Source organism: Lentzea sp. NPDC042327, from assembly GCF_040647275.1.
Lineage (GTDB): Bacteria > Actinomycetota > Actinomycetes > Mycobacteriales > Pseudonocardiaceae > Lentzea.
In genome coordinates, this window is record NZ_JBEZBX010000009.1 from 282351 (window position 1) to 395789 (window position 113439).

Annotated in this window: 107 protein-coding genes, 1 tRNA gene and 1 pseudogene (2 of these 109 running past the window's edge); 66 read left to right on the plus strand and 43 right to left on the minus strand. The window is 70.3% G+C overall.

Going from position 1 to position 113439, the window contains the following annotated elements; genetic code table 11:
- Positions 1-76, plus strand: the 3' end of a protein-coding gene (locus AB0A63_RS24430) for an NB-ARC domain-containing protein (RefSeq protein ID WP_360395451.1). The gene continues 2045 nt to the left of window position 1, outside the view; the window shows 76 of its 2121 coding nt (coding positions 2046-2121); its start codon lies off the left edge, out of view; the stop codon is at positions 74-76.
- A 103-nt stretch (positions 77-179) separates the two neighbouring features.
- Here AB0A63_RS24430 and AB0A63_RS24435 read toward each other — a convergent pair whose 3' ends face one another.
- Positions 180-1298 (minus strand): hypothetical protein, encoded by a 1119-nt coding sequence (locus AB0A63_RS24435; protein WP_360395452.1) that lies wholly within the window; start codon positions 1296-1298, stop codon positions 180-182.
- Positions 1299-1529: 231 nt separating this feature from the next.
- On the opposite strand from AB0A63_RS24435, the gene AB0A63_RS24440 reads away from it, so the two are divergent.
- Positions 1530-4508 (plus strand): NB-ARC domain-containing protein, encoded by a 2979-nt coding sequence (locus tag AB0A63_RS24440; RefSeq protein WP_360395454.1) that lies wholly within the window; start codon positions 1530-1532, stop codon positions 4506-4508.
- 150 nt (positions 4509-4658) lie between these two features.
- A complete protein-coding gene (locus AB0A63_RS24445; protein ID WP_360395455.1) occupies positions 4659-4898 on the plus strand; it encodes a hypothetical protein in 240 nt (79 codons plus the stop codon).
- A gap of 181 nt (positions 4899-5079) precedes the next feature.
- On the opposite strand, the gene AB0A63_RS24450 is transcribed toward AB0A63_RS24445, so the two are convergent.
- Positions 5080-6333, minus strand: coding sequence for a DUF2252 domain-containing protein (locus tag AB0A63_RS24450; RefSeq protein WP_360395671.1), 1254 nt, complete (start codon positions 6331-6333; stop codon positions 5080-5082).
- 250 nt (positions 6334-6583) lie between these two features.
- On the opposite strand from AB0A63_RS24450, the gene AB0A63_RS24455 reads away from it, so the two are divergent.
- Positions 6584-6736, plus strand: coding sequence for a hypothetical protein (locus AB0A63_RS24455; protein WP_360395456.1), 153 nt, complete (start codon positions 6584-6586; stop codon positions 6734-6736).
- Here the strand turns inward: AB0A63_RS24455 and AB0A63_RS24460 are convergent.
- On the minus strand, positions 6691-8736 hold the full coding sequence (locus AB0A63_RS24460) for a glycosyltransferase family 39 protein (RefSeq protein WP_360395457.1): 2046 nt from the start codon (positions 8734-8736) through the stop codon (positions 6691-6693). The two genes, AB0A63_RS24455 and AB0A63_RS24460, sit on opposite strands and share 46 nt — an antisense overlap.
- Complete coding sequence (locus AB0A63_RS24465; protein ID WP_360395459.1) at positions 8733-9977, minus strand: glycosyltransferase; 1245 nt, start codon at positions 9975-9977, stop codon at positions 8733-8735. Before AB0A63_RS24465 ends, AB0A63_RS24460 begins: the two co-directional genes overlap by 4 nt.
- 152 nt (positions 9978-10129) lie before the next feature.
- Here AB0A63_RS24465 and AB0A63_RS24470 point away from each other — a divergent pair, with 152 nt between their 5' ends.
- Both AB0A63_RS24470 and AB0A63_RS24475 read left to right on the plus strand, forming a co-directional pair.
- The gene (locus AB0A63_RS24470) at positions 10130-10795 is read left to right on the plus strand and encodes a response regulator transcription factor (RefSeq protein WP_360395461.1); all 666 of its coding nucleotides are present in this window, start codon (positions 10130-10132) and stop codon (positions 10793-10795) included.
- A gap of 8 nt (positions 10796-10803) precedes the next feature.
- Entirely contained in the window at positions 10804-12207 is a 1404-nt protein-coding gene (locus AB0A63_RS24475; protein WP_360395463.1) for a HAMP domain-containing sensor histidine kinase, read from the plus strand.
- Here the strand turns inward: AB0A63_RS24475 and AB0A63_RS24480 are convergent.
- Positions 12153-13619, minus strand: coding sequence for an LLM class flavin-dependent oxidoreductase (locus AB0A63_RS24480; RefSeq protein WP_360395465.1), 1467 nt, complete (start codon positions 13617-13619; stop codon positions 12153-12155). The genes AB0A63_RS24475 and AB0A63_RS24480 overlap by 55 nt on opposite strands.
- Before the next feature lie 64 nt (positions 13620-13683).
- On the opposite strand from AB0A63_RS24480, the gene AB0A63_RS24485 reads away from it, so the two are divergent.
- The 4 genes from AB0A63_RS24485 (at position 13684) to AB0A63_RS24500 (ending at position 19379) form a co-directional block, all read left to right on the plus strand.
- Positions 13684-14166: a MarR family winged helix-turn-helix transcriptional regulator gene (locus AB0A63_RS24485; RefSeq protein ID WP_360395467.1), complete on the plus strand. Its 483-nt coding sequence runs from the start codon at positions 13684-13686 to the stop codon at positions 14164-14166.
- Positions 14163-14357 (plus strand): hypothetical protein, encoded by a 195-nt coding sequence (locus tag AB0A63_RS24490; RefSeq protein WP_360395469.1) that lies wholly within the window; start codon positions 14163-14165, stop codon positions 14355-14357. Before AB0A63_RS24485 ends, AB0A63_RS24490 begins: the two co-directional genes overlap by 4 nt.
- Before the next feature lie 7 nt (positions 14358-14364).
- On the plus strand, positions 14365-17121 hold the full coding sequence (locus tag AB0A63_RS24495) for a TIR domain-containing protein (protein ID WP_360395471.1): 2757 nt from the start codon (positions 14365-14367) through the stop codon (positions 17119-17121).
- 107 nt (positions 17122-17228) lie between these two features.
- Positions 17229-19379 (plus strand): esterase-like activity of phytase family protein, encoded by a 2151-nt coding sequence (locus AB0A63_RS24500; protein WP_360395473.1) that lies wholly within the window; start codon positions 17229-17231, stop codon positions 19377-19379.
- 70 nt (positions 19380-19449) lie between these two features.
- On the opposite strand, the gene AB0A63_RS24505 is transcribed toward AB0A63_RS24500, so the two are convergent.
- Positions 19450-19659, minus strand: a complete 210-nt coding sequence (locus tag AB0A63_RS24505) for a hypothetical protein (RefSeq protein WP_360395475.1) — start codon at positions 19657-19659, stop codon at positions 19450-19452.
- Between the two features lie 349 nt (positions 19660-20008).
- Between AB0A63_RS24505 and AB0A63_RS24510 the strand changes: the two genes are divergently transcribed.
- From AB0A63_RS24510 to AB0A63_RS24520, 3 genes are read left to right on the plus strand one after another with little or no spacing between them, the layout of a single operon-like run.
- A complete protein-coding gene (locus AB0A63_RS24510; protein WP_360395476.1) occupies positions 20009-20848 on the plus strand; it encodes a hypothetical protein in 840 nt (279 codons plus the stop codon).
- A gap of 1 nt (position 20849) precedes the next feature.
- Complete coding sequence (locus AB0A63_RS24515; protein WP_360395478.1) at positions 20850-21182, plus strand: hypothetical protein; 333 nt, start codon at positions 20850-20852, stop codon at positions 21180-21182.
- Positions 21154-21888, plus strand: coding sequence for a hypothetical protein (locus AB0A63_RS24520; RefSeq protein ID WP_360395480.1), 735 nt, complete (start codon positions 21154-21156; stop codon positions 21886-21888). The genes AB0A63_RS24515 and AB0A63_RS24520 overlap by 29 nt, the downstream gene beginning before the upstream one ends.
- A 28-nt stretch (positions 21889-21916) precedes the next feature.
- Here the strand turns inward: AB0A63_RS24520 and AB0A63_RS24525 are convergent, their stop codons facing one another.
- Positions 21917-22708: a hypothetical protein gene (locus AB0A63_RS24525; RefSeq protein WP_360395482.1), complete on the minus strand. Its 792-nt coding sequence runs from the start codon at positions 22706-22708 to the stop codon at positions 21917-21919.
- Positions 22709-23036: 328 nt separating this feature from the next.
- Here AB0A63_RS24525 and AB0A63_RS24530 point away from each other — a divergent pair, with 328 nt between their 5' ends.
- Positions 23037-23450: a DUF6292 family protein gene (locus AB0A63_RS24530; protein WP_360395483.1), complete on the plus strand. Its 414-nt coding sequence runs from the start codon at positions 23037-23039 to the stop codon at positions 23448-23450.
- Positions 23451-23727: 277 nt separating this feature from the next.
- Here AB0A63_RS24530 and AB0A63_RS24535 read toward each other — a convergent pair whose 3' ends face one another.
- Positions 23728-23958: a hypothetical protein gene (locus AB0A63_RS24535; RefSeq protein WP_360395485.1), complete on the minus strand. Its 231-nt coding sequence runs from the start codon at positions 23956-23958 to the stop codon at positions 23728-23730.
- Positions 23959-24118: 160 nt separating this feature from the next.
- Positions 24119-24193: transfer RNA gene (locus AB0A63_RS24540), tRNA-Arg, on the minus strand.
- Between the two features lie 150 nt (positions 24194-24343).
- On the opposite strand from AB0A63_RS24540, the gene AB0A63_RS24545 reads away from it, so the two are divergent.
- Entirely contained in the window at positions 24344-25252 is a 909-nt protein-coding gene (locus AB0A63_RS24545) for a cation diffusion facilitator family transporter (RefSeq protein WP_360395487.1), read from the plus strand.
- Between the two features lie 251 nt (positions 25253-25503).
- Here the strand turns inward: AB0A63_RS24545 and AB0A63_RS24550 are convergent, their stop codons facing one another.
- The 4 genes from AB0A63_RS24550 to AB0A63_RS24565 all read right to left on the minus strand — a co-directional run bounded on the left by AB0A63_RS24550 (position 25504) and on the right by AB0A63_RS24565 (position 33790).
- Complete coding sequence (locus AB0A63_RS24550; RefSeq protein WP_360395489.1) at positions 25504-29736, minus strand: GH92 family glycosyl hydrolase; 4233 nt, start codon at positions 29734-29736, stop codon at positions 25504-25506.
- Positions 29737-30236: 500 nt separating this feature from the next.
- Positions 30237-32111: an acyl-CoA dehydrogenase family protein gene (locus tag AB0A63_RS24555; RefSeq protein WP_360395491.1), complete on the minus strand. Its 1875-nt coding sequence runs from the start codon at positions 32109-32111 to the stop codon at positions 30237-30239.
- Positions 32112-32267: 156 nt separating this feature from the next.
- Positions 32268-32969 carry a DUF305 domain-containing protein gene (locus AB0A63_RS24560; protein WP_360395493.1) on the minus strand — a complete coding sequence of 234 codons (702 nt, stop codon included), beginning with the start codon at positions 32967-32969 and terminating at the stop codon, positions 32268-32270.
- The gene (locus AB0A63_RS24565) at positions 32969-33790 is read right to left on the minus strand and encodes a DUF3105 domain-containing protein (RefSeq protein WP_360395673.1); all 822 of its coding nucleotides are present in this window, start codon (positions 33788-33790) and stop codon (positions 32969-32971) included. Before AB0A63_RS24565 ends, AB0A63_RS24560 begins: the two co-directional genes overlap by 1 nt.
- 169 nt (positions 33791-33959) lie before the next feature.
- Here AB0A63_RS24565 and argS point away from each other — a divergent pair, with 169 nt between their 5' ends.
- The 6 genes from argS to rho all read left to right on the plus strand — a co-directional run bounded on the left by argS (position 33960) and on the right by rho (position 42542).
- The gene (gene argS, locus AB0A63_RS24570) at positions 33960-35588 is read left to right on the plus strand and encodes an arginine--tRNA ligase (protein WP_360395495.1); all 1629 of its coding nucleotides are present in this window, start codon (positions 33960-33962) and stop codon (positions 35586-35588) included.
- Positions 35588-37006: a diaminopimelate decarboxylase gene (gene lysA, locus AB0A63_RS24575; protein WP_360395497.1), complete on the plus strand. Its 1419-nt coding sequence runs from the start codon at positions 35588-35590 to the stop codon at positions 37004-37006. Before argS ends, lysA begins: the two co-directional genes overlap by 1 nt.
- 3 nt (positions 37007-37009) lie before the next feature.
- Positions 37010-38311 carry a homoserine dehydrogenase gene (locus tag AB0A63_RS24580; RefSeq protein WP_360395498.1) on the plus strand — a complete coding sequence of 434 codons (1302 nt, stop codon included), beginning with the start codon at positions 37010-37012 and terminating at the stop codon, positions 38309-38311.
- On the plus strand, positions 38308-39357 hold the full coding sequence (thrC, locus tag AB0A63_RS24585) for a threonine synthase (RefSeq protein WP_360395500.1): 1050 nt from the start codon (positions 38308-38310) through the stop codon (positions 39355-39357). Before AB0A63_RS24580 ends, thrC begins: the two co-directional genes overlap by 4 nt.
- On the plus strand, positions 39354-40199 hold the full coding sequence (gene thrB, locus AB0A63_RS24590) for a homoserine kinase (protein WP_360395502.1): 846 nt from the start codon (positions 39354-39356) through the stop codon (positions 40197-40199). The genes thrC and thrB overlap by 4 nt, the downstream gene beginning before the upstream one ends.
- Before the next feature lie 321 nt (positions 40200-40520).
- The gene (gene rho, locus AB0A63_RS24595; RefSeq protein ID WP_360395503.1) at positions 40521-42542 is read left to right on the plus strand and encodes a transcription termination factor Rho; all 2022 of its coding nucleotides are present in this window, start codon (positions 40521-40523) and stop codon (positions 42540-42542) included.
- A gap of 98 nt (positions 42543-42640) precedes the next feature.
- Here rho and AB0A63_RS24600 read toward each other — a convergent pair whose 3' ends face one another.
- Entirely contained in the window at positions 42641-43027 is a 387-nt protein-coding gene (locus AB0A63_RS24600; protein WP_360395504.1) for a hypothetical protein, read from the minus strand.
- Positions 43028-43282: 255 nt separating this feature from the next.
- Between AB0A63_RS24600 and rpmE the strand changes: the two genes are divergently transcribed.
- The 5 genes from rpmE to prmC all read left to right on the plus strand — a co-directional run bounded on the left by rpmE (position 43283) and on the right by prmC (position 48167).
- Positions 43283-43495, plus strand: a complete 213-nt coding sequence (gene rpmE / locus AB0A63_RS24605; protein WP_065916458.1) for a 50S ribosomal protein L31 — start codon at positions 43283-43285, stop codon at positions 43493-43495.
- 87 nt (positions 43496-43582) lie between these two features.
- The gene (prfA, locus tag AB0A63_RS24610; protein ID WP_360395506.1) at positions 43583-44647 is read left to right on the plus strand and encodes a peptide chain release factor 1; all 1065 of its coding nucleotides are present in this window, start codon (positions 43583-43585) and stop codon (positions 44645-44647) included.
- A gap of 22 nt (positions 44648-44669) precedes the next feature.
- A complete protein-coding gene (locus tag AB0A63_RS24615; RefSeq protein ID WP_360395508.1) occupies positions 44670-45878 on the plus strand; it encodes an acyl-CoA thioesterase/bile acid-CoA:amino acid N-acyltransferase family protein in 1209 nt (402 codons plus the stop codon).
- Positions 45879-45887: 9 nt separating this feature from the next.
- Positions 45888-47273, plus strand: coding sequence for a dihydrolipoyl dehydrogenase (gene lpdA / locus AB0A63_RS24620; RefSeq protein ID WP_360395510.1), 1386 nt, complete (start codon positions 45888-45890; stop codon positions 47271-47273).
- Positions 47274-47300: 27 nt separating this feature from the next.
- Positions 47301-48167 carry a peptide chain release factor N(5)-glutamine methyltransferase gene (gene prmC / locus AB0A63_RS24625; protein ID WP_360395674.1) on the plus strand — a complete coding sequence of 289 codons (867 nt, stop codon included), beginning with the start codon at positions 47301-47303 and terminating at the stop codon, positions 48165-48167.
- 157 nt (positions 48168-48324) lie between these two features.
- Here the strand turns inward: prmC and AB0A63_RS24630 are convergent, their stop codons facing one another.
- The 9 genes from AB0A63_RS24630 to AB0A63_RS24670 all read right to left on the minus strand — a co-directional run bounded on the left by AB0A63_RS24630 (position 48325) and on the right by AB0A63_RS24670 (position 54440).
- On the minus strand, positions 48325-48825 hold the full coding sequence (locus tag AB0A63_RS24630; RefSeq protein WP_360395512.1) for a hypothetical protein: 501 nt from the start codon (positions 48823-48825) through the stop codon (positions 48325-48327).
- The gene (locus AB0A63_RS24635) at positions 48822-49331 is read right to left on the minus strand and encodes a hypothetical protein (RefSeq protein WP_360395514.1); all 510 of its coding nucleotides are present in this window, start codon (positions 49329-49331) and stop codon (positions 48822-48824) included. Before AB0A63_RS24635 ends, AB0A63_RS24630 begins: the two co-directional genes overlap by 4 nt.
- A gap of 65 nt (positions 49332-49396) precedes the next feature.
- Positions 49397-50629: a hypothetical protein gene (locus AB0A63_RS24640; protein WP_360395516.1), complete on the minus strand. Its 1233-nt coding sequence runs from the start codon at positions 50627-50629 to the stop codon at positions 49397-49399.
- Positions 50626-50928, minus strand: coding sequence for a type VII secretion target (locus tag AB0A63_RS24645; RefSeq protein WP_360395517.1), 303 nt, complete (start codon positions 50926-50928; stop codon positions 50626-50628). The genes AB0A63_RS24640 and AB0A63_RS24645 overlap by 4 nt, the downstream gene beginning before the upstream one ends.
- On the minus strand, positions 50925-51407 hold the full coding sequence (locus tag AB0A63_RS24650) for a YbaB/EbfC family nucleoid-associated protein (RefSeq protein WP_360395519.1): 483 nt from the start codon (positions 51405-51407) through the stop codon (positions 50925-50927). The genes AB0A63_RS24645 and AB0A63_RS24650 overlap by 4 nt, the downstream gene beginning before the upstream one ends.
- Positions 51404-52159: an ESX secretion-associated protein EspG gene (locus AB0A63_RS24655; RefSeq protein WP_360395521.1), complete on the minus strand. Its 756-nt coding sequence runs from the start codon at positions 52157-52159 to the stop codon at positions 51404-51406. The genes AB0A63_RS24650 and AB0A63_RS24655 overlap by 4 nt, the downstream gene beginning before the upstream one ends.
- Positions 52156-53430 (minus strand): hypothetical protein, encoded by a 1275-nt coding sequence (locus AB0A63_RS24660; protein ID WP_360395523.1) that lies wholly within the window; start codon positions 53428-53430, stop codon positions 52156-52158. Before AB0A63_RS24660 ends, AB0A63_RS24655 begins: the two co-directional genes overlap by 4 nt.
- A gap of 24 nt (positions 53431-53454) precedes the next feature.
- Complete coding sequence (locus AB0A63_RS24665) at positions 53455-53988, minus strand: DUF3558 domain-containing protein (protein ID WP_360395525.1); 534 nt, start codon at positions 53986-53988, stop codon at positions 53455-53457.
- Positions 53985-54440, minus strand: a complete 456-nt coding sequence (locus AB0A63_RS24670; RefSeq protein WP_360395527.1) for a hypothetical protein — start codon at positions 54438-54440, stop codon at positions 53985-53987. Before AB0A63_RS24670 ends, AB0A63_RS24665 begins: the two co-directional genes overlap by 4 nt.
- Positions 54441-54695: 255 nt before the next feature.
- Between AB0A63_RS24670 and AB0A63_RS24675 the strand changes: the two genes are divergently transcribed.
- From AB0A63_RS24675 to AB0A63_RS24735, 13 genes are all read left to right on the plus strand, one after another.
- Positions 54696-55346, plus strand: coding sequence for an L-threonylcarbamoyladenylate synthase (locus AB0A63_RS24675; RefSeq protein ID WP_360395529.1), 651 nt, complete (start codon positions 54696-54698; stop codon positions 55344-55346).
- A 96-nt stretch (positions 55347-55442) separates the two neighbouring features.
- Positions 55443-56579 carry an MraY family glycosyltransferase gene (locus AB0A63_RS24680; protein ID WP_360395531.1) on the plus strand — a complete coding sequence of 379 codons (1137 nt, stop codon included), beginning with the start codon at positions 55443-55445 and terminating at the stop codon, positions 56577-56579.
- A 58-nt stretch (positions 56580-56637) separates the two neighbouring features.
- Positions 56638-57084 carry a hypothetical protein gene (locus AB0A63_RS24685; protein WP_360395533.1) on the plus strand — a complete coding sequence of 149 codons (447 nt, stop codon included), beginning with the start codon at positions 56638-56640 and terminating at the stop codon, positions 57082-57084.
- 149 nt (positions 57085-57233) lie between these two features.
- Positions 57234-58010 carry a F0F1 ATP synthase subunit A gene (atpB, locus tag AB0A63_RS24690; RefSeq protein WP_360395535.1) on the plus strand — a complete coding sequence of 259 codons (777 nt, stop codon included), beginning with the start codon at positions 57234-57236 and terminating at the stop codon, positions 58008-58010.
- Positions 58011-58074: 64 nt separating this feature from the next.
- A complete protein-coding gene (locus AB0A63_RS24695) occupies positions 58075-58326 on the plus strand; it encodes an ATP F0F1 synthase subunit C (RefSeq protein ID WP_360395537.1) in 252 nt (83 codons plus the stop codon).
- A gap of 41 nt (positions 58327-58367) precedes the next feature.
- Positions 58368-58910, plus strand: coding sequence for a F0F1 ATP synthase subunit B (locus AB0A63_RS24700; protein ID WP_360395675.1), 543 nt, complete (start codon positions 58368-58370; stop codon positions 58908-58910).
- A gap of 9 nt (positions 58911-58919) precedes the next feature.
- Positions 58920-59744: a F0F1 ATP synthase subunit delta gene (locus tag AB0A63_RS24705; RefSeq protein WP_360395539.1), complete on the plus strand. Its 825-nt coding sequence runs from the start codon at positions 58920-58922 to the stop codon at positions 59742-59744.
- 46 nt (positions 59745-59790) lie between these two features.
- Complete coding sequence (atpA, locus tag AB0A63_RS24710; protein ID WP_360395541.1) at positions 59791-61437, plus strand: F0F1 ATP synthase subunit alpha; 1647 nt, start codon at positions 59791-59793, stop codon at positions 61435-61437.
- Between the two features lie 8 nt (positions 61438-61445).
- Positions 61446-62360, plus strand: coding sequence for a F0F1 ATP synthase subunit gamma (locus AB0A63_RS24715; protein ID WP_360395542.1), 915 nt, complete (start codon positions 61446-61448; stop codon positions 62358-62360).
- The gene (gene atpD / locus AB0A63_RS24720) at positions 62353-63789 is read left to right on the plus strand and encodes a F0F1 ATP synthase subunit beta (protein WP_090095970.1); all 1437 of its coding nucleotides are present in this window, start codon (positions 62353-62355) and stop codon (positions 63787-63789) included. The genes AB0A63_RS24715 and atpD overlap by 8 nt, the downstream gene beginning before the upstream one ends.
- A gap of 165 nt (positions 63790-63954) precedes the next feature.
- Positions 63955-65121 (plus strand): aromatic acid/H+ symport family MFS transporter, encoded by a 1167-nt coding sequence (locus tag AB0A63_RS24725; RefSeq protein WP_360395545.1) that lies wholly within the window; start codon positions 63955-63957, stop codon positions 65119-65121.
- Positions 65122-65320: 199 nt separating this feature from the next.
- On the plus strand, positions 65321-65686 hold the full coding sequence (locus tag AB0A63_RS24730; protein ID WP_360395547.1) for a F0F1 ATP synthase subunit epsilon: 366 nt from the start codon (positions 65321-65323) through the stop codon (positions 65684-65686).
- Between the two features lie 22 nt (positions 65687-65708).
- Positions 65709-66140 carry a DUF2550 domain-containing protein gene (locus AB0A63_RS24735; protein WP_360395548.1) on the plus strand — a complete coding sequence of 144 codons (432 nt, stop codon included), beginning with the start codon at positions 65709-65711 and terminating at the stop codon, positions 66138-66140.
- A 55-nt stretch (positions 66141-66195) separates the two neighbouring features.
- Here AB0A63_RS24735 and AB0A63_RS24740 read toward each other — a convergent pair whose 3' ends face one another.
- Positions 66196-66768: a cob(I)yrinic acid a,c-diamide adenosyltransferase gene (locus AB0A63_RS24740; protein WP_360395550.1), complete on the minus strand. Its 573-nt coding sequence runs from the start codon at positions 66766-66768 to the stop codon at positions 66196-66198.
- Positions 66769-66803: 35 nt separating this feature from the next.
- Here AB0A63_RS24740 and murA point away from each other — a divergent pair, with 35 nt between their 5' ends.
- On the plus strand, positions 66804-68069 hold the full coding sequence (murA, locus tag AB0A63_RS24745; RefSeq protein WP_360395552.1) for a UDP-N-acetylglucosamine 1-carboxyvinyltransferase: 1266 nt from the start codon (positions 66804-66806) through the stop codon (positions 68067-68069).
- Between the two features lie 7 nt (positions 68070-68076).
- Here the strand turns inward: murA and AB0A63_RS24750 are convergent, their stop codons facing one another.
- A complete protein-coding gene (locus tag AB0A63_RS24750; protein WP_360395553.1) occupies positions 68077-68364 on the minus strand; it encodes a hypothetical protein in 288 nt (95 codons plus the stop codon).
- Positions 68365-68466: 102 nt separating this feature from the next.
- On the opposite strand from AB0A63_RS24750, the gene AB0A63_RS24755 reads away from it, so the two are divergent.
- Together AB0A63_RS24755 and AB0A63_RS24760 are read left to right on the plus strand one after the other, a co-directional pair.
- Positions 68467-70461: a protein meaA gene (locus AB0A63_RS24755; protein WP_360395555.1), complete on the plus strand. Its 1995-nt coding sequence runs from the start codon at positions 68467-68469 to the stop codon at positions 70459-70461.
- Between the two features lie 17 nt (positions 70462-70478).
- Complete coding sequence (locus AB0A63_RS24760; protein WP_360395557.1) at positions 70479-71237, plus strand: enoyl-CoA hydratase-related protein; 759 nt, start codon at positions 70479-70481, stop codon at positions 71235-71237.
- On the opposite strand, the gene AB0A63_RS24765 is transcribed toward AB0A63_RS24760, so the two are convergent.
- The gene (locus tag AB0A63_RS24765; protein ID WP_360395559.1) at positions 71152-72006 is read right to left on the minus strand and encodes a helix-turn-helix transcriptional regulator; all 855 of its coding nucleotides are present in this window, start codon (positions 72004-72006) and stop codon (positions 71152-71154) included. The two genes, AB0A63_RS24760 and AB0A63_RS24765, sit on opposite strands and share 86 nt — an antisense overlap.
- Before the next feature lie 102 nt (positions 72007-72108).
- Between AB0A63_RS24765 and AB0A63_RS24770 the strand changes: the two genes are divergently transcribed.
- The gene (locus tag AB0A63_RS24770) at positions 72109-72807 is read left to right on the plus strand and encodes an SDR family oxidoreductase (protein WP_360395561.1); all 699 of its coding nucleotides are present in this window, start codon (positions 72109-72111) and stop codon (positions 72805-72807) included.
- Here the strand turns inward: AB0A63_RS24770 and AB0A63_RS24775 are convergent.
- Positions 72804-73211: a hypothetical protein gene (locus tag AB0A63_RS24775; protein WP_360395563.1), complete on the minus strand. Its 408-nt coding sequence runs from the start codon at positions 73209-73211 to the stop codon at positions 72804-72806. The genes AB0A63_RS24770 and AB0A63_RS24775 overlap by 4 nt on opposite strands.
- Positions 73208-73798 (minus strand): DJ-1/PfpI family protein, encoded by a 591-nt coding sequence (locus tag AB0A63_RS24780; protein ID WP_360395565.1) that lies wholly within the window; start codon positions 73796-73798, stop codon positions 73208-73210. Before AB0A63_RS24780 ends, AB0A63_RS24775 begins: the two co-directional genes overlap by 4 nt.
- Before the next feature lie 110 nt (positions 73799-73908).
- On the opposite strand from AB0A63_RS24780, the gene AB0A63_RS24785 reads away from it, so the two are divergent.
- Positions 73909-74826 (plus strand): helix-turn-helix domain-containing protein, encoded by a 918-nt coding sequence (locus AB0A63_RS24785; RefSeq protein ID WP_360395567.1) that lies wholly within the window; start codon positions 73909-73911, stop codon positions 74824-74826.
- Here AB0A63_RS24785 and AB0A63_RS24790 read toward each other — a convergent pair.
- On the minus strand, positions 74817-75311 hold the full coding sequence (locus tag AB0A63_RS24790) for an NUDIX hydrolase (RefSeq protein ID WP_360395569.1): 495 nt from the start codon (positions 75309-75311) through the stop codon (positions 74817-74819). The two genes, AB0A63_RS24785 and AB0A63_RS24790, sit on opposite strands and share 10 nt — an antisense overlap.
- A 96-nt stretch (positions 75312-75407) precedes the next feature.
- Between AB0A63_RS24790 and nucS the strand changes: the two genes are divergently transcribed.
- From nucS to AB0A63_RS24815, 5 genes are all read left to right on the plus strand, one after another.
- Positions 75408-76067 carry an endonuclease NucS gene (gene nucS, locus AB0A63_RS24795; protein WP_360395571.1) on the plus strand — a complete coding sequence of 220 codons (660 nt, stop codon included), beginning with the start codon at positions 75408-75410 and terminating at the stop codon, positions 76065-76067.
- Between the two features lie 206 nt (positions 76068-76273).
- On the plus strand, positions 76274-77965 hold the full coding sequence (locus AB0A63_RS24800) for a sodium:solute symporter family protein (RefSeq protein WP_360395573.1): 1692 nt from the start codon (positions 76274-76276) through the stop codon (positions 77963-77965).
- An 11-nt stretch (positions 77966-77976) separates the two neighbouring features.
- On the plus strand, positions 77977-78213 hold the full coding sequence (locus tag AB0A63_RS24805) for a hypothetical protein (RefSeq protein WP_360395575.1): 237 nt from the start codon (positions 77977-77979) through the stop codon (positions 78211-78213).
- Between the two features lie 240 nt (positions 78214-78453).
- Entirely contained in the window at positions 78454-79464 is a 1011-nt protein-coding gene (locus AB0A63_RS24810) for a DUF3558 family protein (protein WP_360395577.1), read from the plus strand.
- 102 nt (positions 79465-79566) lie between these two features.
- Positions 79567-81072: an aldehyde dehydrogenase family protein gene (locus AB0A63_RS24815; RefSeq protein WP_360395579.1), complete on the plus strand. Its 1506-nt coding sequence runs from the start codon at positions 79567-79569 to the stop codon at positions 81070-81072.
- Positions 81073-81094: 22 nt separating this feature from the next.
- On the opposite strand, the gene AB0A63_RS24820 is transcribed toward AB0A63_RS24815, so the two are convergent.
- On the minus strand, positions 81095-82090 hold the full coding sequence (locus AB0A63_RS24820; protein WP_360395581.1) for an iron-siderophore ABC transporter substrate-binding protein: 996 nt from the start codon (positions 82088-82090) through the stop codon (positions 81095-81097).
- A gap of 143 nt (positions 82091-82233) precedes the next feature.
- Between AB0A63_RS24820 and dhaK the strand changes: the two genes are divergently transcribed.
- The 5 genes from dhaK to AB0A63_RS24845 all read left to right on the plus strand — a co-directional run bounded on the left by dhaK (position 82234) and on the right by AB0A63_RS24845 (position 86440).
- Entirely contained in the window at positions 82234-83226 is a 993-nt protein-coding gene (gene dhaK / locus AB0A63_RS24825) for a dihydroxyacetone kinase subunit DhaK (RefSeq protein WP_360395583.1), read from the plus strand.
- Between the two features lies 1 nt (position 83227).
- Positions 83228-83857: a dihydroxyacetone kinase subunit DhaL gene (gene dhaL, locus AB0A63_RS24830; RefSeq protein WP_360395585.1), complete on the plus strand. Its 630-nt coding sequence runs from the start codon at positions 83228-83230 to the stop codon at positions 83855-83857.
- Positions 83854-84558: a dihydroxyacetone kinase phosphoryl donor subunit DhaM gene (gene dhaM, locus AB0A63_RS24835; protein WP_360395587.1), complete on the plus strand. Its 705-nt coding sequence runs from the start codon at positions 83854-83856 to the stop codon at positions 84556-84558. Before dhaL ends, dhaM begins: the two co-directional genes overlap by 4 nt.
- A gap of 654 nt (positions 84559-85212) precedes the next feature.
- Positions 85213-85761 (plus strand): GNAT family protein, encoded by a 549-nt coding sequence (locus AB0A63_RS24840; protein ID WP_360395589.1) that lies wholly within the window; start codon positions 85213-85215, stop codon positions 85759-85761.
- Entirely contained in the window at positions 85754-86440 is a 687-nt protein-coding gene (locus AB0A63_RS24845; protein WP_360395591.1) for an alpha/beta fold hydrolase, read from the plus strand. The genes AB0A63_RS24840 and AB0A63_RS24845 overlap by 8 nt, the downstream gene beginning before the upstream one ends.
- On the opposite strand, the gene AB0A63_RS24850 is transcribed toward AB0A63_RS24845, so the two are convergent.
- Entirely contained in the window at positions 86437-86733 is a 297-nt protein-coding gene (locus tag AB0A63_RS24850) for a hypothetical protein (RefSeq protein WP_360395593.1), read from the minus strand. The genes AB0A63_RS24845 and AB0A63_RS24850 overlap by 4 nt on opposite strands.
- A 32-nt stretch (positions 86734-86765) precedes the next feature.
- Between AB0A63_RS24850 and AB0A63_RS24855 the strand changes: the two genes are divergently transcribed.
- A complete protein-coding gene (locus AB0A63_RS24855; RefSeq protein WP_360395595.1) occupies positions 86766-86969 on the plus strand; it encodes a zinc ribbon domain-containing protein in 204 nt (67 codons plus the stop codon).
- Here AB0A63_RS24855 and AB0A63_RS24860 read toward each other — a convergent pair.
- The 5 genes and pseudogenes from AB0A63_RS24860 to mce all read right to left on the minus strand — a co-directional run bounded on the left by AB0A63_RS24860 (position 86966) and on the right by mce (position 93034).
- Positions 86966-87586: a DUF3558 family protein gene (locus AB0A63_RS24860; protein ID WP_360395597.1), complete on the minus strand. Its 621-nt coding sequence runs from the start codon at positions 87584-87586 to the stop codon at positions 86966-86968. The genes AB0A63_RS24855 and AB0A63_RS24860 overlap by 4 nt on opposite strands.
- A 50-nt stretch (positions 87587-87636) precedes the next feature.
- Positions 87637-89412 (minus strand): 3-hydroxybutyryl-CoA dehydrogenase, encoded by a 1776-nt coding sequence (locus tag AB0A63_RS24865; RefSeq protein WP_360395599.1) that lies wholly within the window; start codon positions 89410-89412, stop codon positions 87637-87639.
- Between the two features lie 769 nt (positions 89413-90181).
- Positions 90182-91123, minus strand: a pseudogene (locus tag AB0A63_RS24870) (chromosome segregation protein); the annotation flags it as partial.
- Between the two features lie 36 nt (positions 91124-91159).
- On the minus strand, positions 91160-92473 hold the full coding sequence (ccrA, locus tag AB0A63_RS24875; RefSeq protein WP_360395601.1) for a crotonyl-CoA carboxylase/reductase: 1314 nt from the start codon (positions 92471-92473) through the stop codon (positions 91160-91162).
- A 120-nt stretch (positions 92474-92593) separates the two neighbouring features.
- Positions 92594-93034, minus strand: a complete 441-nt coding sequence (mce, locus tag AB0A63_RS24880; protein WP_360395603.1) for a methylmalonyl-CoA epimerase — start codon at positions 93032-93034, stop codon at positions 92594-92596.
- Positions 93035-93158: 124 nt separating this feature from the next.
- Here mce and AB0A63_RS24885 point away from each other — a divergent pair, with 124 nt between their 5' ends.
- The 5 genes from AB0A63_RS24885 (at position 93159) to AB0A63_RS24905 (ending at position 98217) form a co-directional block, all read left to right on the plus strand.
- Positions 93159-94349, plus strand: a complete 1191-nt coding sequence (locus tag AB0A63_RS24885) for an acetyl-CoA C-acetyltransferase (RefSeq protein WP_360395605.1) — start codon at positions 93159-93161, stop codon at positions 94347-94349.
- Positions 94350-94360: 11 nt separating this feature from the next.
- Positions 94361-95311 carry a methylmalonyl Co-A mutase-associated GTPase MeaB gene (gene meaB / locus AB0A63_RS24890; protein WP_360395606.1) on the plus strand — a complete coding sequence of 317 codons (951 nt, stop codon included), beginning with the start codon at positions 94361-94363 and terminating at the stop codon, positions 95309-95311.
- Entirely contained in the window at positions 95308-95916 is a 609-nt protein-coding gene (locus AB0A63_RS24895) for a hypothetical protein (protein WP_360395608.1), read from the plus strand. The genes meaB and AB0A63_RS24895 overlap by 4 nt, the downstream gene beginning before the upstream one ends.
- A 148-nt stretch (positions 95917-96064) precedes the next feature.
- Entirely contained in the window at positions 96065-97573 is a 1509-nt protein-coding gene (locus tag AB0A63_RS24900; RefSeq protein ID WP_360395610.1) for a GAF domain-containing protein, read from the plus strand.
- A complete protein-coding gene (locus tag AB0A63_RS24905; protein WP_360395612.1) occupies positions 97564-98217 on the plus strand; it encodes a response regulator transcription factor in 654 nt (217 codons plus the stop codon). Before AB0A63_RS24900 ends, AB0A63_RS24905 begins: the two co-directional genes overlap by 10 nt.
- 119 nt (positions 98218-98336) lie before the next feature.
- Here AB0A63_RS24905 and AB0A63_RS24910 read toward each other — a convergent pair whose 3' ends face one another.
- The 6 genes from AB0A63_RS24910 to AB0A63_RS24935 all read right to left on the minus strand — a co-directional run bounded on the left by AB0A63_RS24910 (position 98337) and on the right by AB0A63_RS24935 (position 104879).
- A complete protein-coding gene (locus AB0A63_RS24910) occupies positions 98337-99863 on the minus strand; it encodes an alpha/beta hydrolase (protein ID WP_360395614.1) in 1527 nt (508 codons plus the stop codon).
- 217 nt (positions 99864-100080) lie between these two features.
- Positions 100081-101055, minus strand: a complete 975-nt coding sequence (locus tag AB0A63_RS24915) for an ABC transporter substrate-binding protein (RefSeq protein WP_360395615.1) — start codon at positions 101053-101055, stop codon at positions 100081-100083.
- Between the two features lie 17 nt (positions 101056-101072).
- Positions 101073-102107, minus strand: coding sequence for an ABC transporter permease (locus AB0A63_RS24920; protein ID WP_360395617.1), 1035 nt, complete (start codon positions 102105-102107; stop codon positions 101073-101075).
- A complete protein-coding gene (locus AB0A63_RS24925; protein ID WP_360395619.1) occupies positions 102107-102871 on the minus strand; it encodes an ATP-binding cassette domain-containing protein in 765 nt (254 codons plus the stop codon). The genes AB0A63_RS24920 and AB0A63_RS24925 overlap by 1 nt, the downstream gene beginning before the upstream one ends.
- Complete coding sequence (locus AB0A63_RS24930; protein ID WP_360395621.1) at positions 102868-103899, minus strand: mannose-6-phosphate isomerase; 1032 nt, start codon at positions 103897-103899, stop codon at positions 102868-102870. Before AB0A63_RS24930 ends, AB0A63_RS24925 begins: the two co-directional genes overlap by 4 nt.
- Positions 103896-104879, minus strand: coding sequence for a LacI family DNA-binding transcriptional regulator (locus tag AB0A63_RS24935; RefSeq protein ID WP_360395677.1), 984 nt, complete (start codon positions 104877-104879; stop codon positions 103896-103898). The genes AB0A63_RS24930 and AB0A63_RS24935 overlap by 4 nt, the downstream gene beginning before the upstream one ends.
- A gap of 244 nt (positions 104880-105123) precedes the next feature.
- Between AB0A63_RS24935 and AB0A63_RS24940 the strand changes: the two genes are divergently transcribed.
- From AB0A63_RS24940 to AB0A63_RS24965, 6 genes are all read left to right on the plus strand, one after another.
- Entirely contained in the window at positions 105124-107331 is a 2208-nt protein-coding gene (locus AB0A63_RS24940; RefSeq protein WP_360395623.1) for a GH92 family glycosyl hydrolase, read from the plus strand.
- A gap of 28 nt (positions 107332-107359) precedes the next feature.
- Positions 107360-109615, plus strand: coding sequence for a LuxR C-terminal-related transcriptional regulator (locus AB0A63_RS24945; RefSeq protein WP_360395624.1), 2256 nt, complete (start codon positions 107360-107362; stop codon positions 109613-109615).
- A 54-nt stretch (positions 109616-109669) separates the two neighbouring features.
- Positions 109670-110488: a hypothetical protein gene (locus AB0A63_RS24950; RefSeq protein WP_360395625.1), complete on the plus strand. Its 819-nt coding sequence runs from the start codon at positions 109670-109672 to the stop codon at positions 110486-110488.
- A 77-nt stretch (positions 110489-110565) separates the two neighbouring features.
- Positions 110566-111477 (plus strand): ABC transporter ATP-binding protein, encoded by a 912-nt coding sequence (locus AB0A63_RS24955; protein WP_360395627.1) that lies wholly within the window; start codon positions 110566-110568, stop codon positions 111475-111477.
- On the plus strand, positions 111474-112517 hold the full coding sequence (locus AB0A63_RS24960) for an ABC transporter permease (RefSeq protein ID WP_360395629.1): 1044 nt from the start codon (positions 111474-111476) through the stop codon (positions 112515-112517). The genes AB0A63_RS24955 and AB0A63_RS24960 overlap by 4 nt, the downstream gene beginning before the upstream one ends.
- A 60-nt stretch (positions 112518-112577) precedes the next feature.
- Positions 112578-112904 (plus strand): DUF3817 domain-containing protein, encoded by a 327-nt coding sequence (locus AB0A63_RS24965; RefSeq protein WP_360395631.1) that lies wholly within the window; start codon positions 112578-112580, stop codon positions 112902-112904.
- On the opposite strand, the gene AB0A63_RS24970 is transcribed toward AB0A63_RS24965, so the two are convergent.
- On the minus strand, positions 112873-113439 hold the 3' portion of the coding sequence (locus AB0A63_RS24970) for a phosphotransferase (RefSeq protein ID WP_360395632.1). Its footprint extends 489 nt past the window's final position; the window shows 567 of its 1056 coding nt (coding positions 490-1056); the start codon falls outside the window, past its right edge; its stop codon occupies positions 112873-112875. The two genes, AB0A63_RS24965 and AB0A63_RS24970, sit on opposite strands and share 32 nt — an antisense overlap.

Consider the following 113439-nt stretch of genomic DNA (forward strand, 5'->3'; position numbering starts at 1 on the left):
TCGGAACGACGACGAGCGAGCAGCCGACGTACCGGCTCAGCAACAGCCGGGCGGCAGCGAGGGCGAGCCCGGCTGACCGTTGTGGCGCGGCCAGCAACACGTCGGCGAGCGTCCACCACTTCCGTGCTGCCCGCTCCGTGCGGACGAGCAGCACGCCGTCTTCCCTGACCACGCCCTCGTCAACGAACACGGCTCACCGGCACCGGTGCGATCGGAGCGGGGAAGGCCGGCTCCTCGATGCCGATCAAGCCGTACATGGTGGCGCGCAGAACCTCTCCCGCTCGATCGAGGCGTGAGCTGAGGAGCTCGGCGAAGCCCGGCACCCGCACGGCCTGGTCGAGATCGCCGGTGTAGGTCGGGACCCGCTCGCGCAGCACGTGAGCGAGACTGCCTTCGCGGACCTCCGGGCAGGTCGCGAGCAAGACGCGCCGGCCGACCGCAGCCGCGTACTGCGTCGTCGAGCCGTGGTCGCCGATGACGACATCGCTCGCGATCACCGCCGCGCGCCAGCCTTCCTCCGGCGGAATGACGATCACGTCGCAGTCGGCCAGCCAGGCGCGCACCTGCCACCTGCCGTGCACCGCGGTGATGTTCGGGTGCAGCACGGCCCCGACCCGCACCTCGCGCGGCAGCTCCCGGTAGAGCTCCGGGCGTTGGGCGAACGTCGACTCCGCCGTCCACGTCGAGCTGATCGTCACGAACGCCTCGCCGGGCTCGATGCCCAGCGCACGGCGGTAGTGCTCGCGGAACGGCAAGCTCGCCCGCATCCGGTCGAGGCAGAGGTCGCCCGCCACCACGGCCCTGCCGAATGCCTCCGGGCACGACTCGGCGAGCACGTCGAGCTCCTGGTCGTGTGACAGCACGATCGCCGCCGCATGCACCTTGCCGTCGCGCATGAGCAGCTGCCGGTCGAGACCGTGCACCGGCTCGGCGGTGTGGCGCATCCGCCGTCGTGACTTCATCGCACTCGCGCCGTGGGGCAGCACGAGAACCGGTCCCGGCGCGCGGTCGACGAACCGGTAGCTCGCCGCGAGCACGAGGTCGAACTCGTGCTGCAGCGCCAGCTCCCACGGGATGACCAGCCCGCCGATCGCGGCGACGAACGCCGTGGTGCTGCCGTCCGGTTCGGGCAGCGTGAAGTAGACCTGCAGCCGGTGGTCAGCTTCCAGCAACGGCAGCAGGTCGAGCAGTCGGGTACCCGCCACCACGCTCGGAACGATCACCAGCACCTTGCGGCACCTGGGCACGGTCACCCGGTGCGCGCCTCCCGCGCCGAGCGGGGTCGTGGACCAGCTCATTTCGCCTCCGTCGGTCGAAGTGATGAACAGACCCTCCCGGCTCGGGTGTTCACTGAGCTGTCAGAAACTCTTCGCGCAGTTCATGGCCGTTCTGATCAAGGTGGTCCGAGGTGTTCCGGCGCTATTCACGACCTCATGTCAATGGACTGTCACCCATCTGTCACATTCGGCAGCACAAGTGCATTGCATCGCCGCTGAAGGGAGAGGACACTTTGAGCGGGGACGCGAGGGGTGGCGCTGGTGGATGCGCGATTCACGATTCTGGGGCAAACGGGGATACGGGTCGGCGGCGCGATCGGTGCGCATTGGGGTTCGTTGAAGCTGCGCGGCATGCTCGCCGTGCTGCTCACCCGCCCTGGCCAGCTGGTACCTGCGGCGGAGATGGCCGACTGGGTGTGGGGCGACGAGGACGAGCTCCCGCACAACCCGGTCCAAACGCTGTACTCCTATTCCTCTCGAATTCGCCGTGCCCTCGAATCCATGCAGGACCGGGTGGAATTGTCGGTGGTCAACGGCGCATATCGTCTCGACGTCGAGCGCAACGCGGTCGACTACTTCCAGTTCCGCGCGCAGGTCGACCGCGCCGGTGCACTCGCCCGGCGTGGCGACCACCAGCAGGCGTTGGACGCCATTCGCGGCGCATTCAGCATCTGGAAGCACCAACGCCCACTGGCCGACCTCAAATCCGAGCGGGCCGACGCGTGGCGTGCGCGCGCCGAGCAGAACGTCCGGGTACCCGCGTACGACCTGCTGTGCGCCGAGTACCTGGTGCTCGGCGAGTACCCCCGCGTTCTCCAAGAGCTCGACGACCTCGCACCCGACTACCTCGCTCACCCCGCACTGTTGAAACGACGGCTCGAGGCGCTGTACCTGTTGTCCCGCACGGACGAGGCGACCCAGCTCTACCTGCACACCTACCAGGCGTTCAAGGCGGCGTTCAACGACGCCGCCGCACGCGACCTGCTTGAGTTCCACGACCACCTCAAGGCCCACGGCGTCGCTCGCACCGAACCGCCGACCGGCACCGCGGGTGTCCTGGTACCGCAGCAACTTCCGCTCGACGTACCCGTTTTCGTCGGACAGCAGCGCAACCTCGCGGCATTGGATGCGATGGCAGCACGGCCTGGCATCATCGTCGTGGACGGTGCCGGCGGTGCGGGCAAAACCGCTTTGGTCGTCCACTGGGCTCACACCCGTCGCGCGTTGTTCCCCGACGGTGTGCTGTTCCTCGACCTGCAGGGCTTCTCCGACAGTGCGAACGTCGACGTCTCCTCGGCGGTCGACCGCTTCCTGCAGGGCCTCGGTGTCCCGCCGGATCGAATCGCGAATCCCGACCACCGGCTCGCCAAGCTCCAGTCCGCCATGGCAGGCCGCAGGTTGCTGGTCGTGCTGGACAACGCCGCTGACACCGACCACGTGCGGCCACTCCTGCCGCTCTTCCCGTCCTGCGTGATCGTCGTGACGAGCAGGAGGCGGCTGTCCGGCGTCGCCGCTCGCCTCGCGCCGCAGCGGATCGCGATCGATCCGCTGACGGACGACGAGTCGGCAGCACTGCTCGTCGACCGAATCGGCGAGCGTGGTCGCGGCCGGCCGGAACTGGTCGAGCTGAGCCAGGTGTGCCACGGTCTTCCGCTGGCGTTGAAGGTGTTGGCGAACCACATCGCCACCCGGCCGGAGGTGCGCCTCAGCGCGTTCGTGACCCATTTCCGCGAACGTGGTGTGCTCGACATCGGCGCTTCGCACGGTCACCGTGCGGTGTTCATGCAGTCCTTGCGCGCCCTGGAACCCGATGTTCGGCTGCTGTTCCGCGCGATCGGTGCGCATCCGGGCCCGAGTGTCACGGTGGGTTTGGCGGCAGCCATGACATCGATGCCCGCATCGCGGGTCCATGTCGCACTCGATGCGCTGGCGGAGGCCCACTTACTGGAGCAGGCGGGCGAGCTCGACCGGTTTCGGCTGCACGACATCCTGCGCCAGTTCTCGGCCAGCCTGATCGAGGAAGCGGAAGAACGCCGGTTGTTCGAGCGCCGCATGCTCGACTTCTACCTGAGATCGGCGGAGAACGCCGATGTCCGGGTGATGTCCACAATGGTCAGAGTGGCGACCATCGATGCGGACGAAGACGTTGCAGCTCTTGAGTTCGAGGACGCGGCGGCGGCGCAGCGCTGGTGCGTGATCGAGGCTCAGAACATCATCTCCGTGGTGCGTTTCGCTGTCAGCACGGGGCATTTCGAGCATGCGGTGCAGATTCCGCAGCTGGTCGGTCAGATCTGGTTGCGGCGTGGTCTCACAGCAGAGGTGCTGACCGCCTTGCACGCCGGTCTCTCGGCGGCGCAAGCGCTCGGAGAGTCAGCCGAGGTGGCGGCGGCCGACCTCATGCAACAGATCAGCCACACTTATCTGCAGCGCCAGGAGTACGGGCCGGCCGAGCACTTCGTCCACTCGGCACACCTGGGGTACGCGCGAGCAGGTGGTGACCAGACCTCAGGTATCGCGACATGCCTGCACACCGGCGCGCGCATCCTGGTGGCCACGGGGAACACCGCTCTCGGAATCGACTCGCACGAAAGAGCTCTTGCCATGGTTCGCCGACTGAGGGAAGCGGGCCGGGGCATGGAACAGGTTTTCCTGTACCGGGCAGGAGAGGCGTACAAGGAGGCTCTCGACTACCGGCGAGCCGCACTCTACTACCACCAGGCTCTCGTGCTGGCAGAAGCCCGGCACAGCGAATCGGCGGAGGCGACGATTCTGCAGTTGCTCGGCGACTTGAGCTTTTCCAGGGAGCGAATCGGGGAAGCCCGCTCGTTCGCGGAGGCCTCCCTGTGGAAGCACGCTCGCTTGCACGCCGTCGGCAAGGCCGGTGAAGTGTGCGCGCTGCTGTGCGAGATAGAGCTGGTCGACGGCGAGTTGTTGAAAGCTAAACGGTACGCGCGTCAGGCTATTCGTCTTTGCGCTCAGGCCGGGGCATCACCCCTTAGTGAGGTGAGGGCGCTGAACGTGCTCGGCCGCATTCTGGGCAGGGCCGGCCAGCGAGAGGGCGCGGTCGAGGCATTCGAACGAGCGCTGGTCATTTCCGCGGATCTGGATCCGGCCCGTGGTGAGCGCATAGCCGCTGAGCTGCGGGAACTTGAGACAGAGCACTACCTCCCGGAGGCGCGGACCAGGCTGTCGGCGTCGCGTCGAGGTCATGGTTCGGGCATCTGCCCGTAAGAGAACATCGTCCGCCTATAGCTTCACGGGTGTGTGCATCCCTTCCGGGTGTCACTCTTTCTCCTGACTTTCGGGTGAACTTGGTATCGGTCCAATCCTCTGCGTAGCATGCGCCTGCCGGGGTGGAATTCCTGCCGGTTCCCGCCTGTGATGAAGGAGAGCAAGATCATCACCCGCAAGAAGGCGCTCGTGATGTCCCTGTTCGGTGCAACCATGGCCGCAGGTGTCCTCGCATCGGCTTCCGCTCAGGAGGCGAATGCCGCGCCGATGGAGACGCAGCTCTGCTGTGTCGAGCCGCTCAAAGCGCAGTCGTGGTCCGTCGTGCCGCTCGAGACGCAGTCTCGACACTGGGTGGACGGCAAATCTCCGAAGAGTGGTCTGCTGAACTGAGCGGGGCAGTAATGCCGCGTCGTCTTTGAAAGTTGCTCGGATTCATGTGTTGGTCAGGCGGATGCCACTCATCCGCCTGACCAACAGTCCGAGGCGGCTGATGTGAGCCGGTGCGCCGTGCAGCGCGACCAAGCACCGCCGGAGCGTTCGCGACCTGGCTGTCGGCTCCGCACGGGACGGGTCAGGCGGTCGAGCCGACTCCCTTGATCCGGCCGTCCCGGAACGCGTCCACGAACAGCCGGTGGTCCTCCCGGGTCTGCTGCGCGTAGTCCAGCGCGAACGTCACGATCGACTCGGTGAACTCGCGCTCGCGCGACCCGATGACCTCGGCGATGGCCTCCTCGCACTGGAAGTCCACCAGGGTCTGCTCGGAGTCCTCGTCGGCGACGCAGTGCATCTTGGCGGTGGCGCGGCCGAGGTAGTCGAGCACGGGCAGCATGTCGGCGGGCTCGGTGAGGTCGGACCAGTCGAGGTCGGCCTCGTACGGGGAGAGCTCGGCGACGACGTAGCCGACGCCGTCGATCTCGGTGTGGCCGAGCCACGGGTCGGCGTGGGCCTGCAGTGCGCGTTGGGAGACGGCGGTGCGGTGGCCGTGGTCGGTGAAGTACGCGCGGATGCGGTCGTCGGGGACGATGCGGCTCGGGGCGGCGACGTTGGCCTGCTTCATCGACAGCACCACGTCGTTCTCCAGCGCCTGGGTGCGGCCCTCGACGAGGATGTTGTAGGCGTGCAGGCCGGCGGAGCCGATGCCGAAACCGCTGCGGCCCACCACGTCCTTCACGGTGTAGGTGCGGCTGCTGGCGCGTTTGCCCTGCGGGATCGTGTCGAGGTAGGCGGCGTAGGCCTGTTCGACGGCGGCGCGGACCTCGTCGGACAGTTCGTGGGTGCCTTCGCGGTCACGGCGGAACGTCCGCTCGTAGTCGCGGATCGTGGTCTTCTCGCGCAGCAGGTCGATGCGGGTGGCGAGGCGGGCGCGCTGCAGGACGCGGTGCAGGGCGCCCTCCGTGCTGTCGAGGCCGAGGCTGAACAGCTCGTCGCCGGGTTTCTCGGCGAACGTGCGGACCTGCGTCACGTAGGCGGCCACGTAGGTGCCGATCAGCTCGGTGATCGCGCTGTCGGGCAACGCCTTGCGCCAGCCGAGCAACGCCATGGAGGCGGCGAAGCGGCGCAGGTCCCACGTGAACGAGCCGAGGTAGGCCTCGTCGAAGTCGTTGACGTCGAAGACGAGCGTGCCCTCGGAGTCCATGTAGGTGCCGAAGTTCTGCGCGTGCAGGTCGCCCTGGATCCAGATGCGGCCGGTGCGGTCGTCGGCCCACTCGTCCGGCAGCTCCGCCATGTCCGCGTAGAACAGGCAGGCGCTGCCGCGGTAGAACGCGAACGGTTCCGCCGCCATCTTGCGGAACTTGTGCCGGAACGCGGCCGGGTCGGCCGTCATCAGGTCGGTGAACGCCTCTTCGAGCACGCTCACGATGCGGTCGCCACGATCGGTCACGGCGGCACCCCCTTGTCTCCCGGCCGGCCGTGTCTCCCGTCCGGCAGGACGCACAGCCCACCACGCCGGTGCCCTCCGCGCACGGTGCGCGTGCAAATTTCGCCGGCCGTTCCACCGGAGTTGCCCCGAGCCGGGACGAACCGGGCAGGAATCGAGAAGCCGACGGCCCGCGCCGCCCCCTAGCGTCGCGGGCATGTGCTTCATGTTCGGTGCCAGCCAGGAGCAGATCCGGCACGCGCTCGGCCCCGCGGAGGCGGGCCCCGGCGAGGCCGAGCGGGACGAACCGGACGAAGGGACGGGCTACGCCTTGCACTCCAGCAACGTCTGCGCGGAGCTGCCGCCGTAGAGCGACGGATCGACGGCGGAGCAGTGCTGCGTGATCCACTCCTGGCGGCCGTTGTCCGTGCCGCCGGGACCGCGCATGCCCATGCCGCCCCCGTTGCCGAGCACGAACTTCAGCCTGCCCCCGCTCACCCAGGCCTGGAGCTGGTCGACCGACGGCGCGTCGTCCGAACCGGAGAACCCGCCCATGCCGATCACCACCTCGTCGGAGCCCATGATGAACGGCGCCGCCGCCTGCGCCGAGCCCGCGACGGCCAGGGTGATCGCGGCGCCACCGCTGTTCTCCTTGGCATAGGCCAGGATCTTGCGCTGTTCCTCGGTGAGCTCACGACTGCCGGGGCCGGGGCCGCGCATCTGCTGGCCGCGGTCAGCACGACCGTCAGGCGCCTGCCGGGTCCCGTTCGGCGGCATCTGGCCAGGCGTCTGCCCACCCGGCAGCTGGCCGGGAGCCTGCCCACCTGGCACCGGCCCGTCGCGGAAGAACTGCCCACCACCGTCAGCCGGTCCGGCCGCGGGCATCACCCCGTTGTCCGTCGCGGTCGCCGCCGTCGCGGTGGACCACACGGCCGGCACCAGCAGCACCGCCACCACCGCCGCGACCAGCCCGGTCCGGCGCAGCCCTGCCAGCAGCACGACGACCGCCACCGCGGCCACCCCGACGACCGCCCAACGCGCCCATCCGTGCCACGACGTGTCCCGCGAGACCACCACGAACGCCCAGGCCGCCGTGAGCACGACCGAGACCGGCAGCAGGAACCGCACGACGCTCCTGGCCCGCCAGAACATCACCAGCCCCGCGGCGCTGATCGCGGCGACGGCCGGTGCCAGCATCGTCGTGTAGTACGGGTGGAAGATGCCCTGCGCGAAGCTGAACACCGCCATCGTCACGAGCAGCCAGCTGCCCCACAGGAACCAGCCCGCGCGCTCGGCCGCGTCACCCGGCACCTCGCGCCGCCGCCGCAGCACCCCGCCGGCGGCGACCGCGACCAGCACGAGCAGGCTCAACGGCAGCAGCCACGAGATCTGCCCGCCGACCGCGTTGTCGAACATGCGGGTGACGCCCGCCTGACCGCCGAACATCGCGCCGCCACCGGGACCGGCGACCTCCACCCCCGCCGGCGGCGTCCCGATCATCCGCTCGCCACCGCCACCGCGGTTGCCGGAGCCGCCGAACACCCGGCCCAGGCCGTTGTAGCCGATGATCAGGTCCCACGCGCCGCCGTCGGTGGACCCGCCGATGTACGGCTTGGACCCCGGCCAGAACGCGTGCAGCGCCACCCACCAGAACGACGACACGACCAGCACCACCCCGGCGCCCAGGAGGTCGGCGACCCGCCGCTTCAGCGGTGAGCCCGTCGCCACCAGGTACGCCAGCGCGAAGCCCGGCACCACGATCCACGCCTGCAGCATCTTCGTCAGGAACCCGCAGCCGATGAAGAAGGCGCACCACAGCAACCACGTCGTTCGCACCCGGCTCTCGCCGGCCTGCACCGACCGCGTGAGCGCGTAGGCCGCCGCGACGAGCGTCAGCACCAGCAGCGTGTCCGGGTTGTTGTCGCGGTTGATCGCCACGGTGACCGGCGTCAGCGCGAAGATCAACGCCGCGAGCAGCGCCACGTGCTCGCCCGCCCACCGCCGGACCGTCCGGTGCAGCAGGAACACCGCCGCGACGCCCTCGACGACCTGCGGCAGCAGCACCGCCCAGCCGTGGAACCCGAAGAGCCACACGGAGACCGCCTGCGGCCACAGCGCCATCGGCGGCTTGTCGACGGTCACCACGCCGGCCGGGTCGAACGAGCCGAACAGGAAGTTCGTGAACGACGTCGACATCGACTTGGCTGCGGCCGCGTAGTAGGAGTTGCCCACCTGGCCCGCGCCGATCCGCCACGCGTACAGCGCACCGGCGACCGCGCAGATCGCCGCGAGCGCCCAGGCAGGCCAGCGCGCCGGACGGGTGTCCGCGGGCGTGGCGGCGGGTGCGGCCACCTCGGCAGTGGCGGTCATGCTGGTTCCTTTCGGTCGTCCCGGCGGAACACCCAGCTCCGCAGCAGGAAGAAGCGTCCCGCCGTGCCGAGCGCCGACGAGCCGAGCAGCACCGCCAGCTCCAGCAGCCGGGACGGGTCGGGGGTGGCCGCGTGCAGCACGAGCAGCGCGGCCGACGTGAACGCGTAGTACAGGCCGAACACCACGAGGCCCTGCAGGTGCGTCCGGCCGCGGGCGGTGTTGCGGGCGGTGAACGTGAAGCGCCGGTTGGCCTCCGTGTTGACCAGGGTGGTGATCACGAGCGCCAGCAGGTTCGCCGTCAGCACCGGCCACCACGTGCGGAAGACGCCGTACAGCGCCAGGTTCGCGAGCGTGGAGACCACGCCGATCACCGCGAACGACAGCACCTGCCAGGACAGCCCGCCCTCGCTGCGGCTGAGCACCGCGTCGGGGTGGATCGCCCGCGGCTCCGGGCGCCGCGGCAGGTCCGGCACGCGCGCGGTGCCGTTGGCCTTGGCCCTCGCCACCCGGATGAGCCCCTTCACGTCGTCGAGCGCGGTGCCGAGCACGTCGACCCGGCTGTCCACGTCCTCGACCCAGTCCACCGGCACCTCGTGCACCCGCAAACCGTTGTGCTCGGCCAGGAGCAGCAGCTCGGTGTCGAAGAACCACGCGTCGTCGCCGGCCCGTTCGAGCAACGGCCGGACCACCTCCAGCCGTGCCGCCTTGAACCCGCACTGGGCGTCGCTGAACCGGGCGCCGTGCGTGAGCCGCACCAACGCGTTGTAGCCGCGCGACACGATCTCGCGCCGCGGCCCGCGCACGGTGCGCGAACCCGGTGCCAGCCGTGAGCCGATCGCGAGGTCGGAGTGGCCGTTGACCAGCGGCGCGACCAGCGGCAGCAGCCCGTCGAGACCGGTGGACAGGTCGACGTCCATGTAGACGACGACGGCCGCCTCACTCGCTCCCCACGCCTCCTTCAGCGCGCGTCCCCGGCCCTTGCGGTCGAGGTGGTGCACGCGCACCCGGTCGAACCGCGCGGCCAGGTCGTGCGCCGTGGCCAGGGTCGCGTCGGTGCTCGCGTTGTCGACGACCACGATCGACCAGTCGAACGGGAACTGCTCGCGCAGGAACCCGTGCAGCACCTCGACGCACCCCGGTAGCGCGCGTTCCTCGTTGTGGACGGGGATCATGATGTCCACGGTCGTCGTGGTCCTGTCGTCACGGCGCCGCACCGCGGCTGGCGCCCCGCTGACCGCCATCTGCTCTCCGTTCCACTGTGGACACGTTGCGTCGTTCCCGTTCCAGGGTTCTGGTGCGGTCGTGAGAACGTCCTTGGCTTCTGCTGAGAGGTTCGTGAGAGCCCGCGTGCTCACACAGCGGGCTCACAGGTCGCGGCCCTACCGTCACCGCCATGCGACTGCTGGTGGTGGACGACGACCCGGACGTGCGGGACAGCCTGCGGCGCAGCCTGGAGTTCGAGGGCTACGACGTCACCACGGCCGCGGACGGGGCGGAGGCGCTGCGCCGGCTGAGCGGGATCGACCTGGCGATCCTCGACCTGATGATGCCGAACGTCGACGGCTCGGAGGCGTGCCGCCGGTTGCGCGCGGCCGGCGAGCGGCTGCCGGTGCTGATGCTGACCGCACGTGACGCGTTGGGGGACAAGGTGACCGGGTTGGACGCCGGTGCCGACGACTACCTCGTCAAGCCGTTCGCGCTGGAGGAGCTGCTGGCCCGCGTGCGCGCGTTGCTCAAGCAGAACCGCCACCGCGCGGAGCCGTCGCTGCTGCAGTTCGCCGACCTGCGGATGGACCCGGTCGAACGCGCGGTCTGCCGCGGCGGCACCCGGCTCGACCTGACGCCGACCGAGTTCGACCTGCTCGCGGTGTTCCTCGCCGATCCGGGGCGGCTGCTCACCAAGCAGCACCTCAAGCACGCGGTGTGGGGCCACGACCAGGGCACCAACAACCTCGACGTGTACATCGGCTACCTGCGCCGCAAGACGGAGGCCGGTGGCCGGTCGCGGCTGCTGCACACCGTGCGCGGCCTGGGTTTCATCCTGCGCGAGTCGCTGTGAGGGGCCCGGTGCTGCTGCGGAGCAAGCTCGCGGTCATCACCGCGTGCGTGGTCGCGGTCGCGATAGCGGGCATCAGCGTCGTCACGTGGGTGGTCACCGAGCACAACCTGCGCTCCGAGCTCGACAAGTCGCTGGTGGCGAGCCTGCCGCCACCGGTGCGGCTCCCGCAGCGGCCGGGCGAGGTCCGGTTCTTCAAGCTGCGCTGCGACGAGGGCGTACCGGGCGAGGGGTTGCAGCAGGTGCTCCAGGGCATCCAGGAGCTCCGCCCGGACGGCACGAGCTGCGCACCGCCCGGCGTCGACCCGGTCGTCACGACCGCCGCCGACCTCCAGGCGCTGTCCACGACGTTCCGCGACGGCGTGACCCGGTCCGGCACGGCGGCGCGGGTGCTGCTGCAACCGCTGGACAACGGCACCGTCCTGGTGCTCAGCCGGAGCCTCGCCGAGATCGACAGCACCCTCACCACGCTGGCCGGTGTGCTCGCGAGCGTCGCCGTGCTCGGCGCGTTGCTGGTCGCCGCCGGCGGTTTGTGGCTCACGAGGCGCGCGCTCGCACCGATGGAACGCCTCACGGAGACGGCCGAGCACATAGCCCGCACCGAGGACCTGACCACGCCGGTCACCGTCTCCGGCCAGGACGAGGTGGGCCGCCTGGGCCGGGCGTTCACCGCGATGACCACCGCGCTCGCCGAGTCCCGCCGCCGCCAGCGCGACCTGGTCAACGACGCCGCGCACGAGCTGCGCACGCCGTTGACGAGCCTGCGCACCAACATCGACCTGCTGGTCCGCGCCGAGCGCACCGGCCGCGAGCTGCCCGGCCGCGCTGAGGTGCTGGACCGGGTGCAGGCGCAGAGCCGCGAGTTCGGCGACCTGGTCAACGAGCTGGTGGTGCTCGCCCGCGACGAACGCGAGCTGGCGCGCGAACCGGTCGAGGTCTCCGGCGTCGTCGACCGGGCGGTCCGGCGCGCCCGCAGCCGGGCCCACGAGCACGTCTTCGACGTCGAACGCGCGGAGTGGTCGGTGCTCGGTGACGCGGCCGCGTTGGAGCGCAGCGTGCTGAACCTGCTGGACAACGCGGTGAAGTTCGCACCGGCCGGGTCCATGATCACCGTGCGGTCGCGGCCGGGCTGGCTCACGGTCACCGACGAGGGCCCCGGCCTGCCCGTGGAGCACCGGTCCGCCGCGTTCGAACGGTTCTGGCGCGCGCCCGACGCCCGGCGCCTGCCCGGTTCCGGCCTGGGACTCGCGATCGTGGCGGACATCGTCGCCGTGCACGGCGGATCGGTCCGGTTCGTGCCCAACGGCCGTGGCGCCTCGGTCCGCGTCGAGCTGCCGCCACAGCGGCACCAGGTTCGCCGTCAGTGGCGCAACGGTATGCGCGCCATGGGTTCGACGAGCTCGCGTTCCTCGTAGGACAGGTGGGACAGCAGCGTGTCCGTCAGCACGTCGACCGCTGCTTGCAGCTCCACGATCTTGTGCGGATCGGCGACCGTCGCGACCAATGCGGCGTCCACGCGTTCAAGCACGTCGTGGATGACACGGTGTTCTTCGCTCAGGCGGTCGAGCACGGGCCCAAGACGTTCATCGCCTCTGCGCAGCTGCGGGTAGAGCGTCCGGTCTTCGAGCGTGTGGTGCACGGTGACCAGACGGCAGTAACTCTCGCAGTACGCGCCCATCGTCCAGTTGTTCTGGCGCATGGTCATCGTGTTGATCTCCGACCGCGCCCGGCCGACGTCGAGCGTGCCGCTCGCGACCTGCTGCACCAGCGAGCGGACCTTCGCCAGCTCCTCGCGCAGGTGGTCGTGCACGTCGATCAACTGCCGGCCCATGGCCTTGCCGGCCGCGGTGTAGACGGAGTCGCCCTGCGGCGCGGGGCTGGTCGGACGTGCGCCCTCGTCCCACAGCCGCTCCCGCGAGAGCCGCGTGCCGTCGTCCGGCGTCGGGGTGACGCCGAGGCTGTCGGCCACCTGCGGGGCCGGCCTGCGTTCGCCCGCGACCAGCTCCCGCACCGCGGGCGCGACCTCCTCGGCGAACCGGCGCAGCTCCTCGTCGCCGTCGGCCTCGACCATGAGGACGAAGCCGCTGATGCCGTGCTCCAGCGCCAGGCCGGCGAGCTGCTCGGCGGTGAGGTCGCCCGTGATGTTGTAGAGCCGGCGGATCGCGGCGGGGGAGCGGCCGGCGGCGACGGCGGCGTCGTCGATGACCCGGTTCATCGCGCCGAGCCGCTCGGGCGGTGCGTACGGGCTCGACGGCAGCCACCCGTCGGCCAGGCGCCCGGTCAGCTGCAGCATCCGCTTCTTGTAGGCGCCCACCCAGATGCCGATGTCGTGCGCGGGGAACGGACCCGGCCGCGCACCGTTCAGCGAGTAGTGCTTGCCGTGCAGGTGAACCCCGCGTCCCGGCGTCCACAGCGCCCTGATCACCCCGATGGCCTCTTCGAGCGCCTCGACCGACTGCGGCGGCGTGCGGTGCGGCCCGTCCATGGCGGCGATGGCGTCCCAGAACGCCCCCGCGCCAAGCCCGAGCTCCACGCGCCCACCGGTGATGAGGTCGAGACTCGCGGCCGCACGCGCAAGGACGGCCGGTGGCCTGAGCGGGAGATTCGCGACGTTGGGGAACACGCGCACGTTGCTGGTCGCCGCGGCGATGACCGACAACGACGTCCACGTGTCGAGGTGCGTCGCGTTGTACGGGTGGTCCTGAAGGCTGACCAGGTCGAGTCCGAGCACGTCAGCGGCCTGGGCGAGGCGCAACGTGTCCGAGAACCGCTCGGCGGTGGGCGGCAGGAAGACACCGAACTCAAGCGGGTGGCCATACTCTGTCATGCCGAAAGTATGCCATACAGATGTTCTGCTGAGCAGACGTTCTGTTCGGGCTAGCATTGGTCGGGTGACCGCTCTCGACGAAGACTTCGGCTGGACCCTCGGCGTGGTCTTCCGCGCCTACGTCAAGGCCACCGGCGCTGCGGTCGGCGACCTGCCCGGCGGCCACCGCGGCTACCAGGTCCTCACCGCCGCGACCCGCGACCGGCCGGAGAGCCAGTCCGCGCTGTGCCAGCAGCTGGGCATCGACCGCACGGTCATGACGTACCTCCTCGACGACCTCGAACGCGCCGCGCTGGTCACCCGCAGGCCCGCCCCGACCGACCGCCGCACGCGCCTGGTGGTGGCGACGGACGCCGGCCGCGCACGCCTGGAGGACCTCGACCGGCGGCTGCGGCACGCCGAGGCGCACGTGCTGTCGGCGTTGCCGGAAGAGGAGAGGGAGACGTTCAAGCGGCTGCTGTGCCGGTTGGCCGGGCACGTGAACTCGCTCGACCCCGTGCCGAGCGCGTGCCAGGTCGTGCAGGACATCGCGGCGAGCACGCCGTGAGCCCCGACCTCGCGAAGGTGGTGTACGTCGGCATCGCACTGCTGGTGGCGGTGGCCGGTGGGCTGGCCGCGGTGGCGGTGCGGAGGCGGGACGGGCACAGCGGGTTCTGGCTGTGGACGACCGGCGCGTGGGTGTTCGTGATCGTCGGGTTCATCGGTTTGCTGTTTTTTTCGAGCGTGGATCTGCTCTAGTTGTTCGGTGCGGAACGACGTGGCGAAGTACGACGCGTTCATCTCCTACAACCACGCCGCGGACGGGTCGCTCGGACCCGCGGTGCGCGACGGCCTGCACCGGTTCGCCCGGCCCTGGCTGCGGCCGCGCGCGGTGCGGGTGTTCTGCGACCGGCGCAGCCTGCCCGCGTCGGAGGGGCTGTGGCCGAGCATCGAGGAGGCGCTCGACTCGTCCCGGTGCCTGGTCCTGCTGGCGTCACCGGGGTCCGCGCAGTCGGTGTGGGTGCGCCGCGAGGTCGAGCACTGGCTGCGGTACGAGCCCCGCCGGCCGATCCTGATCGTGCTCACCGGCGGCGACGTCGTCTGGGGCGACGGGGACTTCGACTGGGAGCGGACCACGGCGCTGCCGGAGGTGCTGCGCGGCCACTTCACCGAGGAACCGTCGTGGATCAACCTCAGCGGCGCCCCCGACCTGCGCAGCCCCGAGTTCCTCGACGCGATGGCCACGCTGTCGGCGGCGTTGCAGGGCCGCGACAAGGACGAGCTGATCGGCGAGGACGTCGAGCAGCACCGCACCGCACGGCGGTTCCGCCGCTTCTCGGTCACCGGGCTGGTGGTGCTCACCGTGCTGGCCCTCGTAGCGGCCGGCGTCGCGTTCGTGCAGCGGTCCACGGCCGTTGACCAGCGCAACACCGCCCTGGCCGACCGGTTGGTGGCCGAGGCGGCGACCATCCGGGACTCCCAGCCGGGCCTCGCCCGCCAGCTGATCGCCGCGGCGCACCACCTGAAACCCACACCGCAGGTGGCGTCGGCGGTGGTCGCCGGCCGGGAGATCGCCCGCGAGGTGCACGCCGAGGTCAGCGCGCTGACCCACAGCCCCGACGGCCGCCTGCTCGCACTGGCGAGGTCGGGCAGCGCGAAGGTGGGCCCGCACCCCGAGGTCATCTCGCACATCTGGCTCTACGACACGGAAACCCTGACCTTGCAGGCCGAGTGGTCGCTGGACACGAGGCGCGCGATCTCCTCCGTCGCGATCGACCGCGACACCGGGCTGCTGGCCGTCGCGCACGCAGAAGAGGTGCAGCTGTGGGACATCGGCAACCCCCGCGCACCGTCGAAGGCAGGTGTCCTCTCCGGTCACCGGGACACCGTGACGTCCGTCGGCTTCTCCCCGGACGGCAAGGTCGTCGCGAGCGCGGCCGACGACGGCACGCTGCGGCTGTGGGACGCGGCGTCGCGGACCGAGCTGTCCCGGCAGCAGGTCGAGACCGAGGACCCGCTGCGGTTCGACGTGCGCTTCCCGGTGACCGGCACCGTGCTCGCCACGATGTCCGGCGGCTACGAGTCGACCGTGCGCCTGTGGGACGTCGCCGACCCGCGCGCACCCCGCCGGCTCGCTGAGATCGGTGCCGTGCAGCGGTTCGACCTCTCCCCGGACGGCAAGCGGGTGGTCGTGCGCGCCGAGACCGAGGTGCGCGTCTCGGCCGCCGACGGCAGCAACCCCGTTGTCCTGCACCGACCCGGTGGCACCGACCGGGTCGAGCACGTCGCTTTCGGTGCACGCGACCAGGTCGCCGCCGTGGGCACCGACGGGCTCGTCGAGATCTGGGACGTGGCCGGGCCGTCCGCGCTCGTCGCGGAGCTGCCGATGCCGGACTGGGACTCCCGCAACTCCGACGCGGTGCAGTTCAGCCCCGACGGCACTGCCATCGCGGTCGCCTCCGCGGGCGCCAACGCCGGATCTCGCGGCGAAGGCTCGGCGTTGGGCGGCACGGTCCGCCTCTGGCACACCGCAGACCCCCGTGAACGCCGTGCCGCGACGGCGTTGGCAGGCCACGCCGGCAAGGTCACCGGCCTGGCCGTCAGTGCCGACGGCCGGATGCTCGCCGGTGTCGGCGGCGAGACCCTGCACCTGTGGGACGTCACCGACCCGCTGCGGCCGAAGCTCCTCGCCACCCGGCCCGCGCTGCAGGACACCGCAGTGGGGTTCAGCCGGGACGGCCACTACCTCGCGACCGCTGACGAGGACGCAGTCCAGGTGCTCGACCTGCGCGACGACCTGGCACCACTGCGCCGATGGCCGGGCATGGCCACGGCGACCGACATCGCGTTCAGCCCCGACAGCCGCACGTTCGCCGTCAACGGTCTCTTCGACGCCGTGCGGCTCCACGACGTCGGGCAGGACCGGGTCACCCGGCTGCCGCTGGTGGCCTGGGCGGTCGCGTTCCTGTCCGACCAGCGCGTCGCGGCCGCCGGGTTCAACTCCACGGAACTGGAGCTGTGGGACCTGACCAGGCGGCAGTCCGTCTCCTCCGCCGCCGGTCACACGTACCAGATCCAGCAGGTCGTCACGAGCAGGGACAACTCCGTCGTCGCCACGGCCGCCCGTGACGGTTCCCTGCGGATCTGGCGCCTCGACGGCGACGTGTTCGTGCCTAGGGCCGTGCTTGCCGACACCGGTGACCTCAACGCCGTCGCGGTGAGCCCAGACGGTTCCCGCGTCGCCACCATCGGCCGCGACCGCACCATCCGCGTCTACGACCTCGCCGACGACGCGCTCACCCCGGCGCTGATCTTCCACCTCGGCGGGAACGCCACCGCCGAGGTCGCCTTCGTGGGCAACGACAAGCTCGCCCTGCCGACCGAGCACGGCGCTGTCGGCATCTGGGACCTCGACATGCCCTCGGCGTTGCGCGGCCTGTGCACCGGCGTGGGCGAGCCGATGTCCGAGACGCAGTGGCGCCGGCTGATGCCGGACGACCTGCCCTACCGGCAGCCCTGCTGATCCCTGCGGATCAGCCGGTGTTCACCCCGCCGACGCCTCACCCGTTCACACTGCGCGCCTCCCGACCTCTCCGAGGAGGACCAGTGGTCCGGTTGTGCACAGGCCTGGTGGCCTTGCTGTTGCTGGTGACGGCCGCGCCCGCCGCGGCGGCGGCACCGGCGCGTTTCCAGCGCTTCGACACGATGCCGGTGTTCCGCAACAGCTCCGCGGCCGAGCACACCGCCGCCGAGATCGCCGCCGCCACCGCGGACGGCGCCCTCGTCGTCTACACCGACTCGCCCGCGCGCCGGATCGGGTTCGCCAAGCCAGGTCGCGGGATCACCCCGGACGGCGTCCTGCCGATGCCGGGCGAGCCCACGTCGGTCGACGTCGTCGGCACCCTCGCGCTCGTCGCCGTGAACACCTCGAAGTCGTACACCGAGCCGTCCGGCGTGCTGGTCGTCGTCGACCTGGCGCGGCGCACGGTCGTGGCCACCCACGAGCTCGGCGGCCAGCCCGACTCGATCGACATCTCGAAGGACGGCCGGTACGCCGCCATCGCGATCGAGAACGAGCGCGACGAGGACCTCGACGATGGCGAGATCCCGCAGCTGCCCGCTGGTTTCCTCACCGTCGTCGACCTGGTCGGCGCCCCGGCGGCGTGGAAGCTGCGCAAGGTTGAGCTGACCGGTCTCGCCGAGGTCGCCCCGTCCGACCCCGAGCCCGAGTACGTGAGCATCAACGGCCGCAACGAGGTGGCCGTGACGTTGCAGGAGAACAACCACATCGCGGTCGTCGGCCTGCGCTCCGGCCGGGTCCTGCGCCACTTCTCCGCGGGCACCGCCACCGTCGCCGGCGTCGACACCGAGAACGATGGCCGCATCTCGCCCACCGAGACCATCACCGCCGCCCGTGAACCGGACGCCGTCGCGTGGCTCGACGACAACACTCTCGCGACCGCCGACGAGGGTGACTACCGCGGCGGCTCCCGCACGTGGACGATCTTCGACGCCGGCACCGGCCAGGTCGTCTTCTCCTCCGGCAACGCCCTCGACCGGATCGCGATCAGGCAGGGCCAGTACCCGGACGGCCGCTCCGACAACAAGGGCGTCGAACCGGAGGGCCTGGCCGTGGCCACGTTCGGCCGCGACCGGTACGCGTTCGTGGGCCTGGAACGCGCCAACCTCGTCGCCGTCTACGACGTCAACAACCCCCGCGAACCCCGCTTCCTGCAAGCCCTTCCGACCGGTGTCGCCCCGGAGGGCCTGCTGCCGATCCCCGCGACCGGCACCCTCGTGGTCGCCGCGGAGGAGGACTCGGACGGCATCCGCTCGTCCCTGACCGGCTACCGGCTGACCCGCACCCCGCTCGCCGTCTCGCTGGCCCACAACCGGGGCACCCCGTCGATCGTCTCCGACGGCATCGGCTTCGGCGCCCTGTCCGGCCTCTCCGGCATCCCCGGCAACGCGTGCGACGTGGTCGCCGTGACCGACTCCGCGTACACCCCGACCCGCGTCCTGACGATCGACACCCTCGCCGTTCCGGCCCGCGTCCGCCGGGAGCTCGTGCTGACGAAGGACGGTGTCGCCGCCGGCTACGACGGCGAGGGCATCGCCGCTCGTGCCGGTGGCGGCTACTGGCTCGCCGTGGAGGGCGACGGCAAGAAGTCGCCGAACCTGCTGGTGGAGGTCGCCGCCTCCGGTGCCGTGGTGCGCGAGGTCCCGTTGCCCGCCGCCGTGGCCGCCACGGCGACGGGCAACGGCTTCGAAGGCGTGACGGCCATCGGCACCGGCTCCTCCGAACAGGTCTGGCTCGCCGTCCAACGCGAATGGAAGGCCGACCGGCCCGGCCAGGCCACCCTCGCCCGCTACACCCCGGCCACCGGCGAGTGGGCGTTCGCGGCCTACCCGCTGGACGCCGCGTCACCCGGCACGTGGATCGGCCTGTCCGAGGTGACCGCGCTGGACCCCCGCACGCTGCTGGTGCTGGAACGCGACAACCAGCGCGGCGACGCGGCACGGGTGAAGAAGGTCTACCGCGTCGACATCGGCCGCCTCACCCCCGCGGCCGCCGGCGCACCCAAGCCGGTGGTGTCGAAGACGCTGGTCCGCGACCTGCTGCCGGCACTCGCGGCCGACGGTGCCGCGGTGCACGACAAGCCCGAAGGCCTCGCGGTGGTCGGGACGTGGCCGTTGCGGCGGCTGGTCGGCGTGGTGGACAACGACGGGGTGGACGACGCTCCGGGCGAGTCGGTGTTCCTGCGGCTCGGCCGCGTCTGAGCGTTCGCGCACGTGGCAGAAGGGCCGTCACCGGGTGCGGTGACGGCCCTTCCGCGTTCAACGCCGCGGGTCAGGCCGCCGGCAGCGGAGTCCCGTGGACCACGACCGGTCCGAGCTCGATCGAACCGAGGTCGAGTGCCCACCACGTGGCGCCCGCCAGCAGCGCGATGACGGCCAGCGTGACCAGGAACCTCAGCAGCGCCGACCAGCTCCTCGTCAGCCGGTGCACCAGGGCCGGCCATGAGGTGGGGTCCTTCTCGTCATTCTTCTTCGTCGCCATCGGTTCCTCCCTGGCCGAACAGCCCCGTTCTGACACCTCAACTGAATACACGAATAAGCAGCTCACGCCTACTTCTGAAAGCGCTTGGGCAACGGGTGCGGAATGTTGCCGAAATCTTCTGCACAACTGATGGACAACTTCGTTCCGCGCTCGGCAACTTGGTGAGAAGTTGTGTTCGAGATCGGCAAGTTCTCGGCAACTTCGCGCAGTCGTGACCAGTTCACGCCCACTTCCCTGACCACTTTTCGGACACCGGCCGAGTGGAACAGGTGTCGCCGAGTGGATCGTGCGAAGATCGGCTAGGATTTCGCTCCCCACCGGCCTTCGCGTGTTCGCCGAGGAGTTCTCGATGGCGGTTCTCACCGAGTCGTCCCTGCACAAGAAGCTGGGTTTGCGCGGCCAGGGCATCGCCCACGTCCGGCAGACCACGCTCGGGGCGTCGTTGCACATCGATCCGGACGACGACGACTTCGTCGTGCTCGTCAAGCTGCACTGGCACGTCGGCCGGGCGATCGATGCCCTGCCCTACGACACCGTGGCCCGCGAGGTGCTCCGGTACGCGTGCAACATCCCCCGTGACGCCGAGATGAACCCGCTGAACTGCCGTGATCGCCTCCTGCTGCTCGAACAGCGCAAACGCGGGCAGCAGCAGCGCGGCTGGGCCAGGAACACCCACCAGACGAAGCTGGCCGAGCGCGTGAAGGAGATTTGGGCGCAGCTGCAGCGCACGCCCAAGCCGCCGATGCCGGAGGAGCTGGTCGAGTCGGAGGTCCGCGCCGAGCGCCTGTATGCGAAGTCCGGCGTCGCCGGAATCAGAATTGAAGTTCCGGCGGACATCGTCGATGATTTGCTGTGGGACGCGAACACAGCGGCTGTGAAGGGAATCGAACGGCTGCTCCCGCGGATGGAGCTGTTCTTCGAGGTCGGGTCGTCCGGTTGCCTGGTGACCGTCAGAACGGAACGCCACGAGCAGCTGCCGGTTTTCACGAGCCGGGAGCGGTTCGAGGAGTTCACCGACCCTTCCCGGAGGTGGGGGAGGGAGCCGGGGCGGGTGCTGCTGGAACTGCTGGAGCCCTATCCCGAAGTCGGTTTGTCGCTGAACCCGATCCTCGGCGGACATCGGCACCTGCACTGGACGGGACAGGACGTCGCACGACTCAGGAACGAAATGCGGAACAAGGAGGCCTGAGGTGAACGGGTTCTCGGTCGACCTCGGTGAGCTGGACGCGGCGGGGCGGCAGTTCCGCGGCCTCGCGGACGACGTGCGCGGCCACGTCGCGTGGAAGTTCGGTGTGGACACCGAACGCTGGCCCGACGACGACCCGCTGCGCGCCGCGGTCGACGTCTACCAGCGGAGCCTGATCGCGGCGAGGGACCGCCTGTGCGCGCGCACCGACCGCGTGGCGGCGCTCTTGCAGGAGACCGCGGACAACTACCGCAGGCTGGACGACGTCGTCGCCCAGCGGCTCAGCTCGGTGAGAGCAGGTGACGCGCTTGATCGAGGGAACTCCGGGCTCGTCTGACGGCGAGGAGACCGCCGGGCACGGCCGGCCCGTTGGCCCGGGGGTTCCGGAGCAGGCGCCGGGAAGCCCGAGCAGGCTCCGCCTCGTCGCCGAGTCGAGCGCGGCCCAGCGCGAGCCGCTGGAGGACGCCGCCGAACGCGTCCGGGGCATCGACACCACGCACTGGTCGAGCGCGGCGCGGGATGGCTACCTCCGCCGCCGCGACGAGCTGGCCGGGCAGTGGCGTGCCGCGCTGGACGTCCACAGGGCGGTCAGCGAACGGATCGGCGAGCACAGCACGTTCGTCCACGAGCTCCGGCACCTCTGGGCGGCCTACGACAAAGATGAAGACCAGCAGCGGCATTTGCAGGCGCTGCACGACACCAAGGCCGCCGAGCTCAAGCAGTTCCTCGTGGAGCAGGCGGAGAAGCTCGACCGGCTGGCCCTCGCGCCGGACCCGGTCGGCGTGCCGGACGAGGCGGACCACCCCGCTCAGCCACCGGAAGCACCGCCGAGCGCCGAGCACGAGGAGCCGGGGAGCGAGGAGCAGGAAGAACCCGCGGAGCCGGATGAGGCACCCGACGACGCGGCGCAGGACGACCCGGCGGCGGACGACGGGCCGGTGGCGACGTTCGGGCAGCAGCTCAGAGAACGCGAACTGCTCACCCGGCAGCTGCACGACGGCAACCGGGTCGAGCGCATCCCCTACGACGGGCTGGTCACGTGAGCGGCCGGCCCGCTCCGGTCGTGCGGTGCTACGCCGGGTTCTCCGCGACGGCGAGGTAGTCCGTGTAGATCTGCGGCGAGCCCGAGAACGAGGCCAGCTGCTTCCACTCCTCGTACATCTGCTTGGTGTCGCGGTGGGCGGCCGCGAACTCCGCGGCCTCGCCGGTGGCGATGTCGGGCTCGGGGTAGAAGACGTCCAGCGCGTCGAGGCTCGCGATCTCCATCATCATCACGTACTGGTCGAGGCGGTTGCCCCGCTCGCCCTTGAGCACGTGGAACCGCCAGTCCGGGTAGTCGTCGATCCGGTGGTGGTTCTCGGCGATGAAGCGGTCGAACACCTCCTCGGTCACGCCGGCGCGCAACGCCAGGTTGTGGATCCCGACGACCCTGGCGACGGGCTCCTCGCCGGGGCGGTCGCGGTAGCGGGGGCCGGGCGTGACGGTGCTCCGCGGGTTGTCGGCCAGCAGCCGGTAGTCGGTGAACAACGTCGGCAGTTCGCCGTACGTGCCCAGCCGCCGCCACCGCGCCAGCACGGCCTCCGCCTCGGGGTGCCGCGCCCAGAACTGCCGCGCCTGCTCGGTCTGCTCACCCCTGGCCGTGACGTAGCGGTCGCGCTGCTCGGCGCTCTCGATCTCGTACAACATCAGGTACTGCCCGGTCCGCTCTCCGCGCAACCCGCGCAACAGCGTCCACCGCCACCCCGGGTACAGGGGCAGGTGAACGCCCTCAGCACGCACGAAGGCCTCGAACTCCTCCGGCGTGACACCGGCCTCCGTGTCGATGGCGATGTACTGGAACGTGAACACCGACGAGCGTGTCATTGCGTCCAATCCTCGGGCCGGCAAGGGGAACGCGCGTCCGACGAGCACGACTCCCCGCACCACATCCTGCCAGTTCCCGGGCAACGGGAGGCGGTGCTGAGCCGCGGAGATGTGCTTGAGGCCAGCATCATCACGGCGGCAGCCACTGCCGTCCACGGTTCGGGCGTCAGCATGGTGCACCGGTCCGGGCAGCGCCTGCTCGGCTTTGCCTCGGTTACAGTGTGGGTGCAGGGTCGTTGATCGGCCTGTCCACTCGCTTCGTCACCTCCGCGGTCTGCATGCGCTCGGTCGCGGCTCCGCAGCGATCTGAGGAAGAAGACGGGTCAGCATGGTGGTCACCACGTCAGAGGGTACGCATTTGCTGTCCGGAGCCCTTGAGCGTTACGTGTTCAAGGTCGCCGAGGTGCTCTCCGTGCCGCGCGACGGTGTCAGCTTCGAGGTCACCGACACCGCCACGGCCTACATCGCGCTGGGCTGCCGTGCGGTGGCACATCCGAACCGCGATGTCATGCTCGTCTGGAGTGCGACGCAGGGATGGGCGGTGTCGATCGAGACCGGTCCCACGGAGCCGTTGATCGTGCTCGCCCGGCTTGCCGGCGACGTCGTGCAGGCTCCCGAGGCGGTGGCCGGGCTGGTGGCCGAGTCCATGACGCGGCCCGGTGGCGGTCGGTTGCCGGTGCCGGCAGCTCGGCCGCTGGGCTGGTCGGACCTCGCCGAGTGCATGGCGCGCTACGCGCCCTGACGCTGCACGACTGCGACCCGGAGTTCGCGCCGAATGGTGGGTCACGGTTTTGGGAACAAACCACTGTTTTCAGTCGATCACTCCGGATCGCCGTCGCCGACCCGCTTCACGACGACGTGGTGGGTGAATCCACTGTGGACTTCGTGGAGGCCGGTGCGCTGAACCCGCGCCATCGCCACACCCGCGTCGTGCCGCCCGCCGATCTGTCCGCACTGCACTGGAGCGTGCTGGGCGACGATCGCGGTGACACTCCACCAGGACGACGTCGTCGGTGTGCTCAGCGGTTCGAGGACGGGAAGCGGCCGTCCGGGCTGCCGAGCCCGACCAGGTCCGTGTACTGGTCCTGCCACGACCGTTCGGTCGCCAGCAAATCGGCGAGCCGCTGCACCCAGTTGTCGTCCACGGTCCGAGGAGCACCCGTCGCCAGGTGGCCGGCCGTCTCCTTGCGTGCCTTGAGCCATTCGGACAACGTGGGTTCCAGCGCGGGGCCGCCTTGTTCTTCCGGCATGGCTCACGACACTGCGCGTGATGCGTGCACGTGTCCGGGTTCGTTCGGCCGGTCCTCGCTCGCTGCGCCATCGCTCGACGATGCTCAGCAGCGCCGTGACCAGCGCGAACAAAAATGGGAACAAGATCGCCAGCTACGGCTGACCTTGTTCCCGTCTTCGTGGTGCCCCCGGCAGGATTCGAACCTGCGCACCCGCCTCCGGAGGGCGGTGCTCTATCCCCTGAGCTACGGGGGCGCTACCAACACGGAAGATCCTAGCGCACGCCCGCACCACCCCTGCGCACCCACCCCCCATGAACTCCCGTCGGGTGGTGTCCGTCACGTCCGTCCCAGGTCAGGAATACGCCGGATTGCACTCATGCGCATGTCGCTATATGTTCCGAACATGGGTCACGGGCATGGGCACGGATCGGCGTCCGCGAGTGGGCGGCACGCCGGCAGGCTGTGGGTCGCGTTCGGGATCGGCGCGGTCTTCATGGTGGTGGAGTTCGTCGTGGGGTTCGCGACGTCCTCGCTGGCGCTCATCTCCGATGCCGCCCACATGCTCACCGACGTGCTCGGGGTCGGGATGGCGCTCGCGGCGATCATGGTGGCGCGCAGGGCCAAGGCGGGGAAGAACCGCACGTTCGGGTTCTACCGGGCCGAGGTGCTCGCGGCGCTGGCCAACGCGGTGCTGCTGTTCGGCGTGGCCGGGTACGTGATCTACGAGGCCGTGGGGCGGTTCCAGGACCCGCCGGCGGTGGCGGGGTGGCCGGTGCTCATCGCGGCGAGCCTCGGTCTTGCGGCCAACCTCGTGTCCTTCAGCGTGCTCAGGGAGGGCGCGAAGGAGAGCATCAACGTCCGGGGCGCCTACCTGGAGGTGCTGGCGGACCTCATCGGGTCGGTCGGTGTGCTGGTCAGCGCGCTGGTCACCATCACGACCGGGTGGAGGTACGCCGACCCGATCATGGGTGTGCTGATCGGCGTGTGGGTGCTGCCGCGGACGTACTCGCTGGCCAAGAACGCGCTGCACATCCTGTTCCAGCACGCGCCGGAGCGGTTGGACGTCACCGAGGTGCAGGCGGCGCTGGCTCAGCTGCCCGGGGTGGTCGAAGCGCACGACCTGCACGTGTGGACGCTCACCAGCGGCATGGAGGTGGCCTCGGCGCACCTCACGACGGCCGAGGACGCCGATCACGAGGACGTCCTCAAGGCCGCGCAGGTGCTCCTCAAGACCGAGTACCACATCGAGCACGCCACGCTGCAGGTCGAGGGCGGCTCGTCAGCGCAGCGGTGCCGCGAGCTTTCCTGGTGAGCTGACCGGCAGGGAGCGCACGAAGTCCTTCGTCGATGCGATGCCGGTTCGTGACGGAACGGGCCTGCGCTGTTCGGGTACCGAAACCCACGTCCTGCCTTGGGCGAACGGCACCACAGCGACCTCCCCAGTAACACCAACGGTTTGCCAAGATCCCACCGGACAACCTACCGCACCGGAAAGATCCGTTCAGGTGAACGGGAAAGGCCGCGCTCCGTGACGGAACGCGGCCTTTCCCGATCAGTTGGGCGTTACAGCCCAGCGCACTGTCCTGCCTTCGGCCCCTTGACGTCGTTCGGGAAGCCGTTGTTGACCGGCGCCGGGGTGTTGCCCGTGCAGGACAACGGTCCGCCGACGGTCGAGAACGCCACCACGGAGCCCGCCCTGTTGCCCGTCAGCGACACCGGGCCGCCGACCGCCGTGTTCTCGACGGCCACCTCGGCCGAGGAGCCGTTCACCGAGACCGGGCCGCTGACCCTGGTGCCCACCAGGACCACGGACGCGGCGTCCGCGGCCGACAGCGGGCCCTTGATCTCGCCGCCGAACACGTACAGCGTGGCGCCGCGGGCGACGGTCACCGGGCCGCTGATCGTCGCTCCGTCCACCTGGGTCACACCGCTGACCTGCAGCGGGCCGCTGACCGTGCCGGTCACCGTGGTGGTGGCGGCCCGCAGCGGCTTCGACAGCAGCTCGAACTCCGCCAGCGCCACGTCGCCGCTGAACTCCAGGCGGTAGAACGCGTACCGGCCCGGTGAGGCGATCTTGAACGACCGGGTGTACTGCTGCCACTGGAAGTTCTCACCGCTGCGCTTGTCGACGGTCGCCCAGGTCTTGCCGTCGTAGGAGGCCTTCAGCTCCCACGACGAGGGCGAGGCGCCGGTCTTCGCGTTGGTCAGCGTGTAGAACTCCGCCTTCTCCTTGGCGTCGGCGGGCTTGAGGTCGACCGTGCGGACCGTCGCGGAGGTCGCGGAGTTGTTGTCCGACAACGCGGCCACCGACAGGCCGGTGGAGACGTCGCGCAGCGGCGTGGCGACCTCGGTGCCCTTGGTGATCGACTCGGGTGCGTCGTCGGCGCCCGTGCCCCACTTCGACGGGGCGGGGCCCATGTCGAAGTCGATCGTCGCGCCGGCCGCGAGGACGTCGTGCGGCAGGGAGGTCTTGTTCCACGGCTTGCCGTTGACCTTGACGCCCTGCACGTAGATGTTCTTCGCGCTGTTCTTGGGCGCGTTGACCACCAGCTTCTTGCCGTTCTCCAGGTTCACCGTCGCCTTGGTGAACTGCGGCGAGCCGATCGCGTAGGCCGGCTTGCCCATCTGCAGCGGGTAGAAGCCCAGCGCGGAGAACAGGTACCACGCGGACATCTCGCCGTTGTCCTCGTCGCCGGCGTAACCCTGGCCCTCCTGGCTGCCGACGTACAGGCGCGCCATGATCTCGCGCACCTTCTCCGCCGTCCGCGCGGGCTGACCGGCGTAGTCGTACATGTAGGCGATGTGGTGCGAGGGCTGGTTGGAGTGGCCGTACTGGCCCATCCGCACGTCCCGCGCCTCGATCATCTCGTGGATGACGCCGCCGTAGCCGCCGGGGAACTTCGCGGTCTCCGGCAGGGTGAAGAACTGGTCGAGCTTCTTCGCCAGCGCGTCCCGCCCGCCGTACAGGTTCGCGAGACCCTGCCCGTCGTGCGGCACCGTGAACGCCATGTTCCAGCCGTTCGTCTCGGTGTAGTCGTAGCGCCAGTCCTGCGGGTTGTACTTCGCCGGGTCCTCGACGCGCCACGACCCGTCGACGTTGCGGCCCTGGAAGAAGTCGATCCTCTTGTCGAACGTCAGCACGTAGTTGAGGGAGCGGTTGAGGAAGTACTCGTGCTCCTCCAGGTACCGCTTCTCACCGGTCTTCTCGTGCAGCGCCTTCGCCATCTGCGCGATGCCGTAGTCGTTGAGGTAGCCCTCGATCGCCCACGACCACGCCTCGTGCAGCTGGTCGTTGCCGGTCCAGCCGAGGAAGATCGACCGGTCCATGCCCTTGCGGCCGACACCGCTGCTCGGCGGCACCACCGACGCGTTCTTCACCGCGGCCTCGTAGGCGGCCTTGACGTCGAAGTTGCCCACGCCCTTGAGGTAGGCGTCCGCGAACGCCACGTCGGAGCTCGTGCCGGTCATCAGGTCGGCGTAGCCGGGGGAGGACCAGCGCGAGATCCAGCCGCCGTCCTTGTACTGCTGGACGAAGCCCTCGGCCATCTCACCCGCCTTGGACGGCGTGAAGAGGCTGTAGGCGGGCCAGGTCGTGCGGTAGGTGTCCCAGAAGCCGTTGTTGACGTAGATCTTGCCGTCCACGATCTTCGCGCCGGTCCGCGTCGGCGTCGAGGGACCGGTCGCGGGCGCCACCGGGGATGCGTACTGGACCTTGTCGCCGACCTTCTCGAAGCCCGAGTTCGGGTAGAGGTAGAGCCGGTACATGTTGGAGTACGTGGTGATCAGCTGGTCCTCGGACGCGCCCTCGACGCTGAGGATGCCGAGCACCTCGTCCCACGCGTTCTGCGCGCGGTCGCGGACCGACTCGAACGTGTCGGAGCCGCCGACCTCCTGCCGCAGGTTCGACTTCGCCTGGTCGACGGAGATCAGCGACGTGGCGATGCGCAGCTGCACGGTCTTGTCGGCGAACGAGAAGTAGCCGCCGACCGCGTCCCTGCCGGCGCCGGTGAGCTTCCCGCTCGCCGTCACGGCCTTGTCGACCTCGCCGTAGACGAACAGGCGCGAGGCGCCCGTGGAGAGGCCGCTCTTGACGTCCGAGAAGCCCGTGACGACGCCGTTGGCCGGGTCGAGGGTCAGGCCGCCGAGGTTGTTCACGTTGTCGAACACGAGGTTCTTCTCGCCCTGGTCCGGGAACGTGAACCGGAAGACCGCTGCGTGGTCGGTCGGCGCGATCTCGGCCTTCAGGCCGTTCTCGAAGGTCACGCCGTAGTAGTGCGCCTTCGCGACCTCGTTGTCGTGCTTGAACGGCAGCGCCCGCAGCGCGCGGTCCTGCGTCGGCGCCTTGTCCGACGGCATGACCTGGAACGTCTGCCGGTCACCCATCCACGGGCTCGGCTCGTGCGAGGCCGTGAACGCCTGCAGCGTCGGCAGGTTCTGCGCGTTGTTGCGCTGCTGGTACTCGTACAGCCACGACGTGGAGCCCGCGTTGGTCATCGGGGTCCAGAAGTTGAAGCCGTGCGGCACCGCGGTGGCCGGGAAGTTGTTGCCGCGCGAGAACGAGCCGTTCGAGTTCGTGCCGCGCGTGGTCAGCACGTAGTCCGACGGCTTCGCGTACTGCTTCTCGACGACGTCGCCGATGCGGATGTCGTCGACCCAGGCGCCGAACTCCGTCGGGCCCTTCGGACCGTCGTAGGCGACCAGCACCCGCTTGATCGTCTTGCCGGCCGCGACCGCGCCGATCGTCGAGGCGACCTTGTTCCACTGGTTGGTGTAGAGGAACTTGCCCGCGCCCTGGCCCTGCGGCGACAGCACCGCGCCGTGCCGGTCCACCGCCCCGAGGTCGCTCAGGTAGGTGCCGTCGGAGAACGCCAGGTCCACCGACGAGTACGTGCTCGGGTAGCTCAGGTTGTCCGTCACGAAGTCCGGGAAGATCATGTACGACAGCTCGGTCCGCGGCTCGACCTTCACGTCGACGTCGAAGACCTTGTTGTAGCTGTAGGCCCGGCCCTCGGCGGTGTGACGGCCCTGGAAGCGGAACGACTTCACGCCCGTCCAGCCGACCCGCGCCTTGGCCGCGTAGCCGCCCGTGGGGCCGTTGCCGACCACGCTGCGCATGTTCGGCGGCGGCGGGGTGGTGGAACCGTCGGAGAGCTGCACCTCGGCGAGCTGCACGATGTTCGTGGAGCCGTTGTTCAGCGTGATGTCGAGCTTGTAGTGCGTGAACGCCTTGGGCACCGCGATGTCGTAGGTCTTGGTCTGGAAGCGCTCGGCGAACGCCTCACCGGTGCGGGTGTCGACGACGGTCCAGTCGGTGCCGTTGTCCGACCCCTGCAGGGTCCAGTTCTTCGGGTCGCGCTCGGGGGAGTCGTTGGCCGACGAGAGCGCGTACCTGCGGATCGTCTGCGCCTCGGCGAAGCGGAACGACGCCCACCCGGTGGTGGCGAAGACCAGCCACTTGGTGTTGACGCTGCCGTCGACGAGGTTCTCCTTCACCTCGCCCGAGTCCGCGTTCTCACCGTTGGCCTTGACCTCCAGCACCTCGTCGGAGACGTTGCCGGGGATGCCCGAGCCGTCGGAACCGATCACGCCGGACGCCTTGGGATTGCCCGCCGCGTCGGTCTCGACCGCGTTCGCCCACGCTGGTTGCGGTTGACCGTCCTCAAAGGACGACGAAAAGCCCACTCCCGACTCCTCTGGTGCGGCGGCCGCGTAGCCGTTGGTGACGCCGCACACCAGTGTCGCAGTGATCGCGACGCTCAACAGAGTGGTTGTCCGTCTCTTCCCCAGTTGCCTCATTGCAACCCTTCCCGCCGCCGCCTTGCCTACCCCGTTCGCGAGGCAGCGTTTCTGCACCTGACATCGTTGTCAAGGCGCGGGGCGGAACTTGTCCTCGAACCTGTCCTCTCCCGCGCGACACGGTGACCGAACCGGCGGCGGCCCGCGCAGCGACCGGTGCTGGGATCGCTCTCACGGTGTGCGGGGCGGACGGTTCGAACGGGCCGCGGTGGCGTCCGTGGTCGCGACGGGACCGAGGACCGCTCGTGAATTGGTCTTCGAAGTTACTCTCTGAGAGTAGTTGAGGGTGCCTCACCTGGTAATTCACTCATTTGCCGTATCCGTGAACTGCTGTTTGTGGCTTAGCGTTACCAGGACCTCCTCCTGGAGGGTGTTGTGTCCTTCCGATGCAAGGGGAGCCGGTAGGGGGATGCGGGGGACGTAGCCCCCTACCGGCCGTGCACGGGGCAGGTGCCGCGCCCGCACCACCAACCTGCCCCGTGCAGCAACGGACGGACGGCTCAGCGCGGAGTCGGGCGGTGGACGTTCTTCGCCGTCGACTCCCGGTGCGCCGAGTCCGCGATCCAGCTGCCGGGGGTGGACGGGTCGACGACGCCGTCCTCCAGCCAGGTGAACCGGCCGTTCATGACCTGGGTGGCCAACGCGACGTCGGTGTCGTCGGTGTTCTTCCACAGCCGCTCGAACAGCTCGTCCACGCGCACCCGCGCCTGCTTGCAGAACGCGTCGGCCAGCAGCTGGGCGTCCGGGTTCTGGTCCCGCACCGCCCGCACGCACGTCGCGCTGATCGCGAACAGCTCGGCCCCGATGTCCACGACCCGGCTGAGGAACCGCTGCTTGCGCTCCATCTTCCCCTGCCACCGCGACATCGCGTAGAACGTCTGCCGCGCCAGCTTGCGCGCCGCCCGCTCCACGAACCGCAGGTGCCTGGCCAGCGGCCCGAACTCCGCGTAGCCCGCCGGGCTCTGCCCCTTGCCGACGACCAGCGTCGGGAACCACTTCGCGTAGAACCCGCCGGCCTTGGCCGCGGCCTTCACCTTGGCCTGCCGGTCGGCGTCGGGGTCGATGATGTCGCCGGCCACGCTGAGGTGCGCGTCCACGGCCTCACGCGCGATCAGCAGGTGCATGATCTCGGTGGAGCCCTCGAAGATCCGGTTGATCCGCAGGTCCCGCAGCACCTGCTCGGCCGCGACACCCCGTTCCCCGCGCGCCGCCTGGCTCTCCGCCGTCTCGTACCCGCGCCCGCCCCGCACCTGCACCAGCTCGTCCGCCACCAGCCACGCCTTCTCCGACGCGTAGAGCTTCGCCAGCGCGGCCTCGATGCGGATGTCGTGGCTGCCCGCGTCCGCGAGCTCGGAACTGAGGTCCAGCACCGCTTCCAGCGCGTAGGCCGTGGCCGCGATGTAGGCGATCTTGCCCGCGATGGCCTCGTGCCTGCCGACCGGCAACCCCCACTGCACCCGCTCGGTGCTCCACTCGCGCGCGATCTTGAGGCACCACTTGGCGCTGCCCGCGCAGAGGGCGGGCAGGCTGAGCCGGCCGGTGTTGAGGGTGGCGAGCGCGATCTTGAGCCCCGCGCCCTCCTTGCCGATGACGTTCTTCTTGGGCACCTTCACGTCGTGGAACCGCGTGACGCCGTTCTCCAGCCCCCGCAACCCCATGAACGCGTTGCGGTTCTCCACGGTGATGCCCTCGGCGTCCGCCTCGACGACGAACGCGGTGATGCCCTTGCCGGGCACCTGCGCCATGACGACCAGGAGGTCGGCGACGACACCGTTGGTGGTCCACAGCTTCACGCCGTTGAGCACGTAGTCGTCGCCCTCGGGCACAGCGGTGGTGCCGAGCCGGGCGGGGTCGGAGCCGACGTCCGGTTCGGTGAGCAGGAACGCGGTGATCTCACCCTTGGCGCACCGCGGCAGGAACTCCCGCTTCTGCTCCTCGTTGCCGAACATGGCCACCGGCTGCGGCACGCCGATGGACTGGTGCGCGCTCAGCATGGCGCCGATCGCCGGGTTGGCGCTGCCGACGAGCATCAGCGCCTTGTTGTAGTAGACCTGCGTGAGGCCGACGCCGCCGTACTCCGGCTTGATCTTCATGCCGAACGCGCCGAGGTCCTTCAACCCCTTGAGCACGTCGTCGGGAATCCGCGCGTCCCGCTCGATGACGGCGTTGTCGACGTGCGCCTCGGTGAACTCCCGGAGCTTCGCGAGGAACGCCTCGCCGCGCTCCTGGTCCTCCCGGCTGCCTTGCGGGTGGGGGTGGATGAGGTCGACGCGGAAGTGGCCGAGGAAGAGCTCTTTGCCGAAGCTCGGTCGCTGCCAGCGGGTTTCTCGGGCTTGCTCGGCGACCTGTCTGGCCGCGCGCTCGTCGACGGTCATGGTTACCTCCGAGTAAGGGTGTGACCCACGTTACTCAGGGGTAGGCGGATGTCCACCGGTCCGGAGGGTGAAAGCCGGTCCTCAACGGCCCGACGGCCAACGCGAAAGGCCGCCCCCTCCCGCGAAGGAGGGGACGGCCTGGAGGGACGACCAGGGCTACGGCAGCGGTGCGGCTCCGCGCTTCGCCAGGTAGTCCTTCATCAGCTCGGTCTCCGAGGACTGCGACTTCAGCATGTTCTCCGCGAGCGTGCGCACCGCCGGCTGGCCCGCGCGGGTCGAGGCGTACTCGGCCATCGGGGCACCGCCGACGTGGTGGCGGAGCATCAGCTGCAGGAAGTACACGTCGAGGTCACGGCCGGTCAGGGAGCGGAGCTTGGCGAGCTCCTCGGTGGTGGCCATGCCCGGCATGGCGGGCTTGCCCGGCTCGGCGGTGGTGGCGCCGTGGCCGTGGATGCCGGCGTCGTTCATCCAGGTCATGTAGACGCCCGAGATGTTCTGCTCGTGCTCGTTCCACATCATCAGCCAGCCCTTCATGCGGCCCACCTGTTCGAGCTGGGTGGAGGCGATGTCGAAGGCGAGCTGGCGGACGTCGGGGTCCGTGGAGCGGTCGCGGGCGATGTTGGCCATCTGGATGCCCTGCAGGTGGTGCATGGCCATGTCCTGGCAGAAGCCGACGTCGACCGAGCCCGAGGCAGGGGCGCTGCCGGTGGACGAGGAGCCGGGGAGCTTCACCAGCAGGCCGACGGCCGCGCCGAGCAGGAGCACGGCGAGGACGGCTGCGGTGATGACGAGGGTCCGGGCGACGCCTGAGGGACGCCCGGAGCCCACGACCACGACCTCGTCGGAGGTGTCCGGCATCAGCTGGACGGCGGCGTCGAGACCGAGCCCGACGGCGGCGTGCTGGCGTTCGGCTGGCCCTCGGTGGCGGAGTCGTCCTTGCCGCCGTCCATCGGGACGGCGTCGGCGCCCGGCTTCTCGGCCACGAACGGGGCCGGGTTCGACAGGAACGCCGTGTTCTCGCAGGACGCGCCGACCTCGGGGTAGGTGTTGGCGTTGCGCAGCAGCGAGGAGATGAACTGGTCGATGCGCTCGTCGTCGGCGGTGTCGACCTTCAGCTGGTGGCCCCAGGCCTGCAGCGAGATCGGCTTGTCGAGACCGGGGTACGGCGACATCATCATGTACGGGATGCCCTCGACCTTGGGCTTGAGCTTGCCCAGTGCGTCGTCCTTGACCTGGTCCGGGTTGTACGCGATCCACACGGCGCCGTGTTCGAGGCCGTGGACCATGTTCTCGGTGCGGACGGCCTTGTCGTAGACGACACCGGTGCAGTCGGCCCACTGGCCGTCGTGCGGGCCGCCGAACGCGGGGGTCTGGTCGTAGGCGACGCGCTGGGTCGCCTCGACGTGGCGGGAGCCCTTGTACTCCTTCACGACGATGCCCGCGAGCTGCGTCGACGGGTCCTTGTTCGTGTCGGAGGGCTTCCACTTGGCCAGGGCGGCCTCTTTGACGTTCTGCTCGTGGATCTGCGAGTACGCGTAGCCGAAGACGCCGCCGGCGAGGCCCAGCACGGCGACTACCGCGATGATCGTGCCCCACGGCTTGGGCTTCTTCCCCACCACCGAGGAACGGGCTGCGGCCACGCTGTTGCGTGTGGCCTTCGTCTTCTTGCCGCTGGTCATGTCCGCCTCAGATGTCGTCCTGGTCAACCGGCGCCAGTGTAGGGACAACGTGTCTGGTCACTGTCAGGGCAGTGCGATACCACGTGCGCGTTAACACTTGCCGTCTCACCCTCCGAGACCCGGTAACCCGGTCGAGACCTGCGACAACGCTTCTCTAGACTCATCGTCCGTGACCCCTGACGCGCTCGCCGATCTGGTTCGGACCACGGTTGCCCGGCTGCTCTCCGAACGAGGCCTGGACACCGCCGCCGCACCCGCACAGGTCACGGTCGAGCGACCCCGCAACCCCGAGCACGGCGACTACGCCACGAACGTGGCGCTGCAACTGGCCAAGAAGGTCGGCGTGAACCCGCGCGACCTCGCCACGTGGCTCGCCGAGGCCCTGCGCACCCAGTCCGCCATCGCGCGGGCCGACGTCGCCGGACCGGGTTTCCTGAACCTCACCATCGCCACCGAGGCCCAGGGCGCGATCGTCGAGGACGCGCTGCGCGACGGCTACGGCACCGGCGACGAGCTCAAGGGCAAGCGGATCAACCTGGAGTTCGTCTCCGCGAACCCGACCGGCCCCATCCACCTCGGTGGCGCGCGCTGGGCGGCCGTGGGCGACGCGCTCGGCCGGATCCTGCGGGCCCGCGGCGGCGAGGTCACCCGCGAGTACTACTTCAACGACGCCGGCGCGCAGATCGACCGGTTCGTCCGGTCGCTGATCGCCGCCGCGAAGGGCGAGCCCGCGCCCGAGGACGGCTACGCGGGCACGTACGTGAGCGACATCGCCGCCGAGGTGCTGCGCCGCGAGCCGGGTGCGCTCACCGACCCCGAGACGGTCCGCGAGGTCGGCGTCGGGCTCATGTTCGACGAGATCAAGCGCAGCCTGCACGAGTTCGGCACCGACTTCGACGTCTACTTCCACGAGGACTCGCTGCACCGGAGCGGTCGCGTGGACGAGGCGGTCGCGAAGCTCAAGGCCACCGGCTCGCTGTACGAGAAGGACGGCGCCTGGTGGCTGCGCTCCACCGACTTCGGCGACGACAAGGACCGCGTCGTCATCAAGAGCGACGGCAACCCGGCCTACATCGCCGGTGACATCGCCTACCTCGTCGACAAGCGCGGCCGGGGCTTCGACCTGTGCATCTACATGCTCGGCGCCGACCACCACGGCTACGTCGCGCGCCTCAAGGCCGCGGCGGCCGCCCTGGGTGACGACCCGGACAGCGTCGAGGTGCTGATCGGCCAGCTCGTGAACCTCGTCAGCGAGGGCCAGCCGGTGCGCATGAGCAAGCGTGCGGGCACCGTCATCACGATGGAGGACCTGGTCGACGCGGTCGGCGTGGACGCCGCGCGCTACGCCATGGTCCGCTCGTCGGTCGACTCCGGCCTCGACATCGACCTCGACCTGCTGCGCAAGCACAGCAACGAGAACCCGGTCTACTACGTGCAGTACGCCCACGCGCGCACGTCGTCGATCCTGCGCAACGCCGGCGACCTCGGCATCACCCCCGGTGGGGACTTCGCGCTGCTCACCCACGAGCGCGAGGGTGACCTCATCCGCACCATCGGCGAGTTCCCGCGAGTGGTGGCCACCGCCGCCGAGCTGCGCGAACCGCACCGCGTCGCCCGCTACCTCGAAGAGCTCGCGGGCACGTACCACCGCTTCCAGCAGGACTGCCGCGTGCTCCCGCGCGGCGATGAGGAGACGACTCCGTTGCACCAGGTCAGGCTTCAGCTCGTCAACGCGACCAGGCGCGTGTTCGCCGCGGGCCTCGGCCTGCTCGGCGTGACCGCCCCGGAGCGCATGTGATGCGCGCGCACCCGGCCGGTCCCCGGCACGCCGACGTCCTCGTCCCCGGCAGCACCGCCGGCGACCGCCCCTCCACCGCCGACCAGCTCGACCACCTTCACCCGAACGTGTGGCCGCGCAACGCCGCCCGCAACGCCGACGGCGTCGTGGAGCTGGCGGGCGTGGACGTGCGCGGGCTCGCCGAGCAGTACGGCACCCCGCTGTTCGTCATGGACGAGCAGGACTTCCGCGCGCGCTGCCGCGAGCACGCGGAGGCGTTCGGCGACCCGACGCTCGTGCACTACGCCTCCAAGGCGTTCCTGAGCGTGCAGATCGCGAGGTGGGTGGCCGAGGAAGGCCTCTCCATCGACGTCTGCAGCGGCGGCGAGCTCGCCATCGCGCTGCGGGCGGAGTTCCCGGCCGAGCGCATCGCGTTGCACGGCAACAACAAGAGCGTCGCCGAGCTGGTCGCCGCGGTCGAGGCGGGCGTCGGCGGGATCGTCGTCGACTCCTACCACGAGATCGCGCGCCTGGACCAGATCGCACGCGACCGCGGTGTGGTGCAGCCGGTGCTGATCCGCGTCACGGTCGGCGTCGAGGCGCACACCCACGAGTTCATCGCGACCGCCCACGAGGACCAGAAGTTCGGCTTCTCGCTGTCCTCCGGCGACGCCGCCGAGGCCGTGCGCCGGGTGCTGAAGGCGAGCGGGCTCACGCTCGTCGGCCTGCACAGCCACATCGGCTCGCAGATCTTCGACGCCTCCGGCTTCGAGGTCGCCGCCCGCCGCGTCATCGGCCTGCTCGCGGAGATCCGCTCCGAGCACGGCGAGATCGGCTCGCTGACCACCGTCGACCTCGGCGGTGGCCTCGGCATCGCCTACACCCCGGACGACGACCCGCCCCCGCCGGCGGAGCTCGCGCGGCAGCTGCACAACATCGTGCAGAAGGAGTGCGAGCACAGCGGCCTGGAGATGCCCCGCATCGCGGTCGAGCCCGGCCGCGCGATCGTCGGCCCCGGCACGGTCACCGTGTACGAGGTCGGCACGATCAAGGACGTCGAGCTCGACGGTGGCGCGCGCCGCCGGTACGTGAGCGTCGACGGCGGCATGAGCGACAACATCCGCACCGCCCTGTACGACGCGGTCTACGACTGCAGGCTCGTGTCCAGGACGGCAGAGCCCGACGCGCGCGCCGTGCTCTGCCGCGTCGTGGGCAAGCACTGCGAGGCCGGCGACATCGTCGTGCGCGACTGCTGGCTGCCCGAGGACCTCGCGCCGGGCGACCTGGTGGCCGTCGCTGCGACGGGGGCCTACTGCTACTCGATGGCGAGCGGGTACAACCGACTCCCGAGGCCCGCGCTCGCCGCGGTGACCGACGGGGAGGCGCGGCTGCTGCTGCGCCGCGAGACCGAGGACGACCTGTTCCGTCTGGAGGTATGAACGGTGCCGGAAGCGAAACCCATCCGGGTCGCCCTGCTGGGGTGTGGCACGGTGGGCACGGAAGTGGTCCGGCTGCTGACGGACCAGGCCGGCGACCTCGCCGCCCGCATCGGCGCGCCGATCGAGCTCGCCGGGATCGCGGTGCGCAGGCCGAACAAGCACCGCGAGGTGCCGGAGCACCTGCTCACGACGGACGCGTCCGCGCTGGTGAAGTCGGACGACGTGGACGTGGTCGTCGAGGTCATCGGCGGCATCGACCCCACCCGCGGGCTGCTGCTGGAGGCGCTGCACAACGGCAAGTCCGTCGTGACGGCGAACAAGGCGCTGCTGGCCGAGCACGGCTCCGACCTGTTCGAGGCCGCCGACGGCTCGGGCGCCGACCTGTACTTCGAGGCGGCCGTCGCGGGCGCGATCCCGTTGCTGCGCCCGTTGCGGGAGTCCCTGGCGGGTGACCGGATCACGCGCGTGATGGGCATCGTCAACGGCACGACGAACTTCATCCTGTCCGCGATGGACGCCACGGGCGCCGGCTACGCCGAGACGCTCGAGGAGGCCTCGCGGCTGGGCTACGCCGAGGCCGACCCGACCGCCGACGTCGACGGGTTCGACGCCGCGTCCAAGGCCGCGATCCTCGCGTCGCTGGCGTTCCACACGCGCGTGACGGCCGCGGACGTGTACCGGGAGGGCATCCGCCAGGTCAGCGCCGCCGACATCGCGGCGGCCAAGGGCCTGGGCCGCACGGTGAAGCTGCTCGCGATCTGCGAGCGCGTCGTCTCGCCGTCCGGTCAGGAGTCAGTCGCGGTTCGAGTGCACCCGGCCATGATCCCCAGGACGCACCCGCTGGCCTCGGTCAACGGCGCGTTCAACGCGGTGTTCGTCGAGGCCGACGCGGCGGGGGAGATGATGTTCTACGGGCAGGGCGCCGGTGGCGCCCCGACGGCGAGCGCGGTGCTCGGCGACCTGGTCGCCGTGGCGCGCAACAAGGTCGCGAGCGGACGCGGTCCGCGCGAGTCGGCCTACGCGGCGCTGCCGGCGCAGCCCATGGGCAACACGCCCACCCGCTACCACATCAGCCTCGACGTGGCGGACAAGGCGGGTGTTCTCTCGCAGGTCGCCGCCGTGTTCGCCGAGCACGACGTGAGCATCGCCGCGGTGCGCCAGGAGGGCCGGACAGAGGACGCCAGCCTGGTGATCGTCACGCACGCGGCGACCGACGCCGCGCTGCGGTCCACTGTGGACAAAGTCGGTGGCCTCCCCGTGGTGCGGGACGTCGTCAGCGTCATGAGGGTGGAGGGCGAAGAGTGAGCGCTAGAGCTGGCTGGCCCGGTCTCATCAACGCCTACCGGGACCGCATCGAGATCCCGGAGGGCGCGGAGGTCGTCACGCTGCACGAGGGCGGCACGCCGCTGGTGCACGCGCAGCGGCTGTCCGCAGCCACGGGCTGCGACGTGTGGGTGAAGGTCGAGGGCGCGAACCCGACCGGCTCGTTCAAGGACCGCGGCATGACCGTGGCCATGACGTACGCGCTGGCGTCCGGCCTGAAGGCCGTGATCTGCGCCTCCACCGGCAACACCTCGGCGTCCGCCGCGGCCTACGCGGCCAAGGCTGGCCTGACGGCGGCCGTGCTGGTGCCCAGCGGCAAGATCGCGATGGGCAAGCTCGCCCAGGCCGTGATGCACGGCGCGCGGATCCTGCAGATCGACGGCAACTTCGACGACTGCCTGGAGCTCGCCTCCAAGACCGCGGCCGAGTACCCGGTCACGCTGGTGAACTCGGTCAACCCGGTGCGCCTCGTCGGGCAGCAGACCGCCGCGTGGGAGGTCTGCGACGTGCTCGGCCAGGCCCCGGACGTGCACTGCCTGCCGGTCGGCAACGCGGGCAACATCACCGCGTACTGGAAGGGCTACACGTCCTACGACCGGGGCCTGCCGAAGATGTTCGGCTTCCAGGCCGCCGGTGCCGCACCGCTCGTGAGCGGTGCGCCGGTGCCGAACCCGGAGACCATCGCGACCGCCATCCGGATCGGGTCGCCGGCCTCCTGGACCGGCGCGGTCAACGCCCGTGACGAGTCGGGCGGCCTCATCGACGCGGTCACCGACGAGCAGATCCTCTCCGCCTACCGGCTGCTGGCCTCGTCCGAGGGCATCTTCGTGGAGCCCGCGTCGGCGGCGTCCATCGCCGGTCTGCTGAAGACCGCCGAGGACGGCCGGCTGCCGAAGGGCTCGACGGTTGTGTGCACCGTCACGGGACACGGCCTGAAGGACCCCGACACCGCGTTGCTCGGCACCACCGAGGTCGAGCCGGTCCCGGTCGACCCCGGTGCCGTGGCGCACGCGTTGGAGCTGGCGTGAGGTTCGTCGTCACCGTCCCCGCGTCGACCGCGAACCTCGGTTCGGGGTTCGACGCGCTGGGCATGGCCCTCGGCCTGTACGACGAGGTCGAGGTCACGGTCGCCGAGGGTCTCTCGGTGGTCGTGGAGGGCGCTGGATCGGGTGACGTCCCGCTCGACGAGTCGCACCTCGTCGTGCGGGCCGTCCGCGCCGCCGGCTACTCCGGTGGTCTTGCCCTGAAGTGCCACAACGTGATTCCGCACGCACGCGGGCTGGGCTCTTCGGCTGCCGCGATCGTGGCGGGTGTCGCAGCCGGCTTCACCCTGACGGGTCGCGAGCTGGACGCGGACGCGTTGCAGATCGCCGCCGAGTTCGAGGGGCACGCGGACAACGTCGCCGCCTCGCTCTACGGCGGAGTCGTCATCGCGTGGTCGGAGGGCGAGCGCTACCGTGCGGTCCGGGCGGACGCCGACGCACGGGTGCGGCCGGTCGTGCTGGTCCCGTCGCAGGAGTCGTCCACCAAGACCACCCGCGGCCTGCTTCCGGCCGAGGTGCCGCACGCGGACGCCGCGCACGCCGCGGGGCGGGCCGCCCTGGCGGTGCACGCGCTGACCTCGGACCCCTCGGTTCTCCTTGCCGCTACTGAGGATCGCCTCCACCAGAACTACCGCGAGCCCGCGTGGCCCGACACCGTTCGAGTGATCAACGATCTCCGCAAGCTCGGGGTTCCCGCCTGCGTGTCCGGTGCGGGACCCACCGTGATCGCGTTCGGGGACGTTCCGGACGAGGTCGACGTGCACGGCTTCGACGTGCGCAGACTCGACGTCGACGCCTCTGGCGTGCGCGTTCGTCCATTGGACTGACACGCCCGACCCCGGTTGTTGCACAGCGGAGGACCGGCGTCTACCCTCGGGGGCGATCAGTCACCGCGCGCACGGGCGCCGGTGTCGCGCCCGGACACTCGTTCCGGGTCGCAATCCTTTTGTGTTCTGGCTCTGTGCCGTGCGGGCGGGGCGGACGCAAAAGAGGCACCCGATCGCCGTGTGACCTGACAAAAGTCCCGTGCTTGCCGGAAGCGGTGTGTGCTTCCGTCTGCATCGGACTGACCGCCGTTCCCCAGTTGAAGCGGGAGGGCGGGTCCGCTGGGCCGCGTAGGAGGCGGGGCCTGGTCAGGAAGGACATGTGTGAGCAACACCGATTTGCTGAGCAGCGATGTCGCAGCTGCTTCTGGTTCTGGAGCCGAGGAGACCGCTCTGTCCACCCCTTCGAACGGCACGACGCCGCGCCGCCGCGCGGGTCTGTCCGGCATGGTGCTCGCCGAGCTGCGTGAGCTCGCCGGCCAGCTGGGCATCACCGGAACCGCTGGTCTGCGCAAGGGCGACCTGATCGCGGCCATCAAGGAGAAGCAGGGCTCCGGTGCCCCGGCCGCGAAAGCCGAGAAGCCGGCGCGGGCCCCCAAGCAGGCCGCTGAGAAGCCGGCTCCCGTCGCGGAGCAGCCGGTGGCCGAGAAGCCTGCCGAAAAGCCTGTTCAGCAGCAGCTCGAGGTAGCCGCGGAGAAGCCTGCCGCCGCTGCCGTCGACGCCGGAGCCGAGGACGGGGGTCGTTCCTCCGAGGAGGGCGGTCGCCGTGGCAACCGCCGCCGCCGTTCCGGCCGCGGTGGGGGCGGCGAGGTGGCCGAGGGCCAGCAGCAGCCGCAGGAGCAGCGCCAGGAGCGCGCTGAGCGCCCTGACCGAGGCGAACGCGCCGAGCGTTCCGACCGCGCTGAGCGTTCCGAGCGTTCTGACCGCGGCGAGCGTTCTGAGCGTTCCGACCGCGGTGAGCGTTCCGAGCGCCAGGACCGCGGTGAGCGCGGCGACCGGGGCGAGCGGGGCGGCCGTGACCGCAACCGCGACCGCGGTGAGCGCGGCGACCGCGGTGACCGGGGCGACCGCAACGACCGCCAGGGCGGTGGCCAGCAGGACGACGACGGCGACGGCCGTCGTGGCCGCTTCCGCGACCGCCGCCGCCGCGGTGGCCGTGGCGAGGGCGCCGAGCGTCCTGACCGCGAGACCGAGGTGCGCGACGACGACGTCCTGCTGCCGGTCGCGGGCATCCTGGACGTGCTGGAGAACTACGCGTTCGTCCGCACGTCGGGCTACCTGGCCGGCTCGAACGACGTCTACGTCTCGCTGTCGCTGGTCCGCAAGTACGGCCTGCGCCGCGGTGACGCCATCACCGGCGCCGTCCGCCAGCCGCGCGACGGTGAGCAGCAACGCCAGAAGTTCAACCCGCTGGTCCGCGTCGACAAGATCAACGGCCTGGACCCGGACGAGGCGCGCAACCGCCCGGACTTCACCAAGCTGACGCCGCTCTACCCGAACGAGCGCCTGCGCCTGGAGACCGAGCCGCACATCCTCACCACCCGCGTCATCGACCTGGTGATGCCGATCGGCAAGGGCCAGCGCGCCCTGATCGTGTCGCCGCCGAAGGCCGGCAAGACCTCGGTGCTCCAGTCGATCGCGAACGCGATCACGAAGAACAACCCCGAGTGCCACCTGATGGTCGTCCTCGTCGACGAGCGTCCGGAAGAGGTCACCGACATGCAGCGTTCGGTGAAGGGCGAGGTCATCGCCTCGACCTTCGACCGCCCGCCGTCGGACCACACCACCATCTCCGAGCTCGCCATCGAGCGTGCGAAGCGACTGGTGGAGATGGGCCACGACGTGGTCGTGCTGCTCGACTCGATCACCCGCCTGGGCCGCGCCTACAACCTGGCTGCCCCGGCCTCCGGCCGCATCCTGTCCGGTGGTGTCGACTCGACGGCGCTGTACCCGCCGAAGCGGTTCCTCGGCGCTGCCCGCAACATCGAGGGCGGCGGCTCGCTGACCGTCATCGCGACGGCGCTGGTCGAGACCGGCTCCGCCGGTGACTCGGTCATCTTCGAGGAGTTCAAGGGCACCGGCAACGCCGAGCTCAAGCTCGACCGCAAGATCGCCGACAAGCGCACCTTCCCGGCCGTCGACGTCGACAGCTCGGGCACGCGCAAGGAAGAGCTGCTGCTCTCCCCGGACGAGATGGCGGTCACGCACAAGCTCCGCCGCGTGCTGCACGCCCTGGACGGCCAGCAGGCCATCGACCTGCTGCTCGACCGGCTCCGCAAGTCCCGCACCAACATCGAGTTCCTGATGCAGGTGGCGAAGACGACGCCGGGCGCCGAGCAGGACTGATCCCGCGCGAGTTTCACGTGAAAAGGCCCCCGGTGCTGGTCACCGGGGGCCTTTCCGCGTCTGTTCACTCGAATGCCGAACCACGTGCCCGTCCGTGCTCAACGGCAGTTGGACGCGGCCGTTCCCTCGTCCTGCCGCAGCAGGCACTGCACGACCAGCCCCAGCAGCACCGGCACGCCGACGACCGCGGCACCCAGGGCCGAGACCTCGACGCCGCCCACGCCCACACCACCGGCGAGCACCGCGGCGAGCCAGGGCCACCGCACCCAGGTCCGCTGCCACCGGGCCGCCCAACGCACCCCGCGGGACACGGCAGCCGCGACCGCCACGCCGGCACCCCACACCACGGAGGACAGCGGCACGGTCCCGAAGGACGCGGTGACCAGCCCTGCCGACCCCATCAGGCCGAACACGGCTGCGGCGAACAGGAACGGCACGGCCAGCCACAGGCGCCAGCTCAGCTGCCGATCAACGGTGCAGAACACGGCACACAGTCTGATGGAATACGTCCAACAACGTGGAGCCGTATCCAGCCCAACGGCCACACCTTGCGCCGAACGGCGTACCAGTGAGGTTGAGCGGTTGTGACCTCAGGCACCCCGGGCCTGTCGTGGCCGTCGCGGGAACAACCGCGTTTTTGCACGTGTTGAACGGTCTGGCAAACTAAACGGTCGAGTCCGGCTCCGGTTCACCCGTTCACAAACTGGGACCCGGCGGCCATCCTTGAAAGGGACAAGATCTTGAAGACTGGCATCCACCCCGAGTACACGGTCACCGAGGTGACCTGCAGCTGCGGTAACAGCTTCACCACGCGCAGCACCACCGCGGCGTCCGAGGTTCGCGTCGAGATGTGCTCGAACTGCCACCCGTTCTACACGGGCAAGCAGCGCATCCTGGACACCGGCGGTCGCGTCGCGCGCTTCGAGGCGCGTTACGGCAAGCGCAACAAGTAGCTGCTTTCACGGCGCCTGACCTCGGCCACCCGGCCGGGGCGGGCGCCGTCGCCGTTTCCAGGCCACCCTGAACCGAAAGCAGGAGACGTGTCGCAGTCGCTGGACAGCTTGCTCGCCGAGTACGACGAGCTGGAGAAGAAGCTCGCCGATCCCTCCGTGCACGCTGACCAGGCGGGGGCGCGCAAGCTCGGCAAGCGCTACGCCGCGCTCGGGCCGATCGTGAAGGCGGCCAGGGAGATCGACCAGGCGAAGAGCGACCTGGAGGCGGCCAAGGAGCTCGCGAGCGAGGACCAGGCGTTCGCCGACGAGGCCAAGCAGATCGAGGAGCAGCTCCCCAAGATGGAGGAGAAGCTCACCGAGCTGCTGCTGCCGCGCGACCCGCACGACGCCGACGACGTGCTGCTGGAGATCAAGTCCGGTGAGGGCGGCGAGGAGAGCGCGCTGTTCGCGGGCGACCTGCTGCGCATGTACACGCGGTACGCCGAGCGCCAGGGCTGGAAGGTCGAGATGCTCGACGGCACCGACTCCGACCTGGGCGGGTTCAAGGACGTCACGGTGGCCATCAAGGCGAAGGCCACGACCCCCGACGGCGTCTGGAGCCGGCTCAAGTGGGAGGGCGGCGTGCACCGGGTGCAGCGCGTGCCCGTCACCGAGTCGCAGGGCCGCATCCACACCTCTGCGGCCGGCGTCCTGGTCTTCCCGGAGACCGAGGAGACCGCCGAGGTCGAGATCGACGAGAAGGACCTGCGCATCGACGTCTACCGGTCGAGCGGCAAGGGCGGCCAGTCGGTCAACACCACCGACTCCGCGGTGCGCATCACGCACCTGCCGAGCGGCATCGTCGTCTCCTGCCAGAACGAGCGCAGCCAGCTGCAGAACAAGGCGCGCGCCATGCAGGTCCTGCAGTCGCGCCTCGCCGCGCTCGCCGAGGAGCAGAAGGCGCAGGAGCAGAGCGACGCCCGCCGCACCCAGATCAGGACCGTCGACCGCAGCGAGCGGGTCCGGACCTACAACTTCCCCGAATCGCGCATCTCCGATCACCGGGTTGGGTACAAAGCGCATAACCTGGACCAGGTGCTCGACGGAGACCTGGACGCGGTGGTGGACGCACTCGCCGCCGCTGACCGGGCAGAACGGCTCGCAGGCGGGTAATCCGACGTGAGAGGGGCGCGGTGTGGCCGAGATCCTGGTGGACCCCGAGGCGGCGCCCCTCGACCAGCCGGTCGGCATCGTCGTCACGGGACTGCCGCCCGACGCCGAGGTCACCGTGCAGCTGTCCACGGGTGACCGCGCGTCCCACGGCGTCTTCCGCGCCGACGAACGCGGTGTCGTGGACCTGGCCCGGCACGCCCCGGTCGAGGGCACCTACACCGGTGTCGACGCGATGGGCCTGTTCTGGTCCCTCGAACGCACCGGCGGCAAGCCCGGTCCCACGTGCCTGTCCGTGGACGGCGCCGGCGAGGTCGAGCTGCGGCGGCTGGGGGTGCCCGAGGGCGTCGAACGCGTCGAGGTCCGCGAGAACGGTCTCGTGGGCACGCTGTTCGCCCCTGAGGCCGACGGTGGCGAGCTCCCCGGCGTGCTCGTGCTGGGCGGCTCCGAGGGCGGCCTGCACGAGACCGACGCGGCTCTCCTGGCCGCACACGGGTTCGTGACGTTCGCCCTCGGCTACTTCGGCGTGAAGGGCCTGCCGGACCACCTCGTCGACATCCCGCTGGAGTACTTCGGCAAGGCGATCGAGCACCTGGGCGAGCGCGCCGGTGCGGTCGGCGTCGTCGGCGGTTCCCGCGGCGGCGAGCTCGCGTTGCTGCTCGGCGCGACGTTCCCGCAGGTCAAGGCGGTCGTGAGCGTGGTGGGCAGCGGTGTGGTGACCCAGGGCATCGGTCCGGGCGCGAACCTGCTGCAGAAGCTGTCGCACGAGGCGGCGTCGTGGACGCACAGGGGTGAGCCGCTGCCGTACCTGCCCTACGACATCGGCGAGGAGCTGCGCGCCAGGATCGTCAACGACGAACCGGTGCCGCTCAGGCTCGCCTTCGACACCACCGACGGCGTGCCGGAGGACGCGGAGATCCGCGTCGAGGACATCGCCGGGGGTGTGTTGCTCATCTCGTCCGGCCACGACGACTCGTGGCCGTCGGCCGAGCTGAGCGAGGTCGCGCTGCGGCGGCTGAAGGACCACGACCACCCGTTCCCGTACGAGCACGTCGTGTATCCCGAGGCAGGACACCTGATCGCGGGCCCGCCGCACCGTCCCGCCACCGACGTGACCTATCCGGGACCCGGCGTCACCTTCTCGGGTGGTGGTGTTCCGCAGGCCACCGCGCACGCGCGGCGGGACGCGTGGAAACGGACCGTCGAGTTCTTGCAGGAGCAGCTCGGGACCTAGGGTGTGCTCATGAGCGCACACTTTGATGTCGTCGTCGTGGGTGCGGGTCCCGGCGGGTACGTCGCCGCGATCCGTGCGGCTCAGCTCGGGCTGAAGACCGCCATCGTCGAGGAGAAGTACTGGGGCGGCGTCTGCCTGAACGTCGGCTGCATCCCGTCGAAGGCGCTGCTGCGCAACGCCGAGCTCGCGCACCTCTTCACGCACGAGCAGAAGACGTTCGGCATCAAGGTCGACGGCACCGTCAGCTTCGACTACAGCGCGGCGTGGCAGCGCAGCCGCAAGGTCGCGGACGGGCGCGTCAAGGGCGTGCACTTCCTCATGAAGAAGAACGGCATCACCGAGTACAACGGGTGGGCCGACTTCACCGACGACCACACCCTGACCGTCGGGGACGAGACGATCACCTTCGGCCACGCGATCATCGCCGTGGGCGCCACGACCCGGATGCTGCCGAACACGCAGAAGTCCGACCGCGTCGTGACCTACGAAGAGCAGATCATGACCGAGGACCTGCCCGAGTCGATCATCATCGCCGGCGCGGGCGCCATCGGCGTCGAGTTCGCGTACGTCATGCACAACTACGGCGTGAAGGTCACCATCGTCGAGTTCCTCGACCGGATGGTGCCGCTCGAGGACGAAGAGGTGTCCGCCGAGCTGCTCAAGCGCTACAAGAAGCTGGGCGTCGACGTGCGCGTCGGCACGCGGGTCGAGTCGATCGACGAGTCGGGCGAGAAGGTCCGCGTCACCGTGTCGAAGAACGGTGCCGAGGAGGTCCTGGAAGCCGACAAGGTCATGCAGGCCATCGGGTTCGTGCCGCGCGTCGAGGGCTACGGCCTCGAGAAGACCGGTGTGCAGCTGACCGAGCGCGGCGCGATCGACATCGACGGCCGCGGCCGCACCAACGTGCCGCACATCTTCGCCATCGGCGACGTGACCGCGAAGCTGATGCTCGCGCACACCGCCGAGTCGATGGGCATCATCGCCGCCGAGACCATCGCGGGTGCCGAGACGATGGAGCTCGACTACGTGATGATCCCGCGGGCGACGTTCTGCCAGCCGCAGATCGCCTCCTTCGGCTACACCGAGAAGCAGGCCCGCGAGAAGGGCTTCGACGTCCAGGTCGCGAAGTTCCCGTTCACCGCGAACGGCAAGGCGCACGGCCTCGCCGAGCCCGGTGGCTTCGTGAAGCTGATCAGCGACGGCAAGCACGGCGAGCTGCTCGGCGGCCACATCATCGGCCCCGAGGCCACCGAGCTGCTGCCCGAGCTCACGCTGGCCCAGCAGTGGGACCTCACCGTCCACGAGGTCGCGCGCAACGTCCACGCGCACCCGACCCTCTCGGAAGCCGTCAAGGAAGCGGTGCACGGCCTGGCCGGGCACATGATCAACTTCTGAGGTAGCTTCTCCTCGATGTCCTCGACGATGAACCGGCAGCCGCTCCGCCTCGCGATCTCCGAGGCGGCCGAGGTCCTGGCCGAGGCGGGGGTGGACAGCCCCCGTGTCGACGCGGAGTACCTGGCCGCGCACGTGCTCGGGGTGGAGCGCGGGCGGCTGCCGCTCATCCCGCTGGTCGACCCGTCGGTGGTCGACCAGCTGCACAAGCTCGTCCTGACCCGCGCCGAGCGCATCCCGTTGCAGCACATCCTCGGCTGGGCGCCGATGGGCGCCATCTCCGTCGAGGTCGGGCCCGGGGTGTTCGTGCCGCGGCCGGAGACCGAGCTGCTGATGGAGTGGGCCCTGAAGACCGTGGCGGGAGTGCCCACCCCGGTGGTCATGGACCTCTGCACGGGCACGGGCGCCCTGGCGCTGTCGATCGCCGCAGCCCGCCCGGACGCCGTGGTGCACGCGGTGGAACTGGACCCGCAAGCGCTTGCGTGGACCCGCCGCAACGCCGACGCGCGGGCGGCCGCGGGCGACACCCCGATCCGGCTGCACCACGGCGACGCGACCGACCCGTCGCTGCTGCCCGACCTGGACGGCACGGTCGACCTGGTGGTGTGCAACCCGCCCTACGTCCCCGAGGGAACGCCGGTGCAACCCGAGGTGGGCGTGCACGACCCGCACCACGCGGTGTTCTCCGGCGCGGACGGCCTGGACGTGATCCGCCACGTCGTCTCGGCGGCCGCGCGGTGGCTGCGCCCCGGCGGTTCCGTCGGCATCGAGCACGACGACACGCAGGGCGAGTCGGTGCCGGCACTGCTGTCGGCACGCCGGGTGCTGACCGACGTCGCCGATCACACCGACCTGGCGGGCCGGCCTCGCTTCGCGACCGCTCGCAGGGTTTCCTAGAGCCTGCCCGCTTCCGGCACGGGGTCTTCTCCGAGTTGCCAAATGCTGGCCAATAAGTAGCCGTTCGCTCTTGCCGGGGTTGAACGGTCGTATGTTTTCCCGTGGGGAGGGCACACGGTCACGCGCTGGAGCGATCTTGCGCGTGACCGTGTCTTAGCTACAGGAAGTCGTTGCGGATCTTTTGCTTGTTGGGTGCTCGCGGTTCTCTTCGGGGCCAGCGCAGCACCATCAGGACGAACGCGACCGCGGTCGTTGCGGCGGTCGGCACACCTGGCTGGTTGACCTTGCCGCTCGACGGCGTGTGCACCTCGACCCGGTGAGCGCCGCACGCGAGGCTGTTGCTGTAGCTGGTCGGCGAGCGGCGCCCCACGTGCGTGTTGACCGCGGTGACCGCCCAGCTCGCTTTCTCACCGAAGACCGTGAGCCACAGGGAATGCCCGCCGGTGCCGCTGAGCGCGGCGACGACGAGAACCGCGATCGGCGCCGCCAGCACGGCCGTGGTGCCCGGCCTGGCCTTCGCCATCAGGTAGCCGGACAGCGGCAGGCTCAGGACCACGATGAGCACCGCGAAGAGCGCTTCGGGGACCGGGAGGGCGATCACGAAACCCGCGATGACGACGCCGAGCAGGACGACGCACAACGCGACGACGGGTTTCACGGTTCGCGGACGGGGCGCCGGGCCACGAAGGCGATGAAGGCGGCGTTGACGAGCAGCCCCAGCGGGAACAGCAGGGAGTGGCCCAGGTTCACCTTGGCCGCTTCGAGGTTGCTGACGAACCCGGTCCTGTCCACCACGACGCTGAGCCGCGCGCCCACGTCCGCTACCTCGTGGCCCGTGGTGGGCCGGTAGGACAGCTGCCGGCCGCCGCAGTCGAGCGTGTTGCTGTAGGTGGTGGGGCTTCGGGTGTGCTTGTGGCTCTGCACCTCGACGACGTTGCACCGCACCGTTTCGCCGAACGCGCTGAGCCACAGCGAGTGACCGCCGATGTTGCCGAGTACGAGGCTGGCGAAGAAGAGCGCCATCGCGGGGACGACCACCCACCGCCCGCCGTTCGGCCGGTAGCTCGCCAGGGACCAGACGTAGCCGAAGAAGGCCGCGATGCCGAGGACCACCAGCGGGATCGCCCAGAGACCGCCCGCGTTGGCGGTGAAGCTCAGAACCATGAGCGCCGTGATGCTGAGTGCTGCGAGAAGGACCTTCTTCGGCTGGGCCGGCGGTCGCACCGTCGTCACTCGCTCAGTGATCCGTGCTGCCGTGGGAACGGTTTCCTGCCCTCGTTCTCCAGCTCGTCGTACTTCGCCCACTCCCGGAGGTGGTCCGCCGTCGCCTTGGTGACCCACCCTCCGTCGGTGACACTTGGCACCGAGTGGGGCGTCACGGTTCCGTCAGCGCGAGTGTGCGGCTTGTAGGGCGTGTACGTGCCGACCGCGTCCTGGAGCGGCTGTGGGAGCGGTTTGACCTTGTCGGCGTACGGTTCCTCGTACTTGGTCTTCCAGGTGTTGCCCGCGTTGGCGTACCCGTCGCTGAACTCCCGGCCAGCCTGGTTGAGCTTGTCCCCGGCCTCCGAGAGCGGGGGACGGCTGTTTCCCCAGTCCTGCAACCGCTTGCCGGAGTCCGCGAGTCCGTCACCCCTGCCTGGGCCGGTTCTCGGCGCATCAGGAGTCCTGGGGCCACCACCTCTGCCGAACCGGCCAAGCCTCTTCAGGACGTCTCCGAGCTGGCCGAACAGGCCCTTCACGCGGCCCAGGACGCGGGTGACGAGCTTGACCAGCTTCGCGAGCTGCTGGGTGATCTTGCCGAGGACCACCGCGCCTCGTCCGACGGCCCACGCGGAGAACGCCCCGACGGAGCTGCCGAGTGACACGAACGAGGACGCGAGTGCGATGGCCGCGTTGCGGATGACCTCCCAGATGAACAGGGCGATGAGGTCCCTGATCATGCCGCGGATCGCTGCGGTGAGCGTGCCGGCCTTGGCGATCTCGGATGCCACGAAGGTGCACGTCTTCGCGACCGCTGCGATCTCACCGGACAGTTCACCCTGACTCTGGCGGAACTTCTCGGCGGCGGTGCCCTGTTCCCAGCAGAGGAGCTCGCTCTTCACCGCCGTGCCCTGCTGCTCACCGATGTTGTGGAGATCGGTCGCGACCTCGTTCCACGTCGTCACGGCGGATTTGATCTTGTCGCCGTTGCCCGCCAGCCAGTCCAAGGGCTCACGGAGGAAGCTGAGGTGCTCGATCAACCAACCGATGCCGGCGGTGGCCAGGGCGCCCACGGGGTCCATGTACGCACCGAGGGCATCGAGTGCCAGAGCACCCGCGTTCATGCCGAACTCGGCGAGATCGCCATCACCGAGCCGTTTCGCCGAGTCGATCGTCTGGGCCAGCGACTCGACCGGACCCGCACCTGCGTAGTTGTCAGGTGTTGCCCAGTCGTCGCCACCCTTCAACCCGGTCCAGGTCATCGTGGACCTCCGAACCGGTCCCGATTGACGTCCTCGTGCGACTCGTAGGTCTGGGCGGTGGCCGTGGTATCTGAGGAGGCGTTGCCGACAGCGGTGGCGAGCTCGCGGATCGCGGCGGTGGCGTCCTGAGCGAACTGCTGGGCGCCGGCGGCGAAGAACGAGAGCAGCTGGCCGAAGGTGTCCCCGCCGAGGTCGACCTGCGCCGACCTGGTGGCAGCGGCGTCCAGCGCGGCCTGGCGCTCGCGTTGGCCCTTGGCGAACTTGTGCAGCTCCGCGGGATCGACGCCGAAACCGGTCATCGGAGCACGCTTCCGAAACCGTCCTCGTCGTCCTCCGCAGGTCGCTGCGGCGAAGGCGGTGCGGGTTTCTGGGCGGGGGCGCTCCAGGAGACCTCGCGCATGACCTGACCCTCCTCCTGTGCCGGCGGCGGGTCCTCGTCCTCCTGCTGCGGGATGAAGCTGCGCAGGAAGTCCATGGCCTCCGTGCCGCCGAACTCCGGTTCCACGATGGACGCGACCTGCTCGGCGGCCTGGACCTGGGCCTTCTGCACGGTCTGCATGACGAGCTGGCCCAGCTGGACGTGGGTCAGCCGGGTGGCCGCCGGCGAGAACTCGATGTGCTGCAGGGCCCCGTTGGGCGCCACGCGGACGGTCACCGCCTCGTTGGGGGAGGTGACCGTGCTGCTGGCCTGCTGGATCTGCTCCTGCATCTGCTGGGAGCGGTGCTGGAGCTGCTGGGCCCGGGACTCCAGGTCCGCGATCATCCGCTCGGGGTTCACCGGTCGCTCGTCATCGCCAGGACCTGACCGAGGTGACGGGCGAGGCCCATGTTGTCCGCGGGCGAGATCGTGAACCACCCGGTGCGCAGCTGCACGTTGGCGTAGCGGCCGTTCTGGGTGTCGATCCAGGTGACCGGCGGGAAGTCGCGCTTGGTGCGGCCCTGGTCCAGCTGGACGAGGAAGTGGCCGTTGCCGAGCGCTGGACCGGCCAGCATCTGCTTGGCGAGGCGGACGTCCTCGTTCTCGGTCGCGCGGACGGCCTGGCGGAAGCCCTCCTGGTGCTGCTGCGGCTGGTTCTCGAAGGCCTGTGCCGGGACGGTGACCAGCTTGCCCTGGCCGGGGCGGCCCTGCGGCACAACGCCCGCGAGGCTCGTCGCGATCTCGTTGGGCTGCACCTGGTTCAGCGTCATCGTGGTGTCCTCTTGGGACACCAGCACGGCATATCCGCCACGCGCGACCACGCACGCCCGCACGAGCTTCTCCCGGCTCATGTCCGGCATGCACAGGGCGATGACGCGGAGCTCGGGACGCGCCAGCAGCCGCAGCGCGTCGTCGAGGTCCGGCTCCGGGCGGCCGCGGCGGGCGAGGCCGCGGCGTTCGAGGTCCTGGTGCACGGCCTTCTTGATGCGCTCGCGTTCGTCGAGCGTGTCGCCGTGCGACGGGATGTCGAAGGGGTAGGGCAGGCTCCCCGCCCGCAGGTCCTCCCAGAGGACCTCGAACGCGGGCAGGGAGAGCTGCGCGATCTGCCTCATCCGCCGATCACCGGCGGCGCGACCATGCGGTCGTCGTCGAAGAACTCGTCGGTCGGGACGAGGTAGTTCGACTTGTGCTCCTTGTCCTCCGCACCCTGGCCCGCACCGGCACCCGCGCCACCGCCGGCACCCATGCCCGCAGCGCCGGCCGCGCCACCACGTCCCGCGGCACCCGCGCCCGCGGCACCGGTACCCGCACCGCCGCCCATGACCCCTGCGCCACCGCCGGGGTTGGCCGGGCCGAAGCTGCCCATGCCGCGACCCGCACCGGCACCCACGCCGCTGCCGGGCCCACCGATGCCGCCGGGACCCGTGCCGCGGCCACCACCGGCGCCGCCACCGGGGCCACCGAGGCCGCCGGGACCGCCTGGGCGCATGCCGGGACCGCCGCGCAGGGGCGGGCGGCCGGTCTGGTTGCCGCCGGGAGGCCGCACGCCGGGCGGGAGGATGCCGGGCGGGGTGCCGATCGGCGGGCGGTTCTGGTTGTTGCCGCCGTTCTGGTTCTGGTTGTTGTTCGGCAGGTTCGGGTCGTTGACCTGCGGGGCCACCCACGACGCGTTGGTCGTGCCGTTGCCGGTGGAGGAGGACGACGGCATGCCGGACATGCCCGTGGTGGCGGGCGGGCGGTACGCGGGGGTGTTGCCGAGGGTGTGCGATGGGGTGCTGGAGCTCGGCTGGGTGATGCCCTGGTCCTGGGTGACGACCGGCGGGGCGTCCATCGTCGGCATCGACATCGCCGCGGCCATCATCGTGTTGTCCCGGGTCTGCATGACCTGGACGGCCTCGGCCTTGGCGTCCTGCTGGGCGTTGTAGGTCGAGATCATCTCGATGGGCGCGCCGGCCATCATGATCGGGTTGATGAAGCCGCCCTTGTTGGTGAACCAGTCGCCCGCGATCTTGAGCGGGTTGAAGTCCACTGGCTGCGGCATGCTGTGGTTGGCCTGCACCGCCGCTTCGCGCTGCTGCTCGATCGCCGTGGACGTCTTGTGGAAGGTCTCACTGGTCTGTTCCACGAACGTTCCGACCTTGTTCAGCGCCTTTCGCACGCCCTCGGCCGCCTGACCCGTCCACGCGCTCTGCGACCCGTTGACGAGAACGGTGAAGTCGGTCGCCAGGTCGCGGAACGACTCGCTGAACGACTTCCAGATGTCAGCCGTGCCGGTGGCGGTCTCCGGCACGTAGTTGTCCTTGACCAGAGACTGCATGTGCTCATGCTTCTGGCCGGCGTAGTTGTCGTTCGGCGTTGGAACATCAGCCTTGATGGGCGCCATGGTCCTCTCCCCCCTAGGGCGTCGCTACGGCAGCTTCGCAGCGATCAGTTCAGCGGCCTTGCCCGCGCGTTCGCATGCCAGCGCGGTGTCACCGGACGCGATGGCAGCGGTCCCCAGCACGGCCACGGCGGAGGCATCGCTCGCAGCGATCACCACGGTGCAGCTGTCCTTGGAACCGTCCTGGGCCTCCACCTTGGTCGCCGAGTACTTGCCGACCTTGGTCTCGGAGACCTTCTCGCCCTGCAGGTTCAGGTCCTTGACGCCCGTGCTCGCGTAGATGCCCGCGCTCAGCCCGCCCTTGCCGGGGATCTTCCAGTCGCACGTGTCACCCGCGCCGATCTTCATGGGCTCACCGGGCAACTCGATGCCGAAGCCGGCTGCTTCCGAGTCGGTCAGCAGCTCGCACGGCTTCATGGATTTCAGGTCGGAGGCGTTGCTGTCGCTCGGCGGGGTGCTGTTGGCCGTCGTGGGACCAGGGGTCGGGTTGCCCGCGGTACCCGTACAAGCAGCCGTGAGTGCGGACAGACCGACCAGGCCCGCGAGGAGAATGCGCTTCATGACTTCCCGTTGATCTTCCGGAACGAGTCGGAGCCGGCCTGGTCCACGTTCGTGTAGGAGGCGCGGCTCTTCTCGATCTGCGTGATGAGTGACTCGATGGCTTTTGCGACGTCCTCGATCTGCTTGACCGCCGCGGTCCCGAAGGTCGTGTTCGCCTTCGAGATCTCCATGGCGTATCCGCCGCCGATCTTCATCTGGAGGCTGAGGTGGGTCCGCTGGCGCATCAGCCTGGCCAACTCGTCCTGCATCCCCTTCAGCTTCTTGATCATCGCGTCGACCAGGTGCGGGTCGACGGAGAGCTGCTGGGTCTCGACGGCGACCGCGACCGCCTTGCTGGCCGCCATCACCGCCGCGAGTCCACCGCCGAGAACGGCGCCCCAGGAGGCGGTGGCTGCGGCTTGTGCGGCAATGCTCGTGCCGACAACGCCGCTGGTGCTGAGTGGTTCTGACACAGGAGCTCGACCCTCCCCGATTGCGCTCTGTGGTCGGTCAATGACCATACAGCGGTGCCACCATTCGGTGGATGAGTTGAACTACTTACACCCGTTTGGGGCAAAACCGTGCCTGGTCAAAGCCGGTATGAGTGCTTCAAGTGAGAACAGCAGCGCAGCTTCGGTGGCATAAAGCGAGAAATGCGCGGTGCCACTGTCGGTGGTCGGTGGAGGGGGTCCGGCGGCGGGGTGGCTCACCTGGCTAGGCTCAGCCGGGTGAGCACGGTCTACGACTGCAGCGAACCTGACAACCGCGCGGCGGGGCTTGCCGCTGCCGCCGGCGCGGTGCGGAGTGGGCGGCTGGTCGTCATGCCGACCGACACCGTCTACGGGATCGGGTGTGACGCCTTCGACGCGGAGGCGGTCCGGGGGCTCTTGCAGGCCAAGGGGCGGGGGCCGGACATGCCGGTGCCGGTGCTGGTCGGGTCGTGGACGACGATCGACGGGCTGGTGCTGAGCGTGCCGCGGCAGGCGCGGGCGCTCATCGAGGCGTTCTGGCCGGGTGGGCTGAGCATCGTGTTGCCGCACGCGCCGAGCTTGGCGTGGGACCTGGGGCAGGCGCGGGGGACGGTCATGTTGCGGATGCCGTTGCACCCGGTGGCGCTGGAGCTGTTGCGGGACGTCGGGCCGATGGCGGTGTCCAGTGCCAACAAGTCCGGGTACGCGCCGGCGTCCAGTGCGCAGGAGGCGCGGGACCAGTTCGGGGACTCGGTGCCGGTCTTCCTCGACGGTGGGTTGAGCGGGGAGAACATCGCCTCCACCATCATCGACCTCACGGGGCCCGACGCGGTGATCCTGCGCGAGGGCGCGGTCTCCAAGGCCGACGTCGACGAGGTGCTCGGCGTCGAGGTCGAAGTCGCGCGCTGAGCGGCGGCTGACAGAATTGATCATGGCGCCGCGGGTACCGTGGCGGCCACCCCGAAGAAGACCCCCGAAGAAGACCCCGACCTGATTGGTAGGCCCGTGGGGCCCGCATCCTCGTTCGTATTGCCGGTGCGCGAGTACCTGCTCGTCGCGTTGACGGCTGCCATCGTGACGTTCTTGCTCGTCGGCCTGGTGCGCGCGCTTGCGTTCCGGGTTGGTGCGGTGGCGTATCCGCGTAAGCGCGATGTGCACGTGCAGCCGATGCCGCGCATGGGTGGCGTCGCCATCTACGGCGGTGTGCTCGGTGGCATGTTCCTCGCGCACCAGCTGCCGGTGCTTCGGGCGGCGTTCGACTTCTCCAACGACCCGTGGGGTGTCATCGTCGCGGGTGGTGTCATCGTGCTCGTGGGTGCGATCGACGACCGGTTCGAGCTCGACTCGCTGACCAAGCTCGCCGGTCAGGTCACGGCCGCGGGCATCCTCGTGCTCTTCGGCCTGCAGTGGATGCTCGCGTGGGTGCCGGGGCTCGGGGCCACGGTGTCGCTGGACCAGAACCAGGGCGCGCTGCTCACCGTGCTGCTCACCGTCACGATGATCAACGCGATGAACTTCGTCGACGGCCTGGACGGGCTCGCCGCCGGCATCGGGCTCATCGCGGCCGCCGCCACGTGCGTGTTCTCGGTCGGCATCCTCGTCGAGCGCGAAGGGGCCGTGGAGGCCTACCCGCCGGCGCTGATCGCCGCCGTGCTGGCCGGGGCGTGCCTGGGGTTCCTGCCGCACAACTTCAACCCCGCGCGCATCTTCATGGGCGACTCCGGCTCGATGCTCATCGGCCTCATGCTCGCCGCCGCGACCACCAGCGCCTCCGGCAAGATCAACCCGTCCACCCGCAGCGCCGCCGACCTGCTCGGTCTGCTGTCGCCGCTGATCGTCGTCGCGGCCGTGCTGTTCGTGCCGGTGCTCGACCTGCTGATGGCCATCATCCGGCGCACGCGACGGGGCGAGAGCCCGTTCTCCCCGGACAAGATGCACCTGCACCACCGGTTGCTGGAGATCGGCCACTCACAACGGCGCGCGGTGCTGCTCATCTATTTGTGGGCGGGCGTGCTCGCGTTTGGGGCCGTAGCTTTGACGCTCTTCGACCCGGTCATCGTGGCGACCTGCTTCGTCATCGGGCTGGTCGTGACGTTCGTGGTCTCCGTCATTCCCCGGCTGCGCGAGGCCCGCAAGTCCTGAGGGATTGTCGAGGGGGCTGCCTGCACGTGCTGAAAAGCGGGTTCCTACACTTCGGGACATGAGCGACGCGGACAAGGCCGTCACGCACGAGCTGGTCGTCCAGCGGCTCGCCGGGGAAATGTTCCGCGCGGCCGCCTGGGCCGCGCTCGGCACCTTTCTCCTCGGCGTCGTCGTGTCAACTGTGATCTGGGGGACCGCGGGTCTCTACGGGTCGTTGATCGGCGGCGCGATCGCCATCCTCTCGAGCCTCGCGACGTTGTTGTTGATGCGCAAGACCGCCGCGCTCGATCCGATGTTCGTGATGGTCGCCGCACTCGGCGGATTCACGGGCAAGCTGATGGTGCTGCTGCTCGCGGTCATCCTGCTGCGCAACCAGGACTGGCTCGAACCCAAGGCACTCGGAATCACCCTGGTGGCGACGGTCCTGGTGACGTCGTACCTGGAGGCCAGGGCGTCCAAGCGCAGCCGCAGCCAGATGGTGGTCCCCGCCTCAGAAGGCGCCTAGACCTGCTGATATGGTCCGCGCAGGCCAGGGACACCCGATCGCAGGGGTGCCTCTGGTAGTCGCTTGCGAACCGTAAGGTACGTTAAGTCCAGATCGTGACGATTCCCCCGGCGGAGTGAACGCCGGCCGGGAGAACCGGAAGGAACACAGTGACCAAGTTGCTGGCTTCGGGGGGCGAGTTCGTCGCTCCCGGTGTGAAGGACTTCTTCCTCCCGCCGATCTTCGGCTCGGTCACGAAGCCGATGGTCCTGCTGGTGCTGTCGATCGTGATCATCGGCGTGTTCTTCGTCGCCGCGACGCGCAACATGAAGCTCGTTCCCGGCAAGTTCCAGTTCGCCGCCGAGTCGGTTTACGACTTCGGGCGCAACAACATCGCCAGGGAGCAGATCGGCGCGAAGGACTTCAAGCCCTTCATCCCGCTGATCCTCACGATCTTCACCTTCGTCCTGGTGAACAACCTGTTCGGGCTCATCCCGATCATCCAGTTCCCGACGATGTCGCACATCGGTTTCCCGCTCGCCGTTTCGTTGCTCGTCGTTTACCCGGTGTACCACTTCGTCGGGTTCAAGCGGCACGGCTTCGTGGGTTACTTGAAGCACCAGACGATTCCGCCGGGCGCGCCGTGGTTCGTGCTGCCGCTGCTGATCCCGATCGAGTTCTTCCAGAAGTTCATCCTGAACCCGCTCACGCTGGCGATCCGAGTTTTCGCGGCCATGTTCGCGGGTCACCTCCTGCTGCTGGTGTTCACCCTGGCCGGTGAGTTCCTGCTGCTCAATGGCGGGCTGACCGTCATCGTGGCGCCGGTGTCCTTCGCCTTCGCCATCGCGCTGACCTTCCTGGAGGCACTGATCATGTGCCTGCAGGCCTACATCTTCGCGCTGCTGTCTGCCAGCTACATCGGCATGGCGCTGGCAGAAGAGCACTGAGAAACAGCACAAAGCCTCCGATCCGCGAACACTCGCGGACCGAGTTGGAAAGGGAACAGCAACAGTGAGCGCTCTCCAGATCGCCCAGGACGCCGTCAACATCAACCCGGGTCTTGCGGCCATCGGTTACGGCCTCGCCGCCATCGGCCCCGGCATCGGCGTCGGTCTGATCTTCTCCTCGGTCATCAGCGGCACCGCCCGCCAGCCCGAGGCCCGCGGCGTGCTGCTCAGCCTCGCGTGGACCACCTTCGCCATCGTCGAGGTCCTCGCGCTGATCGGCTTCGTCGTGTACTTCATCGCGACCGCCGGCGCCTGACCTAACCCTTCGACGCGTTAGGAGACGCCGTGTTCCACGCTTTGATCTTGGCCGCGGAGGACCCTGCGAAGGTCAACCCGGTCCTTCCGCACACCGCGGAGATCATCCTCGGGCTCGTCGCCTTCCTGCTCCTCCTCTTCGTCATCAAGAAGTTCGTGTCGCCGCGCTTCGAGGCGCTGTACGCGGAGCGGACGGCCAAGATCGAGGGTGGCATCGAGAAGGCGGAGCAGGCGCAGGCCAAGGCTCAGCAGATGCTCGAGCAGTACAAGGAGCAGCTGGCCGAGGCTCGCGCCGAGGCCGCTCGCATCCGCGACGACGCCAGGGCCGAGGGCCTGCAGATCGTCGAGGAGCTGCGTGAGCAGGCGCAGGCCGAGTCCGCCCGCATCGTGGCGCAGGGCCAGCACCAGCTGGACGCGCAGCGCGCCCAGATCGTCGCCGAGCTGCGCGCCGACCTCGGCCGCACCGCCGTCGAGCTGGCGAGCAAGGTCGTGGGCGAGTCCCTCGAGGACGAGACCCGCCGCCGCGGCACCGTCGACCGCTTCCTCAACGAGCTGGACGCCGTCGCGGCGCCCGCGGGCAAGTAGAGGCAGCCGATGACGTTGCATGCCGCAAGTCGTGAAGCTCTGGCAGCCGCGGAACTGCGGCTGCTGGAGCTCGCCGACGCTGCGTCCTCCCAGGAGCAGGCCAAGCTGGGCGAGGAGCTCTTCGCCGTGCTCGGCCTGCTGGTCGAGCAGCCGGCGTTGCGCCGCGCGCTCGCCGACGCCTCGTCCGAGCCCGGTGGCCGTGAGCAGTTCGTCCGCGGCCTGTTCGCGGGCAAGGTGGGCGACGGGACGCTGCAGGTGCTCGCCGCCGTCGTGACCGCGCGCTGGTCCAGCCCGCGCGAGCTCGTCGAGGGCGTCGAGTCGCTCGCCCGCACCGCACTGCTCGTGCGTGCGGAGGGTGACGGCCAGCTCGACTCGGTGGAGGACGAGCTGTTCCGGCTCGGCCGCATCGTGGCGGGTTCGCACGAGCTCGAGCTCCTGCTGGCGGACCCCGCGGGTACCGCCGACACCAAGGTCGCACTGGTCGGCTCCCTGATCGAGGGCAAGGTCGGCTCCGTCACCAAGACGCTGGTGGACCAGCTGGTCCGCAACCCGCGCGGGGTGCGCGTGGCGGACGGGCTCGCCGAGCTCGCCGACCTGGCGGCCAAGCGCCGTCAGCGTTCCGTGGCCCACGTGCGGTCCGCCGTGGAGCTGACCGCGGCACAGGTCGACCGCTTGACCGCGACGCTGACCACGATCTACTCGCGCCCGATCGCGCTGCACGTGGAGGTCGACCCCTCGCTGGGCGGCGGTCTCCAGATCAAGATCGGCGACGAGGTCATCGACGGAAGCGTCGCCGGCCGGTTGGCGGCACTGCGCCGCAATCTCGCCAGCTAGCCCCTGAGCCCTTTCCCAAGAACGAAGAAGTGAGAGCAGGAACGACATGGCGGAGCTGACGATCTCGTCGGACGAGATCCGCAGTGCGATCGAGAAGTACGTCTCGAGCTACTCCCCGGAGGTCAGCCGGGAAGAGGTTGGTGTCGTCTCCGAGACCTACGACGGCATCGCCATCGTCGAGGGCCTTCCGGGCACGATGACCAACGAGCTGCTCGAGTTCCCCGGCGGCGTCCTCGGCGTCGCACTGAACCTCGAGGTCCGCAACATCGGTGCGGTCATCCTCGGTGACTTCGACAAGATCGAAGAGGGCCAGGAGGTCCGCCGGACGGGCAAGGTCCTGTCCGTGCCGGTCGGCGACGGCTTCCTCGGTCGCGTCGTCAACCCGCTGGGCCAGCCGATCGACGGCCTCGGTGACATCGTCGCCGACGACACCCGCGCCCTGGAGCTGCAGGCGGCCTCCGTGCTGGAGCGCCAGCCGGTGTCCGAGCCGATGCAGACCGGCATCAAGGCCATCGACGCGATGACCCCGATCGGCCGCGGCCAGCGCCAGCTGATCATCGGTGACCGCAAGACCGGCAAGACCGCGGTCTGCATCGACACGATCATCAACCAGAAGAAGGCCTGGGAGTCGGGCGACCCCAAGCAGCAGGTCCGCTGCGTGTACGTCGCCATCGGCCAGAAGGGCTCCACCATCGCGGGCGTCAAGACCGCGCTGGAGGAGGCGGGCGCACTCGAGTACACGACGATCGTCGCCGCCCCCGCTTCTGACTCGGCCGGCTTCAAGTGGCTGGCGCCGTACACCGGTTCCTCCATCGGCCAGCACTGGATGTACCAGGGCAAGCACGTCCTGATCATCTTCGACGACCTGACCAAGCAGGCCGAGGCGTACCGCGCCATCTCGCTGCTGCTGCGCCGCCCGCCGGGCCGCGAGGCCTACCCCGGCGACGTCTTCTACTTGCACTCGCGCCTCCTCGAGCGTTGCGCGAAGCTCTCGGACGAGCTCGGTGGCGGCTCGATGACGGGTCTCCCGATCATCGAGACCAAGGCGAACGACGTGTCGGCGTACATCCCGACCAACGTCATCTCGATCACCGACGGTCAGTGCTTCCTCGAGTCCGACCTGTTCAACGCCGGTGTCCGCCCGGCCGTCAACGTGGGTATCTCCGTCTCCCGCGTCGGTGGTGCCGCGCAGATCAAGGCGATGAAGGACGTCGCGGGCTCGCTGCGCCTCGACCTGTCGCAGTTCCGCGAGCTGGAGGCCTTCTCCGCGTTCGCGTCCGACCTCGACGCCGCGTCGCGCGCCCAGCTGGACCGCGGTGCCCGTCTGGTCGAGCTGCTCAAGCAGGGCCAGTACTCCCCGGTCCCCGTCGAGGAGCAGGTCGTCGAGATCTTCGCCGCGACCAAGGGCCACCTGGACGACGTGCCCGTCGCCGACATCCGCCGCTTCGTCGCGGACTTCAAGGACTCGCTGCGCCGCAACCACGCGGACCTGCTCAGCAGCATCATCGAGACCAAGAAGTTCCCCGAGGACTCGCAGAAGCGCGTTGCCGACGCCGTGGCGGAGTTCAAGAAGCAGTTCACCGCTTCCGACGGCACGACCATCGTCAACGAGGCGCCCGAGAAGGCCATGGACGCCGACAAGGTCGCGCAGGAGTCGGTGAAGGTCAACAAGCCCGAGCCGACCAAGAAGTGATCTGAGCCATGGGCGCACAGATTCGGGAGCTCCGCCAGCGGATCCGAACGGTCAACTCGACCAAGAAGATCACGAAGGCCTACGAGCTCATCGCCACGTCTCGCCTCGCCAAGGCGCAGACCAGGGTCGCGGCCTCGCGCCCCTACGCGGACGAGATCACGAACGTGCTCTCCGCGTTGGCCGAGGCCTCGGCGAACCTCGACCACCCGCTGCTGACGGAACGCAAGAACCCGAAGCGCGCTGCCGTCCTCGTCGTCACCAGCGACAAAGGCATGTGCGGTGGCTACAACGCCAACGTGCTGAAGGCCGCTGAGCAGCTGATCGAGCTGCTCAAGTCCGAGGGCAAGGAGCCGGTGCTGTACGCGACCGGCCGCAAGGCGATCGGGTACTACAACTTCCGCCGTCGCGAGGTCACCGCCTCGTGGAGCGGGTTCTCCCAGACTCCGCACTACGTCAACGCCGTCGAGGCGGGCAACGCGCTGGTGGAGGCGTTCCTGGAGGGCACGGAGAACGGTGCGCAGGGCGTGGACGAGATCCACGTCGTGTACACCGAGTTCAAGTCCATGCTGAGCCAGACGCCCACCGCCAGGCGGATCGCGCCGATGGACGTCGAGTACACCGGCGAGACCCCCAAGGGGCCGCGTGCGGTGTACGACTTCGAGCCCAGTGCGGAAGCGCTGCTCGGTGCGATGCTGCCCAAGTACGTGAAGACCCGGCTGTTCTCCGCCTTGCTGGAAGCGGCGGCATCGGAGTCTGCGGCACGCCGCACGGCCATGAAGGCCGCGACGGACAACGCGACGGAGCTCGTCCGGAACCTCAGCCGGGCGGCGAACTCGGCCCGTCAGGCCCAGATCACCCAGGAGATCAGCGAGATCGTCGGTGGCGCCTCCGCGCTTACCGGTGGCGCAGGAAGTGATGACTGACATGAGTGTTACTGCCACCACCACCCGCACCGGCCGTGTGGTCCGGGTGATCGGTGCGGTCGTCGACGTGGAGTTCCCGCGCGACGCCGTGCCCGAGCTGTTCAACGCCTGCCACGCCGAGATCACCTTCGAGGCGGTCGCCAAGACGCTGACCCTCGAGGTCGCGCAGCACCTGGGCGACAACCTGGTCCGCTGCATCTCGATGCAGCCGACCGACGGTCTCGTCCGCGGTACGACCGTGACCGACACCGGTGCCGCGATCTCGGTGCCCGTCGGCGACGTCGTCAAGGGCCACGTCTTCAACGCCCTCGGTGACTGCCTCGACCAGCCCGGCCTCGGCCGCGACGGCGAGCAGTGGGGCATCCACCGCAAGGCGCCCGCCTTCGACCAGCTCGAGGGCAAGACCGAGATCCTCGAGACCGGCATCAAGGTCATCGACCTGCTCACCCCGTACGTCAAGGGTGGCAAGATCGGCCTGTTCGGCGGCGCGGGTGTCGGCAAGACCGTGCTCATCCAGGAGATGATCACGCGTATCGCGCGTGAGTTCTCCGGCACGTCGGTGTTCGCCGGCGTCGGTGAGCGCACCCGTGAGGGCACCGACCTCCTCCTCGAGATGGAGGAGATGGGCGTTCTCGGCGACACCGCCCTGGTGTTCGGTCAGATGGACGAGCCGCCCGGCACGCGCATGCGCGTCGCGCTGTCCGCTCTCACGATGGCGGAGTACTTCCGCGACGTGCAGAACCAGGACGTGCTGCTCTTCATCGACAACATCTTCCGCTTCACCCAGGCCGGTTCCGAGGTGTCGACCCTGCTGGGCCGCATGCCTTCCGCTGTGGGTTACCAGCCGACGCTGGCCGACGAGATGGGTGAGCTCCAGGAGCGCATCACCTCGACGCGCGGTAAGTCGATCACCTCGCTGCAGGCCATCTACGTGCCCGCGGACGACTACACCGACCCCGCCCCGGCGACCACCTTCGCCCACCTGGACGCGACGACGGAGCTTTCCCGTCCGATCTCCCAGAAGGGCATCTACCCGGCCGTCGACCCGCTGTCGTCGTCGTCTCGAATCCTCGAGCCGTCGATCGTCGGCGAGGAGCACTACCGGGTCGCCCAGGAGGTGAAGCGAATCCTGCAGAAGTACAAGGAGCTGCAGGACATCATCGCCATCCTCGGCATGGACGAGCTCTCCGAGGAGGACAAGGTCCTCGTCGGTCGCGCGCGTCGTCTCGAGCGCTTCCTCGGCCAGAACTTCATCGTGGCCGAGAAGTTCACCGGTCAGCCCGGCTCCTTCGTGCCGATCAAGGACACGATCGAGGCGTTCGACCGCGTGTGCAAGGGCGAGTTCGACCACTACCCGGAGCAGGCGTTCTTCTCCTGTGGCGGGTTGGACGACGTCGAGGCCAACGCGAAGAAGCTCGCCGGCAACTGAGGCAGGCTGACGTGACGAAGGGCCGTTCCTCCTTTGTGGAGGGACGGCCCTTCGCCTTTTCGGACGACATGACATTTCCGTTCACCGGAAACAGCTCTCCCGCCTGCGGGTCCCGGGCCGCACGATGCTCGGCATCACCAGGGCCCCTCAGCGAGGAGAGAGCGCGTGAACAAATGGGTGTTGCCGTTGTGCTGGACGGCGGTCCTGCTCGACGGCTTTGACCTCGTCGTGCTCGGCACGGTGATCCCGACCCTGTTGCAGGAGCAGGTGCTCACGACGGCGTCGGCCAGTGCGGTGTCCACGGCCGGTCTCGTCGGGATGATGCTCGGCGCGCTCGTCATCGGGACCGTCACCGACGTCATCGGGCGGCGGAAGGTGATGATCTACGCCGTCGCCGGGTTCTCCGTGTTCACCCTCGCCTGCGCGCTGGCGCAGGACGCCACCACGTTCGGCGTCTTCCGCTTCCTCGCCGGGCTGGGGCTCGGCGGGTGTCTGCCCACGGCCATCGCGCTGGTGAACGAGGCACGGCCGCAGCAGGGTGGACGGGCCACCACGCTCATCATGACCGGGTACCACGTGGGTGCGGTCATCACGGCGTTGCTGGGCATCCTGCTCATCCCGCGGCTCGGGTGGCAGGCGCTGTTCGTCGCCGGTGCGGTGCCGGCGCTGGTGCTGATCCCGCTGATGCTCCGGTACCTGCCGGAGACGGTGGTGCGGAAGGCGCCGGCCGGTGAGGCGGTCGGGTCGTTGTTCAAGCCGGGGTTGCGCAAGGCGACCGTGGCGTTCTGGGTGGCGTCGTTCATGGGGCTGCTGCTGGTCTACGGGCTGAACACGTGGCTGCCGCAGATCATGCGCAGTGCGGGCTACGAGCTGGGGACCGCGCTCGCGTTGCTGCTGACGCTCAACATCGGTGCGGTGGTGGGACTTCTGGTCGCGGGCGCGGTCGCGGACAGGGTCGGTGTCCGGCCGGCGGCGATCGGCTGGTTCGCCGGGGCCGTGGTGTTCCTGGCGTTGCTGAGCATCAGGTTGCCGGGGGTCGGCGTGTACGTGGCCGTGTTGCTGGCCGGGTGCTTCGTGTTCAGCGCGCAGGTGCTCGTGTACGCCTACGCGGGGCGGGTCTACGAGGAGAACCGGGCCACCGGCATCGGGTGGGCCGCGGGCATCGGGCGGCTCGGGGCGATCAGCGGGCCGCTGCTCGGTGGGGCGCTGCTGACGGCCGGTCTGGCGCACCCGTGGGGGTTCTACGTGTTCGCCGTGGTCGCGGCGCTGGGGGCGGCCGGGGTGGCCGCCGTCGGGGTGCGGGCGGAAGCGGTCGTGCCCGGCGTGCGGTGATGCCGGCGCGGATCTCGCCGCCGGTGCCGCGGTGGTGCGGGTGCTGGATTCCGTGCAGGCACAACAACTCGCGCTCGCGCCGGGTGGCACCTGCGCGGCTCTGCGGCGGTCCTCGGACCCCGCTACACCGGGCGGCCCGGCGAGGCTGTCAGGCGACCGTTTAGACTCAGTTCGACTCCAGACGACGAGGGAGATGCGCGTGGCCGAGATGACCGTTGAACTGGTCGCCGTTGAACGCCGCCTGTGGTCCGGTACGGCCACTTCCGTTTCGGCGCAGACGACCGAGGGCGAGATCGGCATCCTGCCCGGTCACGAGCCCGTTCTCGGTCAGCTGGTCGAGGGTGGTGTGGTGCGGATCCGCACGACGGACGGTGCACTGGTCACCGCCGCCGTGCACGGGGGCTTCCTGTCCGTGACCGGCACCGGCGTGTCGATCCTCGCCGAGGACGCCGAGCTCGCGGGCGAGATCGACGTGAACGCGGCGCGGTCGGCGCTGCAGGACGCGGACGATGCCGAGCGCGCACGTGCGGCAGCGCGCGTGCGGGCCGTGGAACAGTCGGCCTGAGACCGGGCGCGAGGGCTCAGTCGTGGGGATCACCGAGATTGCCGGGTTGATCCTTCTCGGGGTGGCCGTCGTCATCGTGTGCCTCGCGTGGCGCCGGGTCCGGCTGCTGCGCGAGGGCGGTGTGCACGTCGCCCTGCGCAGCCGGTTCGACGACCGTGGCCGGGGCTGGCACCTGGGAGTGGGGCACTACCGGGGCGACAAGTTCGCCTGGTTCCGGGTGCTCTCGCTCGGGTCAGGCCCCGACCAGATGATCTCCAGAGACGGCCTCGAGATCGATGCGCGGCGGGAGCCCACGGGCCCCGAGGCGTACGCGATGCCGGTGGGGGCGACGGTGCTGCGGTGCCGGTCCGCCGCCGGTGAGGTCGAGATCGCGATGGGCCCGGACGCGCTGACAGGATTCCTGTCCTGGTTGGAGTCAGCGCCTCCGGGCCGGTCCATTCCCTGGGCCAGTTGACGAACGTGAGAAGGGCGCCTCCCGCAACGGGAGGCGCCCTTCTCGTGTTTCTCGATCAGGCGTTGCCGCCGGGCTGCCAGAGCACGTCACCGTCCGGGTTCGCCACCCGCGCCAGGATGAACAGCAGGTCCGACAGCCGGTTCAGGTACTTCGCCGTCAGCACGTTGGTCTGCTCCCGCTCGGCCTCGACCAGCGCCCACGCCCGGCGTTCCGCGCGGCGGGCGATGGTGCGGGCCTGGTGCAGCAGGGCCGCGCCGGGGGTGCCGCCGTTGAGGATGAACGAGTCGAGCTTGCCCAGGTTCTCGTTGAACGTGTCGCAGTAGCCCTCCAGGCGGTCCACGTACGCCTGGGTGACCCGCAGCGGCGGGTACTCCGGGTCGGGCACGATCGGCGTGCACAGGTCCGCTCCGACGTCGAAGAGGTCGTTCTGCACCTTGCGCACGACCTCGTGCACGTCAGGGGCCAGCTGACCCAGCGCCAGGGCCACGCCGAGGGCCGCGTTCGTCTCGTCCACGTCGGCGTAGGCCTCGATGCGGGGTGAGGTCTTGGGAACGCGCGAGAAGTCGCCGAGACCGGTCGTGCCGTCGTCGCCCACGCGCGTGTAGATCTTGGTGAGATGCACCGCCATAACGGGCACTGTAAGGCCGTACGTAGGATTGCCGCGTGAGCGAGCATTTCCGGGTACACGGCGGCGCGCGTCTGGTCGGCGAGGTCGAGGTCGTCGGCGCCAAGAACAGCGTCCTGAAGCTGATGGCGGCTGCCCTGCTGGCCGAGGGGACCACAACCCTCACCAACTGCCCGGACATCCTGGACGTGCCGCTGATGGCGGACGCGCTGCGCAGCCTCGGGTGCGAGGTCGAGCTCGAAGGCGACGTGGCGAGGATCACCACGCCGTCCGAGCTCAGCTACCACGCCGACTCCGAGGCGATGGGCAAGCTGCGCGCCAGCATCTGCGTGCTCGGGCCGCTCGTCGGCCGGTGCAAGCGCGCCGTCGTGGCGCTGCCGGGCGGGGACGCGATCGGGTCGCGGCCGCTCGACATGCACCAGAGCGGGCTGGAGAAGCTCGGCGCCACGACGTGGATCGAGCACGGCTGCATCGTCGCCGAGGCCGAGGGGCTGCACGGCGCGCAGATCTGGCTCGACTTCCCCAGCATGGGGGCCACCGAGAACATCCTGATGGCGGCGGTGCTCGCGAACGGCACCACGGTCATCGACAACGCCGCGCGCGAGCCGGAGATCGTCGACCTCTGCCTGATGCTCACGCAGATGGGCGCGAAGATCGAGGGCGCCGGCACGTCCACGCTGACCGTGCACGGGGTGTCCGAGCTCAAGCCGACCGAGCACCGCGTCATCGGCGACCGGATCGTCGGTGCCACGTGGGGGTTCGCCGCCGCCATGACGCGCGGTGACGTGCGGGTGCGCGGCGTGAACCCGCACCACCTGGACCTGGTGCTGGAGAAGCTGCGGATGGCGGGCGCCGAGGTGACCGTCTACGAGGGCGAGGACGAGGGCTTCCGGGTGGTCATGGAGGGGCGGCCGAAGGCGGTCGACTTCGTGACGCTGCCCTACCCCGGCTTCGCCACGGACAACCAGCCGTTCGCCATCGCGTTGTCGGCGGTGTCCGAGGGCACGTCGATGATCACGGAGAACCTGTTCGAGGCGCGGTTCCGGTTCATCGACGAGATGATCCGGCTCGGCGCCGACGCGCGCACCGACGGGCACCACGCGGTCATCCGCGGGGTCGAGAAGCTGTCCAGCGCGCCGGTGTGGGCCTCCGACATCCGGGCCGGTGCGGGGCTGGTGCTGGCCGGTCTGTGCGCGGACGGTGCCACCGAGGTCTACGAGATCTTCCACATCGAGCGCGGCTACCCCGGGTTCGTGGAGAACCTGCGCAAGCTCGGCGCCGACGTGGAGCGGGTCAGCGGCTGACCGCCGGTCACGACTTCAGGACGAGCCGCGCGTTCGCGACGTCCGCGGGCCACACCATGACCCGGTAGGGCGCGTTCCGCGAGCGCGTGGCCTTCACGCCGTTGCGCCGGAGCTTCTGCACGAGCACCTTCGCGGCCTCCTCGGTGGGCACGACGGCGACCTCGCTGAGCAACCCGAAGTCGGTGCCGTCCAGGTCCGGCACCGGCCGCCTGTCGTTGCCCACGAAGTAGCGCAGCAGCACCGCGAGCAGGCCGAGCGCCGCGAAGACGACCACGGTCTGGTAGATCCCCGTCACCTCTCCATCATGCTCTTTTTGGTCACGATTCAGTGAGCAAGCGCACGCGCAGCTCTGGTTACCGGCCAGTACGCTCCGGACAACGACGTTGTGGGAGGTGCTGTGCCGTACCCAGCTGACCGTGAACGCGACCGCCCCTGGGTGATGCGCACGTACGCGGGTCACTCCTCGGCCGCGGCGTCCAACGCCCTCTACCGGCGGAACCTCGCGAAGGGGCAGACCGGCCTGTCGGTCGCGTTCGACCTGCCCACGCAGACCGGCTACGACCCCGACGACGAGCTCGCGAAGGGCGAGGTCGGCAAGGTCGGCGTGCCCGTCAGCCACATCGGCGACATGCGGCAGCTCTTCGACCAGATCCCGCTCGGCGGCGCCAACACGTCGATGACGATCAACGCGACGGCCATGTGGCTGCTCGCGCTCTACGTCACCGTGGCCGAGGAGCAGGGCGCGGACCCGGCCGCGCTGGCCGGCACGACGCAGAACGACATCATCAAGGAGTACCTGTCCCGCGGCACGTACGTGTTCCCGCCGGGACCGTCGCTGCGGCTGATCACCGACATGGTCGCGTGGACCGTCTCCAACGTGCCCAGGTGGAACCCGATCAACATCTGCAGCTACCACCTCCAGGAGGTCGGCGCGACGCCGGCGCAGGAGGTCGCGTACGCGATGTGCACGGCGATCGCGGTCCTCGACTCCGTGCGCGACTCCGGCCAGGTGCCGCAGGAGAAGTTCGGTGACGTCGTCGCCCGCATCTCCTTCTTCGTGAACGCCGGTGTGCGGTTCATCGAGGAGATGTGCAAGATGCGCGCGTTCGCCCAGCTCTGGGACGAGATCACGCTGGAGCGCTACGGCGTGCAGAACCCCAAGCACCGCCGGTTCCGCTACGGCGTGCAGGTCAACTCGCTCGGGCTCACCGAGGCGCAGCCGGAGAACAACGTCCAGCGCATCGTGCTGGAGATGCTCGCGGTGTCGTTGTCCCGCAACGCCCGCGCCCGCGCGATCCAGCTGCCGGCGTGGAACGAGGCCTTGGGACTGCCGCGGCCGTGGGACCAGCAGTGGGCGTTGCGCATGCAGCAGGTCCTCGCCTACGAGACGGACCTGCTGGAGTACGAGGACATCTTCGACGGCTCGCCCGTCATCGAGGCGAAGGTGGACGAGATCCTCGCCGGTGCGCGCGAGGAGATCGACCGCGTGCAGGCGATGGGCGGTGCCGTCGCGGCCGTCGAGTCCGGCTACATGAAGTCGCAGCTCGTGTCGTCGCTCGCCGACCGGCGCCGGCGCGTCGAGTCCGGCGAGGAGGTCGTCGTCGGCGTCAACAGGTTCGACACGACCGAGCCGTCGCCGCTTCAGGCCGAGGGCGCGAACGCCATCGAGACCATCGACCCGGTCGTCGAGATGCACGCCGTCGAGGCGGTCCGGCAGTGGCGTGCTTCCCGTGACAACACCGCGGTCGAGGCGGCGCTGGACGCGTTGCGCGAAGCGGCGAAGACCGACCGGAACCTCGTCGAGGTGACGCTGGCCTGTGCGCGCGCCGGGGTGACGACCGGCGAGTGGTCGCAGGCGCTGCGCGAGACGTTCGGCGAGTACCGGGCGCCCACGGGTGTCTCCGCCGCCTCCGCCTCCGGTGAGGCGGGCTCGGAGATCGCACGGGTGCGCGACCGGGTGCGGTCGACCGGCGAGGAGGTCGGCGAACGGCTGCGCATGCTGGTCGGCAAGCCGGGTCTCGACGGGCACTCCAACGGTGCCGAGCAGGTCGCCGTGCGCGCCCGCGACGTCGGCTTCGAGGTCGTCTACCAGGGCATCCGCCTGACGCCGGCGCAGATCGTGGCGGCTGCGGTGCAGGAGGACGTGCACGTCGTGGGCCTGTCGATCCTGTCCGGGTCGCACCTGGAGGTCGTGCCCGCGGTGGTCGACGGGCTGCGCGCGGCCGGTGCCGGGGACATCCCGGTGATCGTCGGCGGCATCATCCCGCCCGACGACGCGGCCAAGCTGCACGAGCGCGGAGTGGCACGGGTGTTCACGCCGAAGGACTACGAGCTGACCGAGATCATGGACGAGATCGTCACCGTGATCCGCGAGGTGCACTCGCTGGCCTAGGGCCTTAGATTCGCTGGATGGTCGACGTTGCGCGCGATGGGTCGGTAGTCCGGATCACGATGAACCGCGCGGCCAAGCGCAACGCGCTGTCCGCCGAGCACCTGACCGAGCTGCTGGAGGCGTTCCGCGAGGCCGGTGCGTCCGACGCGGCCGGGATCGTGCTGGCGGCCGAGGGGCCGGTGTTCTCGGCGGGTCACGACTTCGCGGACGTGCACGCGCGTGACGAAGAGGGCGTGCGGCTGCTGCTGGAGCTGTGCACGGTGCTGATGAAGACCATCCAGGCCGTGCCGCAGGTGGTGATCGCACGCGTGCAGGGACTGGCGACCGCGGCCGGGTGCCAGCTGGTGGCGTCGTGCGACCTCGCGGTCGCGGCGGACACGGCCGGGTTCTCGCTGCCCGGCGGCAAGGCCGGCTGGTTCTGCCACACGCCCGCGGTGCCGGTGGCGCGGTCGATCGGGCGCAAGCGGTTGATGGAGCTGGTGCTCACCGGCGACGTGGTCGACGCGGCCACCGCCGCGGAGTGGGGCCTGGTCAACCGCGCGGTGCCGGCCGACGCGCTCGACGCCGAGGTCGACGACCTGCTGGCGCGGGCGACGCGGGGCAGCCGCGCGTCGAAGGCCGTGGGCAAGCGGACCGTCTACGCGCAGCTGGACCGGCCGGAGGCCGACGCCTACGAGATCGCGCTGGCGGTCATGGCCGAGACGTCGCAGTCCCCGTCGGCCACGGAGGGGCGGGCGTCGTTCCTGGAGAAGCGGCAGCCCGTGTGGCCCGACTAGTCGCGAGCAGCCTCAGCGCGTCCGCGTTCGGGCCCGGTTCCGCCTGGTAGATCACGAGGAACTGGCCGGGGGCCTCGCGGACGTCGAACGAGTGGTAGGTCAGCCGGAGCGGACCGACCGCCGGGTGCACGAAGTCCTTGGCGTCCTGGGTCTTCCCGCGCACCTCGTGGTGCTCCCAGAGCTCCTCGAACACCGGGTTGCGGCGCAGCGCCGCAACCATCCGCGCCAGCCGCGCGGACTTCGGGTCCGCCGTCAGCCGCAGGTTGCCGACCGTGCTCTGCGCGACCCAGTTCCAGCGCGGGTAGAAGCTCGGGGCGGCCGGGTCGAGGAACGCCATCCTGGCCAGGTTGTCGGCGGGGGTGAACGGCTCGTACAGGGCGTCGGCCAGCGCGTTCGTCGCGAGGATGTCGAGGTAGGAGCTCATCACGAACGCCGGCATGTCGTGCATGCCGCTGATGAGCTGCCGCAGTTCGGGGCTGACCTTGTCGGTCGAGTGCCCCTCGTCCGCGACGACACCGGCGAGGCGGTGCAGGTGGGAGCGGGCGTCCGGGTCGAGCCGCAGCGCGCGGCTCAGGGCGTCGAGGACCTGCGCCGAGGGGTTGGTCTCACGGCCCTGTTCGAGCCGGGCGTAGTAGTCGGCGCTCACCCCGGCGAGCACCGCGACCTCCTCGCGGCGCAGGCCCTTGACCTTGCGCTGGGTGTGCGAGGGCAGGCCCGCGTCCTCCGGGTTGACGCGGGCGCGATGGGCTTTCAGGAACTCACCGAGCACGTCTGCGAGGTTAGTGCGGGCCTGGAGCTGTTGCCTGGGTGTGGCACTCCTGGGGAGACGGTGTCCTGGTCGGCTCGGCTCCTCCAGCCGATCGTGGTGGCCATGAGCAAAGTTGTGGTGATCAGTGGAGCGTCCAGCGGCATCGGCGAGGCGACGGCCCGCGTCCTGGCCAAGGCCGGGCACCGGGTGTTCCTCGGTGCCCGGCGGGTCGACCGGCTGGCCGCGCTGGCCGAGGAGACCGGTGGCGGCTACCGGGAGCTGGACGTGACCTCGCGGGAGTCGTTCCAGTCCTTCGTGGACGCGGCGGTCGAGCGGTACGGGCGGGTCGACGTCCTCGTGAACAACGCGGGCGTGATGCCGTTGTCGCTCATGGACTCCCTGAAGGTCGACGAGTGGGACCGCATGGTCGACGTGAACGTCAAGGGCGTGCTGAACGGCATCGCGGCCGTGCTGCCCCGGTTCACCGGCGGCGGTCACGTCGTGAACGTGGCCTCGATCGGCGCGCACATGGTCATGCCGACCGCCGCCGTGTACTGCGCGACGAAGCACGCGGTGTGGGCGTTGTCCGAGGGGCTGCGGCAGGAGCGCGACGACCTGCGGGTCACCGTGATCTCGCCCGGTGTCACCGAGTCCGAGCTCGCGGACACCATCACCGAGCAGTACGCGGCGGACCTGATGCAGGACTACCGGGCGGGCGCGCTGCCCCCGTCGGCGATCGGCGAGGCCATCGCCTACGCCGTCGCGCAGCCCGACTCCGTCGACGTCAACGAGATCGTGGTGCGGCCGGTGGCGTCGCGCTAGGCACCGGTGGTCGAACCGGGGCGCAGGACCATGAGCACGGTGACGGTCGCCCACAGCAGGTTGAAGATCCCGGTGTACATGGCCAGGTGCTCGGCGTCCCCAGTCCGGAGCGCCTGTTCCTGACCGGGGATCACCTTCAGCGCCAGCACGAACGCGGCGGCGGTGGTGAGCGCGATCGACACGACCACCCAGGGGTGGCCGGTCACGCCCATCACGCCCGCCGTCGCGAACCCGAGGGCCGGCACCGAGATGCCGACCAGCGCGTAGACGCGGCAGATCCGGTGCAGCAGCGCGGCGTTGCCGCTCGTGGTGACGGCCCTGGGGAACATGCTGGCGGCCACGGTGACCGGGCCGATCGCGACGATGGCCGCGAGGACGTGCAGCGAGAGGAACAGCTTGCTCATGCCGTGCTCCACACCGTGCCGCGGCGCTCGTGGGCGAAGAGGGTCTCCAGCTCGACGGCCTTGCGCGCGCCGATCTCGCGTTCGACCAGGTAGAGGCCGAGGTCGACGCCCGAGGTGACGCCGGCGGCGGTGACCAGGTCGCCGTCGTCGACGAGGCGGGTGCGGACCGCGTGCACGCCCATCGACTCCAGCGCGTGCAGGCCGAGGTGGTTGGTCGTGGCGGTGCGGCCGGTGATCAGACCGGCCATCGCGAGCACCAGCGAACCGCCGCACACGGTGGCCACCGTCAGGCCCTCGCGGTCGAGGGCCCGCTGGAGCGGTGCTCTCAACGTCGCGGCGGCCTTGCCCAGCAACGCGAGGATCTCGTCCTCGGTGCCGGCCGCTGCACCGGGGACGACGACGAGATCGGTGTCCTCCGGGTCCAGCCGGGCGGTCGCCGCGAGGGACGGGCGCAGGCCGCTCGGCACCTCGCGCGGACCTTCCGCGGACACCAGCTCGACGTCCACCCCGCCGGCGTTCAGCGTCTCGTACGGGCCGATCGCGTCCAACGGGTCGAAACCGTCGAACAACACCACTTGCGCTTTCACTCCACCGCTCCTCACTGGTCCGTTGATCGAAACCGTAGGAGCGGGACGGGTGGTGAGGGAGTGGCTGGAATGCCATGTTCCAACGGATTCTCGCCAGCTACGGTGGTGGCATGCACGAGGTGGCCGTACTGGTGATGGACAGCGTCATCCCGTTCGACTTCGCGGTGCCGATCGAGGCGTTCAGCCGAACCGGGCACTACCGGGTGCGGCTCTGCGGTCCGAAGAGGACGGTTCGGTCCGAGCTGTTCGAGCTGAAGGTGCCGCACGGCCTGGAGCTGCTGTCCGAAGTGGACACGATCATCCTCCCAGGGCACGCGGCGGACCTGGTGGTGCCGCACGGGGTGGTGCGGGCGGTGCGGGCGGCGGCCGCTCGCGGCACCCGGATCGCGTCGATCTGCTCCGGTGCGTTCGTGTTCGCGGCGACCGGCCTGCTGGACGGGGTGCGCGCCACCACGCACTGGCTGGCCGCCGACGAGCTGGCGGCGCGGTTCCCCGCCGTGGACGTCGACCCGGACGTGCTCTACGTCGACAACGGGCAGTTCCTGACCTCCGCGGGCGCCGCGGCCGGGCTCGACCTGTGCCTGCACCTGATCCGGCGCGACCACGGGTCCGCGGCGGCGGCCGACGCGGCACGGCTGTCCGTGATGCCGCTGGAACGCGAGGGCGGGCAGGCGCAGTTCATCGTGACGCCACCGGCGGCGCCGCGGGGTGCCGAGCTCGAACCGCTGCTGCGGTGGCTGGAGACCAACGCCGAGCCCGACCTGACCCTGGCCGGCATCGCGGACCACGCCGGGATGAGCACGCGCACGTTGAACCGGCGGTTCCGCGAGCAGACCGGCACGACGCCGCTGCAGTGGCTGCACCGGGCCCGGATCCGCAGGGCGCAGCACCTGCTGGAGACGACGAGGCACCCGGTGGAGCTGATCGCGAGCCGGGTGGGCTTCGGGTCGGCCACGGCGTTCCGCGACCGCTTCAAACGGGTCGCCGGCACCTCACCGAACGCCTACCGCGCGGCCTTTCAGGGCTGAGCGTGCTCGTGCAGCAGCAGGAGCGTGTAGGCGGCGATCGACTGCGCGTCGGTGATCTCGCCCCTGGTGATCATCTTCTCGAAGTCCGCGCGGGCGAACCACGCCGAGCGCATGTCCTGCTCCTCGGGCTCGCGCTCGTGGAACCCCTCGACCAGGTCCGTGGCCAGGAACACCCGGCCGCGTTGCGACGACATGCCCGGCGCCACGTCCAGCAGCCCGAGCGCGACGAGCTTCCCGGCCCGCAGCCCGGTCTCCTCCCGCAGCTCCCGCGCGGCGAGCGCGAGCGGGTCGGTGTCGGCCCGGTCGGGGGCGGTGCCCTGCGGGAACTCCCACCGCCGCAGCCCGATCGGGTAGCGGTACTGCTCGACGAGCCGCACGCGTTCCCCGTCGAGGGGGATGACCAGCGCGAAGTCCGGCTTGTCGACCACGCCGTAGATGCCCTGCGTGCCGTCCGCGCGCCGGATCGCGTCCTCGCGAACGGTCATCCACGGGTTTGCGTACACCTGACGGGTGCCGAGGCTTTCCACGGCACGGACCGTACCTAACGACCCGTCCGCGGCCGCACCCCGTAGCCTGTCGCGGTGCGTCTCGTCATCGCTCGCTGCAAGGTCGACTACGTCGGACGACTCACCGCTCATCTGCCGATGGCCCAGCGACTGCTGCTCATCAAGGCCGACGGCTCGGTGTCGATCCACTCCGACGACCGCGCCTACAAGCCGTTGAACTGGATGAGCCCGCCGTGCTGGCTCATCGAGGACCCGGACATCTGGACCGTGCAGAACAAGGCGGGGGAGAAGCTGATCATCACCCTCGAAGAGGTGCTGCACGACTCCAAGCACGAGCTCGGCCCGGAGCCCGGCCTGCAGAAGGACGGCGTCGAGGCCGACCTGCAGAAGCTGCTCGCCGAGCACGTCACCACCCTCGGCGAGGGCTACTCGCTGGTGCGCCGCGAGTTCCCGACCGCCATCGGCCCGGTGGACCTGATGTGCCGCGACGGTGCCGGCGCGTCCGTGGCCGTGGAGATCAAGCGCCGCGGTGACATCGACGGCGTCGAGCAGCTGACCCGGTACCTGGAGCTGCTCAACCGCGACCCGCTGCTCGCGCCCGTGCGGGGCGTGTTCGCCGCGCAGCAGATCAAGCCGCAGGCGCGGGTGCTGGCCGAGGACCGCGGCATCCGGTGCGTGGTGCTGGACTACGACGCGCTGCGCGGGATCGAACCGGACGAGTTCCGCCTGTTTTGACCGGCCCCGGACGGCGCGAACCCCGCCTCGTCAGGGTGCGGGGTTCGTTTTTTGTCCGGTTCCTCCGGTCCGATCGGCTTCGGCGAGCGTTGTGGATCACCACGTGGTTTGGTGTCCACGTACGCGGGGTAAGACGTCGCGCACCTGGAGTGCTGTCCTCTCCTGGTCGTTGATGTTCGACTTTGTCGAAGTTTGGGAGGTGGACGGTGTCGGTGATGGCTGAGGCGGACCTGCGGCTCGACGCGGGACCGATCGACTACGCGTTGCTCGTCATCTACTTCGTCGTCGTGCTCGGCATCGGCCTGATGGCCCGCCGGTCCGTCTCCTCCAGCCTCGACTTCCTGCTGTCCGGGCGGTCGCTGCCGGCGTGGGTCACCGGGCTCGCGTTCATCAGCGCGAACCTCGGTGCCCTTGAGCTGATGGGCATGACCGCCAATGGTGCGCAGTACGGCATGGCGACCGTGCACTACTACTGGATCGGCGCCATCCCCGCGATGGTGTTCCTCGGTCTGGTGATGATGCCGTTCTACTACGGCTCGAAGGTGCGCAGCGTTCCCGAGTTCATGCGCCGCCGGTTCGGCAAGCCCGCGCACCTCGTCAACGCCATCAGCTTCGCCGTCGCGCAGGTCCTGATCGCGGGCATCAACCTGTTCGCCCTCGCGGTGATCGTCGAGGCGCTGCTCGGGTGGCCGTTGCCGGTCTCGATCTGCGTCGCGGCGCTCGTGGTGCTGGCGTACACGACGCTGGGCGGGCTCAGCGCCGCCATCTACAACGAGGTGCTGCAGTTCTTCGTGATCGTGGCCGCGCTCGCGCCGATCACGATCCTCGGCCTCATCAAGGTCGGCGGCTGGCAGGGGCTGGTCGACAAGGTGACCGACCAGGAGCAGCTGTCCGCGTGGCCCGCCACGGAGCTGACCGGCATCAACAGTCCCGTGTGGAGTGTCATCGGGCTCGTGTTCGGTCTTGGGTTCGTGTTGTCGTTCGGCTACTGGACGACGAACTTCGCCGAGGTGCAGCGCGCGATGAGCGCGAAGTCGATGTCGGCGGCCAAGCGCACGCCGATCATCGGTGCGTACCCGAAGGCGCTCATCCCCGCGATCATCATCATCCCCGGCATCATCGCCGCGGTGGTCGTGCCGGAGATGGCGCAGCTCAAGGCCGGCGACACGAGCAGTGGCGTGGTCTACAACAACGTGCTGCCGCTGCTGATGCGCGACCTGCTGCCCAACGGCATCCTCGGTGTCGCGATCACGGGTCTGCTGGCCAGCTTCATGGCCGGTGTCGCGGCGAACGTCAGCTCGTTCAACACGGTCTTCACCTACGACTTGTGGCAGGACTACGTCAAGAAGGACCGGCCGGACGAGTACTACCTGCGGATCGGGCGGCTCGCCACGGTCGGGGCGTGCGTGCTCGCGATCGGCACGGCGTTCATCGCCGCCGCGCTCGGCGGGTCCAACATCATGGACTACATCCAGGCGCTGTTCTCGTTCTTCAACGCGCCGCTGTTCGCGACGTTCATCCTCGGCATGTTCTGGAAGCGGATGACGCCGACCGCCGGCTGGGTCGGTCTGCTCGCCGGCACGTTCACGGCGATCTTCATCTACGTGGTCTCGGAGCCGTCGTTCGGCATCGAGCTGCTGGAGCTGCCGGGCCAGGGCTCGAGCTTCCTCGGCGCGGGTCTCGCGTTCGTCGTCGACATCGTCGTGAGCGTCGCGGTCACGACGGTCACGCGGCCGAAGCCGGACAGCGAGCTGGTCGGGCTGGTCTACAGCCTCACGCCCAAGGAGGACCGCGCGCACGCCACCACCGGCGAGGACGCGGGCTGGTACCGCTCGCCCGCCCTGCTCGGCGGTGGGGTGCTGGCGCTGACGGCCGTTCTCTACATCGTCTTCGGCTGAGGGAGGCCGTCATGAGGTTGTTCGACCTGCGACTCATCATCGCGTTCCTCTTCGGCCTGTACGGCGTCGTACTGGTCGTCATGGGCCTCGCGTTCACCACGGACGCGGACCTGCAGAAGGCCGAAGGGGTCAACATCAACCTGTGGGCCGGCATCGCCATGGTGGTGATCTCGGCGTTGTTCGCCGTGTGGGCGATGCTGCGGCCTCAGTTCGCGGACACGGACAAGCAGCCGCTCAAGGAGCTATGAGCGGGGACGACCGGGGTACACGGGGTTGAAGGCCTCGATCGTCCACGCGTCGATCCAGGTGACTGCGCGGCGAATTCGGTTGAGCACGTCTCTCCTCTTGGTCGGGGTCTTCACCAAGTACATCGCACAGAGCTTCTGAATCGTTCCCGAAGCGGACGGTGACCTCGGCCACGGTCTCGGCCGGGCGGCAACGCGGGGTACTCGCCACGAACCCGGGGAAAGGTCGCTAACGTGCACGTCGTGCTTCGTTCTCGTGCCACGGCGCTGCTCGCCGCCACCGCGCTGCTGCTGGCCGGGTGCGCCACCGGTCCCGGGCTCGCGAAGTCCCAGTCGCCGCGCCGCACCGTCCAGGCCGCGGCGGAGACGAACGCGCCCGACCCGTCGACCCGGTCGTCGGTCCCGCCGGACAAGTCGGCCGATCCGGCGTTCGCGGCCGAGCGGCTGCGGCTGGTCGACCCGTGCGCGGTGATCGGCAAGGACGTGCTGGAGACGGTCGGCACGCCGTCGCGCTACTCCAGCAGCTCGTACACCCGCTGCTCGAACTACATGAAGGACAAGTCGGGCAAGACGCTCAACGTCACCCTCGACATCGGCTACACCCTGCTCTCCACCGAGGTGAAGAAGGCGACCAAGCAGGTCGCCGGCCTGAAGAGCGTCGAGCAGAAGCTGAACAGCTCGGCGTGCTTCATCTCCGTCATCACGCAGGAGAACCCGCCACAGGCCGTGCGCGTGCAGATCGGCACGGGCAACGACGGCGCGGAGCCGTGCGAGCCCGGCCGCAAGATCGCCGAGGGCGCGATCCGCAAGCTCAAGGGCAACCCGCAGCGCTACACCCCGCCGAAGGGCTCGCCGGTCGAGGTCGACGCCTGCTCGGTCGTCGAGAAGGCCGACCTGGCGACCCCGCTGGGCGCCTCGCCGCGGTCGCAGCCGTTCGGGCTGCACTCGTGCACGTGGAGCGGTCAGAGCGCGCAGGTGCAGCTGGAGTTCAAGACGACGCGCGTGCCCGCGGACTTCAAGTTCAACGACAAGCAGACCGAGGTCGACCTCGGTGGTGTGAAGGGCTACGCGGTCTTCAAGGACGGCCCGTTCCCGACCTGCGACCTGACCGTCGTGCGCACCAGGGACTCCGGTAGCGGCAACGGCGAGATCGCGCTGTTCAGCGCGGCGGGGGTCAAGGACAAGGAGTTCGACCGCTGCCAGGTCGCCGCCGCGATCGCCAAGGCGGTGCTCCCCAAGCTGCCCAGGGCGTGACGCGCACCACTACCGTTGCGGGACCTGACACCGCCCGGCGGGGGCTGAAAGTTCTCCTGGATCGCGTTAGGGTCAGGTTACTGGCGAGTATCGGAGGGCCCCATGACGCAGACCGCTTCGGACAGCGCACTGTCGGCCGATGGTGAGCAGCGGCGGTTCGCCTCACTGGACCCGCGCACCGGCGAGGTCGTGGCGCACCACCCGATCCACACCGCGGCCGAGGTCGAGGACGCCGTGTCCTCCGCCCGCGAGGCCGCCGCGTGGTGGGCCGGTCTGGGCTTCGAGGGCCGCAAGGCCAAGCTCGACGCCTGGCGCAAGATCCTCTCGCAGCGCTCGGACGAGTTCATCTCGCTGATCAGCGCGGAGACCGGCAAGCCCGCCGACGACTCGCGCCTGGAGATCACGCTGGTCATGGACCACCTGCACTGGGCGGCCCGGCACGCGGGCCGGGTGCTGGGCAGGCGCAGGGTCTCGTCGGGCCTGCTGATGTTCAACCACACCGCGTCGCTGGAGTACCGGCCGCTGGGCGTGATCGGCGTGATCGGGCCGTGGAACTACCCGGCGCACACGCCGATGGGTTCGATCTCGTACGCGCTCGCCGCGGGCAACGCCGTGGTGTTCAAGCCGTCGGAGTTCACGCCGGGCGTGGGCACGTTCCTCGCCTCGACGTTCACCGAGGCGGTACCGGAGTTCCCGGTGTTCCAGGTGGTCACGGGCTTCGGGGAGACCGGTGCGGCGCTGTGCGCCGCCGGGGTCGACAAGATCGCCTTCACCGGGTCCACGCGCACGGGCAAGAAGGTCATGGCCGCGTGCGCCACGACGCTGACGCCGGTGCTGGTCGAGTGCGGCGGCAAGGACGCGCTGATCGTCGACGTCGACGCCGACCTGCACGCGGCGGCCGAGGCGGCGATCTGGGGCGCGGTGTCCAACGCCGGCCAGACCTGCGCGGGCGTCGAGCGGGTCTACGTGGCCGAGGAGGTCGCCGACGAGTTCGTCGAGATCGCCGTGAAGCGGGCGCGCAAGCTCAAGCCCGGCGGCGAGCCGAACGCGAACCTCGGCCCGATCACGATGCCGTCGCAGGTGGAGATCATCCGCGAGCACGTGCGGGACGCGCTCGACCGCGGTGGCAAAGCCCTGGTGGGCGGCCCGGAGTCGATCCGGCCGCCGTACGTCGAACCGGTGGTGCTCGCCGACGTGCCGGAGGACTCGCTGGCGGTCACCGAGGAGACGTTCGGGCCGACCGTCGTGATCAACCGGGTGCCGAACGCGCTGGAGGGCGTGCGGCTCGCGAACCAGTCGCGGTACGGGCTGGGCGCGGCGGTGTTCTCCAAGGCGCGCGGCGAGGAGCTGGCGCGGGAGCTGCGGGTCGGCATGGTGTCGGTCAACGCGGTGCTGACCTACGCGGCGGTGCCGGGGCTGCCGTTCGGCGGTGTCGGCGACTCCGGGTTCGGGCGCATCCACGGCGAGGACGGGCTGCGCGAGTTCACCTACGCCAAGGCCGTGACGAAGCAGCGGTTCAAGGCCGTGCTCACCATGACGACGTTCGACCGGTCCTCGCTGGCGGGCAAGCAGATGCTGCGCCTCGCGCGGATGCTCTTCGGCCGGTAGAGCACCCGCGCGAGGGGAGCTCCTAGGCGCCGGCCTGCTTCTTGAGGTCGTCGAGGACCACGTTCGCGGCCAGCACGCCGAGGCCGAGGAAGTAGGTCTCGTCGGCGACCGGCTTGGCCTTGCCGCCCTTGACCGCGTTCAGGCCGCTCCACAGCGGGCCGCCGAGCACGTCGCCCTGCGCGGTCTTGGCCGCGTCGCCGTAGGTGGAGTAGAGGAGCAGGTCCGCGTCGGCCTTGCTGATCTGCTCCGCGCTCACCTCGGCGGCGAGGTCGTCCACCTGCGACGGCGACGGCTGCGGGAGCTTGGCGTCGATCAGGATCGTGCCGATGAACGACTTCTTGGCGTACAGGCGGATCTTGCCCGGCATGAAGCGCAGCGCCGTCACCGTCGGGCGCACGCCGAGCTTCTGCTCGATCGCGGTGCCGGTCTCGGTGGCCTTGTTCGTGTAGTCCTCCAGCATCTTCGCGGCGTCCGCCTGGCGGTCGAGCGCGGCCGCGTTGAGGAGGAAGTTCTCCTTCCACACGTAGCCGGGGCGCACCGCGAAGACGGTGGGGGCGATGGCGGAGAGCTTCGGGTACAGCGCCTCCGCGCGCAGCTTCGAGCCCAGGATCAGGTCCGGGTTCAGCTTCGTGATCGCTTCGAGGTTGAGGTTGTTGATCGTGCCGACGTTCTCCGGCGTGCCGCCCTTCTCACCGATGTAGGACGGCATGGTGGGCGAGCCGTCGGTGTAGGCGATGCCGACCGGCTTGATGCCGAGCGCGGCGACGTTGTCGAGCTCGCCGGTGTCGAGGACGACGACCCGCTCCGGCTTCTTCTCCAGCGTGGTCTCGCCCATGGCGTGCTTGACCGTCCTGGGGAACTCGCCGGGCTTCGCCGTGGTGCCGAAGCCGTCGCTCAGCTGGGTCGCCTTGCCGAAGTCGGAGCCCCCCTGGGCCACGGACGGCTGGTCGGGCGTGCTGGAGCTGCAGCCGGTGACCGCGAGGGCCACTGCGACGAGCAGCGCTGCTCTCTTCGACACGACGTTGTTCCTCCACTACGAGCAGTGACGCTGACCTGCGGGAATTAGGGCAACCTAACGTACATCGGGACGGTATCCCGTTCCGAGTGTCAGACCCTCGGAGTAAGAAGGAACACGGTCACCGCCGATCGGGAGGGTGTGGGATGAAGAAGATCATCGATGATCCGGAGACCGTGGTGCGGGACGCACTGCGGGGGATGCGGGCCGCCCATCCCGGGCTGTTGTCGGTCCAGTACGACCCGGCCGTCATCACGCGGGCGGACGCGCCCGTGCGGGGCAAGGTCGCGATCATCTCCGGAGGCGGGTCGGGCCACGAGCCGCTGCACGGCGGGTTCGTCGGGCGCGGGATGCTCGACGCGGCCTGTCCGGGCGCCGTCTTCACGTCCCCGACGCCCGACCAGGTCGCCGCGGCGGTCGCGGCGACCGACGGCGGTGCCGGGGCGTTGCTGCTGGTGAAGAACTACACCGGCGACGTCATGAACTTCGAGATGGCCGGCGAGCTGGCCGAGTCCGAGGTGCGGTCGGTGGTGGTCGACGACGACGTGGCGGTGCAGGACTCGCTCTACACGGCGGGACGGCGCGGTGTCGGCGGGACCGTGCTGCTGGAGAAGATCGTCGGGGCGGCGGCCGAGCGCGGCGACGACCTGGCCGCGTGCGAGGCGCTGGCGCGGCGGGTGATCGGGTCGGTGCGGTCGATGGGGCTCGCGCTGACCTCGTGCACGGTGCCGCACGTCGGCACGCCGAGCTTCGAGCTGGCCGACGACGAGATGGAGATCGGCATCGGCATCCACGGCGAGCCAGGCCGTCAGCGGGTGCCGGTCGGCTCGGCCACCGAGATGGTGGCCGCGCTGCTCGACCCGATCGTGGCCGACCTGCCGTTCAGCTCGGGCGACCGGGTCCTGCTGTTCACGAACGGCATGGGCGGCACGCCGTTGATCGAGCTGTACCTGGCGCACGGCATCGCGGAGCAGTCGTTGGCAGACAGGGGGATCACGGTGGAACGCAGCCTCGTCGGCCCGTACATCACCAGTCTGGAGATGCAGGGCATGAGCCTCACGCTGCTCAAGCTCGACGACGAGCTGGTGGAGCTGTGGGACGCGCCCGTGCACACCGCTGCGCTGCGGTGGGGGGTCTGACATGGGGTGCACGGCCTCGGATGTGGTGGCGGCGCTGCGCCTGGCCGCCGCCGTCGTGCAGGAGCACTGCGACGAGCTGGTGCGGCTGGACCAGGCGATCGGCGACGCCGACCACGGCGAGAACATGCGCCGCGGGTTCACCGCGCTGGTGTCCAAGCTGGAGGCCGACCCGCCCGCGACACCGGGCAAGGTCCTGAAGCTGGCCGCCACCACGCTGATCTCGACGGTGGGCGGCGCGGCCGGCCCCCTGTACGGCACGGCGTTCCTGCGCGCCTCCACCGCGGTGGGGGAGGCCGAGGAGCTGGACGGCGAGCTGCTGGCGCGGGCGTTGCAGGGCGCGCTGGACGGCGTGCTCGCCCGCGGCAAGGCGGCGGTGGGCGACAAGACGATGGTCGACGCGCTGACCCCCGCTGTCACCGCGGCGGCCACGGCCGGCAGCGGGTCGGTCGCGGCGGTGCTGAGCGCGGCCGCCGACGCCGCCGAGGCGGGAGCCGAGTCGACGGTGCCGCTGGTGGCGCGCAAGGGCCGCGCGTCCTACCTGGGCGAGCGCAGCGCCGGGCACCTCGACCCCGGTGCCCGTTCGACGGCGCTGCTGCTGCGCGCCTTCGCGGACGCGGCGGCCAAGTCGTGACGGCGGCCGCGGTGGCGCGGGTCGGGCTCGTGGTCGTCTCGCACAGCGACATGCTGGCGAACGGCGTGGCGGAGCTGGCCGCGCAGATGGCGCCGGACGTGGCGGTGGTGCCCGTGGGCGGCACGGAGGAGGGCGGCCTGGGCACCGACTACGGCGCGGTGGTCGAGGCGCTGTCCGACGCGGACTCCGGCTCGGGCGTGGTGGTGCTGTACGACCTGGGCAGCGCCAAGATGACCGCCGAGATGGCCGTGGAGTCCGCCGACGACCCGAGCCGCTACGCGGTGGTGGACGCACCCCTGGTGGAGGGAGCGGTCGCGGCGGCGGTCACGGCCCAGGGCGGCGCCTCCCTGGCGGACGTCGCCGCCTCGGCCGAGGGCGCCTCCGGCGACACCCCCGCCGCAACCCCGTCCCGCCCGGCACTGCACCTGGTGTCCGACGAGGTGTCGGCCGACGTGCTGCTGACGAACGAGGTCGGCCTGCACGCCCGCCCGGCCGCCCTGCTGTCGCGCACGGTCGCCGAGCTCGACGCCGACGTGGTCGTGCGCCACGGCGGCGAGGAGGCGAACGCGGCCAGCGTGCTGGGGCTGATGGGTCTGAGCGCGCCGGGCGGCTCGTCGATCACGGTGGTGGCGACGGGGAAGGACGCGCGGGAGGCGGTGCGGCGGATCGAGGAGCTGGCGGAGAGGGGCTTCGACGACTGAGGGACGAGGGACGGCGGGGGACGACTCGGGACGGCTGTGGGCGGCTTGGGACGGTTGCGGGCGGGCTCGGGACGGCTGTGGGCGGCTCGGGCCAGGTGAGGCTGGCGCGTCGCGAGGTGGGGTGGGGCTGGCGGGACGGCGACGCTGCGGTCGGCTGCAGTCGGCTCGGGCCGGGTAGGGCTGGCGGGGGCGGGGAGGGCTGCGGTCGGCTGAGGCGAGCAAGGGCGGTCGGAGGCGAACGAGGCCGGCTGGCGACGGTCCCCGTCGCCGCGTTCGGTCCGGGGACGGTTGGCGGCTGCGGTTTGCTGCGCAGGCCGAGCTCGCCGCGCTCGGCCCATCGCACCGTGCCGCGCTGACGCGCCGCCGTGCCCTGCCGTGCCCCGCCGTGCCGCCGTGCCGCGCGCCGCCGTGCCGCGTGCCGCTGCGCCGTGCCGCCGTGCCGCGCCGCGTTGACGCGCCGCGCCGTGCCGCCGCGCCGCGTGCCACCGTGCCGTCGAGCCGTGCCGTCGCGCTGGAGGCGCCGCACCCGGCGCGTCCAGACCAACCGTGCCGCTCCTGCCACCCGCCGCACAGCTCGCCGCCGAACCGCCCTGCCGCCACCCACCCGCGAGGTACCGTCCCCCGCAGACTGATCTTGACACTGGGGAGACGGGGATGTTCAGCAGGTCACTGGGCGACGACGGCGCCGAGCTGCGGCCGTTGGAGCCGTGGCACGCGCCGGAGTTCTTCGCGAACATCGAGCGCGGGCGCGAGTTCATCGGGCGGTACATCGCGCTGCCCGACGCCGTGCCGGACGTGGAGGCGGCGCGGGGTTACCTGACCGGGTACGCGGAGAAGGCGAAGACCGACTCCGGTCGCATCTACGGCATCTGGCTCGACGGGCAGCTGGTCGGCGGGGTGTTGTTCCGGGTCATGGACCTGCGGCAGGGCACCGCCGAGGCCGGGTGCTGGCTGGAGCCGTCGGCCGCGGGCAGGGGGCTGGTCACGCGGGCCGCGCGGCTGGTGGTCGACTGGGCGATTCGCGAGCGGGGTGTGCATCGGGTTGAGTGGTTGGTGTCGTCGGCCAACGCGCCGAGCATCGCGGTGGCGCGGCGGCTGGGCATGAGGAGGGACGGCGTGCTGCGGGAGCACTACCTCTACCGCGGTGTGCGTCACGACATGGAGGTGTGGTCGGTGCTGGCTCCGGAGTGGATCGATGGATGACCTCGTGCTGTTGCACGCCTTTCCGCTGGACGCGCGCATGTGGGACGTGCCGGGGGCGCGGACGCCGTCGTTGCGCGGGGCCGGTGAGCCGGACCTGACGACGCTCGCCGAGGGAGTGCTCGCCGGGCTCGACGACCTCGACCGGTTCCTGCTCGGCGGGTGCTCGATGGGCGGGTACGTGGCGATGGCGTTGCTGCGAATCGCGCCGGAACGGGTCAAGGGCCTGGTCTTCGTCGACACCAAGCACACCGCGGACACCGAGGAGGCGGCCGCGAACCGGTACGCGATGGCCGAGCGGGTCGAACGGGAGGGCGTCGGCGACTGGCTCGCCGACGCGATGCTGCCGAACCTGCTCGGGCCGGGCGCGTCGGCCGAGGCGAAGGCGCTGACCAGGGCCATGGTCCTCGACCAGAGCGCGGAGGACGTGGCTTGGTGGCAGCGCGCGATGGCGCAGCGGCCGGACTCGACCGAGGTGCTGGAGTCGCTGGACGTGCCGTCGCTGGTGCTGGTCGGTGAGCACGACCGGCTCACGCCGCCGGACGTCGCCGCGAAGCTCGCGGTCACGTTGAAGCGCAGCACCAGCGAACGGATCGAGGACGCGGGGCACCTGCCGCCGGTCGAGCAGCCGGACGAGTTCCGCGCGCGGCTGGAGCGGTGGCGGGTCCAGGTCGGGCTCTAGAAGCGGCGCGTGGTCGGTCCGCGCCGGCCGCGCGAGTCCCAGCAGCCCTGGTGCCAGTGGCGGCGTTCCTCCGCGGAGCCCGCCTCGTGCGCGGGCCACGCCACCACGTGCGGGGTGCCGGGGCGGATCTCGTGGTCGCAGCCGGGGCAGCGGTAGGTCTTCTGGGCCTGCGTGCCGGAGATGGCGCGCACCAGGTAGTCCTCGCCGTCGGGACCCCGTTCGGAGCGCGCCCAGCCGACACCGCCGCCCAGCGGACGGTGCTCTTCTGGCTTGGGGCTGTTGCGACGCGGCACGGCCACACGGTAACCGCTCGTAGAATCAGGTCGTGCCGACCTACGAGTTCCGCTGCCGAACGTGCGACGACACCTTCGAGCTGAAGCGCCCCATGAGCGAGTCGTCAGCGCCCGCGAGCTGTCCCGGTGGTCACGCGGACACGGTGAAGCTGCTGTCCATGGCCGGGATCGGCGGCACCGCCCAGCAACCGGGCGGCGGTGGCGGCGGGTGCTGCGGCGGAGGCTGCTGCGGCTAGGACGGCGACCGGGACAGCATGATCTCGGCGATCTTGCGGCCCTGGTCGCAGACACCGCCGAACTTGCCGGTCGAGTCGATCACGATGATCCCGAGCCCGCCGCCGTCGTACGGGGCGACCAGCACGCACGTCGGCTGCACCTCGGGGTCGTCGGACCGGTCGAGGTAGGGCACCTTCTTGCCGCCGACCTCGTACTCGCCGGTGGTGCGCTCGATCGTGATCTGCTTGCCCTCGCGGAACCGCAGCGAGACGCCCACCTCGGCGTTGTCGACCTTCGTGGTCCAGCGGCACGACTGGTCGAACGTCGAGTCGTAGTTCATCTGCGTCGGCGGGGTCTCCGCCTTGGCGCCGGGGTAGGGCAGGTCCGTCCACTTCAGCACGGCGCACACGCCCTGCACCTCGCCGTCGATCGGCGTGGTGTCCGGCTCCTCGGAGGGGTCGCCGGACGGGTCGGGGTCGCCGGACGGGTCCGGGTCTTCGGAGGGCGGTGCCTCCTGGTCGAACGGCGAGGCCGCGTCGATCGCGTCCTGCGCCTTCGGACTGCCCTCGACCGTCGTCTTCCCGGCACAGCCGGCGACGAGCACGAGGACAGCCAACAGGAGCACCAGTCGACGCATGGCACCACCATGCCACGTCCGGCGTGGTGCCCCTGTCAGCGGTACAGCGCTCACGTGTAGTCGCGGAAGCCCTTGCCCGTCTTGCGGCCCAGGCGACCCGCTGTGACCAGGTGTTCCAGCAGCGGCGCCGGCGCGAAACCGGGCTCGCGGAACTCCAGGTACAGGGTGCGCTCGATGGCCAGCGACACGTCCAGGCCCACGACGTCCAGCAGCGCGAACGGGCCCATCGGCAGGCCGCAGCCGACCTTCATCGCGTTGTCGATGTCGTCGGCCTCCGCGTAGTGCGCCTCCAGCATCTTCACCGCGTCGTTCAGGTACGGGAAGAGCAGCGCGTTCACGATGAAGCCCGCGACGTCACCGCAGTGCACCGGGTGCTTGCCGAGGTCCAGGCAGACCTTGCGGGCCGTCGCCACGACGTCCGCGCTCGTGGAGATCGTCTCGACGACCTCCACCAGCTTCATGACCTGCGCCGGGTTGAAGAAGTGCAGGCCCACGACGTCGGCGGGGCGGGACGTGGCCGCGGCGACCTCGATGACCGGCAGGGAGGACGTGGTCGTCGCGAGCACGGCGCCGGGCTTGCACACCTCGTCGAGCGCCGCGAAGACCTCCTTCTTGACGCCGATCTCCTCGGCGACCGCCTCGACCACCAGGTCGCAGTCGGCGAGGTCCACGAACTCCACGGCCGGCGTGACGCGGGCCAGCGCCGCGTCCCGGTCAGCTTCGCTGAGCTTGCCCTTCGACACGGCGCGCTCCAGCGACCTGCCCACCGTCCCGATCGCCTTCTCGGCCTTGTCGAGGCTGCGCGCCCGCAGGACCACGTCGTAGCCGCGCTTGGCGAACACCTCGGCGATGCCGGTCGCCATCGTGCCGGTGCCGATGACACCGACCCGCTGCACCTCGCGCACCGGCACCGAGCTGTCCACAGTGGACGGCGTCAGCGCGTCGGCCACCACGGTCGGCGAGTCGGGGCCGTCGTAGGTGTAGAAGCCGCGCCCCGACTTGCGGCCCAGCAGCCCCGCCGTGATCATCTGCTTGAGCAGCGGCGCCGGCGCGTGCAGGCGGTTGCGCGACTGGTGGTACATCGTGTCGAGGATCTCGTAGGCGGTGTCCAGGCCGATGAGGTCCAGCAACGCCAGCGGGCCCATCGGGTAGCCGCAGCCGTAGCGCATCGCGGCGTCGAGGTCCTCGCGCGTCGCGTACTTCGACTCCAGCATCTTCACCGCGTGGTTGAGGTACGGGAAGAGCAGCGCGTTCGCGATGAACCCTGCGCGGTCGCCGATCACGACCGGCGACTTGCCCAGCCGTTCCACGAACGCCACGACGTCGGCGACCACGTCCGCCTCGGTGACGACCGTGCGCACGACCTCGACGAGCTTCAGCACCTGCGTGGGGTTGAAGAAGTGCAGGCCGACGACCTTGCCCGGCCGCCCGGTGTGCACGCCGATCTCGGTGATCGACAGCGACGAGGTGTTCGAGGCGATCACGGCCTCGGGCTTCAGGATCTGGTCGAGCTCGCGGAAGATGCCCGCCTTGAGCTCGATGCTCTCCGGCACCGCCTCGACGACCAGGTCGCAGTCGGCGAGGTCCGCGAGCCGCAGCGAGGTCGTGATCCGGCCGTGCAGCGCCGTCTTCTCGTCCTCGGTCAGCTTGCCGCCCTGCACCGCCCGCGCGGTCGAGTGCTCCAGGTGCCCGAGGCCGCGTTCGAGACCGGCCGCGTCGACGTCCACCGCCCGCACCGCGAGCCCGGTGCGTGCGAGCACCTCCGCGATGCCCGCGCCCATGGTTCCGAAACCGACGACTCCGACGGTGTTGATCTCGCGCGCCACTGCAGACCTCCCTGCGGGACAAAGCGTGGGCTACCAAGGAGTAACTTGCGGGCGACTATGCCACTCCCCGGTGGGACGAGTGCCGTGAGCTTCGCCATCGGGATCGAAACAGTGAACGGTCCAGCGGCACGTCACGAACGGGAAAACCCCAGATGGCGCAACGGTTGCGTGCCGCTGAACGAGCAACGGCCGCGACTCCGGTGGAGTCGCGGCCGCTGTGACTGCGGTGCTGTCAGGACTTCTTGGCCGGCTGCGGGCGCGTGAGCTTCTTCGTCGGGCCGTCCACCGCGGCGGGTGCCTGCTGGGCGGGCTTGGCGGGAGCCGCCGGAGCCTGCTGCGGGGCCGGTGCGGGCGTGGCGGGCGGCTGCGGAACGGCCTGCGGAGCCGCGGCCCTGGTCGGTGCCGCCGGTGCCTTGGCCGGTGCTGACTGGGTCTGCGCTGCCTTGGTCGGCGCGGCGGGAACCGGAGCAGGGGCCTGCGGGGCCTGGGCCTGCGGGTTCTGCGCCTGCGGGGCCTGCTGCGGAGCGGGCGCGGCCTTCTGCGCCTCGGCGGCGGGCTGGGCAGGCGGCTGCTGGGCGGGCGCCTGCTGAGTGGGCTGCTGCTGAGTGGGCTGCTGCTGGGCGGGCGCCTGCTGAACCGGCTGCTGGACCGGCTGGACGACCTGCTGGGCCGCCTTCGGCTCGGCCGGTTCCGGCGCGGTCGCTTCCGGCTGCTCCTCGATCGGGTCGAGCAGCGGCACGACGTCCTGCAGCGCCGCCCGCACGCCGTGCAGCTGGTGCGACAGCCGGTTGCGCAGGGTGCGGAGCTGGTCGACGCGCTGCGTGGCGGCGGTGGTGCGGCGGTTGGCCTCCTCGGTGGCCTCGCGGACCCGGCGGTTCGCCTCGTCCGTGGCCTCCTGGATGCGCGCGGTCGCCTCGGTCACCGAGTCGTGGCGGCGGCGGTTGGCCTCCTCCGTCGCCTCGCGGACGCGGCGTTCGGCCTCGGTCTTCGAGGTGGCCTGCTCCTGCGCCACGGCGGCGCGGATGCGCGCGGCCTCCTCGGAGGCCTCCCGCAGCCGGCGGTCGGCCTCGGCCTTGGAGTTGGCCTCCTGCGTGGCCAGCGTCGCCATCGCCTCCGACCGGCGGGCCGCCATCGCGATCTCGAAGTCCTCCTCGACGGTCACCCGGCGCTGCTCGGAGTCGTCGGCGATCTTGCGGGCCGCGGCCTCCGCCTCGGAGACGATCTTCTCGGCCTCGCCGCGCGCCGTCTCCAGCACGCCCCTGTGCTCGGTCTCCATGGCCGAGCGGCGCTCGTCGAGCTCCTGGATCAGCTTCTCGTAGCGCTGGCGGAGCACCCCCGCGTCGGCTTCCGCCTTGGCGCGGATGTGCCCGCTCTCCGCCTCGGCGCGGGCCTTGATCTCGTTGGCCTCGTCCTGCGCCAGCCGCAGCATGCGCTGGAGGCGCTCGGAGAGCCCCTCCAGCGTCGTCGGCGGCAGCGACAGGCGCTCCACCTGGTTGCGCAGCTCGGTGATCTCCGAGCGTGCGGCCTCCAGCTGGCGCGCCAGGTCGGACGTCTGGGACACGGCGGCGTCGCGGTCCGCGGCCAGCAGCCGCAGGTCCGAGTCGAGGCGTTCGAGGTGGTCCTCGACCTGGGCGCGGTCGTAACCGCGCTTGACGATGTCGAATCCGGATCCCAGAGGGACGAGGTCACGGTCGTCGGCGAGGGGGCCCATGCCCCTCACGCTACCCGTTCGAGTGTCTTCAGAAGGTCACACACCCCGGAATCGGTTGATGGCCGTGAGGTGCTTCGCACGCAGTTCGTGGTCAAGCACACCCAGACCCTCTTCCGGTGCAAGGCACAGCACGCCGACCTTGCCCTGGTGCGCGTTGCGGTGGACGTCGTGCGCGGCCTGGCCCGTTTCGTCCATTGAGTACACCTTGGACACCGTTGGGTGGATCTTTCCCTTGGCGATCAACCGGTTCGCCTCCCACGCCTCGCGGTAGTTCGCGAAGTGGGACGAGAGGATGTGCTTGAGGTTCATCCAGAGGTAGCGGTTGTCGTACTGGTGCATGTACCCGGAGGTCGACGCGCACGTGACGATCTTGCCGCCCTTGCGCGCGACGAACACCGACGCGCCGAACGTCTCACGGCCGGGGTGCTCGAACACGATGTCCGGGTCCTCGCCGCCGGTCAGCTCGCGGATCTTCGCGCCGAACCGCTTCCACTCCCGCGGGTCCTGCTCGTGCTCGTTCTTCCAGAACTTGTAGCCCTCCGCCGAACGGTCGATGATCAGTTCGGCGCCCATCGAACGGACGATCTCCGCCTTCTCCGGCGAGGAGACGACGCACACGGGCGTCGCGCCGCCGTTCAACGCGAACTGCGTGGCGTAGGAACCCAGGCCGCCGGACGCGCCCCAGATCAGGACCGTGTCGCCCTGCTTCATGTTCGCGCCGTTGGTCGACACCAGCTGCCGGTAGGCGGTGGAGTTCACCAGGCCCGGCGACGCCGCCTCCTCCCACGTGAGGTGCTTCGGCATCGGCATCAGCTGGTTCGACTTCACCAGCGCGAGGTCCGCGAGACCACCGAAGTTCGTCTCGAAGCCCCAGATCCGCTGCTGGGGGTCGAGCATCGTGTCGTTGTGCCCGTCCGGCGCCTCCAGCGGCACGTCCAGGCAGTGCGCGACCACCCGGTCACCCGGCTTCCACGCGGTGACGCCGGGGCCGACCCGCACGACGACGCCGGCCAGGTCCGATCCCACGACGTGGTACGGCAGGTCGTGGCGGCCGCCCAGCTTCCGGAGGAACCCGAACGTGGACACCGGCTCGAAGATCGAGGTCCAGACGGTGTTGTAGTTGATCGCGGAGGCCATGACGGCCACCAGCGCCTCACCCGGCCCGAGCTCCGGCGTGGCGACCTCGTCGACGTGCAGCGACTTGCGCGGGTCCTTGTCCCGCGTCTCGAGGCCCGCGAACATGTCGGCCTCGTCCGCGTGCACGGTCACGCCCCGATAGCTCTCCGGAACGTCCAGCGAACCGATCGCGTCCAGCTCGTCGGCCAGGATCGCGTCAAGGATCTTCTGCACGGCGGCATTCCTTCCCGGTTGAGGGATAGTCGCAGGTTGCCGGAGGTTACTCAGCAGTAACCGATTCAGAGTCACACCTGTGAGGGATGCCACGCGCATTCGCCGGACCGGGTCCTCCGGTCAGTGCTCCGCGGGCTCGACCAGCTCGATGAGCACGCCGCCGGCGTCCTTCGGGTGCACGAAGTTGACCCGGCTGTTCGCCGTGCCGCGCTTGGCGGCGGCGTAGAGCAGCCGCAGGCCCTTCGCACGCAGCGCGTCCGCCGCGACGTCCACATCGGACACCCGGTAGGCGAGCTGCTGCAGGCCGGGGCCGCTGCGGCCGATGAACTTGGCGATCGTCGAGTCCTCGTTCAGCGGCGCGAGCAGCTGGATCGCGGTGCCGTCGTGGTCGCCGGGCGCGTGCAGCATCGCCTCGCGCACGCCCTGCTCCTCGTTGACCTCCTCGTGGGCGACCTCGAGGCCGAAGTTGTCGCGGTAGAACGCGATCGCGACGTCGAGATCGGGCACCGCGATGCCCACGTGGTCGATCGCGGTCACGAATCGAGCGAGTTCTGCGTTCATGAGAGCGAAGGGTATCGACTCGATCGGTGCAGGCGCCCCTGTGCGAGGTCTCACAGCGTTACCGCCGAGTAGCCGCGGGTATGGTGCTCAGTTAACGACCGTTCGCTCTTCCATGGAGGCAGCTGTGTCCGGTTCCGTCATCGTCGCCGGGGCGCGCACCCCGATGGGTCGACTGCTCGGATCGCTCAAGGACTTCTCGGGTGCCCAACTGGGCGGCGTCGCGATCAAGGCGGCACTGGAGCGCGCGGGCGTCGCCCCCGAGCAGGTCCAGTACGTGATCATGGGTCAGGTGCTGACCGCGGGTGCCGGCCAGATCCCCGCCCGCCAGGCCGCCGCCGCCGCGGGCATCCCGATGAGCGTGCCCGCGCTGACCATCAACAAGGTGTGCCTGTCCGGCATCGACGCGATCGCGCTGGCCGACCAGCTGATCCGCGCCGGCGAGTTCGACGTGGTCGTGGCCGGTGGCCAGGAGTCGATGACGCAGGCGCCGCACCTGCTGCCGAAGTCGCGCGGCGGGTTCAAGTACGGCGACGTGCAGATGCAGGACCACATGGCCCACGACGGTCTGTTCTGCGCGTTCGACCAGGTCGCGATGGGCTCGTCGACCGAGAAGTACAACGGCCGCTACGGCGTCACGCGCGAGGAGCAGGACGCGTTCTCCGCGCGCTCGCACCAGCTCGCCGCCAAGGCCGCCGGGAACGGCGTGTTCGAGGCCGAGATCGCCCCGGTGTCGATCCCGCAGCGCAAGGGCGACCCGGTCCTGTTCAGCACGGACGAGGGCGTGCGCGCCGACACGACCGCCGAGTCGCTCGGCAAGCTGCGTCCCGCGTTCGCCGCGGACGGCACGATCACCGCGGGCTCGGCGTCGCAGATCTCCGACGGCGCGGCCGCCGTCGTGGTGATGAGCAAGGCCAAGGCCGAGGAGCTGGGCCTGGAGTGGATCGCGGAGATCGGCGCGCACGGCGTGGTCGCCGGCCCCGACGCCTCGCTGCACGAGCAGCCCTCCAACGCCATCAAGGCCGCGTGCGCCAAGGAGGGCATCTCGCCCGCCGACCTCGACCTGGTCGAGATCAACGAGGCGTTCGCGGCGGTCGGCATCGTGTCGACCCGTCAGCTCGGGATCTCCGAGGACAAGGTCAACGTCAACGGCGGGGCCATCGCACTGGGCCACCCGATCGGCATGTCCGGCGCGCGCATCGCCCTGCACCTCGCTCTCGAGCTGCAGCGGCGCGGCGGCGGCGTGGGTGCCGCGGCGCTGTGCGGTGGCGGCGGGCAGGGCGACGCCCTGATCCTCCGCGTGCCGACGAAGGCCTAGGGACCGCGTTTGTGGCCAAGGCCGTTGACGTAGCAGAACTGGTCGGCCGCGCGCGTGACGGCGAGCCGCGCGCGGTCGCCAGGCTGATCTCCCTGGTGGAACAGGGCAGCGACGAGCTGCCCCTGGTGGCCGCGGCGCTCACCCCGTTCACCGGGCACGCCCAGGTCGTCGGCATCACCGGCGCCCCCGGCGTCGGCAAGTCGACCTCCACCAACGCCCTCGTGCGCGCCTTCCGCGCCGCGGGCAAGCGGGTGGCCGTGATCGCGGTCGACCCGTCCAGCCCGTTCTCCGGGGGCGCCCTCCTGGGTGACCGGGTCCGGATGGGCGACCACGCGACCGACTCGGGCGTTTTCATCCGTTCGATGGCCACGCGCGGCCACCTCGGCGGCCTGTCCTGGGCCACCCCGCAGGCGCTGCGCGTGCTCGACGCGGCCGGGTTCGACGTCGTGCTCGTGGAGACCGTGGGCGTCGGCCAGTCCGAGATCGAGGTCGTGGCCCTCGCCGATACCACCCTCGTGCTCCTCGCGCCGGGCATGGGCGACGGCATCCAGGCAGCCAAGGCGGGCATCCTGGAGATCGCCGACGTGTTCGTCGTGAACAAGGCCGACCGCGACGGCGCCGACCAGACCGCCCGCGACCTCAAGCACATGATCTCCCTGGGCCGCCGCGACCGCACCGGCCCGGTGTGGCGCCCGCCCGTGGTGAAGACGGTGGCCGCCCGCTCGGAGGGCCTCGACTCCGTCGTGGCGGCCATCGACGCCCACCAGCGGTGGATGGCCGAGCACGGCGAGCTCGCCGAACGCCGCCTGCGCCGCGCGGCCGCCGAGGTCGAGGCCATCGCCGTCGACCGCGTCCGCACCCGCCTCGGTCCCGCCGACGGGCTCGCGCGGCGCGTGGTGGCGGGCGAGCTGGACCCGTTCACGGCCGCGGAGCAGTTGATCAGCGGTAACCTGCGGGCATGACCGCTTGGGGAGCGCCCGCACCTGTCGTCCTCGACCTGGGCAAGAGCGACACCCGCAAGGTCCTGCTCGGCGGCTCGCTGGCCGGTGGTCTCGGCATCCTCGCGCTGATCGGCGCCGTGACCGCGTTCCTCGACGGCGAACCGGTCGGCGGCTCCATCGCCGGTGTCATCGGCCTCGCGTTCACCTTCATCGGCGTGATGGCCCTGGTGAAGTTCAAGACCATCTCCCGGCCCCGCAAGCTGGTCATCGAGCAGCAGGGCATCCGCCTCGACGACCCGCAGGGCGCACCGTGGGCCGTCGCCTGGCAGGACCTCGGCGCCGTCTCGATCTCCCGCACCCGTGAACGGGCCGTCGAGCTCGCCGACGCCTTGGTCCGACGCACGCTGGTCCGCGTCGACCTCCACCCCCTCGACCCGCCGCGCTTCCGCGCCGCCCACCCGACCATGGAGCCCCTGTGGGAGTTCCACCGCGTGCAGAACGGGTACCGGCTGGCCCTCGGCGACTCGGCGTCGATGATCGCGCCGATCGACGCCGGGCTGCGGACGTTCGCCCCGCAGATCTACCGCGGCGTGATCGACGAGGGGTTCACCGTCGGGCTGCACTGAACCCGCCGGGCAACTCGACCGACCCTCTACTCTGAGTAACCTCAGTTTTCACCATTTCCGGTGATGGTCTCCCCTCTGACTACGCAGGGGAGTTACCCTCAGTCGTTCGTGCGGTGTCACTTCTCTCCCTGGCAAAGAGGTGAAGCCCGTGGGCGGCGGCAACTTGAGCACCGATCAGCGCCTTCTCGACGTGGTGTTGTCGCTCGCTGACAGCCGCTCGTTGCCCGACCTCCTTCACCTGGTCGTGGAGTCCGCCTGCGACCTGGTCGACGCCCCTTACGGCGCACTGGCGGTCGTGAACGGCCACCGGGAGCTCGTCGAGTGGTCAGGGCAGCACCCCGGCCACATCACCGCGGGGGACCCGCGCTCGATCGACGACACGCACTTCATCGGGGCGGCGATCCAGGTCGGCGGGGAGGACTTCGGCAACCTCCACCTCGCGGGCAAACCGGTGTTCGGCGACGACGACCGGGAGCGGGTGGCCACTTTGGCGGCAGCCGCCGGGGTGGCGATCGAGAAGCAGCGCGACCACGACCGGCTGCGCAAGCGGGAGACGTGGCTGACGGCGGCGGCCGAGGTCACCACCGCCCTGCTCACCGGCACGACCGGGCGCGACGCGCTCTACCTCGTCGCGCAACGGGCGCGGGTCGCGGCGAACGCGAACTTCAGCGCGCTGGTGCTGCCGGACCACGCCGGTGAGCTGGTCATCGAGGTCACCGACGGCGGGACCTACGACGCGGAGGGCATGCGGGTGCCGCGCGACGGCACGGTCAGCTACCGGGTCTACGAGACCGGGCGGGCGGAGTGCCACGAGGCCGGGCAGGTCGACCTGGTGCCGGGGCCGCTGGTGGTCGTGCCGATGTCGGCGGGGGAGCGGACGCTCGGCGTGCTCATCGTGGCCCGCACCCGCAGCCAGCCGCCGTTCGAGGACCTGGAGCTGGTGCAGGCGTTCGCCGCGCAGGCGGCGCTGGTGCTGGAGTTCACCGAGGCGCAGGGGGACACCGAGCGGATCGCGGTGCTGGAGGACCGCGACCGGATCGCCAGGGACCTGCACGACCTGGTCATCCAGCGGCTGTTCGGGCTGGGGCTCGGGTTGCAGGGGCTGACCGGGATGGCCGCGAAGCCGCAGCTCACCGAGCGGATCACCGGCTTGGTGGAGGAGGTCGACCACACGATCCGCGAGATCCGCAGGACCATCTTCTCGTTGCAGGAGCCGCTGACCAGCTCCACGAGCCTGCGCGGGCAGCTGCTGCGGGCGGTGCACGACTCGGCGCAGCTGCTGGGGTTCGAGCCGGACGTGTCGCTGGAGGGGCCCCTCGACTCGGTGGTGCCCGACGAGCTGCGACCGGACCTCGTGGCCACGTTGAGGGAAGCGCTCACCAACGTCGCACGGCACGCACGGGCGACCCGCGTGAAGGTCGCGATCGGCGTCGACCGGGAGCTGACCGGACTGGAGCTGACCGTCCAGGACGACGGTCGCGGCTTGCCGTCGGCTGACGATCCGGGCGGGGAGGCCCAGCACGCCGGAGGACTGGCGAACATGGCGGCACGGGCGCGGCGGCACCACGGGAACTGCGCGGTGGACTCCGTTCCCGGTGCCGGTGTGCGGATCACCTGGTCCGTCCCGTTGGTGCTGCAGGAGGCGAGATGGCGATAGCGGTGCTGCTGGTGGACGACCACGAGATCGTGCGGCGGGGGCTCGTGCAGCTCCTGGCGCAGGCCGACGACATAGCCGTGGTCGGCCAGGCCGACAGCGCCACCTCCGCGATCACGCAGGCGCCGCGGTTGCGCCCCGACGTCGCCATCATCGACGTGCGGCTGCCCGACGGTGACGGCGTGACGGTGTGCCGGGAGATCAGGAGCCTGGTGCAGCCACCGCCGGCCTGTCTGATGCTCACGTCCTACTCGGACGACGAGGCGCTGTTCGGCGCGATCATGGCCGGTGCGTCCGGGTACATGCTGAAGGAGGTGTCCGGCAACGACCTCGTGGCCGCGGTGCGCACCCTCGCCTCCGGTGGCAGCCTGCTGCACGCCGGCGTCACGGCCACTGTGCTGCAACGGCTGCGCGGCGGCCCGGAGGAGGACCCGCGCTACGCCGCGCTGAGCCCGCAGGAGAAGCGGATCCTCGACCTGATCGCCGAGGGCATGACGAACCGGCAGATCGCGAACCGCCTGTTCCTGGCCGAGAAGACCGTGAAGAACTACGTGTCGAGCCTGCTGCACAAGCTCGGCTTCGACCGCAGGACCGAGGCGGGCGTCTACGCGGCACGGCGCAGACGCCTCCACCCCGGCACGTTCTGACCGGGTTACCAGGGTCGCCGCCCGCGAATGTTTCGACGGGCGGCGAACAGGTTGGTCGTAATTAGCGGTGGTTTGATCAAGGGTTGGTGGTACTTGCAGATGCCATCAGGAAACGCGGGTCACCAGCCGAGGTCGGTGGCCAGCTGACGTGCCTTCGTGAGCGGGTTCTGCACGGTCTCGCCGGGAGCGGGCAGCGGAACGCCGGGGCACGTCAGGTCCTTCGCGGGCGTGACACCGTCGACGAGGTAGCGCTCGACGACGTCGTTGACGCACGCGTTGCCGAAGCCGTAGATGCCGTGGTCACCCTCGTCCTCCACGGTGAGCATCACCGAGTTCCGGAAGCCCCGGTGCGCGCGCTGGGCGCCTTCGAGCGGTGTCGCGGGGTCGCGGACCGACTGCACCATCAACGTCGGCACGACGCCCTTGCCCGTGGGCTGCTTCAGGGTGACGTTCGGGCGGTCCCAGAACGCGCACGGCCCGGCGAGCTGGTAGTAGCCGAAGAACGGCCACCGGGCGCCGTCGCGCACGGCGTCGCGCTCCAGGTGCGTGCGCCCGCCGCGGAACGGCGTGTCGTTGCACAGGACCGAGAACAGCGTGCCGATCGAGGCGTCCGGGTAGGTGGCCTGCGCGCTCATCCGCCGCGGTGCCGCACCGGCCAGCTCGGCGATCTTGGTCGCGGTGCCGTCGAACGCGCCCTTCTGGTAGAGCCCGGCGCGCGTCACGAAGTCGAGCAGCACACCGTTGTAGACGCCCTCCGGCAACGTCACCGGCTGCTCGTTGAGCTTCCTGCGGGTGCGTTCGTAGGTCTGCCACACCTCGTCGGCGGTCTTCCCGAGGTGGTAGACGCTGTCGTACTTCGCCACCCACGGCAGGAAGTCGACGCGCAGCCGCCGTTCGAAGCCCATGCCCCAGTCGCCGAACACCGCCTGCCACGGCGCGGTGAACTCGGCGTTGGAGTCGAGCACGACCTTGTCGAGCGTCTTCGGGAAGTACGTGGCGTAGTAGGCGCCCAGCCAGCTGCCGCCGGAGTAGCCGAGCCAGCTGACCTTCTTCCTGCCCAGGAGCTGGCGCAGGAGGTCGAGGTCCTTCACGGTCTGGTCGGTGGTGATGTAGCGCCCGAGCTCACCGGACTTGGTCTGGCAGAACTTCGCCTGCAACGCCATGCCGTCGTAGAGCAGGTCGAGGTTCGCCCTGCTGCGGTCGCGCGGGTCGGTCGAGGGGAGCGTGAAGTAGTCGCCGCACGTGACGTTGCTGCTCGCCCCCGTGCCGCGCACGTCGATGCCGATGATCTCGGCGTTGTCCGCCAGCTTCTGCCGTTCGGCGAACAGCAGCGGCATCGTGCGCCCCTCGCCGCCCGGCCCGCCGGGGTTGGTGAAGACGGTCGACTTCGCCTTGCCGTCCTTCGGCGTGAGCCGGCTGACGGCGATCGTGACGGTCTTGCCGTTGTTCGGGTGGTTCCAGTCCATCGGCGCGGTGAACGTGCCGCATTCCAGCCGTTCGGCACCGGGCGGCGCTCCCGGCGGGACCTCGCTGAAGCAGGCGCGCCAGGCGATGGTCTGCGCGGGCGCGGCCGAAGCCTGCGGTGCGACGAGAAGTGATGTTGCCGTGGCGACGGCCAGCGCGGCCGCTAACTGCTTTCGGCGCATCGGTGGTTCCCCCTTCGGTTGTGCCCCAAGCCCACCGCCTTCCGGCGCGCGGGACAACGGCTGAAGGGTGATCCCCCGGTACACCTCTGGTCTTAGCCCAACCCGGCCATGCGGCCATGACGGTTGTCATTTTTCCCTGGCAGGTCTCGGGGTCGTGACATGGCGCAGGGCCGCTCCCACTGCGGTGGAACGGCCCTGCGCCAGGCTTGCGGGAAGCTCAGCACTTCTCCCTGTAGAAGTACTTCGAGTTCGCCGAGGCGTCGTCCTTCGTGATCGCCACCAGGTCGGTCTCGATGTCGCGCTCGTTCTGCTTGCCCTCGATCGCCGCCAGCGCCTGCTCGACGCCCTGCTTGCCGATCGTGGCCGGGTCCTGTGCGATCAGCGCCTGCACGGTGCCCGCCTGGAGGTCCTGCACCTGCTTCGGTGAGGCGTCGAACCCGACCAGGTTGACCGCGCCCGTCTTGCCCGCGTTGCGCAGGCCCGTCGCCGCGCCCTCGCCGGTGTTGAGGTTCGTGGCGAACACGCCGATCAGGTCCGGGTTCGCGGCCAGGGTCGCGGTGACCTTCGAGGCGGCGGTGGCCGGCTCGTTGTCGGTGTACTGCTGGCCGATGTAGCGGAGGTTCGGGTAGGCCTTGACCGCCTCCTCGAAGCCCTTGGCGCGGGCGTCCGTGGTCGAGGTGCCGGCCTTGGTGTTGAGCACCAGGACCGAGCCGGACTTCCCGGCGGCCAGCTTGTTCAGGGTCTCCGCGGCGAGCTTGCCGCCCTGCTCGTTGTTCGAGGAGATGGAGGACGCGGCGATCGAGGTGTCCTGGAGCTTGGTGTCGACCTCGACGACCTTGATGCCCGCGTCCTTGAGCTGCTTCATCGGGCCCGCCATGGCCCTGTCGTCGGTCGGCGCGATCAGGACGGCGGCGGGCTTGGAGGCGAGGACACCGGTGACGATCGGGGTCTGCTGGGCCGCGTCGAACTTGGCGGGCGCCTGCGTGTCGAACTCGTAGCCCGCGGCCTTGGCGGCCTCCTCGAACCCGCACCGCATCGAGATGTAGAACGGCTCTGCGGTGATGCCGGGGATCAGCACGAGCTTCTTGTTCGCGGCGGTGCCGCCCGTGTTCGAGTCGCCGATCTGGCCACCTCCACCGCACGCGGCGAGCAGGAACGCGGCCGAGACGGCCACTGCGGAGCGGATCTTCATTGGTCCAGCACCCCTTCTCAACGTTGGTTGCGCGCCCGCCGCCGCGTCTGGTCCAGCCACACGGCGGCCACCAGCACGACCGCGACCGCGATCGGCTGCCAGAACTCCCTGACCCCGATGATCACGAGGCCCTTCTCCAGCACCGCCGGGATGAACACGCCGAAGACCGTGCCCACCACCGAACCCGTCCCGCCGAAGATGCTCGTGCCGCCCAGCACGACGGCGGCGATCGCGTTGAGGTTGTCCGTCTCGTGGCCGGTGACGACCGCGACGCGGAAGAACGCGTTGCCCAGGAACCCCGCGAGGCCCGCGAGCGTGCCGGCCAGCAGGTAGACCTTCGTCAGGTGGCCGCGCACCGAGATGCCGACGCGCCGCGCCGCCTCCTCGTTCGACCCGACGGCGTAGGTGTAGCGGCCGAACCGGGTGGTGGACAACAGGAGCGCGCCCAGCGCGGTGACGACGGCGGCCACGATCACGATGTTCGGGATGCCCAGGTACGTGCCGGAACCGAACGTGCGGCTCAGCCTGTCCGGGACACCGGCGACGTTGGAACCGTTGTTCAGCAACAGGGCCGCGCCCTGCGCCGCGCCGAACGAGCCCAGGGTGACGATCAGCGGCGGGATCTTCGCCCGCGAGATCAGCAGGCCGTTCAGCAGGCCCCAGACCGCGCCGCTGACGAGTGCGACCAGCAACCCGAGCCCGATCACGCCCCAGCCCGCGTTCGTCGCGTCACCGCCGGACAGGGCGTTCATCGCCAGCGCGGACGTGACCGAGGCGAACACCAGCACCGATCCTACGGACAGGTCGATGCCGGAGGTGATGATCACGAACGTCATGCCGACCGACAGCACCAGCAGCACGGCGGTCTCCGCGAGCAGGAACTGCAGCGTGGTCACCTGGAACACCGCGTCCGGCCGGATCGCGCCGAACACCGCGACCAGCACCAGCAGCACCAGGCCGATCCACAGCGTGTTCGCGCCGGCGAGCCGCTTCAGCAACGGCGTGCGCCGGTCGTCCGATGAGGCTGACAACGTTGTCTTCTCCTCGGTCATCAGGCCGCGTCCTCCTGGGTCAGCGCACCCGTCATCGCGCCGACGAGCTCTTCGACACTGGTCTCGGACGCCGTGAAGCGCGCCACCCGGCGACCGAGGCGCAGCACCTCGACCCGGTCGGACACCGACAGCACCTCGGGCATGTTGTGGCTGATCAGCACCACCGCGACGCCCTCGTCGCGGACCCGCTTGATCACGTCGAGCACGCGTTCGCGCTGCACCACGCCGAGTGCCGCGGTCGGCTCGTCCATGAACACGAGCTTCGACGCCCACGCCACCGAGCGCGCGACCGCCACGGACTGCCGCTGACCACCGGACAGCGCCGCGATCGGCACGTCGATGCTCTGCAGCGCCGCGCCGAAGCGGGTGAAGTGCTCGGTGGCCTGCCTGCGCATCGCCTTCTTGTCGAGCACGCCGAGGAACCCGAGCAGACCCGGCTTGAGGATCTCCCTGCCCAGGAACATGTTCGCGGCCGGGTCGAGGTCCGGCGCGACCGCGAGGTCCTGGAACACCGTCTCGATGCCGCGGTCGCGGGCGTCGTTGGGGGAGCCCAGCACGAGCGGCTCCCCCTCGAACAGCAGCGTTCCGCCGGTCGGCTGCTCCACCCCGGACAGGCACTTCACCAGGGTGGACTTGCCGGCGCCGTTGTCGCCGATCAGCGACACGACCTCGCCCGCGCAGGCGGTGAACGACGCACCGCGGAGTGCTTCCACGGTGCCGTAGCTCTTCGTGAGATCACGCGCCTCCAGCAGCGGCCGGCTCATCGCGATGCGCCCTCCAGGGTGGACAGAACGGGTGGACGGCAGCGGACCGCCACCAGGTCACCGGTCAGCCCCAGCTCACCGGCCGCGTGCGGCACGACGACGGTGCTGCCCTTGTGCACGTCCAGCGCGCCGAGCCGGCCGGAGCCCTCCAGCACGACGAGCACGGCGAACGACGGCTCCAGGGTGGAGGAGCCCTCCACGTGCAGGCGGTCGGCCTGGAAGAACGGGTCGGCGGCGCGGCCCAGCAGGTCCACCGACGGCGCCCACTTCTCCGACGTCTGGTGCACGAGCTCCGCCAGCGAGGAGCCCCAGCCCTGCCGGTCGACGCAGTCCAGCGCCAGGTCGTAGCCGAGCCCGAGGTGGCCGGCGTCGGCGTCGGCGAGGAACCCCTGCCACTCCAGCGTCACCGAGAAGTCGGTCGGCTGCTGCAGCTCGACGATGAACACGCCCTCGCCGATCGCGTGCGGCACACCGGCGGGCACGAACACCGTGTCACCGGGCCGCACGCACACCGGGTTGAGCGCGTCGAGCATCGCCGTCGTGTTCTGCGTGGCGACCCAGCCGGCGACGACGTCGGCGGGCACCTCGTCCTTGAATCCGATGTAGACGGTCGGGTTCGCGCCGGTCGTGCCGATCACGATCCACGCCTCCGTCTTGCCGTGCCGGCAGTTCAGGTGCGTGGCGGCGAAGGCGTTGGAGGGGTGGCAGTGCACCGGCAACCGCTGCCCGGCGTCGAGCAGCTTCACGAGCAGCGCCGTGTCCGCGCCGAACTCGGCCACGTGGTCGGCGCCGAGCCACCCCGTGGGGTCCGCGGCGACGGCGTCCCGCAGCAGGACGCCGTCCGGCAACGTCGTCAGCCCCGCGTCGCTGCGGCCGAAGAGCGTCGTCGTCGACGCCACCCAGTCCTCCGGCCCGAAGTCGGCGGCGGCGCCACCCCGCAACGCGGCGATCGCCTCACCGCCGCGGTAGAACTGCTTCGGCTGGTTCGCCGGCAGGTTGACCGGCTGGTGGAGCAAGCCAGAACTCACGCGTGGACCTCCCCGGATCCTCGTGGCACCAAGCGCACCGGCAGCACGACGCGGCGCGGTGGTGAGTTGTCGCCGTCCAGTCGGGCGAACAACAAATCGGTGGCCGCCTTGCCGAGCGCGCTCGCGTCGTGCGCGATCACGGTCACCGGCGGCGACAGCAGGTCGGCGAGCTCGAAGTCGTCGAAGCCCACCAGGGCGGGCTTGTCCGCGACCCCGGCGAGCGCGCGCAGGACGGAGACGGTGATGCGGTTGTTGCCCGCCACGACCGCCGTCGCCGGCTCCCGCATGGTCCGCAACCGCTGCAACGCCGTCACGACGCTGGCCTCGTCGTGCGGTCCCATCGCCACGAGCTCCTCGTGGTACCCGATCCCGGCCCGCACGCAGCCCTCGCGGTACCCGCGCAGCCGCTCGTTGGCGGTGAAGATGTCCGGCGCGTCCCCGAGGAACGCGATCCGCCGGTGCCCGTGCGAGGCCAGGTGCATCACCGCCTCGACGGTCCCGCCGATGTTGTCGACCAGCACGGTGTCCGCCACGACGTCCCCGGCCGGCCGGTCCAGGAACACCACCGGCGTCCCCGCGCGCATCTCCGGCACCAGGTAGCTGTGCTGCAGGCCCGCGGGCACGATGAGCAGCCCGTCGACCCTGCGGCTGCAGAACTCCAGCGCGAGCTCGCGCTCCCGGCCGGGGTCCTCGTCGGACGATCCGGAGATCACCTGTCTGCCCCGCAGCCGCGCGATCTCCTCGACAGCGCGGGTCACCCCGGAGTAGAACGGGTTGCCGACGTCCTCCAGCACCAGCCCGATCGTGCCGGTGGACGACCCCCTGCGCAGGTTGCGCGCGCTGAGGTTCCGCCGGAACCCGAGCTGGTCGATGGCCGCCAGCACGCGCTCCGCGGTGGACGGGTGCACACCCGGCTCGTCGTTGACCACGCGCGAGACGGTCTTGATGCTCACGCCCGCCAGCCGTGCGACGTCGTTCATCGTCGCGCGGCGGACCTTGCGCTGGCCGGCAGCCTGGCCGCTGGGGGACAACGTTGTCATAGTGGCCGTATCTCACCCCGGCTCCACGCCCTTGTCAACCGTTCGGCACCGGTCAAGCGGGGCCGGGTGGCGGGCGGTCGCCAGCGGTGTCCACTGTGGAGGATCAACCGCGTCCTGCCGGTGCTCGCGGAACCACTCCTCCGCACCACTGCCCGCGCCCGGAATCCCGTCTAGGGTGGGCCTCGTGGACGCACTGGACCCCATCGAGTCGGTCAACACCTTCATCGGCACGAAGGACGAGGGCAACACCTTCCCGGGCGCCTCCATGCCGTTCGGCAAGGCCCACTCCAGCCCGATCGGCTCGCACTACGCCGGCTACCGCTACGACGACCAGGTCATCCGCGGCTTCGGCCACTTCTTCCTCTCCGGCGCCGGCTGCTGGGAGCAGGGCGGGCTGGTCTCGATCCTGCCGATCTCGGGCCCGTTGCCGGCGAGCTTCGACCACCGGCGCTACGGCGCGAAGTACACCCACGACGGCGAGATCGGGAAGCCCGGCTACTACAAGGTCAGGCTGGACCGGGACATCACCGTCGAGTGCACCGCCACCACGCGCGTCGGCGTCGAGCGGTTCACGTGGCCGGGTGGCGTGGGCGGCACGGTGCTCGTCAACGTCGGCCAGGCCAACGACAAGGAACCCGTCTCGGCCAGCAGCGTGGTGGTCCTGGACGACCGCACCATCGCCGGAACCGTGGAGACGCAGGCGTTCTGCGGCGGCCGGCCGTACGTCTCCCACTTCACCACCCGGTTCGACCGGCCGTTCCGGGAGTTCGGCACCTGGGGCCCGAACGGGGCGAAGCCGGGGCAGCGCGAGTCGCGGGGCGGTGCCGGGCTGCGGGGCGCGTGGGTCACCTTCGAGCCCGGGCCGGTCACGGCGAAGACCGCACTGTCGCAAGTGGACGCCGACGGGGCGACCGGGAACCTCGGCGAGGCCGGGGAGAAGAGCTTCGACGAGCTCCGCAACGAGGCGCAGCAGGCGTGGCGCGACGAATTGGCGTGCATCGAGGTCGAGACGGACGACTGGGACGAGCGCGCGGTCTTCTACACCGCGCTGTACCACGTGTTGTTGCAGCCGCTGACCGGCAGCGACCTCGACGGCCGGTACCGCGGGTTCGACGGGCAGGTCCACCGCGCCGACGGCTGGACCTACTACGAGTACTTCAGCCTGTGGGACACCTATCGCGCGCACAACCAGCTGCTGGCGCTGCTGAGGACCAAGCGCAGCAAGGACATCGCCCGCAGCGTGCTCGCCGTCCACGAGCAGGGCGGGTGGCTGCCGCGGTGGGCGTTCGCCAACCAGGAGACCAACTGCATGACCGGCGACCCGGTCACGCCGTTCCTGGTCGACCTGTGGCGGTTCGGGCACCTGGAGGGCTTCGAGGAGCAGGCGTACCGGGCACTGCTGCAGAACGCCGACGGCGTGCCGCCGGAGAGCTCCCGGTTCCAGGGACGGTCGGGCAACCCGAGCTACCTCGCGAACGGGTTCGTCCAGTACGACAAGCACTTCCCGAAGAAGGGGCAGGACACCGACCCGCACCACGGCGCGTCCGCCACGCTGGAGTACGCGCTCGCCGACGCCACGCTCGCGGTCATGGCCGAGGCGCTGGGGCACCGGGAGGACGCGGAACGGCTGCGGCAGCGAGGCCTCAACCACCGCGCCCTGTGGGACCGGGGCGTGAGCGACCGCGGCTTCACCGGGTTCCCGCGCCCGAAGCTGCGGGACGGCTCCTGGCTCGACCCGTACACGCCGCAGGGCTCGGAGGGGTTCCACGAGGGCACGGCCTGGCAGTACCAGTGGTTGTGCCGGCACGACATCCCCGGCCTGCTCACCGCGGTCGGCGGCGCGGCGGCGGCCGAGGCGCGGCTCGACGACTTCTTCGCCTACCCGGACCTGCTGACCGACCCGAGGCGCACGGTGCGGGAGAAGTGGGTCGTCGGGCCCTACGACTACTACAACCAGTTCCGGTACAACCCGAACAACGAACCCGACCTGCACGCGCCGTGGATGTACGCGCTGATCGGCAAGCCGGAGAAGACCTCGGTCGTCGTCAGGGCCGCGCAGACGCTGTTCGTCAACGGCCCGGCCGGGGTCACCGGCAACGACGACCTCGGCACGATGTCGGCCTGGTACGTGTTCAGCGCGCTCGGCATGTACCCGGCGGTGCCCGGCACCGGCGAGTTCGTGCCGCACGCCCCGAAGTTCACCAGGGCGGTGGTGCACCTGGAGAACGGCAGGGACGTCGTGATCAGGGCCGAGGGCGCCGACCTCGCGAAGACGCAGGTGGTGCGGCGGGTCCGGGGCGGGTGGCTCGCCAGGACCAGGGACCGGATCGAGGTCGCCGAGCTGCGGTCCGGCGCCGTGCTGGACGTCGAACTGGGCACACTTCCCAATTGAGACACCGAATCGGCCGTAAACTCACGCGATGGGCACCTGTGCGACGTGCGGCACGCACTTCGCGCCCCGGCCGTCGAGGGCGCGGTACTGCTCGAACGCGTGCCGTCAGCGGGCCTACCGGCGGCGCACCGCAGGTACGTCCACTGTGGTCACCGAGGTGCCCGCCCACGCCGACGCGTTCGTCGGACGCGCCACCGAGCTCGCCGAGCTGCAGGTGTTGCTGCGCAAGCACAGGATGCTCACGCTCGTCGGCGCGGCCGGTGTCGGCAAGACGCGGCTCGCGGCGGAGCTCGCCGGCCGGCTGAAGCGGGTGGAGGTGCGCACGGTCGAGCTGAGCCGGGTCGGCGCGGCCGACCAGGTGGTGCCCGCGTTCGCCCACGCCGTCGGGGTCCACCGGCACGCGGGGGCCGGGTTGCACGGCACCCTGCTCGCGGAGCTGGCCGGACGCAGGGTGGTGCTGCTGGTCGACAACTGCGAGCACCTCGTCGAGGAGTGCTGTGCCGTCGTGGACGCGCTGCTGGCGCGCTGTCCCGGGGTGCAGGTGCTGGCCACGAGCCGGGAGGCGTTGCGCGCCTTCGGGGAGGCGGTCTACCCGGTGCGGGGCATGGCGGCCGACGCCGTCCGGTTGTTCACCGACCGGGCCGGGATCAGCGCCACGCCGGAGCACGAGGCCGAGATCGCCGCCGTGTGCGCGCGGCTGGACGGCGTCCCGCTCGCGGTGGAGCTGGCAGCGAAGCTCATCCGGTCGGTGCCGCTGTGCGAGCTGGCCGACCGGCTCGACGAACGGCTCGACCTGCTCGCCGACGCGGACGGGCAGAGCAGGCACCGCAGCCTGCGCGCCGCCATCGCGTGGAGCCACGACCTGCTGACCGGGCAGGAGGAGGCGCTGTTCCGCAGGCTCGCGCTGCTGCCAGGCGGGTTCGGGCTGGGCATCGCCGAGGTCGTGCACGGCGGGCCGGTGGTCGAGCCGCTCGCCGCGTTGCAGGCGAAGTCGTTGGTGGTGCGGGAGAACGACGGCCGCTTCCGGATGCTGGAGTCGGTGCGCCTCTACGCGGAGGAACAGCTGCGCAGCCGCGACGAGTACGCCGAGACCGCGCGCCGGATCGTCGACTGGTTGTGCGGGATGGGCGAACCCGGTGTCACGTCGTCGGTCCTCACGCCCGAGCAGGTCGAGGTGCAGCACCAGGAGTACGACAACGTGGCGTACGCGTTCGCCCGTCTGGTGCAGCCGTGGGACGAACGCCGGCTGATGCTCGCCACGATCCTGCTGCGGGTCTGCTCGGACCGCGGTTGCTTCGCCGAAGCGGGCACCGTGCTGATGCAGGTGCTGGACCGAACGGCGGCCGATGCGCGCTACCGCGTCCTCGCGCTGGAGTACGCGTCACTGCTGGCGAGCCACGAGGGACGGCACGACGACGCGGTGCGGTACGCGCTGGAGGCGGTCGAGACCGCAGAGGCGGGTGGCCAGCAGCTCGTCGTGTGCCGCCTCTACCGCACGGTCGCGGGCGCTTACGACGGCATGGCCGACCTGCCGAACACGGCGCGGGCCCTGCGCCGGTCGATCGAGTGGGGTGTGCGCAACGGCGACGACGTGAGCGTCGCCGTGTCGAGCCGGAACCTCGGCCGGGTGCGGCTGGAGCTGGGCGACGTCGACGGCGCCGACGAGCTGGTGTCCGCGGCCCTGCCCGTGCTGGCGGACCTGGGGCGCCCCGACATCGCGGCCACCGCCCTGCACACCTCCGGCTGCGTCGCGCTGGAACGCGGCGACCTGGGCAGGGCGGGCGCGCGGTTCGCCGAGAGCACGCGGATGTCGGCGGCGGCGCCGCGGGCGGTGCTGGAGGCGGTCGAGGGCTGCGCCCTGGTCGCCGTGCTGTCCGGGCGGCACGAGCTCGGGGTGCGGTTGCTGGCCGCCTGCCGGCAGATGCGCGCGGTGTGGGACGTCCCGCCGGGACCGTGGTGGCGGCGGAAGATCGCCGCCGTTCGCGACGTCGCACGGGAAGCCTTGCCCCGCGCGGCTTTCAGCCGGGCCGAGCGGGCCGGTCGCGCGATGGACCTCCGCTACGCCGTGGAGACCGCGCTGGACGAGGCGGCCGCGCGCGACGCGGTGCTGAGCGACCGGCAGCGGATGGTCGCCGACCTGGTGGCGCAGGGCCTCACGAACGCGCAGATCGCGGCCAGCCTGGGGATCTCGCACCGCACCGTCGAGTCGCACGTGCACAACGTGAAGACCGTGCTCGACCTGTCGACCCGCGCGCAGCTCGCGGCCTGGGTGCAGTCCAACTGAGACGTAACGCAGCGGCCCATCCGGATGACTTCCCGCCGCCCGCAGGTCATTGTGATGACAACCAACGGAGGGGACGACGTGGAACCGTTCCGCCTGCTGCACCCCGACCTCGTGCCGCGGCACCGCGAGTCGGTGCGGCACGCGGCGTCCGTGCTCGCCCGGATGGGGCTGGACGACACGGTGCTGTCCGCCTCGCCCGTGCACCAGCGGCTGGCCCGCGTGGTGCTGGCGAGCAGCGACGTCATCGGGTGGGAGCCCGGACCCTGCGACGGCCACCTCGCCGACGACCGGCGGCTGGGCATCACCAGGGCCGGCGGTGACAGCGGCGCCGTGTTCCTGTCCGGCGTCCTCACCGCCTACCTCGACGTCCTCGGCAACGCCACCCGCATGGGCACCTCGCTGGGCGGGGACGCCTGGCGCACCCTGGTGTGGGCGCCCACCGCCCTCTTCGACCACGTCCTGCGCCGGCCCCAGGTCGGCATGACCGTCGTGATGCCCGGCACCGGTTCCGAGGACCTGTCGCACCAGCGCGTCCTGGCCGGCCAGCGCCTGCACCTCGCGCTGATGCAGGTCGTCCGGTTCGCCGTCGGCGGGGTCGTGCGCCCCGGCGGTGACGGCCCGCTCGTCGAGGACTGCGTGACCCTCGCGACCGCGTGCCTGCGGGCGGCGACCGTCGCGCTCGCGTTCGCCGGGGACGTCATGGGCGGTCCGGTGCCGCGGCTCGCCGAGACCGCGGAGCACCGCCTCGCGTGGCAGGCGCTGGGCGAGGTCCGCACGGCCGTGCCGCGGGCGCGGTTCGAGCAGTTCGCCGCCGCGCTGCGCAGGTCGGCCGACGTCCACACCGAACGCCCGTTGCTGGTCGCGGGCGGCTGACGGCTTTCGTCTCGACTTCGCGACGACTTTGGTCGTTCCGCGGCGTGCGGGACCTGCCGCTGACCTACCGTCGCGCCATGACGCAGGAACGGTCGGCGGTCGTGGTGCGGGACGTCCGCAAGAGCTACGGCGAGCTGAAAGCGGTGGACGGGGTCTCGTTCACCGTGGCCGAGGGCGAGTTTTTCGGCATTCTGGGGCCCAACGGCGCCGGTAAGACGACGACGCTGGAAATCGTCGAAGGCCTGCGCGAGCCCGACAGCGGTGAGGTGTCGCTGCTCGGCGAGAGCCCGTGGCCGCGCAACACGAAGTTGTTGCCGCGCATCGGTGTGCAGCTGCAGGCGTCGTCGTTCTTCGAGAAGCTGACGGCGAAGGAGCAGTTGCAGACGTTCGGCTCGCTCTACGGCGTGAGCCCCGGCACCGCCGCGGACATGCTGGAGCTCGTCGGCCTCGCCGACAAGGCGAACGAGCAGGAGAACAAGCTCTCCGGCGGGCAGCGGCAACGGCTCTCCATCGCGTGCGCGCTCGTGCACGACCCGGACATCGTGTTCCTGGACGAGCCCACGGCCGCGCTCGACCCGCAGGCCCGGCGCAACCTCTGGGACGTGCTGCGGGCCATCCGGGAGCGCGGCAAGACCATCGTCTACACCACGCACTACCTCGACGAGGCCGAGATCCTCTGCGACCGCGTCGCCATCATGGACAGGGGCAGGGTGCTCGCTCTCGACCCGCCGGCGGTGCTCGTGCGCGGCCTGGACGCACCGACCCACGTGACGCTGCAGAAGGGCCTGCTGTCCGTCGTGGACGCCACCGCGCTCGACGGTGTCGAGGAGGCGCACGAGGACGAGGTCTCGCTGACGATCTCCACCCGCCGCCCCGCGCCGGTGCTGTCCGCGCTCGCCGACCGCGGTGCGCTCGACGGCCTCCAGGTCCGCACGGCCACCCTCGAAGACGTCTTCCTCGACCTGACCGGGCGGGAGTACCGCGCATGACCGCGTTCAGAACGCTTTCGCTCGCGATGTTCAAGGGGTTCGTCCGGGACAGGGTGACGCTGTTCTTCACCTTCCTGTTCCCGCTGATGTTCCTGGTGATCTTCGGTCTGCTCCTGCGGGACGTGGGCACGGACAAGACGAAGATCGCGGTGGTCGGCGACGGCCCGGTGGTCAGCTCGCTCAGGGACAGCGGTGTGCTGGAGCTGGAGGCGTTCGACGACGAGAACGCCGCCTTGCAGAAGGTGAAGGACGGCGACCTGCCGGCCGCGCTGATCGTGCGCGGCCAGACGCTCGACGTCCGCTACGCGCAGAGCGACCAGGTCCAGTCGGCGACCGTCCTCGGGATCGTGAACGGGTTCGTGGACAAGACCAACCTCGCCGCCACGGGCCAGCCGCCGCGGTTCACCTTCGCCGCCGAGAAGGTCGAGGACGCCTCGCTCAAGCCGATCCAGTACCTGACGCCGGGCATCCTGTCGTGGGGCGTGGCGGTGTCGGCGGTGTTCGGCTCCGCGCTGACGCTGGTGTCGTGGCGGCGCAAGCAGGTGCTGCGGCGGATCAGGCTCGCGCCGGTGTCCACGACCGCGGTGCTGTCGTCGCGGGTGCTCGTCAGCGCGGGCGTCGCGCTGGTGCAGGGCGCGATCTTCGTCGGCATCGCGATGCTGCCGGTGTTCGGGCTGCGGCTCTCGGGGCACTGGTGGCTGGCGATCCCGTTGCTGCTGCTGGGGACGGTCGCGTTCTTCGCGCTCGGCATGCTCGTCGGCGCGTTCGCGAAGACCGAGGAGTCCGCGTCGGCCGCGGCGAACATCGTGGTGCTGCCGATGGCGTTCCTGTCCGGCACGTTCTTCCCGGTCGACCAGGCGCCGGGGTGGCTGCAGGCGGTGTCGAAGGTGTTCCCGTTGCGGCACATGAACGACGGCATGCTCGACGTGCTGGTACGCGGCAAGGGGGTCGAGGCGCTGGTGGTGCCGGCCGCTGTCCTCACCGGGTTCGCGCTCGTGGTCGGGTTCCTCGCCTCCCGCGTCTTCAAATGGGAGGAATAGGACATAAATAGACAACCCCGGTGGCGTTGTGCTCCCCATCACGGTTCATGATGGGGAGCCATGACGTTCTCCAGCGCGGCCGGACGGTTCCGCATCCTCGCCCTCGCCGAGGCGATCTCCTGGGCGGGGCTGCTGCTCGGGATGTTCTTCAAGTACGTCGTGGTGCAGAACGAGATCGGCGTCAAGGTCTTCGGCCCGATCCACGGCTTCGTCTTCGTCGCCTTCATCCTCGTCACGCTCATGGCGAAGGAGCCGCTGCGGTGGGACGCCCGCACGCTGCTGCTGGGCCTGCTCTCCAGCATCCCGCCGTTCGGCACGGTGATCTTCGAGCGCTGGGCCGCGAAGACCGGCCGCCTCACCGAACGGGCAGCTCCCGAACAGCTCTGAGCTCGGCCTCCTGGTCGCCCTCGTGGTAGATCCGCTCGGACGCCTCGATGTTGTCCAGGAACTCCTGGTACTTCACCGCGTTGTGCAGCCGTGAGGCACGACGGGCGACGGCGAGCGCCTTCAGCGGCTCGCTGTCCGGGCGGTGCCGCAGCCAGGCCTCGCTCCACACCCGGCTGATCACGTCGCTCAGGTGCGGGGTGAACTCCGCAAGCCGGCACGCGTCGAGCGCCGGGTGGCCCCAGCACGCGTCGGACCAGTCGATCACGACGCCGCTGTCGCGCCAGTTGCCGGGGTGGAAGTCGCCGTGCACGAGGGTGTCCGGCAGCCCGAACGACGGCATCGGCACGACCGACGGCGGCAGCTGCGGCTCGCCGGCCAGCGCGTGCTGCACGGCGACCCAGCGCGGCACGACCCGCTCGACCAGCTCCGGCGTCAGGTCCCAGCAGTTGCCGCCCTCCGCCTGGCTCAGCAGCACCCGGCCCGGCGCGGACGCGAGCACCGCCGGCACGAGCGTCGGGTCGTGCGCCGCGACCGT

What these genes read in the sequence shown, in the direction of transcription:
- AB0A63_RS24565 (WP_360395673.1), bottom strand. Translation starts at nt 33,790, where the DNA reads ATGACCAGCGGCAAGAAGACGAAGGCCACACGCAACAGCGTGGCCGCA.
- AB0A63_RS24960 (WP_360395629.1), top strand. Translation starts at nt 111,474, where the DNA reads ATGACCGCGTTCAGAACGCTTTCGCTCGCGATGTTCAAGGGGTTCGTC.
- AB0A63_RS24965 (WP_360395631.1), top strand. Translation starts at nt 112,578, where the DNA reads ATGACGTTCTCCAGCGCGGCCGGACGGTTCCGCATCCTCGCCCTCGCC.
- AB0A63_RS24740 (WP_360395550.1), bottom strand. Translation starts at nt 66,768, where the DNA reads ATGGCGGTGCATCTCACCAAGATCTACACGCGCGTGGGCGACGACGGC.
- AB0A63_RS24435 (WP_360395452.1), bottom strand. Translation starts at nt 1,298, where the DNA reads ATGAGCTGGTCCACGACCCCGCTCGGCGCGGGAGGCGCGCACCGGGTG.
- AB0A63_RS24950 (WP_360395625.1), top strand. Translation starts at nt 109,670, where the DNA reads ATGACAACCAACGGAGGGGACGACGTGGAACCGTTCCGCCTGCTGCAC.
- atpA (WP_360395541.1), top strand. Translation starts at nt 59,791, where the DNA reads ATGGCGGAGCTGACGATCTCGTCGGACGAGATCCGCAGTGCGATCGAG.
- AB0A63_RS24925 (WP_360395619.1), bottom strand. Translation starts at nt 102,871, where the DNA reads ATGAGCCGGCCGCTGCTGGAGGCGCGTGATCTCACGAAGAGCTACGGC.
- AB0A63_RS24480 (WP_360395465.1), bottom strand. Translation starts at nt 13,619, where the DNA reads ATGACAGAGTATGGCCACCCGCTTGAGTTCGGTGTCTTCCTGCCGCCC.
- mce (WP_360395603.1), bottom strand. Translation starts at nt 93,034, where the DNA reads ATGAACGCAGAACTCGCTCGATTCGTGACCGCGATCGACCACGTGGGC.
- AB0A63_RS24760 (WP_360395557.1), top strand. Translation starts at nt 70,479, where the DNA reads ATGGTCGACGTTGCGCGCGATGGGTCGGTAGTCCGGATCACGATGAAC.
- AB0A63_RS24530 (WP_360395483.1), top strand. Translation starts at nt 23,037, where the DNA reads ATGGTGGTCACCACGTCAGAGGGTACGCATTTGCTGTCCGGAGCCCTT.
- AB0A63_RS24895 (WP_360395608.1), top strand. Translation starts at nt 95,308, where the DNA reads ATGACCGCTTGGGGAGCGCCCGCACCTGTCGTCCTCGACCTGGGCAAG.
- AB0A63_RS24445 (WP_360395455.1), top strand. Translation starts at nt 4,659, where the DNA reads ATGAAGGAGAGCAAGATCATCACCCGCAAGAAGGCGCTCGTGATGTCC.
- AB0A63_RS24640 (WP_360395516.1), bottom strand. Translation starts at nt 50,629, where the DNA reads ATGACCTGGACCGGGTTGAAGGGTGGCGACGACTGGGCAACACCTGAC.
- AB0A63_RS24560 (WP_360395493.1), bottom strand. Translation starts at nt 32,969, where the DNA reads ATGCCGGACACCTCCGACGAGGTCGTGGTCGTGGGCTCCGGGCGTCCC.
- AB0A63_RS24550 (WP_360395489.1), bottom strand. Translation starts at nt 29,736, where the DNA reads ATGAGGCAACTGGGGAAGAGACGGACAACCACTCTGTTGAGCGTCGCG.
- AB0A63_RS24845 (WP_360395591.1), top strand. Translation starts at nt 85,754, where the DNA reads ATGGATGACCTCGTGCTGTTGCACGCCTTTCCGCTGGACGCGCGCATG.
- AB0A63_RS24815 (WP_360395579.1), top strand. Translation starts at nt 79,567, where the DNA reads ATGACGCAGACCGCTTCGGACAGCGCACTGTCGGCCGATGGTGAGCAG.
- AB0A63_RS24465 (WP_360395459.1), bottom strand. Translation starts at nt 9,977, where the DNA reads ATGGCGGTCAGCGGGGCGCCAGCCGCGGTGCGGCGCCGTGACGACAGG.
- AB0A63_RS24655 (WP_360395521.1), bottom strand. Translation starts at nt 52,159, where the DNA reads ATGAGGCAGATCGCGCAGCTCTCCCTGCCCGCGTTCGAGGTCCTCTGG.
- lpdA (WP_360395510.1), top strand. Translation starts at nt 45,888, where the DNA reads ATGAGCGCACACTTTGATGTCGTCGTCGTGGGTGCGGGTCCCGGCGGG.
- AB0A63_RS24460 (WP_360395457.1), bottom strand. Translation starts at nt 8,736, where the DNA reads ATGACCGCCACTGCCGAGGTGGCCGCACCCGCCGCCACGCCCGCGGAC.
- AB0A63_RS24635 (WP_360395514.1), bottom strand. Translation starts at nt 49,331, where the DNA reads ATGGTTCTGAGCTTCACCGCCAACGCGGGCGGTCTCTGGGCGATCCCG.
- AB0A63_RS24770 (WP_360395561.1), top strand. Translation starts at nt 72,109, where the DNA reads ATGAGCAAAGTTGTGGTGATCAGTGGAGCGTCCAGCGGCATCGGCGAG.
- AB0A63_RS24555 (WP_360395491.1), bottom strand. Translation starts at nt 32,111, where the DNA reads ATGACCGTCGACGAGCGCGCGGCCAGACAGGTCGCCGAGCAAGCCCGA.
- AB0A63_RS24805 (WP_360395575.1), top strand. Translation starts at nt 77,977, where the DNA reads ATGAGGTTGTTCGACCTGCGACTCATCATCGCGTTCCTCTTCGGCCTG.
- dhaK (WP_360395583.1), top strand. Translation starts at nt 82,234, where the DNA reads ATGAAGAAGATCATCGATGATCCGGAGACCGTGGTGCGGGACGCACTG.
- AB0A63_RS24470 (WP_360395461.1), top strand. Translation starts at nt 10,130, where the DNA reads ATGCGACTGCTGGTGGTGGACGACGACCCGGACGTGCGGGACAGCCTG.
- atpD (WP_090095970.1), top strand. Translation starts at nt 62,353, where the DNA reads ATGACTGACATGAGTGTTACTGCCACCACCACCCGCACCGGCCGTGTG.
- AB0A63_RS24915 (WP_360395615.1), bottom strand. Translation starts at nt 101,055, where the DNA reads ATGAAGATCCGCTCCGCAGTGGCCGTCTCGGCCGCGTTCCTGCTCGCC.
- AB0A63_RS24455 (WP_360395456.1), top strand. Translation starts at nt 6,584, where the DNA reads ATGTGCTTCATGTTCGGTGCCAGCCAGGAGCAGATCCGGCACGCGCTC.
- AB0A63_RS24645 (WP_360395517.1), bottom strand. Translation starts at nt 50,928, where the DNA reads ATGACCGGTTTCGGCGTCGATCCCGCGGAGCTGCACAAGTTCGCCAAG.
- AB0A63_RS24955 (WP_360395627.1), top strand. Translation starts at nt 110,566, where the DNA reads ATGACGCAGGAACGGTCGGCGGTCGTGGTGCGGGACGTCCGCAAGAGC.
- AB0A63_RS24945 (WP_360395624.1), top strand. Translation starts at nt 107,360, where the DNA reads ATGGGCACCTGTGCGACGTGCGGCACGCACTTCGCGCCCCGGCCGTCG.
- AB0A63_RS24785 (WP_360395567.1), top strand. Translation starts at nt 73,909, where the DNA reads ATGCACGAGGTGGCCGTACTGGTGATGGACAGCGTCATCCCGTTCGAC.
- AB0A63_RS24545 (WP_360395487.1), top strand. Translation starts at nt 24,344, where the DNA reads ATGGGTCACGGGCATGGGCACGGATCGGCGTCCGCGAGTGGGCGGCAC.
- AB0A63_RS24705 (WP_360395539.1), top strand. Translation starts at nt 58,920, where the DNA reads ATGACGTTGCATGCCGCAAGTCGTGAAGCTCTGGCAGCCGCGGAACTG.
- AB0A63_RS24660 (WP_360395523.1), bottom strand. Translation starts at nt 53,430, where the DNA reads ATGGCGCCCATCAAGGCTGATGTTCCAACGCCGAACGACAACTACGCC.
- AB0A63_RS24920 (WP_360395617.1), bottom strand. Translation starts at nt 102,107, where the DNA reads ATGACCGAGGAGAAGACAACGTTGTCAGCCTCATCGGACGACCGGCGC.
- AB0A63_RS24840 (WP_360395589.1), top strand. Translation starts at nt 85,213, where the DNA reads ATGTTCAGCAGGTCACTGGGCGACGACGGCGCCGAGCTGCGGCCGTTG.
- AB0A63_RS24510 (WP_360395476.1), top strand. Translation starts at nt 20,009, where the DNA reads ATGGCGGTTCTCACCGAGTCGTCCCTGCACAAGAAGCTGGGTTTGCGC.
- AB0A63_RS24775 (WP_360395563.1), bottom strand. Translation starts at nt 73,211, where the DNA reads ATGAGCAAGCTGTTCCTCTCGCTGCACGTCCTCGCGGCCATCGTCGCG.
- AB0A63_RS24790 (WP_360395569.1), bottom strand. Translation starts at nt 75,311, where the DNA reads ATGACCGTTCGCGAGGACGCGATCCGGCGCGCGGACGGCACGCAGGGC.
- AB0A63_RS24935 (WP_360395677.1), bottom strand. Translation starts at nt 104,879, where the DNA reads ATGAACGACGTCGCACGGCTGGCGGGCGTGAGCATCAAGACCGTCTCG.
- AB0A63_RS24685 (WP_360395533.1), top strand. Translation starts at nt 56,638, where the DNA reads ATGAGCGACGCGGACAAGGCCGTCACGCACGAGCTGGTCGTCCAGCGG.
- AB0A63_RS24525 (WP_360395482.1), bottom strand. Translation starts at nt 22,708, where the DNA reads ATGACACGCTCGTCGGTGTTCACGTTCCAGTACATCGCCATCGACACG.
- AB0A63_RS24665 (WP_360395525.1), bottom strand. Translation starts at nt 53,988, where the DNA reads ATGAAGCGCATTCTCCTCGCGGGCCTGGTCGGTCTGTCCGCACTCACG.
- AB0A63_RS24505 (WP_360395475.1), bottom strand. Translation starts at nt 19,659, where the DNA reads ATGGCGACGAAGAAGAATGACGAGAAGGACCCCACCTCATGGCCGGCC.
- lysA (WP_360395497.1), top strand. Translation starts at nt 35,588, where the DNA reads ATGCGCGCGCACCCGGCCGGTCCCCGGCACGCCGACGTCCTCGTCCCC.
- AB0A63_RS24450 (WP_360395671.1), bottom strand. Translation starts at nt 6,333, where the DNA reads ATGACGGCCGACCCGGCCGCGTTCCGGCACAAGTTCCGCAAGATGGCG.
- AB0A63_RS24910 (WP_360395614.1), bottom strand. Translation starts at nt 99,863, where the DNA reads ATGCGCCGAAAGCAGTTAGCGGCCGCGCTGGCCGTCGCCACGGCAACA.
- dhaL (WP_360395585.1), top strand. Translation starts at nt 83,228, where the DNA reads ATGGGGTGCACGGCCTCGGATGTGGTGGCGGCGCTGCGCCTGGCCGCC.
- prmC (WP_360395674.1), top strand. Translation starts at nt 47,301, where the DNA reads ATGAACCGGCAGCCGCTCCGCCTCGCGATCTCCGAGGCGGCCGAGGTC.
- AB0A63_RS24715 (WP_360395542.1), top strand. Translation starts at nt 61,446, where the DNA reads ATGGGCGCACAGATTCGGGAGCTCCGCCAGCGGATCCGAACGGTCAAC.
- AB0A63_RS24535 (WP_360395485.1), bottom strand. Translation starts at nt 23,958, where the DNA reads ATGCCGGAAGAACAAGGCGGCCCCGCGCTGGAACCCACGTTGTCCGAA.
- AB0A63_RS24905 (WP_360395612.1), top strand. Translation starts at nt 97,564, where the DNA reads ATGGCGATAGCGGTGCTGCTGGTGGACGACCACGAGATCGTGCGGCGG.
- AB0A63_RS24860 (WP_360395597.1), bottom strand. Translation starts at nt 87,586, where the DNA reads ATGCGTCGACTGGTGCTCCTGTTGGCTGTCCTCGTGCTCGTCGCCGGC.